The sequence below is a fragment of the Arcobacter caeni genome, assembly GCF_003063245.1.
GTDB classification, from domain to species: Bacteria; Campylobacterota; Campylobacteria; order Campylobacterales; family Arcobacteraceae; genus Aliarcobacter; species Aliarcobacter caeni.
Genome location: NZ_MUXE01000012.1, coordinates 1 through 86,393, shown reverse-complemented (window position 1 = coordinate 86,393; position 86,393 = coordinate 1). Strand labels below are relative to the sequence as shown.

Here is an 86,393-nt window from a genome sequence, read left to right as displayed (position 1 = left end):
GCTCCACCGATACTTTTACCAGCTTTTATATCACGAGCAAATTGCTCTACATCTATTTCTATCTTCATCTTTGTGTCCTTTGGTATTGTTTATTTTACCTGTTTGACACAAAATTTTGAACGATCCCACTAAATATCACTCAATCTAATCAAACTTCTCAAACTCATCATCTTCACTTCCATCTTTTTTTCTATTTTTAAATTTCCACATTGTTATAAAATATTTCACACTTGCAAAACTTAAAACAAATGCTATTACAAACATCACAAGATAAATCAAAAAAGTTAATATTTCCATGGAGAAATCCTTTTTGTTTAGTATAACTTAATTTGAAATTTATGTAAAAACCTATCAAAAATAATCTGCTATAATGAATCTATGAAAACATTTATTATAAAAAACTGGAACAAACTTTTATTAGTTATTTTTACCCTACTTGCCCTTTGTTTAGCTTTATCTTTTACTATTGATGATAATGCTAAAAAACTTGTTGATGAATCATTTAAACAATCTGTTATTGTTTTTGGAAGTGCAAAAGCTTTGAATGCTGTGATTTCACTGGCACAAGGAACGCAAATTAATTTGCCTTTTGTAACAGTTGCTGTTGGCGAAATACTTGACCCTATAAACGATTTGGTTGAGCAATTTTCTTTGGTGATGTTAGCTAGTATGGTTTCACTTGGAATTCAGAAGATTTTACTTAATTTTGTAACAACTGATATTTATAATTATTTATTATTTACTTCTATTATTATCTTTAATTTTTGGCTTTTTAAACGCTTTTCAAATGATGAAAAACTAAGAAATCTGTTTTTTAAAATCACTTTTATACTTTTATTTTTAAGATTTGCAATTCCAATGATGGCTTATGTAAACGAAGTTTCTTACAACTATTTTGTAAAACCACAATACAATATAGAGGAGTTAAATAAAGATATTTTAGAGGTGAAAGATAATGTTAGTAAAATAAATCAAGAGACAATAACTCAAAAACAAGATAGTTCATTTTTCAATAAAGTTTTAGAGAAATTTGATAGCAGTTATTATGAAAAAAAGGTTAATGAATACAAAGATGCTGTTGATAATTCGAGTCAATATATTATTGATTTGATTATTGTATTTATATTTCAAACTATATTTTTGCCTATTATCTTTTTATTTTTACTTTATTCTTTTGTGAAATCAATATTTAATATAAGAAGAAACTAATGCAAAAAAATATTTTAATCACTGGTTGCAGCTCAGGTTTGGGACTTGCTCTTACAAATTATTATTTGCAAAAAGGTTTTAAAGTTTATGGAATAAGTAGAAATAAACCTGAAATACAAAACCAAAACTTCATACATATTAGTTTTGATTTATCTAAAATATCAGATATAAAAACCTCTTTAACAACTATTCTAAAAGAGATAAAAAATCTGGATTTAGTATTTTTAAACGCTGGAATGTTAGGAAAAATCAAAATATTACAAGAGCTTAGTATAGAAGAAATGCAAGAAGTATATAATCTAAATGTCTACGCAAACAAAGAACTCCTTGATATTTTAATGCAAATTGATGTTAAAAATATATTTATTATCTCATCAGGTGCTTCAAAAACTGGCTACAAAGGTTGGGGTTCGTACTCTTTGTCAAAAGCTGGAGTTAATATGCTTGTAAATTTATACTCAAATGAGATGTTTAATACAAAAATAATAGCTCTAGCTCCTGGAGTTATAAAAACTCCAATGACTGATTATATAAGATTTGAATTGGATGAAAATATTTTTACCTCAGCAAAAAAATTAAATGAAGGTCTTGTTCAAACTGCTTTTGAAACTGCTATAAAAATTGATGCTTTTATAAATAGAATCCATGAGTTTGAAACAGGTTCTTATATGGATATAAGACAGATATAAACAAAAAAACTTGTTTATATCTGTGTAGTTTTGTTTTCTTAGATTCTTAAATTTCTCATAAAATTACTTGCTATTATAGAAGCTCTTTCTTTAAATTTTGCAGCTATATTTTCAGTATACAACTTATCTAATGTTTCAAAAAACAGTTTTATCCATGTTTCAAATGATTCTCTATCTAAACCTGATATTTGCATATGTGGCGCAAATGGAGAGCCATTATAATCTCCATGCCCAAAAGATATTGTGTACCAAAAATCTGTAAGTATTTTTATATGTTTTTGCCAAATTTCTGATTTCATATCACTTCCTAATTTTTCTATAAAAAAAGGAGATATTTTTTCATTTTTTAAAACTTTTGTATAAAAAGTTACTACTAATTGATTTATATTTTCTTTTGTAATTTCATTATTTTGCATTTTATTATTTCTTTCTATTAATTGGTATTTGAAAATTGATGCTACTATAAAAAAACCCGCAAATAGCTAAAATTAATTTATTAATGATAAGTAAGTTCATCTTTTCCTGCTTTTAAACCAAATATAGTTAATAATCCTATTGCTATTATTAATACTATTAATGCAGTTGTCCATGATTTTGATACATCATAAATAAAACCAAGCACCAAGGGTCCAAAAGCTGCAAGAAAATATCCAGCTGATTGTGACATTCCTGAAAGTTCTGCTGCTTTTTTTGCATGTGGTGTTCTTTGTGTTATAAATCCTATTGCTAAACTAATTGCTCCACCCATTCCAAGACCCAAAAATATCATCGAAACTATAATAACAAATGATGTTTGTGCATATAAGAATATTATCATTCCTATTAGATATATGAGTGAAATTAAAGTTGCGATTAATCTTTGATTTTTCATTTTTCCTGCAATTATTGGAATCATTAAAGTAGCAGGTAATCCAACTAACTGAAATACCAATAACATCATTCCAGCAAAGTGACTATCAAAACCTTTGAAAATCAAAATCGAAGGCATCCACGCAATCAAAGTATAAAAAATCAAAGATTGTGTTCCCATATACAAAGTTACCCACCAAGCAAGGGATGATTTCCATATTGATTTCCTAATCATTTGTTCTTGAGTTTTTATATCATCACTATTATTATAATTTTGCGATTTTTTAAGTTGTGGAAGCCATACCAATAAAGCAATAAAAGCTAAAACTACCCATATCGCTAAAGAGGTATTCCAATCATACATATTTGTAATAGGAATACTCACTCCTGAGCCAATAGCTGCAAAGATACACATACTTGTGATATAAATACTTATTACACTTCCAGCATTTTTTTTGAATTTGTGTTTGATTACACTTGGAATTAATACATTTCCTATTGCAATTCCTATTCCTGTAAAAATGGTTCCAGCAAATAAGCCAAAAACTTGCAGATAAGAACGAAGTATCAATCCTAAGATTATTAGTATGAGTCCTGCAAACATAGTTTTGCCATGTCCAAATTTGTGATTTATTTTTGCAACAATTGGTGAAAATATAGCAAATGCTAACAATGGCAAAGTTGTAATAAATCCAGCCATACTACTATTTAGTTTATATTGCTCTTGGATTAAATCAATAACTGGTCCCACAGATGTAATAGGCGCTCTTAGATTAAATGAGACAAAAATGATTCCTAAAAAAACTACCAATAATTGTGTGTTTATTTTTGTAGATTTAGTTTTCATTAGATTTCCAAGATTTTATTTATAATCTCTTGCGCTTTTTTTGTATCTTGAGAAAAAATTGCTTCGTATAAATCTGTATGCAAAGCAGAGATATTCTCTTCTTCCATAAAAGTTAATTCTAATCGTTCTTGAATTGAAGTACAAATATATTGTGAGATTGATTTATATAAATCGTAAAAAATAGAATTATGACAAGCTTTTGCGATACATAAGTGAAATTCAAAATCTGCTTTACTATTTTCTTGGATATTATCTTTTATAGAATTTTTTTTATCTAATGCTTTTTTGATATTTATCAAATCCTCTTGTGTTCTTCTCAAAGCTGCTAGTTTTACTATCTCTTTTTCTAAAGAAATCCTTACTTCATGTACTTCTGAAATTTTTGAAGAACTTAAACGAGTTAAAATATTTGCTTCAAATCTATCATTTGTAAGAACATAAGTTCCATTTCCTTGTCGTGATTCTAAAACTCCAGCTTGTATCAAAGATTGTATTGCTTCTCTTATAGTATTTCTGCTTACTTCAAAACTCTTTACTAATTCAGGTTCTGATGGGATTTTCTCCCCTACTTTAAAAATACCATCTTTGATTGCTTTTTCTATTTGTATTGATATTTGTTTTGGAAGAGATTGTTTTATTGGTTTTTTAATTTCCATTATAATTCCTAATATTTATTTATATTTCAAATTCATCCAATCATTGGACAAGTTAAAATCATAATAGAAATTTGATGAAAAGTCAAATAAAAAAGTAGTTTCCTACTCTTTTATTTAGTGATGATGTTTTAGTTTTTTCTTTTTGATAGATTTGATATTTACAATCATTAAAATTGAAACAATTAATGCGATTATAAAAAATCCTGCGAATACATAAAGTGTTTGTGAGTATGAACCAGTCGCATCTTTTACCATAGAAATAATAAGTGGTCCAACAAGTCCAGCAGCCGCCCATGCGGTTAGAATATAACCATGAATCGCACCAAGTTCTTTTGTTCCAAAAATATCTCCTATATATGCAGGAATTGAAGCAAATCCTCCTCCATAACAAGTCATAATAAAATATAGAACCACTTGAAATACAACTATTTCTTTAATTGACGGTAACATATAAAAAGCGATTATTTGAGTTGCAAAAAATATAACATAAACAATCGGTCTTGTTAAATAATCACTCAAAGATGCCCATAAAAGTCTTCCGGCTCCATTAAAAATCCCCATTAAACCAACAGCCGCAGCTGCTGCTATTGCTGAGATACCTAAAACTTCTTGAAGTAAAGGCGATGCAACTCCAATAATAGCAATTCCACAAGTTACATTTATAAATAGCATAATCCAAAGACCGTAAAATCTTGGAGTTTTTACAGCTTCGTTTAGACCTAATTGTGCTAAATCTTCTTTGATTTTCTTTTTACCCTCTTTGATTTTTTGCTCAAATTTCTTTGGTAAATATTCATCATGTGGTTTTTCAAGATAAAGAGCAGATGCAAACATTACTACAAAATAAACAGCACCTAAAATAAAAAATGTTCCAGAAATTCCAACACTTCCTATTAAAATTTTAATAGTTGGACCCCAAATAGCAGATGCAAATCCAAATCCCATGATAGCTAGTCCTGTTGCCATTCCTCTTTTATCAGGAAACCATTTTACTAGCGTTGAAACAGGTGAAATATACCCTATTCCTAAACCACAACCGCCCATTACTCCATAAAAGAAGTATAAAAGCATTTTTGATTCCATCATAATGGCAAGTCCTGAACCCATAGTTCCTAAACCAAATAAAAATGCTGCAATTATTGCTGAAACTCTTGGACCATTTTTTTCTACGAATTTTCCCATAAGTGCAGCACTTAATCCCAAAAAGAAAATCGCAATACTAAAAGCAATCGTAACATCTGTTAAATTCCACGACATTTGTTCTTGGATTGGTTTTACATACACACTCCATGCATACACAGAACCAATACAAATATGAACACCTACAGCACTTAATGCCATAAGCCATCTATTTTTTTTCACCATTAATAATTCCTATTTATGACAAGCAGCTGTAAAAATTACATCCGTTGAAGAGTTAAGTGCTGTTTCCATAGAATCTTGAACAACACTAATTACAAAACCAATAGCCACAACTTGAAGAGCAATATCATTTGAAATACCAAATAAAGAACAAGCAAGTGGAATCAAAAGTAAAGAACCACCAGCAACGCCAGAAACTCCACAAGCAGCAATAGATGCAATAACACTTAATAATAATGCCGTTCCAATATCAATAGGAATACCTAAAGTATGAACCGTTGCAAGTGTTAAAACAGTAATTGTAACAGCAGCTCCTGCCATATTAATAGTTGCACCCAATGGAATTGATATAGAATATGTATCTTCATTTAAATTAAGTTTTTTACATAAATTTAAATTTACAGGAATATTTGCAGCACTACTTCTTGTAAAAAATGCAGTTATTCCACTCTCTTTTATACATGTTAAAACCAAAGGAAATGGATTTGATTTGATTTTTATATAAACGATAATTGGATTTATAACAAAAGCCACAAATAACATCGTTCCAACTAACACAAGAAGAAGTTGTGAATATCCTAACAATGCTGTAAAACCAGTTTGTGCAAAAGTTTCAGCAACAAGTCCAAAAATACCAAAAGGAGCTAATTTTATTATAAATTTAACTATTTTTGTAACACCATGAGATACATCTTCAAATACTTTTTTTGTTTCATTTGAGCTGTAATGCATAGCAAAACCAAGAGCAATCGCCCATGCTAAAATACCTATAAAGTTCCCTGATTGAAGAGCATTTACTGGATTATCAACAATATTAAATAATACTGTTTTTAATACTTCAATAATACTTCCAGGATGTGATAATTGCTCCGTTGATACTTCTAATAAAACAAGAGTTGTTGGAAATATAAAACTAACAACCACAGCAACTAATGCTGATAAAAATGTACCAATAAAATACAAAGTCAAAATTGGTTTCATTCCTGTTTCAACTCCAACTTCTTTTTTCATAATTGCAGTTGCAACCAAAACTAAAACCAAAACAGGAGCGATTGCTTTTAATGCTTTAATAAAAAGAGTTCCTAATATAGAAAAAGACATTGCTAATTCTTTGGAAATCATAGCAACTATAACTCCTAATACTATTCCTACTAATATTTGAATTACCAAATTGCCATTTATATATCTTTGAACAACGCCGTTTTTATTTTCCATTAAAGAATCCTATTGATTGATTTTTTTGAGTTTGGGAGTATATCTAAGATATTTTTCAATCTCTTTTAAAGATAAGATTTTTTAGAGCTTTCTCATCATCAATTACCACAAAAGTTTCTGGATTTTCCAATCTTTTTTCAAATACAAAATCACTAGCGAACTCTTTGAAAATATCTTTTATAAACACACTTGGTATTTCTGGTGCATTTAAACAAGATAAAACTATACACTTTTCATTTGCTAGTTGTTCAAGTCTTTTTATAATTTTTTCATAATCCTTTGTAGCTTCAAAACTTCCTTTTTGCAAAGTTGGTGGATCAATAATGATAATATCATAAGGACCTTCTTTTTTGATTCTACTCCACGATTTTAAAATATCATAGGGCATAAACTTTACTTTTTTTGTATCAAGATTATTTAGGTGATGATTCTCACGACCTGTTGTTAAAGCACCTTTTGCCATATCTACATTTACTACTTTTGAAGCTTTTGCACTAATTGCTACCACAGAAAAAGCACATGTATATGAAAAAAGATTTAAGATATTTTTATCTTTACAAATAGACTGGATATATTCTCGTCCTGCTTTCATATCAGCAAATATTCCAATATTTTGATTTGAAAAGTTTATTTTATATTTTAATCCATTTTCAATTGCTATTGAATCTTTTGGAACAATTCCTTTTAAAACTTCATTTAAATTGTCTTTTTTATATCTTCTTTGTAAAATCAAAGTTTTAAATTGCTTTTTTTTATATACTTCTTCAAGTACATTTATTATTTGTTTTTCTATATCTTGTGGTATTTCTTGAAATAAAGTTGCTAATAAAATATCATTTAAACTATCTATTACTAAATAATTATAATCATCATAAAAGTTTCCTCGTCCGTGAAAAACTCTTTTCATTTCAGGGCTTTTATCTTTTAGATTTTCTAAAATTATCTCTTTTAATTTTTCTATATTTATTTTATTCAAAATCGTACTCTTTTATTGAAATTATTTGATACTCATAAAAATTGTCATTTATATTAAACTCAAACTCTTCATCTATATTTTTACCAATTAAAGCTTTTCCAAATGGTGATTTGTTTGATATTTTATTTTCATTTGGATTTGTTTCGTGAGTTCCTAAAATAATAAAAGTTTTGTTTTCATTTGTATTTAAATCTTTTATAGTAACTTGTGAGCCAAAATTCACTCTATTATGAGGAATCAGTGAAATATCTATTACTTCACTGTTATTTATAATTCTGTCTAAAAAACGAAGTCGTTTATCTGTGTTTCTTATTTGCTCTTTAGCAGCTATATATTCAGCATTTTCACTTCTATCGCCTAGTTGTGCTGCTATTTCTTTCTCTTTTACCCAGAAAGTTTTTTGTTTTAATAAAGTTTTGAACTCTTCAACTATTTTTTCGAAACCATTTTTTGTAATTAAATCTTTTTGCATGAGACGATTATATTAAGTTTTTTTATATTTCTTCGTTAAGAACACATATTGTATACTTCCAAAAAATAAGGAATCCCTTTGCCGTACATAAAAAAAGAGTTTAAAACTATAAAAGGAAAAAAAATCGAAGAGTTTTTAACTCAAGATATTTTAATAGATTCTAAACTACTTTTATCTCTTTTAGAAAAAGGCAAAATCACCGATGAAAATAACACTCGCCTACAAAAAAATCAACTTATAAAATCTGAATATATTTATATCACTATTTTTATTGCGATTACAAAAGGTTTAAAACCGATATTTGACTCTTTTCATTTTGCTATTTTTGATAAACCAAGTGGAATTATGGTTCATCCCTCTTCTCATCAACTAAATATTTACACACTTTTAGATGAAATCAAATACCAATTTGGAGAAAAAGGCTCTTTAGTTCACCGAATTGACGCTGAAACTTCTGGTTTAGTTTTGGTTTCTAAAAATGCCTTTAGTGATATGATTTTAAAAAACATGTTTGAAGAAAAACTCTATATAAAAAAATATCAAGCTTTAGTTGATGGAGAAATAAAAGAAGAGTTAATCATAAATTCACCAATCACAAATGATACAGGTTTAATAAAACTAAAAATGAAAACTGATTTAAAAGGGAAAGAATCAACTACTATTATTAAACCTATTTCTTACAATAAAGAAAAAAATCAAACTTTAGTAGAAGCTATTCCACAAACAGGAAGACAACATCAAATCAGAGTTCACTTAAACTCTATTGGACACAAAATTGTAGGTGATCCACTTTATGGAGTAAGTGAAAGTTTTGCAAATGATTTTTTGAACAACAAAATTTCTCAAGAAAAAAGAGAAGAAATAACAAAAGCAAAAAGGCTTGTGCTTCAAGCAAATTATTTAGAATTCGAGTTTTTAGATACTAAATATATGATTTGTTCGAAACAAAACTTGATGGATTAATCAATATATCTTGATTTATCGCATTTTTATTTTTTTTAAAAGATTGTAAGATTAATAAATTTTAATTTACGGTTTATCATGAAAACAACAAATAGAAGAGAATTTATACAATATTCAACCTTAGGAATTTTAGGATTACTAACAGCTGGTGGAGCGGTTTTAAGTCCTTATTTAAAAGCTGACAATTTATTACTTCGACCGCCTGGTGCTGTAAATGAAAATGATTTTTTAGCTTTGTGCATTAAATGTGGGCAATGTGAACAAGTTTGCCCATATCATAGTATAGAATTAGCTGATATTACACAAGGTTTAGGGGTTGGAACACCTTTTATAGAACCTTTAAAAAGAGCTTGTTATTTATGTACTGCACTTCCATGTGTTCTTGCTTGTCCTACAAGTGCTCTTAATCATCTTGCTGAAAAACCCGAAGATGTTAAAATGGGTGTTGCTGTATTTAAATATTCAAATAAATGTATTGGTATTAGTACAGAAAAAGTATCAAGAAAAAATATAAATAAAATTTATGAACATCCTCATAAAAATAATTTAGAAAATAAAGTATTAGAAAAACTTGAAAACTATGAAGATAAACAATGCACTATTTGTGCGGATATGTGTCCTTTTCCCAACTCAATTTTAGCAATAGAAATGATAGATGATAGTGCAAATAATGGAAAAAGACCTAAAATAAACTCTTCTTGTGTTGGTTGTGGAGTATGTGCAGAATTATGTCCTAGCAGTGCAATTGTTATTGAACCTAGATTATCTTATGAAGATTATTATGTAAATGGTAAAAGAAATAATAAATTATAATACAAACTTATAATTGATTCATATCATTTTATATACTTTATTTTTTAAATAAACTCCAAAAACAATTTTAAAAGGGGAATAAATGAAAATTATATTATCAATAATATTTATAATTTTAAATATTTATGCAAGTGAATTAATAGACAGTACTACTTGTAAAGGATGCCATCCAACAATTTATGGTGAATTTTATGATTCATCACATAGAAAAGCTTCTATTTTTGAAAATAAAGTTCATAAAGCAATGTGGGATTTACATCCTGATAAACAAAAAGAAAGTTACACTTGTGCAACATGTCACACACCAACGGATTTGGAACTTTTAAAAAATCTTGAAGAAAATAAAAAAGCTATGCCTGAAAACAACAATGTACAAACTCAAGAAGCGATTTCTTGTGTTTATTGTCATAGTATAAAAGATGTTGAAAATCACGCAAAAGCAAATAAAAATATAATTTCAGAAGAAAAAAAAGTTTTTTATTCTGCAAATGAAAATAATAGAGATCAAAAAAATAAAAGCTTCAAAGATGAAGTTTCATTCTTTGGAATGATGAAAGAAAAATCAGGTTCTCCATTTCATAAAATAGATTATTCAAATGATAACTTTTATACAGGAAAGATGTGTATGGGATGTCACTCACATATGCAAAATGACAATAATTTTGATTTATGTAGAATGGATGAAAAAGGAGCAAAAGATGAAGAAACAAACTGTATTTCTTGTCATATGCCAAAAATTTCAGGAAGTGCAACTTCAATAAAAATCACAAAAGAACATAGATTCCATGGATTTGCAAGTGGTTCTAAAAATCAAGATTTATTAGCAAAATATATAAAAATTGATTTAAAAGAAAATTCAAATAACTTTGAAGTATCTATAAAAAATGAAGCAGCTCATAATCTATTTTTACAATCTTTAAGACTGGCTCAATTAAAAGTAAGTATATTAAGAGATTCAAAAACAATAACTCTTGATACAAAATCTTTTGCAAGAATTATAGGAAAAGATGGAAAACCTACAATGCCGTGGATAGCTGATAGTGAAATAGAAAACAATATGTTAAAAGCAAATGAAAGAAGAGTTATTAACTATGATGTCAAATTACAAAAAGGTGATAAAGTAGAAGTAATTTTCGGATATTACACAGTTAATCCTAAAATGATAGAAAAATTAAATCTTCAAGATGATGAAGAAAGTAAAAAATTTAATATTATTTTTAGTAAATTCTTTTACGCAAAATAGATTTAAATATTATTATAATCATCTATTTTTATAAGTAATACTTATTAATTAATTATTAAGTTTAGTTATATAATAATCACATTTTAATTAAAGGATTTTGTTATGAATATATTTGATAAGATTAGAAGTTTTTGTAGACCATTTAGAATAGTTCTTGGATTAGTTTTGATTATTACAGGATTTCTTTTAAGTAATCCATGGTTTTATTTAGGAGTAATTCCACTTATTTTAGGAATCATTGGATTTTGTCCAGTATGTATTATTAGTAAGAAATGTACACCGAAGTTTGATGATAAAAAAGGGAAGTAAAATTCCTTTTTTATCTTTTTAATTATTTATTCTCTTTTAAAAAATTTAAAACTATCATTCCATAAAATTTACCATCTTTATAAAATTCAGCTCTATATTTTGTTTTATTATTATCAATTGAATAATTTTCTTGAATATCACTTTTTTTAATCAAAATATTATCTTCACTATCTAATCCATCTTTACTAAAGCCAATAATATTAACCCTAAAATCACTTTTTAGTATTTTAAAATCATTTTTAATATCTATTTGACTAGCAAAAGAAGTTTCTATTTCTTTATTATCAACAAGAATTTTTATTTTATTATTTGTACTAGATACATCAAAAATTTGAGGGTATAAATCTGATATTTTTATATTTCCAATGTAAATTTCATATTTATTATCGTTATATTTTACTCTTGCTAAAGTATGAGTAAAATCAAATTTATTATCTTCTTTTTTCAAAGGAACAAATCTTATATTATTTTTAATATCACTTAATTCTAAAGTAATGTTGTCATTTATCTTTACTTTTCCAAAATCAAAAATTCTACTTTCTATCTCTTTGTAGTTATTTATATCAAAATCTCTCTCAAATTTTATATCCATGATTTTCATAAATTCTTCAATAGATTTTAATTGATAAATTACTTTATATGTTAATTCAGTGATATTTTTACTTGTTTCTATGGCTAAAGCTGGTTTGTTATTCGTAACAGCAAAATAAGTAAGAGATAGTTGCATTTGCTCATCTTTAAATTTTGTTTGAGTATTTTTAACACCAAAAGAGTGGTATTTTTGAAATAAATTATCTTCATTCAAAGTATTTGTAACTTTAGTTGCAATTTCATCTAAATTCCCAAACTTCTCAAGTCCATTCATTTTTTCTTGGTCAATAATAGTAGCTTGTCCCCAAGCATTTGGATTAAAAATAGCATTTTCATATTTATTTCTATAAAAACCATGTCCATCATGTAAGTTTAATATCAAATCTACTTTTTTATCTAAAATAATATCTTTCACTTTATTTATAGTTATAAAATCACTATCATTTTCATTAATAATGCTAAATTTTCGATTCATATCTCCATAAATTCCCCTACTATTTGCCATAATACTATCAGCATTTATATTTGGGATAATCCATAAATTACCAGATTTAATTTTGTAATATTTTTCTAAAATCGCAGGAGCAAAATAACCTCCTGGTTCATCACCATGAATTCCGCCGATAATTAAAAGTGTATGTTGGTTTGGATTTGTCTCTTTTTTATATAAATCAAAAGGTGTGTTTGAAGCAAAAAGATAAATAAATGGGAAAAAAACAATAATAAAAAAACGCATAAATCTCCTAAATCTAAAATGGTGGCAATAATAACACATAGCTATTTACAATCGTGTTAAAATCACCAATACTTGTTATTTTATTTTATAAGAGAACGCCATGTTCCTGCATTGTGAACATCTATAAATCCATTTGCTATCAAAGTTCGCTTTGCCAAACCACTTCTACTTCCACTAGCACAACAAAGAATTATAGGCTTAGTATTATCTAATTCTTTCATTCTATTTTTGAGTAAATCTAAAGGAATGTTGATACTTCCATCTTTATGGGCATATGCAAATTCTGTTTTACTTCTAACATCAACGATTTGCCCACCTTGCTTCAACAAAGTTGGAACAAGTTTTAATACTTTGTATTGAGTATATTTTTTGTAAGCTATAAAAACTACTAATGCAATAAACGCATAAATTATATTTTCATTCAAAATTTTTCCTTATTCTAATTCATCTTTATAAACGATAGAGTTGTACTCTTTTGAGTAAACCAGCTCACCTGAATATAAGAGATTAACATATTCTTCAAACCATAAAGAAAAACTCTTAGCCACGATTTCTCGCTCACTTGACTCATACCATAAAGTAATAATTTGACCTTTTGTTCCTTTTCGAGTTGGGCTTAAATCAATACAATAATGATCTCCACAACCATCACTTGTAAATGGTATCCAGTTAATATTCCACCAATCACTTTTAACTCCATCATCAGGAGTTGAGACTTTGTTATGAAGTTCACTTTTTAACAGCTTTTTCCAAGTAGTAAACTCTTCAATGATACGGTGCGTTGATAAAAACTCTTGAGAATCAAAAAGCCAAGCAGCTTCACCTTTTTGACCATTATGTATTTTTAATACGCTAATAAAATCCTCTGGTAATTCAACACCAAGTGTAGTTTTAAGTTCTTCTATTTCTTCATTTGTAGCAGGTGGATTTAAATCTAATAAACCATCACTATAATTGAGTGTAAGCCATTGTTTAAACTTGTCAAATTCTTTTTTCATTTAAATCCTTTAAATATTTTTGTATTCTAATGAAATTTGACTTAACTGCGATTAAGTGCATCATCAAAATTAGCTAGAGTAACAACCTCACCTGCAATCATGTTATCAATATGAATATTACCAATCCTGATTCTTACCAGTCTTAAGGTGGCAAAACCAACAGCAGCCGTCATTTTTCTTATCTGACGGTTTTTCCCCTCACAAATCGTAATAGAAATCCAGCTAGTAGGTCCATGACTTGAACCACGAATATCACGACCACGAGCTGGAAGCTTAGGCTCATTTTCAAGCACAAATGCTTTACAAGGAAGAGTCAGATAGTTAGTCCCATTAACACTAATATTAACACCATTTTGAAGCTGTGATATTGCATCTTGTGTAATCTCTCCATCAACTTGTGCGTAATACTCTTTTTCTATACTTTTATCTCTTACTTGAAAGCTTTTCATGCCGTCAGTTGTGAGTAATAATAATCCCTCAGAGTCATGATCAAGTCTGCCAATAGCCATAATCTTATCAGGGAATGGAAATAACTCACTTAATAACTTTTTTTTCTTCCTTGTTTCTGGTACAAACTGACTTAAAAAACCATATGGCTTAAATATTTTGAAATGCTGGTGATTTTGCTTTGGGGTAGAGAGTTCTATTAGATTTTGAGTAGTATCTGGCATTAAATCTGTCCTTGAACCTATGAATATAGGCTTTTGTTGTGGAATTATAGTCCTTTTATTTTAAATTAGAATTAGTTTAGTATACTGCTAAGTAAATTTAATTTTAGAAAATCAACCTAAGGAATATAAATGAAGAGATCTATTGGAATGAAAAGTTCTTATGCCTTAACAGCTAAAAGTGTAGATGATGAAATCACAAAAATATCCGCTGGTAACTTTGCTTTAGGATTTGAAAGTAAAAGTGGACTTTTTGTAGTTCAAAATTATGGTCGTTCTGATACAGATTTAAATCACGAAATTAAAAATTGGATTGGTAAATATAAAAGATTTAAATTTTTCTATGCTTCAAGCCCAAAAAGTGCTTTTGAGAAAGAGTGCAAAAATTATCATACTTTTGATAAAGATAAAATAGATAATAAAACCCACCCAGAAAAACCTGAAAATACAGAGTATACTTGTCCTTATTGTCAGTGATTAAGTATAGTATTTCTAGAATTTTTTAGTTAAAAGCCTCCATTCATGACCTGACCCCTATTTTTTTATTTTACTATAACTTAATAAAAATCTTAATATAGTTAATTTTATTCCTTATCCTTTTATGGCTTTCCATATCACTCCATCTTTTTTAAGGAAGTCAGATATATAAGCTATAAATTTTTTAGCATCCAGAAAATAGTTTGGATAAGCTTTTTCTATTGCTTTCATATTTTCTCCTGAAACTAAAACAACTTCCTTTGATTCGTTTCTTAATCTTATATCTTGTTCTCGTCCAGCATAAATATATTTTGCATCTTCTTCACTATTTGGAATAGTAATATTTAATTTACTTGTGCTGTAGTCAAGTTCTAATATAAAAAAATCGTTTTTATTTTTTTTGTCAATATGATTAATTGAGACATTTAGTCCTCTTAATAAACCTAAAATGTTATATTTATTATTTAAAGTAACAAGTTTATCATACACTTCTTCTAGTACAAAATTTGTTTTTTCAATTTCTGTTGTTGTTTTATCTATAAAAGACAAAATAAGACTGCATAGCTTAAAAAATTCTCTATGCTCTTGATTCCCTTCACCAATTTTTAGTGAAGATTCATTTTTAATATCAAATATCTCAAGTGTTGTTGCCCAGATATGTTGTATTTGAGTTCTTATTTGTAGTTCAATAAACATGCCTTTCAAAAACTCTTTTTTCTTACTAGAACCTGAATATGAATATACATGATGAATTGATCGATAGCCATCTTCTTTTGGCTTTTGTATATAATCATTGATTGGTTTTTTTAGTACAAACATTGCTTTTTTATTTGAGCCACACAGGATATTTAATTCATCTGATAAGGTATAAACTTCTTTTTGGTTTTTTAAAATTATTCTAACTCCACCAATATCTTGCATTGTATTTAATTGCATATTTGGAAATCTTGTAAGTTTTGCAAATATTGAAGGTTGTCTTTTTAGTCTTCTTGAAATAATAAACTGTTTATCATTCTTTTTTTTTCTTTTAATCTTAAGTGTTTTTGCTAATTCTCTTGTTAGAATCGCATGACTAGATCTCCACTCAGAGAAAACGCTTAAATCATCTTGTGATAAAGAACTATTTTTTATATGACTACCAATAGTCTTAATTTTTGTTTTTGAAATATTATCACTCATTTTTCTCCCTTTAAATATGGATTTTGTATTTTATCAAGATGATAATAGATTTATAATAAAATTTGCATAATATCCATATTATTTTGATACATATAGCTAACTAGAATGAGAATGTTTAATTATTTAAAGATACTTAGAGATTTCTTCTATGCTTCAAGCCCAAAAAGCGCTTTTATAAAAGAGTGCAAAAATTATCATACTTTTGATAAAGATAAAATAGATAATAAAACCCACCCAATAAAACCTGAAAATATATAAAAGCCTTAATATAATTGATATTTCTTATTCATCATTTTTTTTAATACCTATTTTATAATTTACAGATTTTGTTCTTTAAAATTCAAACTATTTTAGGTTGATAATTAGCTATTTAAATTATAGTATATTTTTTATTCCAGAGAATACTGCACCTGAAAAAACATCGGCATCATTTTCATAACAAATGGATATTCCTCTAAAATTTTGTTCATTACATCATATACAACAGTTGCATCTTCGGAAGCGTATTTGAGTTGTCCAGATGTTAGCTCTTCATTTTCCCAATTTGATCTTGACATATTTTTTGATTTTTGTAATTTTTCATTTAAGATTATAGAAGCTGCTTTTTTTGCTCCTATTTGGTTTTTTGATGATAGTTTTTTGAATACATTTTCAAGGTCGATTGTTGATTTTAGTCTTAGATTAAATTGTTTAAAAAGTGCTATACTATCGCCTTTTAGTCCAGTACCAATTTTTATTATTTTTTCATCTTCCAAAAAGTTTATAAGTGGCTTTAGATTTTTGATTTGTTTAGTTTGAATAAGATAACACTTATCTTTTGTAGCTAATTGAATCAGGCAAACACCATTATCTGCTTCACCTTTTTTAAAGGTTGGCTTTTGTTCACTATCAAAACCTATAAAAGGAGATAAGTGGATTGAATTCATTGCCTTTTCTAATTGTTCACAAGTGTTAATAACTTCGATTGTTCTATTACCAATAGAATAAGAAGCCTGTAAATCACTATCAACACTACTTGAATTATCCATTAAATCAAAAAGTTTTATCATTAACTTTAATTCATAAGAGCCATTTTCTAAAATATTTTTCAAAACATTTTCAACTTCATTTTCTAAATCATCATCACAAAAAGTTCGAATTAGATTTATTCTATCTTGATTAGAAATCACATTTATTATTTTGATTTTAAGCTCCTATCGTATTACTCTACTTATTTTTAATTAACATTCTCTCTTCTTCCAATGAGAGATAACGCCATTTACCTATTTCTATATTGGGCTTAAAACTGCCAATACTAACTCTATTCAAATCCAAGACCTTTAAAGGTGTTCCAAATTTTGGGTCTTTTAATGCGCCAAAGAGTCTGCGAATATGACGATTTTTACCCTCTTCTAGTTCAACTTTTAGTTTTGTTTTTGCTCCGCCATTCCCTATTTTTTCCACTTTTGCTTTCAGTATTCCGTGAATACTTTCAACGCCTTTTTTTGCCTCAGCAATATGTTCATCTGTTACATAACCTCTAACCCAAACTTCATATATTTTAATACAATTTCCAGGTTTTGTTAAAGCATCGTTTATTTTGCCATCTCTTGTAAATAATAAAAGCCCTTTAGATTCTAAATCAAGTCGTCCAATAGGCATCCATCCATCAGTAAAAACCCAATCTGGTAAAAGATTATAAACAGTTTTTCGCCCAAGGTCATCAGATCTTGTGACTAAATAACCCTTAGGTTTATTCAGTACTAACAATTTTTCTGAATCGTTCATTGTTCTATTCATTAACTATTTTTCCGATGTAGCTATCTCTTCTACTATTTCAGTATCATTATTATTTAACGCTTCTTTTTTCTTACGCTTTTCTTCTTTCTTTTTTTCTTTTTCTAGCTCTCGAGCTCGTTTTTCATAATTGTAATTTATTTTAGCCATTTGTTATCCTATTAATTTGTATTTTATAAAGTCAAACAACGCAGTTTATCATAGATTTATTATTCTCCATTTAAAACGGACATAACTGTTACTCTACTTGTTTTTAAATCTTTTGTTATTTTTGATATGTTTAAATCGCCATTTTCATTATAATATTTCTCATCATCTAACATTTTTAATATACTATCTTTTTTATCAAGTATTTCTTGTGAAGTTTGCCTAGTCTCAAAAGTAAAATCCTCTTCACTCATGGTTTCAAGAGCTTCTAAATCTCTTTTTATTGTGGGTTCAGTAACTTTTAACTCTTTTGCTAAATCTTTTGGATTTTCAATACCTCGTAAAATCAAATCCCTTAATGCTATTCTTCTTATTTTTATTTTGCGTCTACGATGATAGGAGGTTTTCATTATTATTTTGTCTTTTGATTTTTATAAAATTTCTAATTCAAAAGGTTCAATATGAGCATTATATTGTTTGAAATTATTTAGAAAATGTACATAATGTTCACTTTCATAGTGTTTGTTTAACGCTTCTTCACTTTTCCATGAATCAATTGCAATAAATTCTACGGGATTATTTTTTGTTTGAAAAACTTCATACATCAAACAGCCCTCTTCTTCTTTAGATTCTTTAATAGTCGATTTAAGTAATGCTTTTAGTTCTTCAATACAATCTCTTTTTGCTAAAAATATTATTTGCCTAGTTATTGCCATAATTATCGCTTTTATTGGTTTTTTTGTATTTTAGTTAATAGTTGCTTTGTTTTGAATCAAAGGTAGTTATGTTAAAATTTTGATAAATAAAAACTATGGATAAATATAATAATGAAAAAAAATACTAACAAAAATATAGAAACATTTGAAGAACTTATGAAATTAGGTGATTACTCATTTACAAATACACTAAATAGTGATCCTGACGCAAAAGTTAATGGGGAAAATAAATTTTCAAGAGAGGTTTTTTCTGGACATTATGTGCCAGTAAGTCCAACTGCTATTAAAGAGCCAATATATATTTCACATAGCGAAACCTTTTTTGAAGAATTAGGTTTTAATGAAAATCTTATAAACTCAGATGATTTTATCAAAATGTTTTCAGCCAATATGTCTAATATTTCTAATCTTACACAAAATAAAGGTTGGGCAACAGGATATGCACTATCTATTTATGGTACAGAATATTACGCTCAATGTCCTTTTCAAACTGGAAATGCTTATGGAGATGGTAGAGCAATTTCTATTTTGGAAGCAGTAATAAATGGAAAAAGATGGGAATTTCAACTAAAAGGTGCAGGTAAAACACCATATTGTAGAGGTGCAGATGGAAGGGCAGTTTTAAGGTCAAGTGTAAGAGAGTTTTTAGCACAAGAGCATATGCATGCACTTGGCATTCCAACATCAAGGTCTTTGACCCTATTTACATCTAAAAAAGAGCAAGTACAAAGACCTTGGTTTAGAGATAATTCATATTCAAAAGACCCAGAAGTTATGCTTGAAGAAGATGTTGCGATTACTACAAGAGTTGCGCCTTCATTTATAAGAGTTGGACAAATTGAACTTTTTGGCAGACGGGCTAGAAAAAATGAACATGAAAATGCTTTAAAAGAGCTAGAAATGATTGTTTTACATTTGATAAATAGAGAATATAGTGAAGTAATCAACCAAGATTTAGACTTAGAAAAAAAGATAATATTATTAGTAAATGAGTTTCAAAATCGTCTTACATCATTGATAGCTAACTGGATAAGAGTTGGATTTTGTCAAGGTAACTTCAACAGTGATAACTGTGCAGCCGGTGGTTTTACACTTGATTATGGTCCATTTGGCTTTACCGAGATGTTTGATCCTAAATATCAATCTTGGACAAATGGAGGAATACACTTTTCATTTTTTAATCAGCCAGTTGCTGCGCAAAAAAATTTTAAATCTTTTTGTAGTGCTTTAAAACCATTACTTAGTTTGAAGCCTGAGGTTTTAGAAGAACTAGAAAAAATCGAAAATAACTTTAGCAAATTTATGCAAGAAAAAATGGAAAATATGTGGGCAAATAAACTTGGAATCGAAAAGTTTGATGTTGAGTTGTTTGAAGAACTTATAAATCTTATGATAGAAACAAAAGTTGACTATACTATATTTTTTAGAGAACTCTCATCTATTCCAAATGATATTAACAACATTGAAAAAAGTTTTTATGGAAATCTGCAAAATGAAAATATTAAATCAAGATGGAATAATTGGTTAGAAAAATGGAAATCACAAATAAATGTAAATGATGAAGAGTCTAAACAAAAACTTTCAAATCAAATGAAACTCACAAATCCAAAATACACTCTAAGAGAATGGCATCTAGTTAAAGCATACCAAGAAGCACAAAATGGAAACTATGAACCAACAAAAGAGTTACAAAAAATAATGACAAAACCATACGACGAACAAACAAAAGAAATAGAAGAGAAATATTATATTAAAAAACCTTCAGATTTTTTTGGAATAGCTGGAATTTCTCATGTTAGTTGCTCGTCGTAGGGAAGATTTAATTTATGCGTTCCCAAGTTAGAGCTTGGGAACGAAAAAAATTAATTTTCATTATAAATTTTTGATAAATTATAAAATAATGTTTCTCTCTTTTTTAGAATTTCTTCCCTAATATCTCTCATATTTTCTACCGTAATATCTTCATTACCTTTAAAAAATTTACCTCTAAGTTTAGATAAAGTCATTCCATACTCTCTTAATAAACTTGCTTCTTCTTTTAAACCTAGTAACATTAATTTAGATTCAGCAACAGTTAAATTTTTAAAGCTATGAAAAAGTTCAATTTCAACTTTTGATAATTCTTCTTCTCTATGAGGTTTAAAACTAGATTTTTTTGAAATTGATTCATTAACTAATGCCCAATATTTTAATGATATATGTGTACATTCTTCAATTAATTTACTTATTTCTTCAAGAGAATTAAAAAACCTATTGTTTTTATCTTTCTTATATTCATGATTATGATTAATTTTGGTAACAATATATGTACCTAATAAAGTGATAATACTACCAAATCCAATTTTTATAGCAGTATCTAAAACTTCTAGCGATGTTAATGCCATTTATATTCCTATAATTTTTGTCAGAAGTTTGGTGTAGATTTTTGTGAATATGAACAAAGGTGTACTACAAGTACATCGAAGTTCATATTCGCTGAAAGATGCGCCAAAATTATGGCAAAAAGATTATTCCCACTCTATAGTTGCTGGTGGTTTTGATGAAATATCATATACCACTCTGTTGATTCCATCAACTTCGTTGATGATTCTTCTTGAGATTGTTTCTAAAATTTCATGTGGAATATGTGCAAAAGTTGCTGTCATTCCATCTGTTGCTTCTACTATTCTTACACAAATAGTATTGTCATAAGTTCTATTATCCCCCATAACTCCAACTGATTTTACATTTAATAAAACTGTAAATGCTTGCCATGTTTTATCGTAATATCCAGTGGCATGTAATACATCAAGCATTATAACATCTGCTTTTCTTAAAATTTCTAAATCAGGTTTATTTACATCTCCCATGATTCTAATAGCAAGTCCTGGTCCTGGGAATGGATGTCTTCCTATCATAGATGCAGGTAATCCTAATTCTAATCCTAAAATTCTAACTTCATCTTTGAAGATTTCTCTTAAAGGTTCAACTAACTCAAATTTCATCCAATCAGGAAGTCCACCTACATTGTGATGAGATTTGATAGTTTTTGATGGACCTTTTACTGAAACAGATTCAATAACATCTGTATAAAGTGTTCCTTGTGCTAAGAACTCAATACCATCGTGTTTTTTTGCTTCTTTATCAAATACTTCGATAAATGTTTCACCGATGATTTTTCTTTTTGTTTCAGGGTCTGTTACACCTGCTAGTTTTGTCAAAAACTGCTCACTTGCATCAACAGTAATAAGTTTTACACCACGAGCCTTAAACATTGCTTCAACTTGTTCTCTTTCGTTTGCTCTTAATAATCCATTATCAACAAATACAGGAATAACTTTATCACCTATTGCTTCTGCTAAAAGTGTTGCTACAACTGAGCTATCAACTCCACCTGAAACTCCACATAATACTTTTTTATTTCCAACTCTATCTTGAATATTTTTTATTTGTTCTTTTGCAAAAGAACCCATATTCCAAGTCGATTCACAACCACAAATATGTTTTGCAAAGTTTTTAAGAAGTTTTGAACCCTCAGCTGAATGGTAAACTTCAGGATGAAATTGGAACGCATAAATATTTCTATGTGTATCTGCAATTGCTGCAAATGGTGAGTTTTCACTTGTTGCTATTCTTTCAAATCCAGCTGGAATATTTTCAACTCTATCTCCATGACTCATCCAAACGATTTGTCCATCTGTTGTGTCTTTAAAAATTGGATTTTCAGTTTCAAATTTTAATTTTGCTTTTCCATATTCATGGTGATGTGCAGGAACTACGCTTCCTCCAAAATGTTGAGAAATTAACTGCATACCATAACAAATACCTAAAATAGGAAGACCTAATTCAAATATTGTAGTATCAGGATGATAAGCATCATCTGCATAAACAGAAGCTGGTCCACCTGAAAGAATAATTCCTTTTGGAGTTCTAGCCATAATATCTTCAATACTCTCACTATAAGGTACTATTTCAGAATAAACACCTGCTTCTCTTAGTTTTCTAGCAATAATTTGAGTATATTGACTACCGAAGTCTAATACTACTATTGGGACATGTTTCATCTATTGTTTCCTTTATATTTCAAACCATAAGATTTAAATATTACAAATTTTAATCTTACATTCTATCTAAAAAGTAGTAAAAAAAAAGTTAAATAAAAAAAGGGCTATTGGGAAATCCCAACAGCCCTTTTGAATTTTTAGTACTACTAAAAATTAATGTCCAATTCCTAACATCTGATATTGAACATACCAAATAGCAATAGAAACAAAATATCCAATTAAAATAGTCCAAGCATATTTCATATGTGAACTAAATGTATAAATACCATGCATTTTCCCCATTACTCCAACACCAGCTGCTGAACCAAAAGAGATTAATGAACCACCAACTCCAGCTGTCATAGTAACCAACATCCATTGATCAACAGCCATTTCAGGATTTGCTTTTAAAATTGCACTCATAACTGGAACATTATCTACAATTGCAGATAAGAACCCAACTCCAATATTTGCCCAAGTTGGTCCTAAAACATCTGGTTGATAAACAATAGCTGCAAGTCCTAACCATCCAACAAAATATAATACACCAACCGCTGCTAAAATACCAAAGAAAAACATTAAAGTATTATTTTCAATTTTTGCCATTGATTCAAAAATATTAAAATGATCTTTTCCATATTTTTTACTCAAACTATATGAATAAACTTTTAGTAAAGCTAAACCAAACATCATTCCCCACATTGCTGGTAAATTTAAAATTTGATGTGATAATACAGCACAGGCAATAGTTAATATTCCAAGAAACATAACCACTTTTGCACCTTCATGCATTTTTGGTTTTTCTTCTTTTGTTGCATCAAAATCTGGCACAATATTAGGAACAAATCTTGATAATAAAAATGATGTTACAAGAAATCCTACAAAAGCTGAGGGGAATAAAAATAAAAAGTCTGTAAAATGACCTTTCCCTGCTGTCCAAGCCATTAATGTAGTAATATCACCAAATGGAGACCAAGCACCTCCTGCATTTGCCGCAACAACAATATTAATAGCACCTGGTACTAAGAAATCTTTTCTTGTTTTTTCAATAGTTATTAAAACTGTTGATAAAATAAGAGCTGTTGTTAAATTATCTGCAACAGGAGATATGAAGAATGCTAAAAATCCAGTTAACCAAAATAATTTTCTATATGTATAACCTTTTGAAATTAAATTATATTTTAATCTATCAAAAACTCCCATGTGAAGTAATGATTCTATATAAGTCATTGCAACGAATAAAAAGAAGAAAATTCCAGCTATTTCTAAGATCAAATGGTTTGCTTCTATATGAACCAATTCCATATTTAAACCATTTAATACATAATAAATAGCAACTAAAATAAACATAAATGTACCAATAAATAAGGCAGGTTTTGCCTTATCAATTGCATATTTTTCTTCTGCAGCAACAAAATAATAACCAATAACAAATATAATAATAGTTGCAAATCCAACCCATGTCATTGTTAAATTTGGAATCTCCACATTACTCGCTGAACTTGCAAATAATGATAAAGTACCCAATAATAAAGTAATTATAACTTTAAACATCAATTCTCCTTAATATAGTGAGCCCCAAGAGATTCTTTTCTCTTTAGGGCAGATTTTAAAATAGCTTTGGCTGTAAGTAATCTTAAAAAAAGTAATCTTCCAACATCTAATTTTAGATAATTTTCAATAGTTTCAAGAGTAGTTTTAAGTTTAGCAGGTTCTCGCACAATTGCTGCATTAGTCCACATCATTTCTCTTAAATTATCTTTTATATCTTTGTCAATTTCTTTATTTCTTACATAATTTATAACAGGTTTATCATAATTTTCTTTTGTTATTTTAAAATCATCTTTTGATGAATTTTCAACCGCAATTTGAGAAAAAACCAATCCCTCAAGTAAAGAATTTGATGCTAATCTATTTGCACCATGAACACCCGTACATGCAACTTCACCAATAGCATATAGATTTTTCATTCCTTTTACTTTTGCATCTAAAGATGTCTCAATTCCACCCATTGAATAGTGAAACGCTGGAGAAATAGGAACTCTTTCAAAAGGTAAGTCATAACCTAATTCTTTTAAATTTGAATAAATATTTGGGAATCTTTTTTTGAAAGCTACTTTTTCAAAAGTTTCAAAAGATAAATATATTCCTAAACCAGTTTTTTTATTGTAATCAAAAATAGAACGACTCACCACATCTCGTGGTGCTAATTCTCCATCTTTATGATAATCAAATAAAAATCTATATCCATTTTCATCAACAATATGAGCACCCTCACCTCTTAAAGCTTCAGATAATAAAGGTTTTCTAGCAAATGTAGTTCCTTTTACAACTGTTGGGTGAAATTGCATCATTTCCATATCTTTTAGTGGAAGATGTTTTTCAGCAATAATTCCTTGGATTTCTCCAGCATTTGCTGTTGAATTTGTATGGTATCTATAAATTGAACCAACTCCTCCACTTGCAATTATTGTATTATGTGCATAAACCACTTTTTGATTTGTTTCATTAGTAAAGTATTGAACTCCATAACAAATATCATCTTTTATGAGTAAATCACAAACTACTGCTTGAGTTACAATTTCATGAGGACAATTTTCTAATAAAAAAATATGAATCATTCTTCCAGTTGCATCACCATCTGCGTGTAAAATTCTATTTCTACTATGTGCTGCTTCTTTTGTATATGCTAATTCACCTTTATCATTTAGGTCAAATTTCATTCCATCATCAATTAAATTTTTTATTGTTGATATTGATTTTTTACTTAAAAGTTCAACGGCATTTTTGTCGTTGTAATTAACACCTGCTGTTAAAGTATCTTGAATATGAGCTGGAATATCATTTTCATCAACTGCACTTGCAATTCCTCCTTGAGCCCAAAAAGTATTACAATTCCAAGTTGACATCTTACATAAAATTAAAACTCTTTTATTTTTGGGAATCAATCTTGCAGCATTAAGTCCTGCAATTCCCGTACCTATTATTATGTAATCGTAAATCATTGTTTTGAAATGTTATTACTATTTTGTTCTGTTGAAGAATCTTGTTGAATATATTTTGGATCATCTTTGTAACCACAACCACTAAATGATAATATAAAACCTGCTATAATTAGCCCATGAAAAAAATTAATGAAATACTTAGTCATCTTAAAAATAATCCTGAATTCAGTAAGATTAATACATCTTTTTTAATAAAAAAGTTTATAGAAGTTCTTCCTTTAAAATTAAAAAAAGGTGTGAAATTCGCTTATGTAAAAAATCAAACTTTGTTTTTTGTATTAACCCATCCTGTTTATAAAATGGAATTTGAGTATAACAAAGCAGATATAAAATCATTATTAAAAAATTTCAAGATTGCAAATGTTGAAGATATTGGTTTTTTTATTACAAATGTAATAGAAAAAAAAGAGAAAGAAAATGCGCCTATTTCCCTTTATAAAGAGCGTTCATTTGGAATTTTTGATAATAAAGCAAAAGATGAATATTTATTCAGAAAATTTGAAAAAATAAGAGAGATTATAAAAAACTCTTAAATATTTTTTCTCTTTTTTTATAATCTGGACAATGAATTTCTACTAAATCCCAAAAATTTTTTGAATGATTTTTATGTTGTATATGAGCTAATTCATGAATAATCACATATTCCATAAGCTCAATTGGAAATTTCATAAGTAAAATATTAAAATTCAAACCATTTTTATAATTACAAGAACCCCAAGTTCTTTTATTTTTTCTATATCTAATTGAAGTAGGAAATAGATTCATTTTTTTTGAATATTCATCCACTAAATCTGGCAAATATTTTACAATCTCTTTTTTATAAAAATTATCAATATTTTTGATTTTAAATTCTTCAATTTTTTTTCTAACACCAAGATACAAAAATTCATCTTCATTTATACTTTTTTCTTCAAGCCTAATAATAGAATTTTCAATCCAATCTATCTTTTTTTCAATTAAATCTTTTGCTTCTAAAAGTGTGTAATAAATATTTGTTTTTATTTGAATTAGATTTGGATTTAAAACTCGAAGATAAACATGTTTTATATTTCTTCTTTTTTCTAAGTGAACGGTTACTAATCTTTGATTTATTTCAATTTGAAAGCTCAAACTATTCCTTAAGTAATTTTTTGTTAAAATCGCACAACTATTATATCAAAAATATAATGATAATTTTATTGAGGAAGATGTTAATGAAAATTGTAAACAGAATGGAAAATCTGTCTCCATCAGTTACTTTGGCAATCACTGCCTTAGCTAGAGAACTTAAAGCTCAAGGTAAAGATATACTAAGTTTTAGTGCAGGTGAGCCTGACTTTGATACACCACAAATTGTTAAAGATGCTGCTATAAAAGCAATTAATGATGGTCAAACTAAATATACAGCCGTAGAGGGAATTATCGCTACCAAACAAGCAATTATTAACAAATTAAAAAAAGACCACGGATTAGAATATAAATTAGATGGTATTGTAATAAGTAATGGGGCAAAACACTCGTTATTTAATCTTTTTCAAGTTCTAATTGAAAAAGGTGATGAAGTTATTATTCCAGCACCTTATTGGGTTACATATCCTGAACAAGTAAAATTTTCAGATGGAATTCCTGTATTCATTGACACTGATGATTCTACTGAATTTAAAATCACAGCTGAACAATTAAAAGCTGCAATTACACCAAAAACAAAAATTTTACTTTTAAATACTCCTTCAAATCCAACAGGTTCTATTTATTCAAAAGAAGAATTATTAGCACTTGGTGAAGTTTTAAAAGGTACAGATATTATCGTTTTATCAGATGAAATGTATGAAAAAATTATTTACAATGGTAAAAAGTTTGTAGCAGCAGCAGAAGTTTCTTCTGATATGTATAACAGAACTGTTACAATAAATGGTTTAAGTAAAGCAGTAGCAATGACAGGTTGGAGATTTGGATATATTGCAACTCCAAATGTAGCACTTGCAAAATCTTTAACAAAACTTCAAGGTCAAGTAACATCAAATGTTAACACAATGACTCAATATGCTGCAATTCCTGCACTTGAGGGAAAAGCTGATAAAGATATTGAAATGATGAGAGTTGAATTTGAGAAAAGAAAAAATATTGCAGTAAAATCTTTTAATGAAATAAAAGGTTTATCAACAATCGACCCAGATGGTGCATTTTATCTTTTTGTAAATATTAAAGAAGTATCAAATGATTCTATGAAATTTTGTGCTGAATTATTAGAACAAAAAGGTGTAGCTTTAGTTCCAGGTCTTGCATTTGGTTCAGAAGGTTATTTTAGATTCTCTTTTGCTACTGATTTAGCAAGTATTCAAGAAGGAATTAAAAGAATCAAAGAGTTTGTAGAAAACAAATAATGACACCTCAAAAAAAAGCTACCGTTGTTTCATCTAGTGTAGCTGGGCTACTTACTTTAATAAAACTAGCAATTGGAATCACAAGTGGTTCTGTTGCTGTTTTAGCTTCTGCTGTTGATTCTGTTTTAGATATGTTTGTATCTATTTTTAACTATTTTGCTATTTCAAATTCTGAAAAACCAGCTGATAAAATTTTTAATTATGGAAGAGGGAAAATTGAAGCCTTAGCTTCTGTAATCGAGGGAACTATTATTAGTATCTCTGGATTATTCTTGCTTTATCAAGCTGCTAAAAAAGCTATAAATAGTGAAACATCACAATATTTAGAAGTTTCTATTTATGTAATGATTATCTCTTTGATTATTACGATTTTATTAGTAATTTATTTAAATTATATTGCTAATAAAACAAATTCAATGGTTATTAAAGCTGATGCTTTACACTATAAAACGGATGTTTTTAGTAATGCAGCTGTTTTAATTTCTTTACTTCTTGTAACTTTTACTGGTTATGAAATAATTGATGTAATTGTAGGAGGAGGAATCGCTTTATATATTATTTATTCTGCATATTCTTTAATTCAAGATGGTATTTTAGTTTTATTAGACCGAGCCGTTGATGAAGAAGTAGTAGCAAATATAGAAGAAATAATAAAACAAAATGACAAAGTAAATGCTTATCATCTATTAAAAACAAGAGAAGCTGCAAATCAAACTTTTGTGGAAGTACATTTGGTTTTTAATTGTTTGATTACACTTATGGAAGCACATAAAGCTACTGATTCTATTGAGAATAAAATCAAAAAGCTAGATTCTTCGAGAGATTGGATTATAAATATTCATATGGATCCATATGATGATTTTAAGTTAAATGATATAAATCATTAATTAAGGAAAAGTCTTTATGACTTTCCTTTTAAACTATTCATTTTCTCATCAATCAAAGCCAATGTTCTTTCTTGAGTTTTATATGATATTTCAGGAAGTTCACCTCCAAACATCTTTTTAGCCTCTTCAAAACCTTGAACTACTCCATCTCTTCCTTTTTGAAGAACATCTAAGTTATCACCAGCAAAACTTAATACAAAACCAGCAACTCTATCTGAAGTATTTTTTACACCAAAAAACCCTTCTTCACTTACTAAATTCTTTGCTTCATCAGAAGATAATTCAAGAATTGGTTTTCCCTCATATCCAATATTTTTAAGGCTCATTCCACCTTCTGTTTCTTTTCCTCCAAGAAAATTTAAAACTTCAAGTTGATTATTCTTTAATCCAGATCCACTCTGCCCCAAAGTATTATTTTTTGTCATACTTGCTGTATTCATTTCAAAAAGAATAGACTGAGCATTCATAGAGATAGTAACTCTTGCAGCTGAATTGTTTATAATCTCTTCTAAAGAGTCATTTTTAGCTGGTTGTTCTTTTGTTTTAGCACTTGTATTTGTATTTTGTTTATACATATCTAAAGCTTGACTTGTATTATTTTGAATTTGCATGAGAAACTCCTTTTATTTATACTTAATTATACATTTCTTAATATTAAATTAATATTATTTTCAAAATATAATTAAGAAAATATACTAAAAGTAAATATTAACAGGTTTTTTGGTATATTAATAACTTACTTATTAAAAATAAATCATGATTTTACAAAAAAGAAGAATACATATATGGCGTTAATAGACCTTCAAAACATTTCAAAACAATACGACACAAAAGTTATTTTAAAAGATACAAATTTTACTTTAAACCATGGGCAAAGAGTTGCTGTTATTGGACAAAATGGTCAAGGTAAATCTACACTTTTTAAAATAATTATGAAACAAACAGAAGCTGATAGCGGTGAAATGGCTATTGATAAATCTCTTAAAATTGAAATGCTTGACCAACAACCAAAATTCAAAGACAATTTAAATGTAAGAGATGCAATTGAAAATCAATTAGCTGAATTAAAAAATGCTAGAACTGAATATGAAGAACTTACAAATCGTCTTACAACTGATTATGAAAATGAAGATTTAATAAGAAGACAAAGTGAATTAGCGACTTTTATTGACTTTCATGATGCTTGGGATTTGGACAATATGATTGAGCGAGTTTTAGTTGAGTTTCAACTAAAACAGTATGAATTTAAAGATGTAAATCTTTTAAGTGGAGGAGAACAACGGCGTGTTAGTTTAGCTGGTCTTTTACTTAAAAAACCTGATGTTTTACTCTTGGATGAACCTACAAATCACCTTGATGTTTATATGGTTGAGTTTTTAGAACAACTACTTTTGAAAAACAATTTCACCCTACTTTTTATCTCACATGATAGATATTTTATTGATAATATTGCAACTACTGTTATTGAAGTTGATGGTGGAGTTTTGCGAAAATTCAACGGTGGTTACTCTTCATATTTAGAGCAAAAAGAGCATCTTTTGGACAATATGCAAAAAGAGCATGATAATCTTATTCGTTTAGTAAAAAGAGAAGCTCATTGGATGCAACATGGTGTTACGGCCCGAAGAAAAAGAAATGAAAGAAGAAAATCAGAATATTTTGATTTAAAACAAAAAGCAAGGTCAAATCCAGCCGCTATTAGAAAAATGTCACTGGAACTTCAAAGGGAGCAAAAATCATTTAACACAGATGATAATCAAAAAAACAAAAAGAAAATGCTTTATGAACTTGATGATATTAATAAAGCACTAGGAGATAAAAAACTAATTACTGATTTTACTACTAGAATTTTACAAAAAGACACAATTGCTATAGTTGGTCCAAACGGAAGTGGAAAATCTACACTTCTAAAAATCTTTATGGAAAAAATGAAAATAGATAGTGGAGCTTTTAAAAAAGGTGATTTTGAAATTGGATATTTTGACCAACAAAGGGAATCTTTGGATGATGAAAGAAATCTATTAGAAACTTTTTGTCCAAATGGTGGAGATAGAGTTGTTCTTCATGATGGAAGAAATATGCATGTTTTTGGTTATTTGAAAAACTTCTTATTTCCAAGGGAATATCTTGATAAAAAAGTTGGTGCTTTAAGTGGTGGAGAAAAAAACAGGGTTGCTCTTGCGCTACTTTTCACAAAAAAAGTTGATTGTTTGATTTTGGATGAACCTACAAATGACTTAGATATTCCAACAATTAATATTTTAGAAGAGTATTTACAAAACTTTCAAGGTGCTTTGATTTTTGTATCACATGATAGATATTTTGTTGATAAAATTGCAAAAAAACTTTTTGTATTTCAAGGAAATGCAACTATTATGGAGAGTTTTCAACCATATAGTGAATATTTAGAAATTGAAAAAGAGTTAAAAGAATTAGACTCTCTTGAAATTGAAATGGCAAAAGAAGCAAGTAGTGAGAAAGTTGTTCAAGTTGCAAAAAAACAGACAAAACTTTCTTACAAAGACCAAAGAGAATATGATAATTTACCAAAAGAACTTGAAGATTTAGAGTTAAAACTTGAAGAGATAAATGCTTGTTTAATGAATCCAAAATGTTATGAACAAAAAGGAATTGTTGCCATGTCACAGGAGCTTGATGCTACAAAAGAAATTTATGAAACAAAAGTTGAAAGATTTTTAGAACTAGAAGAATTAATAGAAAGCTTTAATTCTTAAAAAGATATAATTTACTCAAATATTATTAAATATAAGGATTTTTATGAGTTTAAAAGAACAATTAAAAGAAGATTTAAAAACTGCAATGAGAGAAAAAGATGTAGTAAAAAGAGACTCGATTAGAGCCATTAATACTATGATTAAACAAATTGAAGTGGATGAAAGAAAAGATTTAAATGACGAAGATGTTATTAAATTAATTCAAAAAGGTATCAAACAAAGAGAAGAATCAATTTCTCAATATAAAGCTGCTTCAAGAGATGATTTAGTGGCTCAAGAGCAAGAACAAGTTGATGTTTTTATGTTATATCTTCCAACTCAAGTAAATGATGCTGAATTAGAAGCTGGAATGAAAGAGATTATTTCACAAGTAGCAGCTACATCTATGAAAGACATAGGAAAAGTTATGGGAATGGCAACTAAAAAATTCGCAGGTGTTGCAGATGGAAAAAGAATTAATGAAATGGTTAAAAAGCTTTTAGGATAATTTTAAAAAAAATCATATTTAGGAAACATTCATGAACAAAGAGTTTGAAAATATTTTAAGTCAATTAACAAAAGAAGAAAAAGATGAGGCGAATTCAAATAATCTTGATTTCCCTGAAAAAATAATTCCACTCTTATTAAAAAGAGTTCATCCACAAAATGTTCACGAATTAGCTTCTTTATTAAAACAATCTGTTTTACCTTCTATTTGTCCTAAAACTAATGAAGAGATTGATCAACTATTTTCACAAATTGAAAAAGAACCAAATCTTTTATTTGATAAAAAAGTACAAGATAAAATTGAAGATTTTATTAATAAAAGGTTTGAAAGAGATAAAAAGATTGTAATCGAGCAAACTTCTGATATTTCTAAACTTGTTTTATTAATGTCAGATTATTTAAATGAGGCTATTTCAAGTAATGGTTTTGGTTCTCAAAATGTTTTAAATATTAAAGAAAAAGTAGCTTCAATAAATATAAATGAAAATGGTTTAGAAGCTCTTACAGAACTTCAAAATGAACTTATAAATGCAGCAACATCAATTGAAAAAGAGATGAATACTGTAACTAATAAATTAGAAAACGGTAAAACAAAAGTTCACGAACTTGAAGAAAAAGTAAAAAAACTTGAAGAAGAACTCAATAGAACAAAAACAGAAAATATGAAAGATCATTTAACTGGACTTTTAACAAGAAAAGCATTTAGTGATGAAGTAAAAAGAATCGAAAGTGCTTATGAAAGAATTAAAACTCAATATGCTGTTATATTCTTTGATTTAGACCACTTCAAAAAACTAAATGATACTTATGGTCATGAATGTGGAGATGTTGTATTATCAACTTTTGGAAAAATCCTAAATAAAAGTGTAAGAGAACATGATGTTGCTGGAAGATATGGGGGAGAAGAGTTTGTTGCGATTATTCACTTTAATTTAAATCGAGAGTTATTACAGTTTTTAAAAAGAATAAAAACAATAGTTACAGAAAATAGCTTTTTATATAAAGATAAAAAAATTAAAGTTACTTTTTCAGCAGGAGTAGCGATTAGAAGTAGTTACACCTCTTATGAAAATACTCTACAAAAAGCTGATATGCTTTTATATCAAGCAAAAGAAAACGGAAGAAATAAAATTATTTTAGAAAATGGAATGGAGATTTAGTCTTAAAATGGAAATAAATAAATTTTTAAAAATAGGATTGTTTGTTATTTCAACATCAATCCTTTTTACTGCATGTGCAAATAAAGCAAATGTTAAAAATGTTAAGAAAGTTGATCAAGCAAAAGTTAAAACTATCAATGATATTTTAAATGAGTCAAATGGGTCATTTGACTATGATGCTAATCAAAAATTATATAAAAATAAATCTACAAAAGTAGAAGCTACAAATAATTTATCAACAGAACTTGGAAAACTTTGTTCAGATAATAAAGGTAAGTTTGTTAGTATGAATTATTATATTAATAAAAATTATGTTAATTCATATCCTAATAATAAAGCTAGTGTTTGTGAAGTAAACAATGAAGCTTATTTTATAACTCATCAAGCAAATACAAATGATAATATTTATTATTCTGTTAGTATTGATGAAAAAGCAAAAAAGATTTATCAAAATTTTAAAAATCATCAATTTGAAATAACACCAGCTGTTAAGGAAGATACTCAAACTGTCATTAAAGAAAGACAAGAAATTATAAGAAGAGAAGCTTCAAGAGAGCAAAAAACTAAACTTTTGTTTAATAAAAAAGATCAAAAATCAATGACTTTTTTTGATTCTTGGAGATATTCTGGAAAAGAAGCACTTTGTTCTAAAAAATGTACTGATTTAAATAAAAGAAGTACTGGTTATTCAACATTAAAAGAAGCTGTTAATAGTAACTGGCAATTTGTTTCTAAAACTGAAGAGATTGAAGAAGCAATAGATGATTCTTGCACTTGTTCTGGATATTCAGTTTTAGTGAAAAAACTATCTACTGAATCAAAATAAGTAAATAAAGGTTGTTCCTTTATTTACTTGTGATTCAACTTTAATTTCAATCTTATTTTTGGCACAAATATTTTTCACAATACTAAGCCCTATTCCAAAACCGCCTGTTATTTTATCACCTCTGTAATATCGCTCGAAGATTTTTGATTTATCTTTTATTCCAATTCCTTCATCTTTAAATGAAAGTCTTATTTTATTCTCTTCTTTTTCTAAAGATATTTGAATATTTGAGCCATCTTTTGAGTATTTTATTGCATTTGAAATATTATTATCTATAATTCTGTATAGTTCTAATTCATTAAAAGTTATAAAAATATCACTTTGAATATTTTTTGAGAATCTAATATTCTTTGAAATAACTAAGTCATTAAAAAATTCTATTCTTCTTTCTAAAAAAAGTGAAAAATTTATATTTGTTTTTTCATCTTTTACCATATTTTGTTGCATATAATATTCTAAATCTTCATAAATAACAGTCATATTTTTTAGAGCTGATTTTATTCGTAAAATATGTTTGTCATTTTTTAATCGCATTTGTAACATATCTACATTAATTCTCGCAACTCCAATTGGTGTTTTTAACTCATGCATCGCATCTTTTAAGAATTCATCTAAATATTGATTTAGTTTTTTATATGGTTCAATACTTTGTTTTATAATAAAAAATGACGATAAAAATATAAAAAAACTAATTGATAAAACTAAAATAATTGCATTATATATTACTAAAGAGTTATCAATTTTTTTGCAAACAATTAGAAATTTTGCTTCAAAAATATTTTCATTTAAATAGTTTTTATAACAAATCTCATCTTTATTTATTAAAAATTCGTCAAAAAAATCTAAATTATTTTTTTCTAATAAAGAAAAAATCATCTGATTATTTTTATCGAAAATTCCAGAAAAATATATATTAGATCTTGGAAAATAAAAAATAGAACTATTTTCTTTTTCAAAATTATCAATTTTAGAAATCACAGAATAAGCATGATTTTTTAAATCCATTTTGTCTTTTATATTTTGATTTTCAAAAGAAGAATCCAAATAAAAATATATTGGAATAAAAGCTATCAACAAAGTTAATAAACCTTGAATTAAAATATATTTAATCTCATATTTATTATTTATCAATTTTATATCCTACAAATCTTTTAGTTTTAATAAAATCTTTACAAGTTTTTTCTCTAATTCTTTTTATACACATTCTAATATCTGAATATGAAATATCTTTATTTTCCCAAATTTTTTCATGTAAAGTCTCGATAGAAACAAAAAAACCTCTATTTTGAACTAAAAAAGAGACTAATTCACTCTCTTTAAAACTTAAATCTATTTGTTCTTTTTCTTTATATAAAATATTTTTTTTCACATCAAACTCATAATCAGGAACAATTTGTATAAAATCATCCAAAGTCTTAAAACAACTATTTTTAATTAGCTGTTCTATTCTAAATTTTAGTTCAATCAAATCAAAAGGTTTTCTAATATAATCATTACAACCAAGGTCATAACCACGACTAAGATTGGCAATATCAGTCAAAGATGTAAGAATAATAATTGGAGTATTCAATTGCTCTTTTCGTATAGTTTCAAGCAAAGTAAAACCATCCATTCCAGGCACTCGTATATCTAAAAGAAGCAAATCATAACTATTGGTAAAAATAGCATCCAAAGCTTCGTCACCATTTTCAAAATCATCTACAATAAAATCTAGCTCTTGCAAAAATTCTTTTATAGATATTTTATATAAATAATCATCTTCAAGTAGTAAAATTTTCATATTTTCACTTTATAATAATCTCTTTTTTTTCTTTTGAAAAGTTGTTTTTGAAATTTGAATCTTTTGTATTTATTTCACCCAAATACTCATATCTTGGTAAATATTTGAAATTTTGTTCATTTTTATCAAAAAAAATCATTAAAATTCCAACACTTTTTAAATCAATATCACCCAAAGGAATTTGGGTAATTATCTTATTATTATACTCATAATAGAACTTTTCATTACTTAGATAATTTTTATGTTGCATAAGTAAATCATAGAATTTTTTATCATAATCATTTTGAATAATCACAAAATCATCTAATAAATTATCCTCATGATAAGATGTTGCAATTGGTAAATACTCTTTTTTTAAAAGTGGAATAATCTCTATTCCCATATATTTTAATCTATTTCTTAAATCACTATAATCTAAAATAATTTCAAGAGTTCCAATATATTCGTTGTTTTGATTAAAAATAGGCGAAATTGCTTTAATATTAAATCTTTTTCCTAGTTCATTTGATACAAAAGGTTCTTTAGTTTCTTTTACTTTTAACAAGCCTTTTCTAAAACTCTCTAAACTCAATCCCTCATCTTTATCTTCCCAACTTCGTACAAAAACTTTTAAATCTTTTGTGTGAACTTGGATTTGGATATTATTTATATTTGTATAATTTTTTATATTTTCAAGGGAATTTAAAAGCTCTTTTTTTAACTCTTTTGGTTTATTATTTTCTAAAAAACTAATAATATTTTGATTCTTAGAAAATAATATTGCCAAAGATAAAGCATTATTTTTTTGATTTGTTAGTTCATTTTGTACAAGTTCAACTCTATTTGAAACTAAAATGTCTATTTGATTTTGTTCTATTTTATTGTTGTACTTGTATAAAAAATATAGAAGTGTTATAAAAACAATAATAAAAGATAAAATGAAATTTTTGTATGTTTTGTTCATGAGTAATTTTAACTAATTAAAAAGAGAATACAATAAAGTATCCTCTTTTTTTTAATTTATTTTATGAATTTTCCAAAAGGACCTACTTGGTTCTCTTTTGTTTCAATTGTTGGTCTATAAACATCAGGAGCTTTAACTTCTTCTGATGGAAAATCTTTGATTCTATCAGCTTTATCAGGTCTAAAATGTGAATCCATATTGATAAATGCTGCCACATTATAAGCTTCTTCATCAGTTAAAATAGGATTTTCTTTTGTTGCACCTAAAGGCATATTACTTTTTATAAAATCAGCTGCTTTTAGAAGTCTATACATTCCAGCACCTTTATTATATGTATCTTCTCCCCATAATGGTGGATACATATAACCATTTGCTCGACCTTCATTTTTTATACCCTCACCGTTTGCACCATGACATGAAGCACATTGTTGTTCATAAACAACTCCACCTTTTACGGGATTGGCAGCTTGAGTTTTAATCATTTTTCTATCAATTGGATATAAACTTCTACCCTCTAATTTATCAACTCCAGCAACAGGATAACCTTGACTTAACCAATACATATAAGCTTGCATTGCTTTTATTTCTTTGCTATCAAGTGGTAATGATTTTCCATTCATACTTCTTTGCATACAGCCATTAATTCTATCTGCAAGTGTACCAATACTATCACCTCTTGCCCCATATTGTGGGAATGCAGCAAAAATCCCAATATATGATGAAGAATAAGATTTTGTTCCTGCATCTAAGTGACAGCTTTGACAATTTAAATTATTCCCAGCATATCTCATTTTTGAATCTTCAACTTCTGGACCTATGTATTTTGAAGTATGAACTATCAGTTCTTTTCCATATTTTACTAAATCTCCAAATTGATTATTTGGAATATTTTTATCATCTGGAATTTTATATTCCAACTTCGCATCAGATTTGTATCCATTGTCCGAACGCTCTTTTAAAACTTTTGCATCAAATGAAAACAAAGTTGTCACACATAACGCAGATAATGTTGCTACTACCATAACTTTTTTCATAAATAATTTCCCCCTACTATTTAATTAGGAAACTATAACACTTGTATATAACTTGAAAGTAACAAATAGTTATTTAAAGTATTTTTTCTTGCCCAATCCTATAAAGCGAAAAATCATACTTTATAGGATCAAACTCATCAAACTCTCTTAATTTTTCCGTTATTAAAAGTGCTGATTTTAAATCATAACTTTGTCTATCCAATAAACCCAATTTTTGTGATACTTTAAAAGTGTGAGTATCAAGAGGAAGTATTAAATCTTTTTTATTTATTCCACTCCAAAGTCCTAAGTCCAAATTATCATCACGAACCATCCAACGCAAAAACATATTCCATCTTTTGTATGGAGCATTTCCATTTTCTTTTATGAGTCCTTGTTTATCTCTTTTAAATGGGCTTGAAATTAAAAAAGTAAAACCTTGTGATTTATGATTTGCTGTGTTGTGAATTTTTTGAATTAGAGCGTCAATTCCCTCTAGGATATTGTTCTCTTTTTTGTAAGCATTTACAAATATGCTATTTAAACTATCTTCATTTTTTAGTCGTTTAAAGGTTTTAAATACTGTTTTTATATCTTGGGCATTTTGAAATCTATAATAGTGATTATTCAGCTCTTTATCTATTATTTCATCACTTTTTTCAAGCAAAGAAAAATCCAAACTATCTAAAAATTTCACTATTAATTTTGCATTTCCATAGGCAAATAAAGCACATAAAAGAATGACAAATTCATCTGTATATCTTCTTGCAACTAAAAGTGGGTCTGGTTTATCGTAACTTATTTCATGGTTTTTATTTCTATTTTCTACTTCAATATCAAGAAGTGTTTTTATTTGTTTATCTTTTTGTGTCATTTTTATCCAAAGTGCTTTTATATTTATAAAGTTATAATACCATTTCAAAAATTTAGATGGATTAAAAATATGCAAAATATACTAATAACTGGTTGTTCTTCTGGAATTGGACTTGAAACTGCACTAATATTAAGAAAAAATGGAATAAAAGTTTATGCAAGTGCCAGAAAAGAAAAAGATGTGGAAATGCTTCAAAACTTAGGTTTTGAAGCATTTAAAATTGATGTAAGAAATAAAGTTGAAATAACAAATGCTTTTAATAAAATATTAAAAAATGATTTAAAACTTGATGCTGTTTTTAATAATGCAGGATTTGGACAACCAGGAGCTGTGGAAGATTTAAGCGTGGAAGTTTTAAAAGAACAGTTTGATACAAACTTTTTTGGTTTGCATGAAGTAACTATTGCTGCTATGAAAATATTTAGAACTCAAGGCTTTGGAAAAATCATTCAACATAGCTCAGTTTTAGGAATAATTTCTTTAAAATATAGAGGCGCTTATAATGCAAGTAAGTATGCAATTGAGGGAATAAATGACACATTAAGACAAGAAGTAATGGGAAGTAATATTTTTATTAGTACAATAAATACAGGTCCAGTTACTTCGAAATTTAGAGAAAATGCTTTAAAAAAGTTCAATAAAAATATCAAAATTGAAGGAAGTTTTTTTGAAAAAACTTATAAAAAAGAGTTAAAAGCTAGACTTGAAACAAATGAAGATAAAGCGCCTTTTAATCTTCCAGCTTCAAGTGTTGCAAAAGTGGTTTTAAAAATCATAAAAACACAAAAACCAAAACCTAGATATTATGTAACATTTGCTACTTATATCTTAGGATTTTTAAAAAGAGTTTTAAGTACTTCTTCGCTTGATAAATTACTAAATAAAATCTAAATAATTAAGATTTTTTCAACTTTAAAATTAATCTAGCAATTGTTTGTTTTATTGCTAGATTAGTTGCTTTTTGCAAAGCTTCTTTTGAGTTTAAAATCTCATTTTTTGTATAAATGAAATCTTGTGAATAAAACTCATTTTCTTGAACATCTTCATAAACTATCTCATTAAATTTATTTAATATTCGAATTTCAATAAAAATTTTTATTTGAGCTTTTTGTGAAAAAACAACCGTTTCAACCAAATACTTTGGAACAAAAGCATGTATTACAAAATCACTTCCAAATGGTACAAATTTATCTTTATAAACTGAATCATTTTTAAGTTGTGATTTAAACTCATCTTTTATTAAAGTTGCCAAAGAGAGATTATTTATGGCAAAACTTCGCTCTAATAATAAAGCTTCATCATTTGAAAGTTCAGGGCGAAAAGAAGTTCCAACACCAACAGATACATTATTAGAAACAAATCCACCAAGACCTAAACCTACACTTACCGGACTTGGTACTGTTTTTGGAGTATTTCCAATTACCACTTCTTCATATAAAGAGATAGAATTGATTTTTTCATTTATATTTATTTCAGATTTAGAAGAACAAGATGTAAAAAGTAAAACTACAACTACTAAAAAATAAAATTTTTTCATAATACCATCTCCTTTGAGTTAGCAAGAGTTTGTAAATAATCACTAATTTGTATCAAACAAAATGTAATTAAAAATATCATAAGACCAGGGAAAAAGCTAACCCACCAAGCTATATCAATCACAGATTTTCCATCACTTAATAAACTTCCCCAAGACATTTGTGGGGGATTAACCCCAAGACCTAAAAATGAAAGTCCTGATTCTGCTAAAATCGAACCTCCAACTCCAAAAGTGAATGAAATAAGGAAAATAGGTGCCAAAAGTGGAGCAAAATATTTAAAAATTATTTTGAAATTTGAAACATTTGCAACTTTTAAAATCTTAATAAAAGGCTTATTTCCAATAGCAAAACTCTCACTTCTAATCATTCGAGCCATTCCCATCCAACCAGTAATTGAAATAACTATAATTAAAATTAAAGTCGAAGCTTGAATGTATGATACAAGGGCTAAAAGCAGAAAAAAAGTAGGAAAAGTTAAAAATAAATCAATCGTAATTGTAATAGTTTTATCTATATTACCTTTGAAATATCCAGCATTAATTCCAATAAAAAGACCAACAATTGAAGAAATAGATGCAGCTAAAAATCCAATAATTAAAGAAGTTTGACCACCGTTCAAAACCCTTGCAAACACATCTCTACCTAATCTATCAGTTCCAAATAAATGCTCAATTGATGGAGCTTGTAAAATTTTTGTAGGATTTAAGTCATAGGGAGAAATAGTATAAAAAAAAGGCAACAAAAAAATTGCTAAAATAACTGCTATTAATAAATATAAAGCTACTTTAAACATATTTTATACTTCTATTCTTGTGTATAAAAATAATATGAAAGTGCGCTTTTACCAAATTGTTTAGTTTTTTTAAGTGAAAATTTTCCTAAAATTTCCGGTATTTCTAAACTAGAAATATGCTCAACAATAATCATATAAATATTATCTGCTTCGATATTTTTAATCATATTAAAAGATTTTTCATAAATATCTTCCATTCCATCTCGATAATCAAAAGGAGGATCAACATATAAAACGATTTCATCTTGAGAGTTTCTTAGAAAATCAATAATCAAAGGAGTTTGTACAAAAGTATTTCCTTGAACTGTTTGACATTTTTCCATCTCAACAGCTTTGCAGTTTTTTAATAAAATTTGATAAGAATTTTTATCAAGCTCGATAAAATAGGCTCTTTTAGCCCCTCGGCTAATAGCTTCAAGTCCAATAGAACCACTTCCAGCAAATGATTCTATAAAAACTTTATTAATTATATCAAACTGCAAAACATTAAACAAAGACTCTTTTAATCTAGCTTTTGAACTTCTTGTTACATCTAAAGAGGGAAGTTCTAAAATCTTTCCTCTATATTTACCTGCAATTATCTTTGTTGTTGGCTTTTCAGTTTTCATAATTTGTACCTTGTTAAGATTTATTTATCTAGCATAACTTTCAGCTCTTATTTCTCTGATTACATTCACTTTAATTTCACCAGGATATTGAACTTTTTGCTCAATCTCTTTTGCAATTTCAGTAGCTAATAAAATAGCTTCATCATCATTTACAAGCTCAGCTTTTACAATAACTCTTACTTCTCTTCCTGCATTTATTGCATAAGCATTTAAAACACCCAATTTACTTGTAGAAATATTTTCAACTTCCTCTACTCTTTTTAGGAAACTCTCTAATACTTCTCTTCTAGCACCTGGTCTTGCAGCACTTAAAGCATCCGCAGCACATACAGAAGCTGATTCTACATTTATTGGTTCTTCATGTCCATGGTGAGCATAAATTGCATTTATAACTGTATCACATTCATCATATCTTTTACAAATTTCAGCACCTAATTGTACATGAGAACCTGGCATTTCATGAGTTAAAGCTTTTCCAATATCATGTAAAAGTCCAGCCCGTCTAGCTAATATTGCATCTCCACCCATTTGAGATGCTAATAATCCAGATAAATGAGCAACTTCAAGTGTATGAGCAAGTGCGTTTTGTCCATAAGAAGCTCTATATCTTAATCTTCCAACAAGTTTGATAAGCTCTGGATGCATTGTTTTAATTCCAAGTTCTAAAACAACATCTTCACCCTCTTTTTGGATGTTTTTGTCAAATTCTGATTTTACTTTTTTATAAATTTCTTCAATTCTTGCAGGTTGAATTCTTCCATCTTCAAGTAATTCTCTAATAGTTTTAGTAGCAACTGCTCGTCTGTAAAGATTAAAAGATGAAATTGTAATAGTATTTGGTGTATCATCAATAATAATATCAACACCTAATAACATTTCAAGAGCTTTGATATTTCGCCCCTCTTTTCCTATTATTTTACCTTTTGTTTCTTCATCATTTATAGGAACATTATTTATTAATCGCTCAGCTGCAAATTCACCTGCATATCTTGTAACTGCTAGTGAAAGCATATTATTAATTTCATTTTTTGAATTCTGCTCTGCAATTTTATATTTTTTTCTAAAAATTGAAGCAATTTCAGCTCTTGAATCTTCTTTAACTTTTTTAAGCATTAATTCTCTAGCCTCAATCAAAGTTAAACCAGAAGCATTTTCAAGTATTTTTATAGCTTCAAAAGTTTTATTTTCATAAGTCTTTTTTTGCTGTTCCATTCCTTCTTTTAAAGTTGTAATTTTTCTATTTTTTTCAACTATCTCATCTTTTTCTTGTTTGATAATTCTTAATTCAGATTCTAAATGTTCATTTAATTCACGCTCTTTTTTTTCTATTTTAGAAAGCATTACATCATACTCTCTTCTTGCGTGTTTAAATTCTCTATCACATTCGAATTTTGCCTTTAATTGAGCATCTTTTAAAGAAACTTCTGCTTCATGCTCGATTACTTTTGCCTTTGCTTTTGCTTGTTCAATAAAAACTTGAAATTTTGCTTTATCTAATTTTTTTACAATAATTATGCTTAATGCAGAACTCAGTACTCCTACAAATGCAATTACTAGTATATATTCCATATTCAAAACCTTAATTTGTTATTATGTAATTAGCTTGAATATCGTAATTATCAGATAGAATCTTTTCACTCTTGCAAAGTACTAACTGCGTAAAAATCGTTATTGGTTTGTAGTTTAACCTATCAAAAAATCTATCGTACATACCTTTTCCAAAACCTATTCTTTTTCCTAATTTATCAATTCCAACTATAGGAACTATTGCTAGGTCAATTTTTTTTGCTTTAAAAAAAGAGTTATTTGGTTCTTTTATTCCAAATCTCTTTTTGTGCAAGGGTAATCTATATTTAACAATTTTGAAACTATCCCCTTGCATAAATGGTACATAAACTTCTCTCTTTTTTGTTTTTCTTAAACTTTTTATCAACGGTTTTACATCAACTTCTATATCCATAGGGATATATAATAAAATATTTTTCGAATCACTTCGTTTTATAAAGTTTTCTAATTTTTTAACAATTATTTTATTTTTGTAATACTTTAAAAAAAGGCTTGTAAATTCTAATCTCTTTATACACGATTTTCTGAAATCACTTTTGTGATCATTTTTCATATTTAAGCCTCACTTGGGTAAAATCTCTACCCAACAAATAATTTTACCCAAAGGAATTAAAATGCAGTTTAAAACTTTAGCATTTTTGTCAATTTTATCCATTTTATTATTTACAGGGTGTGATTCAAAAGATAAAGACAACTCTTCAAAGGAAGAAACTTCTGTAAAAAGTAACAATAGAGTATCAGAATTTCAACTAAAGACTATAAATGACACAGTAGTAAATCTGAAATTAGAAAATGATAAAATAATCGCAAAAGATTATCCAAATAAGATAGTATTATTAAGCTTTTTTACAACTTGGTGTCCGCCTTGTAAAGCAGAAATACCAAATTTAATAAAAATACAAAATGATTATAGAAATGATCTTGTAATTATTTCAGTTTTACTTGAAGAAATGAAAACAAATGATGAAATCAAACAATTTGTAAAAGAGCATAATATAAATTATGAAGTAACAAATGCACCTGAAAATATGGATCTTGCAAAAGCAGTTGGAGGAATAAAATCAATTCCAACTATGTTTTTAATTGATAAGAGAAATACTGTATTTCAAAAATATGTAGGAATAGTTCCAAATGAAATGATGGAAATTGATATTAAAAAAGTATTAGAAAAATAAAGGTAAAAAATGTTTAGTTTTTTTAAAAAGAAAAAAGATATTGATATAGAAAAGGAAGAACTTCCTTTAGAAATAAAAGAAAATACTATTCAAGAAATCAAAGCTGAAAATGAGCAAAAAAAAGGATTTTTCTCAAAAGCATTAGAAAAAACTTTTGAAACTATCAAAACTGTTGTTCCTCAAAAAAAGGAAAAAATATCTTTTGATGATATTCAAGAACTTTTAATTGAAGCGGATATGGAATATGAAATTATAGAAAAAGCTATGGATGGACTTCCTGATGAGATTACTAGAAAACAGTTAAGACATAGACTTGTAATGCTTTTTGAACATGCTCCAAAAGTTGATTTATCAAATTTACCAAAACCATTTGTAAGACTTATTATTGGTGTTAATGGAGCTGGAAAAACTACAACTATTGCAAAATTAGCAAATATTTCTAAAAAAGATGGGAAATCTGTAATTCTTGGAGCTGGTGATACTTTTAGAGCAGCAGCAATTGAACAGCTCTCTACTTGGGCAGCAAAATTAGATGTTCCAATAATTAAAACAAAACAAGGGCATGATGCAAGTGCTGTAGCATTCGATACAATTAGTGCAGCAATAGCTAGAAATATTGATAATGTAATTATTGATACAGCAGGAAGATTACAAACTCAAACAAACCTAAACAATGAACTTAAAAAAATCGTAAAAGTATGTGAAAAAGCAATGACTGGCGCTCCACATCAAAAACTTATGATTTTAGATGGAACACAAGGAAATACAGCAATCGCTCAAGCAAAAGCTTTTAATGAAATGGTTGGAATTGATGGAATAATCGTTACAAAACTTGATGGAACAGCAAAAGGTGGTGCTTTATTTTCAATCTCAAATCAACTTGAACTTCCAATTTTTTATGTGGGAGTTGGTGAAAAACAAGATGATTTAATTGCATTTTCTCCAGATGACTTCGTTGATAGTTTACTTGATGAAATTTACACACCAGAAAAATAAAAAAAGGAATTAATTTTGAAAGCAAAAAACAAATCTTTTCTTGAAGATGTATTTATACTTTTTATTCTTGGAATCATAATATATTTTATTTATAGCTTCTTTTTTTCAACTGAAGAAAAAGTTGCAATAGTTGAAAATAAAACTACAATAGAAAAAAAAGTAGAAGTTCCTACTATAAAAGAAATTATACCAACACCAGCTGTTACAATTCCAGTTGAAACTCCAAAAACTGAGATTCCACAAGTAGAAACTCCAAAAACAGAAAATCCTGTTGAAACAAAAGTTAATACAGTGATTGAAGAAAAAATATCTACATCTGAAATAACTGATCCAAAAGAAAAAGTTGAGTTATTTTATAAAACTATAAAAGAAAAAATCTATAAAAATATAGATAAGAATGTAGATAAAAATAAAATAAAAATAGGTGAACATATTGAGTTTAGACTGACTATTTTAAAAGATGGTGGGTATGAGCAATTAAGTTCTATAAAAGGTGATAAAGATTATTTTGAACTATTTAGATCTTCAATAAAAGAAGCTTTTCCTGTTAAAATTGATAATTCTTTAAAAGAGAGTTTTCCTAGATATTTTAGAATGGAAATAGTATTTTAAGAGGTTTTTAAACCTCTTATTATTTTATATTTAACTCTTCCAAAAACTTTTTATATGGTTCTTTCCAACAACAATTATGCGTTGCATCATAATATTTATAAGTGATATTATTTTTATTTTCAAACTTTGATAAATAAGATAAAAATACCTCTTTAGGAATAACCTCATCTTCTTTTCCAATTAAATGATATTGTTTAATATTTTCAAGCTCTTTTGTATAATCTGCTGGATTTAGTGATTCATCTAATCTTGATATATTATGTATTGTTGTCCATTTTAGCGTATCAAGATTCCCAGCTACGGTAATTAGCATATTTACATCTTTTCTTTTAGAAGCTGCTAATGCTACAATGGCAGCACCACCTGAATATCCAATTAATGTAAAGTTTTTATTTTGATAACTATTTTTTAAATTATTCAAAGCATCATCAAAACTTTTTATAACTTTTTCATCAAATCGATTGCTTGTCCAATATTTCTTGCTACATTCATTTGAGTTTATATATTGACAAGGTCTTGCTAGATAAACTTTACATTCACTTGTATCTTGATTCATAAGTTCTAACGCAGTGGGAGTTATTGGTGTGGGATTAGCAGAGATTGTAGTTCTTGTAATCCAAGATAATCCATCACCTTCTATATAAACTTTTAAGTCTTTATTTTTGCAATTAGTAGAAGTTTTTTGTAAAGAAAATAAAGTAAAAGAAGAGGTTTGTATATTTACTTGTCTAAAGTCTTTATTTGAAAGGGCAAATAAAGACTCTTTTCTTTCTTGTAAAGTTGGGATTGTGCTTAAACATCCCGTGAAAATAAAGATTGGTAAAAAATAAAAAAGATAATTTTTCATTGTTATTTTAATAAAATATCCATCTCTTTTGCTAATGCTTTTCTTTTTGCAAGATTGATTAATGCGTCTTCAGATTCTTCATAACTTGCATCTTTTTCAGGAATAAATTTTTCAATGAAAATAATTTGAGTACCAACATCTTTTAAATTTACTTTAACAATATCACCTTCATTCTTATCTTTTAAAGCTGTTTTAATTTCAATATTTAGTTTATTTACATCAACTAAATCTGTTAAACCATCTTTTTGTTTTGAAGCTAAATCATTTGAAACTGATTTTACATATTTTATAAAAGATTCTTGTTTGTCTTTTTTAGTTTTTGATTTATTTAAAGCCGCAATAATTTTATCTGCATTTTCTTCATAAGTTACTAGAATATTTCGTAATTCATATTTAGCTACAACTCTTGGTTTTTCTGCTTTAAATAACTCTTTTAACTCCATATCAGTTGGAACATAACTTCTTAAAAACTTTTCACTCCAAATATCAACTGTAAGAATATTTTTTGCAGTTCTTAAATTAATATCATTTTTCATTATATCTTTTTCTAAATTCTGAGATAATTTAACAACTGTATCATACTCTTTTACTAAAGCTTCTTTTACTTTTGCTTCTTGTTTATAAAAATCAACTTTATGCTTTTGGGCTGTATAAGAAGCTACTTCTTTCTCATCTGAGAATAAATTAATATTAAATAAAATACTACATAAAAGTAATGCTGTAAATTTTTTCATCTTTTTCCTTTAAATATAAAAATTAGAAATTAAGTCTAAATGAAACATTTCCTGAATATCCTTGGAAATTTCCATCTTTACTTCTATCATAATCAACACCTATCATTAAACTTGTAGATTCACTAAGTGTTGTTTTAACTCCAAGTCCTGCATTAAACATTGTTTTATTCAAGTCTTGTGTAGGTGTTACAAATTGATTTCCACCACCTACATATTGAGCTTTTATGTCAGCTTTTGTATCACCAAAAGCATTATAAGCTGCTAATTTAAATTCTGGAACAATTACAGTATCTCCAATATTTAAATTTGTAGAAAGTTTAGCTCCAGCTCCTAGCGTACCTTTATTTACTTTTACAGAATCCACTTTTAATGCATCATTTTGATAAGCAGTTCCTTTTTCAGTATAGCCTTTTTGGTTTAAATTTCCATATTCAACTGATACAAAAGGAGTTAATGTCGCAACATCTTCAAAGTATACTCTATGCCCTACTTCAACTTTTGCTGAAATTTGATCAGCCGTTGATGAAGATGATAATTTACCAGAATTTGCTGTTCTTGTTGAATCAGTATCATGTCTTGCGTAAGATAATATTCCATCTACATAAGTATCATCGAAATCCATTGATCCATAAGTAGAAAATTGAATACTTTGAGTATCTGCACTATCTCCACTTCTAAAATCTGTTTGATTTATTTTTGTATTTGCGTGTGCTAATGCTAATCCGATTGTTGAACCACTTCTTAGAGTTCTGTCCATTCCAGCCACAAAACCTAAAGTAGTTGAGTTATATCCATCATAATCTTGAACTTTACTTTGAGTTGCTTTTGAACCCATTGCTTTAATCCATAATGAATTATTTAAAGTATAAGTACCTGATGAATATCCAGAATATGGAATAAAATCAGTACTTGAAGAAAATCTCATATCAGACATTCTATCTTTGATTGTTGATGATACTAAAGTTGATGCTGTAAGTGAAGATTGAATACTTGAATTATTTGCAACAGGTGCTAATAATTTTTGTATTTCTACCATTTGTGCTTTTTTCTCAGATGATAAATATAATCCACCATCTAACTCTTCAATTCTAGTTACAATATTACCTAATGCGCCTTCTCTTACTAAAGTATCATAAGCATAACCAGCTAGTGCTTGTGAAGCTCCATTTGAATAGTGTTCTCCAATACCTGATTTTTCAATATATAAATCTTCAACACCATACTTTCCACCACCTGTTCTATCTGCAAATAAAATTAGATTATTTCCATCAACTTTTATTATTGAATCAATAATACTATTATCACTAACTTTTCCATTTGCTTCTGTTCCATAATAAGTTCCTATAATACCATTTGCAAAAATTAAATTATAAGAACCCGCACCATATAAGGTACCTATATAATTAACTTTAATTATTGCATTATCATCGATTGTTAAAGTATCAGTTGTAATACTTCCAGAGGGAGCGCCTACAGATGAACCACTAGCTGTTATATCATCAGTGTATATTTTAAATCTAGTTAATGAATTAGCTGCTAATGTTAAATTATTTGTAACGGTTATATCATGAGTACTTACATCTAAAGCAGAATTTGCTCTTACAGTTAAACTTCCACCAAAAGTAATATCATCATTCATTTCAAGTATTGTTTGGTTTGTTCCATTTCCTATATAAGTATTTTGAGCATATATGTTTTTATCTAAATTTTGAGTATAAGAATTTGAAGCAGAACCAGCTGATCCAAAAGTCACATTTTTAAGTCTTTTTGTACTTGTACCAATATCTGTATAAAGTGTTGTTGTACCTAAGAAATTTAAAGAACCGGTATCAGTAGTTGCAGTGGTAACGGCAACAAGAACGCTACTTGAAACAACTATATTTTTACCATCAGATACATTCGCAACACCATCATCATCATATATTAAACTACCTATTAGGTTTCCTTGAAAATTAACAGTACCTTTCCCACTTACATGTAATGTACTTTCTTTCACATAAACATTATTTTTAAAAGTAACTGTTTTTCCATCTGCTCCTGCATGAATTTCTTTAAAAGTAGAATTTCCAGCTGTATTTCCACCTAGAATCCCAGTAATTATCGAGCTTCCTGCAAATTCTAAAATTGCATCATTTCCATTAATAAATTGAGTTCCAGCAGCTCCAACTGTTAAGTTTACATCATCACCAATTGCTAAAGTACCAGCTTTATTATCAAAATCAACAGTTCCTATCATTCCCTCAGAAGAAGCATTTGAACTATTATCACCATTTAATACAACTTTTCCATCATCAGAATATTTTAAAGTTGTTGCATATACCATATCATTAAAGGTAACTGTTTCCCCTGTTACTCCTGCATTTATGGTATATAAAACTTTATCACTTTGCCCAACTTCACCAGTAATATTTGAAGTTCCTTTGAAATTTAATGTTCCGGTATTTGTTACATTAGTAGTGATAAAAATTTTATCTGAACCTAAACCTGAATTTAGCATATTTGTATTATCTAAAAGTGTTAAAGTAGCATTATTTTTAAGATTTACAACATCGGTATAAAGCTCTCTTGCTAGTCCAACAACACCAGCTACAACACCATCAGGAGTATTTTGTTCATTATTAGTATTAATGTTAAGTTCTTTAATTCCAGAAGTAATGCTACTTCCAATATTACCAGTAATAGTTCCATCACCTTGGAAATTTAAAATACCTGTATTATTTAAAGCCAATGTTTGAACCGAACCTAAAATACCTTTTCCATTTGACACATTAATCGTTGCATCTTTTCCTGAAAAATCAATATTTCCAGTTAGTCCATTATTTAAATTTGCTATTCCTTTATCTGTAAATATAATATTTGTATTTGTTGTTCCTGATGCTGTATTAAAATCTACTGTTCCTGCTCCAATATTTGTATTTATAGCATAAACATCATTTTTAAATATTACAGTTTTATCACTTGCTCCATTTGCATTTATACTCCCTAAACTAGTTGTTGAATTCCCAACTGTTCCGGTTACTGTTGAATTCCCATCTAGTGTTAAATTCCCTGTTCCTGTAATAGTTGAAGTTACATTTGAACCATCTGTCATTATTAGAGTTGAATCTATTTTTGTATTAGCTGCGTTTACATTTCCAGCTACTGTTGTAGTAAATCCTGTATTTGATACATTTAAATTACCTATATTCCCAACCGCTCCTGTGATTGTTTGATTAGTAGCTCCGGTTGTTGTTAATGTTCCTGCTCCTGATATAGATCCCGTTAAATTACCTTTTATATCTACTGTTCCTGCTCCAATATTTGTATTTATAGCATAAACATCATTTTTAAATATTACAGTTTTATCACTTGCTCCATTTGCATTTATACTCCCTAAACTAGTTGTTGAATTCCCAACTGTTCCGGTTACTGTTGAATTCCCAGCTAGTGTTAAAGTCCCTGTTCCTGTAATAGTTGAAGTTACATTTGAACCATCTGTCATTATTAGAGTTGAATCTATTTTTGTATTAGCTGCATTTACATTTCCAGCTACTGTTGTAGTAAATCCTATATTTGATACATTTAAATTACCTATATTCCCAACCGCTCCTGTGATTGTTTGATTAGTAGCTCCGGTTGTTGTTAATGTTCCTGCTCCTGATATAGATCCCGTTAAATTACCATATAAATTTGCTGTTCCTGCTCCACTAAAAACTATATTTGAATTCGTGGTTCCTCTAAGTGTATTAAAATTAGCAATTCCTGTTGTTATTGTAGTTGTTGTTGCTGTTAAATTATCTTCAAAGTTAGTTATTCCTGCATTTACATCTAGAGAACCAGCTTTTACTGTTCCTTTAAAAATTATATTACCATTTAATTGGATATTTCCATTTTCAATATCTGTATTTCCCCAAATAGTATTTGAACCACTAAATATCAAGTTAGCTGTATAAGAATCATTATTTGTTATATATCCATTCGTACTATCCACCGAGTAATAAACTGAGTTATTTTTAGAAATATTTTTAGCTTCAGCTCCTGAATCTAATGTAATTGTAAAAATTTTACTAGGAGTAAATACATCATAATAAGCTCTATCGTAATTTGTGGCTGTTATTGGCACAAGATGACCATAACCATCATCACCTGTATAAGTATAATTTCCATTAGCTATAGAATTAAAACTCCCATTATTTGTTCCATTACTACCTGCTAAATTAATTGATTGATTAGGTGAAGTTCCTGTAACTTCATAATCCATAACACCTTTATAAGAGGATACTACTCTTTCTGGTTGAAAAATTATGTCTGTTGATGGCTGAATACTAGAATAATTTACAGATGAGATACCTGTATCAGATTTCGCTGTGACAGAAATATCACCTGAGCTATAAATGGTATCAGTTACTCCATCAAAATAAGTTTGAGAGTAAGCTTTTGTACTAGAAAGCATCATCAGTCCACCTATTAAGGCAATACTAAATGATAACCCTATTTTTCCACCTTTTAAAATACGAAATCTCGTATTCATAACTCTGAATGAATTCATTCCTAGAGTTCTCCTTAGTTTTTTATACATCTTAATTGTATTTATTATACCCAAGAAACCCAAAAAATAGCTGATTTAATTATAAAAAAAGCTATTTATCTTCCTAAAATATCGCTCAATTCCATCAAAAGAGTGAGTTCCACCCTCTTCTATTATAAGTTCAGTATCTTCTAGTTTTAAAGCAGCTTCACTAAAATCTAAAACTTCGTCCTCTTCTTGTAAAAGTGTTATGAAATTTTGTGGATTTTTTAAAAAATCAACTTCATAATTTTTTAGTGATTTTATATGTCCTTTTGTAAACTCAAATCTTGAATTATCATAAAAATTTGTCACAAAATCAACACCATCATATCTATCCAAACTTCCCCAAGGATTTATGGCTGGATTTATTAAAACTGCTTTTAAATCATATTTATTTGCTAAAAACAAAGCATAAAAACCACCAAGAGATGAACCTACTAAAAAAACATCTTCTTCTTTACTTAAAAAAGCTTCTATTATTTGCTCCAATGTATCAATAGCTAGATTTGGAATTGTTGGAAGTGAAAGTGTCATTATCTCATCTTCAAAATACTCTTTAAATTTTTGTGGTTTAGAACCAAAACCACTACTTGCAAATCCGTGAATATATATTATCATTTTATTTTTTTCCCATTTTTTGTTGTTATTTGATTGTTTAATAGTACAATTATTTATTTTAAATAAGCATATTTTCTCTCAATGCACTTCTTGAGGCTTTATCTACAAGATTAAAAATATCATCAATATGATTTTTTAAACTGTTTTTTTTATGCCCTTTTACTTTTATAAAAGTTAGATTTAATTCATCTAATTTTTTAAAAAATAGCCTATATAACTCATGATTATTCATTAATTTTGCTTTTGATGATTTATAATCATTTGTTTCTAGTTTTTTTCTTCTAGCTTCTAAACCTATGATATTTTGGCAATCCGTATAAACTTCTATGATTATATTTTTGTCATTTATTTCATTCAGCGCCCAAAGTAAAGTTTGAAGCTCCAATTTCGTAGAACTTGTATCTTCAAATCTTTTGGTTTTTATGTTTTTTTTCATATCTTCAAAAGAGATATTTTCATCAATAATTTTTAGATAAGCTCCAAAACCCACCTTTTCTTGGGGATTTACACTTGAGTCTGTGAATAGTTTTATTTTTTTCATAAAGGATTGTATTGTATTTTATATTACAAATTGTCATATTTTAGAAAGGCTATAAAAAAAACTATTATAATTCCATCATAAAATAGCTAGGAAATAAAATGGCAAAAAAGAAAATATCACTTTTTGAGTGTCAACATTGTGGAGAACAAGCCACAAAATGGCTTGGAAAATGCCCAAGTTGTGGATCATGGGATTCATTTATTGAACTAAACCAAGAACAACAAGAAGTTTTAAAACATAGCTCAAAAATTATAAATACTACTTCAAAAGCAGTTCCAATCACTCAAATATTACAAGACAATGTAACTAGATTTTCATCTTTTAATGATGAGTTTGATTTAGTTTTAGGTGGTGGAATTGTTCCTGGAAGTTTAACTTTAATTGGTGGAAGTCCAGGAGTCGGAAAATCTACTTTACTTTTAAAAGTTGCAGGAAGTATCGCAAAATCAGGGAAAAATGTACTTTATGTATCAGGTGAAGAGAGTGCTGGACAAATAAAACTGCGAGCAAATAGACTTGATGCAAATCACGATAGTTTATATTTATTAAGTGAAATAAAACTGGAAGAAATTCAAGATGAACTTTTAAGAAAAGATTATGAAGTTGTAATCATAGATTCGATTCAAACTATTTATTCATCAAATTTAAGTTCAGCACCAGGAAGCGTTTCACAAGTGCGTGAAATTACTTTTGAACTAATGAGAAAAGCAAAAGAATCAGATATTGCTATGTTTATTATTGGACATATTACAAAAGATGGAAGTATCGCAGGTCCTAGAGTTCTTGAACATATGGTTGATACGGTTTTATATTTTGAGGGAGAAGCAAGTCGTGAACTTCGAATGCTTCGAGGTTTTAAAAACAGATTTGGAAGTACAAGTGAAATAGGTATTTTTGAAATGACGGCTGAGGGATTAATAAGTGCCAAAGATATTGCTTCAAAGTTTTTTGATAAAAGTAAAGCACAAGCTGGATCTGCACTTACAGTTGTTATGGAAGGAAGCCGTGCTATAATCTTAGAAGTTCAAGCACTTGTAACTGAAAGCACTTATCCAAATCCAAAAAGAAGTGCCACTGGTTTTGATGCAAATAGACTTACAATGCTTTTGGCACTTTTAGAGAAAAAAATAGATTTACCATTAAATAATTATGATGTTTTTATAAATATAAGTGGTGGAATAAAAATCAAAGAGAGTTCAGCGGATTTAGCTGTAATTGCTGCGATTATTTCATCTTATAGAGATAGACCTATTTCAAAAGAGTCTGCTTTTATTGGAGAAGTTTCATTAACTGGCGAAATAAAAGATGTTTATTCTATTGATTTAAGACTAAAAGAAGCACAAGCACAAGGTATGAAAAAAGCTGTAATTGCTCAAAAAACAAATTTAAAACTTGATATTAAGACTTATGCTGTTGATGAAGTCTCTAAAATGATAGAACTATTTTAAGGAAAAAAATGATTGATTTAGAAAATAATACACAATTTGAAATTGATATTTCAAGTTTAGAAAAAATTGCCCAAACTCTAACGAAAAAAGATATAGAACTTCTTGTTGTTAAAAATGATGAAATTCAAGTACTAAATAAAGAACATAGAAAAATAGACAAAGCAACTGATGTTTTGAGTTTTCCCCTTGATTACGATTTTGTAAATATGCCTTTGGGTTCGATTGTAATTTCAACAGATTTTGTAGAAGAAAAATCAAAAGAATATGGTCACAGTTTTAATGAAGAATTTTCACTTTTATTTATTCATGGAATATTACATCTTTTAGGATATGACCATGAAGTTGATGATGGAGAACATAGAGCTAAAGAAGAAGAGTTGATAAAAAAATTTAATTTACCTGATAGTTTAATAGTTAGAAATTCGTAAAAAATAGCCTAGTTTACAACTAGACTATTTCATAGATTATTTTGAACATTTAGGGCAAAGTCCACCCAAAATTATATTTGTTGAATCAATTTTAAATGAACTTAAAGTTGAAGTTTGAGTTAAGATACTTGATGCATCCAACATTATATCTTCAATATGTCCACAACAAGAACAAACTAAATGAGCATGTTCTGTTTTAACCAATTCATAAACAGATTTTGAGTTTGGTATTTTTACCTCTGAAAGAAAAACTTTTTCAATCATTGCATTTATATTTTTATAAATAGTTGCTAATGATACAGATGGGAACTTAGATAATAGTTTTTTGTATAAATCATCAATGTTCATGTGACCGTTTTTATAAAGTTCTTCAACAATTGCTACTCTTTGTGGAGTAACTTTTAAATCATATTCTTTTAATAAATTTGTATAATTTGTCATTAAAACTTCCTTGCGCGGAATAATACTATTTTAATATTTATTTCCACATAAATTATATTTAGTTACAAATTTATATTTTATAACTAGATAAGAGAATTATAACATAAAAATTTTCAAAGGATAATAATTTTCTTTTAAGTTTAAATATTTTATAATTCTCAAATAATAATTATTATCCTTAAATAAAATATATTTTAATCTAGGTAAATAAAATTATAAAATGTTATAATAAAACAATTTAATGTAGGAGTTAAAATGAGACAATATGAAACTTATAAATGTAACAAATGTGGAAATGAAGTAGAAGTACAAAAGGTTGGTGGTGGAAAATTACACTGCTGTGGTCAAGAAATGCAGTGTATAACAACAGATTTAACTTCTGTGGTATTAATGAAAGCTTTTGCTGGGGAATCAATGGCAAGAAATAAATATGAATATTTTGCAAATGTAGCACAAAAAGAGGGTTACAGAGATATTGCTGAACATTTCCAAAGAGCTGCAAACAACGAAAAAACTCATGCTAAACTTGAATTAAAAGCATACAATGTTTTAAATTACGACAAAGAGTTTGGTAATACAAGTGAAAATCTTCAATATGCAATTGACGGTGAATCTTATGAAAATATAACTATGTATCCAGATTTTGCAAAAGTTGCAAAAGACGAAGGTCATACAGAAATTGCAAAATTATTAACTATGATTGGTAAAATCGAAATCGAACATGAAAATATGTATAGAATGTTAAAAAACAGACTAGATTCAGAAAAAGAGTTTGTTAGTGATGAAGAAGAAGAGTGGATTTGTGAAGAGTGTGGACATATTCATAGAGGTAAAAAAGCTCTAAAAGTTTGTCCTGTATGTAAACATCCGCAAGAGTATCAATCAAGATTAAATTCTAAAAAATAGTTTAACCTCTAAAAAATAATATCTTCGATAATATTACAAAAAATTTATCGGAGATATATTTGCTCAAAATTTTATTCTTATTTTTACTTACACTGACACTTAATGCTAATACCTTTTCAATAGCTTCATATAATGTAGAAAATTTCTTTGATTTAAATAATGACAATGATGAATACAGCGAATTTATACCCAATACAAAATCAAATTGGAATCAAAATACTTTTAATATAAAAGTTAATAATCTAGTAAAAGTTTTAACAGATGTTAATGCTGATATTATAGCTTTACAAGAAGTTGAAAATAGAGAATTAATGCAACTTTTATTAAAAAAACTTCCAAATTATCACTATTATTCTTTTATAAAATATCCAAATTCTGCTATTGGTGTAGGTTTTTTATCAAAAATAGAAATAAAAGAAAATAGACATTTAGATGTAAAATTTACTACAAAAGTTTATAGACCTATACTTGAAACAACTTTTATTTATGAAAATATTGAATTTAAAGTTTTTAATAATCATTGGCCATCAAAAGCTGTGGGTGAGAGTTATAGAGTGAAATATGCAAAAGATTTACAAGAAAGAATTACATCACTTCCAAAAGATTATGATTATATTTTATTGGGTGATTTTAACTCTGATTATAATGAAATGCAAACTTTCAAAACAAATCAAAAACTAAATAATACTTTAGGAATTACAGGAATAAATCATATATTAAACACAGTTATAAATGATAATTTTATTACCTATGATGATATATTAAAAAATGAGAAAAGAGTTCATTACAATTTATGGTTAGACTTACCACCAAATGAGAGATTCTCAAGTAAATTTAGAAATCAGAACAATACTCCTGATAATATTTTGATTCCAGCAGCTTTATTTGATACTAAAAAAATATCTTATGTTCCAAATTCTTTTATGGTTTTTAAACCTGAATATTTATATGAAAATAACATTGTTAAAAGATGGCAAATGAGTGAAGGAAGATTTAATAAAACTCATATTGGAGGTGGTTATTCAGACCATCTTCCAATTTATGCAAAATTTTCTGTGGATGAAAAAGATACTACTATTTTAAAAAATCAAGAACTAAAGAGTGAAAAAAAAGAAGAAAAAGCGACTATTTCTGATTTATATAAAAAAGAGAAATTAAGCCAAGATATTATTTTAGAAAAAGCTGTTGTTATTTATAAAGATGAAGAAAAAGCAATAATTAAAAGACCAAATGATAGAGCAATTTTTATTTACAATAATGCAAAAGAGTTAAAATTAGGTTACTCATATAATCTTCAAATTAAACAAATCTTTAATTATTATGGACTAAAAGAAATAAAAGAGTTTGCTATTTTAGATGAAGTTGAAAAAGTTGAAAATTATAAATCTTTATTTTTAAATGCTGAAAATATAGATATTTTTGATTTTAAATATGAAAATGAAATTATTACAAACATAAAAGGGGTTGTCAAAAATTCAAAATTATATTTAGATGAAAACAAATACATAAAAATATATTCAAATAAAAGAAATTTACTACCAAAAAACGGTGAGACAATTACAATATCAACTGGTCATTTAGGTTCATATAGAGGAAATATGCAAATAATTATTTACTCTGCTTCAGATTTTAAAATAGGATTTTAATGTTACTTAAATCAATTTTCACAAATAGTTCTGGAATTTTAGTTTCAAGGGTTTTAGGTTTTGTACGAGACCTTTTAACAGCATCAATTTTAGGAGCAAATATCTATTCTGATATATTTTTTGTAGCATTTAAACTACCAAATTTATTTAGAAGTATTTTTGCAGATGGTGCTTTTACACAAGCTTTTATTCCATCTTATGCAAAATCAAAACATAAAATTAGATTTTCATCAGTAATATTTTTACAATTATTTGGCTTTTTAATCATCTTATCTCTTTTGGTTATGGCTTTTTCTCATTTTGTAGCAAAAGCAATAGCTATTGGTTTTGATGAAAAAACAGTTGATTTAGCAGCTCCATTATTTGCAATAAACTTCTATTATTTACCTATAATTTTTGCAGTAACATTTATGGCAGCACTTTTACAGTATAAACGCCATTTTGCGACAAGTGCATATTCAACTGCTCTTTTAAATATTGCCATGATAATTGCTCTTTTAATTTCTCAAAATATGGAAAAATATACTATTACTTTTTATTTATCTTATGGTGTAATTTGTGGAGGAATTTTACAAATTTCAGTACATTTATATGCTCTTAGAAAAAATAATTTATGTAAAATATTTCATTTTAAAAAACATGAGAAAAAAGAAGAAAGTAAGTTTTATAAAAATTTCTTTTCGGCAACTTTTGGTTCCTCAACACTTCATATTTCAGCATTTATAGATACTTGGTTGGCATCATTTTTAATGAGTGGTTCTATTTCATATCTTTATTATGCAAATAGAATTTTTCAACTTCCACTTGCAATTTTTGCAATTGCAACTTCAATCGCCCTATTTCCAATGGTTGCAAAGGCTATAAAAAATAAAGATGAAGATAGTGCCTTAAAATTGATGAAAAAATCAGCTTTAATTTTATTTGTATTATTATCTATATCTGCATTTATTGGTATAGTTTTTAACGAATTTATAATAAAACTTCTTTTTGAAAGAGGACAATTTACAAGTGCTGATACACAAAATACTGCATTGATTTTAACTATGTATTTAATAGGATTATTACCATTTGGTCTTGCAAAGATTTTTTCTCTTTGGCTTTATGCAAAAGAACAACAATTTTTAACAGCAAAAATATCAATGTATAGTTTGAGTTGTAATATTGTATTTTCTTTAATCTTGATCAAACCATTTGGTGCAGCAGGTCTTGCCTTTTCTGGAACTATTGGTGGATTTGTACTATTTTTTTTAACAATAAAAGCTTTTGGATTTAAAAAGTTTATAGTTATGTTTTCAAAGTCTTAATTATAATTAATATTTATATATTTTCTCTATGACTTTATTTAATAAGATTTGGCTATAATCCACCTTTTATTTAAATAATCAGGATTATTAATGAGAGACTTTTTTAAACAATATTCACCCTATTATAAAAATTATAAATTATTCTTTTTTTACTCTTTTGTAGGAATTATTTTAGTTTCAGCAGCAACATCTGGAACTGCTTATGCAATTCAGCCTTTACTTGATGATATTTTTATCAATAAAAATAAAGAAATGCTTTTTATGATGCCATTTATTGTAATTGCACTTTATACAGCAAAAGGTTTTGGAAGATATATGCAAGTTTATTATATTTCATTTATTGGACAAGATATTACAAGAATTGTAAGAGATAAACTTTTTTCTCATGTTTTAACACTAGATATGGATTTCTTTCAAAAAAAACATGGAGGAGAACTTGTAAGTAGAATTACAAATGATATTAATAGAATTCAACAAGCAATATCAAACTATGTTGCAGAATTTTTAAGTGAAATTTTAACAATAGTAGGACTTATTGGTTTAGTAATTTATCATTCGCCTGAACTTGCATTTTATGGATTAATTGTTTTACCGTTAGCTGTTTATCCTCTTTCTTTATTAGCAAAAAGAATGAAAAAATTATCTTTTAAATCACAAGAAAGTAACTCAGATATTACATCTAGTTTAAGTGAATCATTTAATAATATAGAAATTATAAAAGCAAATTCAAGTGAGAAAATTGAAGCAACAAAGTTTTCTGTTCACAACATGATTTTTTTCAAATACAATATGAAAGCATTAAAAACAAATGAATTAACTTCACCACTAATGGAAATTATTGGTTCATTTGCTTTTGCAGCTGTTATTATTGTGGGTGGCTCAAAAGTAATTTCTGGTGAAATCTCAACTGGAACTTTTACATCTTTTATTGCTGCTTTATTTATGCTTTATACACCAATTAGAAGACTATCTTCTTTGTACAATAAAATGCAAGATGCCCTTGCTGCAAATGAAAGAATAAATGATATTTTTGCAAAAGAAGCAACTATTATTTCAGGTGAAAAAGAGTGTCCTTCTAATATTCAAACTATAAGTTTCAAAGATATTGCATTAAAATATGATGATTTTGAAGCTTTAAAAAATATTAATTTAGAAGCAAAAAAAGGTGAAATAATAGCCTTAGTAGGAGATAGTGGTGGTGGAAAATCATCTTTAATAAATCTAATAATTAGATTTTATGATACAACGCAAGGAAATCTTTTATTAAATAATACTTCAATAAAAGATTTTAATATTAAATCACTTAGAGAAAATATTTCAATAGTAACTCAAAGAGTTTATATTTTTAATGACACAATAGCTGCAAATGTGGCTTATGGTTATGAAGTAGATGAAATAAGAGTTATTGAAGTTTTAAAACAAGCCCACGCCTATGATTTTGTTTTAAAAATGAAAAAAGGTGTACACACTCTTTTAGATGAATTTGGAACAAATTTAAGTGGAGGACAAAGACAAAGAATTGCCATTGCTAGAGCTTTATACAAAAATCCACAAATACTAATTTTAGATGAAGCAACATCTGCTTTAGATAATGAAAGTGAATCAATTATAAGTGAAGTTATTCAAGAAGTTAGTAAAAATAAAATCACTTTTATTATAGCTCATAGATTAAGTACAATCAAAAATGCAAATAAAATTGCTGTTTTTAAAGGTGGAGAAATTGTTTGTATGGGAAGTGAAATTGAGCTTTTAAACTCTTGTAAAGAGTATCAAAGATTGCATAATCTTGCAAATATTTAATGATTTAAAGAGTTAAAAAACATTAAAACCAATATTTAATGATTTTTAGATAAAATGTATTAATTAAAAAAAAGGGATAAACTTTGATTAGCTACCAAACACTAAAAAAAATCTTATTTAAGTTTGAACCAGAAACTGCACACAATCTCGCAGAATATGGTTTAAGAATTTTAGGAAAATGTAAAATTGCAAAAGCATATATGGAAAAGAAAAACTATATATCAAATCCTAAATTAACACAAGAAATTTTTGGTGTAAAATTTGAAAACCCAGTTGGACTTGCAGCTGGTTTTGATAAAAATGCAACAATGATTAAGGCTATGAAATCTTTAGGATTTGGATTTACAGAAATAGGAACAATGACACCAAAACCTCAAGATGGAAATCCAAAACCTAGAATGTTTAGATATCCTGAACAAAAATCAGTTCAAAATGCAATGGGATTTAACAACAAAGGTGCCCACGAAGTTTTAAAAAACTTAAAAAAAGTTTATCCTTTTTCAATTCCAATTGGCACAAATATAGGAAAAAATAAAACAACTCCTGAAGAGTTTGCATTAAGTGATTACAAAAGTTTGATAAAAAAATTTGAAGCAAGTAGTGATTATTTAGTAATAAATATTTCAAGTCCAAATACTCCAAATTTAAGAGATTTACAAAATGAAAAGTTTATAACAGAACTTTTCACAATGGCAAAAGAATTAACAGCAAAACCAATTTTGTTAAAAATTGCACCTGATATGGAAATTTCTATGGCTATTGATTTATGTAATAGTGCAATTAACGCAGGAGCTGCTGGAATCATTGCAACTAATACAACTATTGATTATAGTTTAGTTCCAAATTGTCAAAATTTTGGTGGGCTTTCAGGAGCTTGTTTAACACAAAAATCTGCTAGTTTATTTAAAGAACTAGGACGAGAATTATTTGGTAAAACAGTTTTAATTTCTGTTGGTGGAATTTCTTCTGGAGCGCAAGCTTATGAAAGAATCAAAGATGGTGCAAATCTTGTACAATCATATTCAGGAATGATTTTTGAGGGACCATCAATGGTTCGAAAAATAAATGAAGAACTATTAGCGTTAATGGCAAAAGATGGGTATGAAAATATTTCTCAAGCCATTGGAGCTAATTTAAAATAAAAGGAACAAATTGATTAAAATATTTATTATTCAATTTTTATTATTAATTACAATTTCGGGAGAATTAATGAGTAGTAGCTTACCAAAATATTATACAAAAACTTTAGAAAATGGTTTAGAAATAGTTGCAATTCCCATGAAAAATGGTTCAGGAGTCATTTCAACTGATGTTTTTTATAAAGTTGGAAGTAGAGATGAAAAAATGGGAAAAAGTGGAATTGCCCACATGTTAGAACATTTAAATTTCAAATCTACAAAAAACTTAAAAGCTGGTGAATTTGATGAAATAGTAAAAGGATTTGGTGGCATGAATAATGCTTCTACTTCATTTGACTATACTCACTATTATATAAAATCAGCTTCAAAAAATATGGATAAATCATTAGAATTATTTGCAGATTTAATGGAAAACTTAACTCTTAAAGATGAAGAGTTTCAACCAGAACGAGATGTTGTAGCAGAAGAGCGAAGATGGAGAACTGATAATAACCCAATGGGATATTTACAATTTAGATTATTTAATAATGCTTTTATTTATCATCCATATCATTGGACTCCAATTGGATTTATGAGTGATATTCAAAATTGGTCAATTACTGATATTAGAGATTTTCACAGCACTTATTATCAACCAAAAAATGCAATAGTTGTAATTGCTGGAGATATTGATGAAAAAAATGTATTCGCATCTGTTGAGAAACATTTCAAAAAAATAAAAAATAAAAAAGAGATTCCTTCAAAACTTCATACAATTGAACCTGTTCAAGATGGAGAAAAAACAGTTGTAATAAATAAAGAATCAGCAGTACAAATGATTGCAATAACTTATCATATTCCAAACTTTGAGCATGAAGATCAAGTTGCATTATCAGCCTTAAGTGAATTTCTAAGTTCTGGAAAAAGTTCAATTTTACAAAAAAAACTTGTAGATGAAAAAAGATTAGTAAATACAATTTATGCTTATAATATGGAATTAAAAGATCCTGGAATCTTCATGTTTATGGCAGTTGCAAATGAAGGTGTTGATGCTAAAGAAATTGAAAAAGAAATTTTAGATACAATTGCGCAAATCCAAAAAGGTGATATTTCTCAAAAAGATATTGACAAGATAAAAATAAACACAAAAGCTGATTTTATTTTTTCACTTGAAAGTTCAACAGAAGTTGCATCTCTATATGGTTCATATTTTGTAAGAGATAATATAAAACCTCTTTTAAACTATGAAAAGAATGTTGATAAATTAACTAAAGAAGATTTAATTAATGTTGCAAAAAAATATTTGATAAAAAGTAACTCTACAACAGTTATTTTAAAGCAAGAAGAAAAATAAATGAATTACTCTATTAGTAAAACAAAATTTGGTGAAAAACCTGATTTTGAATATCCTATTTCTCTTTTTTTAAAAGAGATGGGAGAAGATAGATTAAAAAAATTATTCAGCGATTTTTATGATTTAGTTGTTGATAGTGATATTGGAAATTTTTTTCCACAAGATGAAGAAAAGTTAGAAAAAATAAAAGCTCATAATGTAAAGTTTTTTATAGAAGCTTGTGGTGGAGAAAAACATTACACAAAAGCTGTTGGTCATTTTGATATGTTAAAAACCCATAAGCAGTTTTCAATTACTGAAAAAGCAAGAAGAGAATGGTTGGGTTGTATGGAAGAAGTTTTAAAAAAAGTAGATATTTCAAATGAAGCAAAACAGAGTTTTTGGGACTTTTTAGAAACTTTTTCAAAACATACAGTAAATGTAAATGAGAGATTAGAATTAGAAGATTTAGTAGTAAGTAAAGGATAAAAAAAATATGGAAATTATTACCGGTTCAATGACCGCACTTATAACACCATTTAAAAATGGAAAAGTTGATTTAGTAAAATATGAGTCTTTAATTAAAAGACAAATTGCACAAGGTATAAATGCAGTTGTTCCTGTTGGAACTACAGGAGAAAGTGCAACACTTTCTTTTAATGAGCATAAAGAGTGTATTGAAGTGGCGGTTGCTGCTTGTAAAGGTTCAAATACTAAAGTAATTGCAGGTGCTGGTTCAAATGCAACACATGAAGCTTGTGAGTTAGCAAAACATGCTCAAGATGTTGGTGCAGATGGGATTTTATCTATAACTCCATATTATAATAAACCAACTCAAGAGGGTTTATATCAACATTTCAAAGCAATCGCAAATTCTGTAGAAATTCCTTTTGTACTTTATAATGTTCCAGGAAGAACTTCTGTCGATTTAGAAGCTAAAACTGCTATTAGACTTTTTGATGATGTTAAAAATATATATTCTATAAAAGAAGCAACAGGTTCACTTGAAAGAGCTATTTGTCTAATCTCACAAAGAAAAGATTTTTTTGTATTTTCAGGTGATGATGCAATTGATTTTCCTATGCTTGTAAATGGAGCAAAAGGAATTATTTCTGTAACTGCGAATATTCTTCCAAATCTAAAATCACAATTAGTAAATAGTGTTTTTGAAGGTGATTATGAAAAAGCTAAACAGATAAATGAAGATTTATATGCTTTAAATTCTGTATTATTCTGTGAAAGTAATCCAATTCCTATAAAAGCTGCTATGTATTTGGCCGGTTTACTTGACACTTTAGAATATAGACTTCCACTACTTTCACCAAGTAGTGAAACAATGAAAAAATTAGAAAAAACTTTAGAAAAATATGAGGTAATAAAATAATGAGTAATGAAATGAAGGGTAAAACTTTAGTAATTTCTGGTGGTACAAAAGGTATTGGGAAAGAATGTGTTTACAAATTTGCAAGTAATGGTATAAATGTAGCTTTTACTTATAACTCAAATCAGCAGTTTGCAGAAGATATTTGTAAAGATATTGAAGAAAAATATAAAGTTAAATGCAAAGCTTATCCTTTTAATATTTTAGAACCTGAAAAATATAAAGAGTTATTTGAAGAAATTGACAAAGATTTTGATAGAGTTGATTTCTTTATTTCTAATGCTATGATTTATGGTCGTGCTGTTGTTGGTGGGTATGGTAAATTTATGAAATTAAAACCAAGAGGCTTAAACAATATTTATACAGCAACTGTTAATGCCTTTGTTTGTGGAGCTCAACAAGCCGCAAAAAGAATGCAAAAAATTGGTGGTGGTGCAATTGTTTCTTTATCATCAACTGGAAATTTAGTATATATCGAAAACTATGCAGGTCATGGAACAAATAAAGCAGCAGTTGAAACTATGGTTAAATATGCAGCAAATGAACTTGGTGAATTTGGAATTAGAGTAAATGCAGTTTCTGGTGGTCCAATTGATACAGATGCACTAAAAGCATTCACAAACTATGAAGAAGTAAAAGCAAAAACTGCTGAATACTCTCCATTAAACAGAATTGGTGAACCTCAAGATTTAGCTCAATCATGTTATTTCTTATGTACAAGCGATGCATCATGGATTACAGGTCATACTTTAATTGTTGATGGTGGGACGACTTTTAGATAATGTCATCAAAAGTACTAAATTTACCAAATATTTTGGCACTTTTTAGAATAGCATTAGCTCCGCTGATGCTATGGTTTTTTATAGATAGAAACAATCCTATCTTTTCTTCATGGCATCCTTCTTGGTTTGATTATTTTGCTGGTCTTATTTTTGTTGTAGCTTCTGTTACAGATTTTTTTGATGGTTTCATTGCTAGAAACTGGAATCAAATGACAAAATTAGGTGGAATATTAGATCCACTTGCTGACAAAATGCTTGTACTTGCGGGATTTATTGGGCTTATTGTAATAAATAGAGCTTCTGCTTTTGCTGTATTTTTAATACTTTCAAGAGAATTTTTTATCACGGGCTTACGAGTTGTAGCTGTTAGTGAGGGAAAAGATGTAGCTTCTACAATGGCTGGGAAAATAAAAACTGTCATCCAAATGATTGCTATTGGATTTTTAATAATGAACTGGCCACTTGCAACAGAGATTTTATGGTTGGCTGTTATTTTAACAATATATTCAGGGTATGAATATACAAGAGATTATTTCAAAAATTAAGGGCTTTTTTTGGGTACTATTACTTTTTTACTTGTTTTATCATTTTTAGTTTTTTTCCATGAGTTGGGACATTTTTTAGCAGCTCGTTATTTTGGTGTAAAGATTCATGTGTTTTCAATTGGTTTTGGAAAACAGATTTTTGCAAAAGAGTGGAAAGGAACAACATGGCAATTGGCATTAATTCCTTTAGGTGGATATGTTCAAATGAAAGGTCAAGATGATAAGAATCCTAATTTAAAAGAGGATGGAGACGATTCATATAATACAAAAAAACCATGGCAAAGAATAATAATATTATTTGCAGGTCCTTTTGCAAACTTCATTTTAGCAGCTATTTTATACTTTTCTATTGCAATGATGGGGGCAAGCACTTGGGCTGCTCAAGTGGGTCAAGTGCAAGAAAATTCACCCGCATTTCATGCAGGAATTTTATCAAATGATGAAATTATAAAAATAAATGATACTGAAATAAAATCTTGGGATGAGATTGGAAAAACTATCATAAGTACAAATGGAACTTTAAAATTCTTTATTAAAAGAGACGGAGTAATTATTGCAAAAACAATAAATCCACAAATCTCAGATAGTGAAAATATGTTTAAAGAAAAAATCAAAAAAAGAATGATAGGAATCTCACCATCAGGAAAAATTATTAATCTTGATTTATCTTTTGGTGAATCTTTGATTTATGCTTATGACAAAACTATTTTTGCTTCTACTATGATTTTTCAAGGTATTCAAAAACTCGTTCAAGGGGCAATTCCAAGTAGTGAAGTGGGTGGTGTTATCTCGATTGGAAAAGTAATTTCAGATGCAAGTGAATCTTCGATTATTGCATTATTTGCTATAACTGCTCTTATTTCTGTAAATCTTGGAGTTTTAAATTTACTTCCAATTCCAGCACTTGATGGTGGACATATCATGTTTAATTTATATGAAATGATTACAAGACGAAAACCAAGTGATCAAGTATTTATGTTTTTAACTATTCTTGGATGGGTGATTTTAGGAAGTTTAATGCTTCTTGGAATTTATAACGATATAAATAGAATATTTCTAAATAACTAAAAAGAGAAACTATGAATAAACAAACAGCAACAAAAAATTTAGATGAAATAATAACAAAAGTTGAAGGTGCAAGATTAAAAATATCTGAACATCATATTGTAAAAATTATAGGAATCTCAAAATACTCAACAGCTGAAGATATAAATACTTTATATGAAGCAGGTCAAAGAGCTTTTGGAGAAAATAAAGTACAAGATTTAAAAGAAAAAATGCAAGAACTAGAAGAGTTACCAATTGAATGGCATTTTGTTGGAACTTTACAGAAAAATAAAATAAATAATTTAATAGATTTAAACCCAACTTTAATTCAATCATTAGATTCACTACCTTTAGCAATAGAATTAAATCAAAAATTAGAATCAAAAAATAAAAAACTATCTGCCCTACTTCAAATAAATTCAGCTTATGAAGATACAAAATCAGGCGTTATGCCAGAAGTTGCAGTGGAAATTTATAAACAAATCATTGAACTTTGCCCAAATATTATTTTAAAAGGTGTTATGAGTATTGGTGCTCATGTTTCAGATGAAAAAGTTATAAAAGAGTCATTTAAAACTACAAAAAAAATCTATGATGAAGTAGTTCCTTTAGGAGCAAAATATTGTTCTATGGGAATGAGTGGTGATTTTGAACTTGCAATTGCAAGTGGTTCTAATATGATTAGAGTGGGTTCTACTTTGTTTAAAGACTAATATTTAAAGACTTTTTTGTCTTTAAATACTTGTTTGTTTTTTCTCTTCATTTCTTATTTGAGTAATGCTTTTTCCACCAACCGAATAATTATCAGTACTTACTTCTTCAATAATCACAACAGCACTAGAAGCGCCTCTATTAAAGATTTGTGCAAAAAGTTCTGTGATACCTTTTGATAACTTTTCTTTTTGCTCTTTTGTAGCACCACCATCTTCGTGTGTCATTTTTACATTTATAACTGGCATTTTATTCTCCCTTTAAATTAAATATTTTAGTCAATATTAGCAACACTATTCCACCTGAAACAATAAATGCTGTAACATACAAAGTATAATCATAAGTTTTAAAATGTTCTATTAAAGCGACACTATAAAGTGGCGCTGCTACTTGCCCTATTCCATAAGCTGTAGTTAATGCACCCATTAACATTACAGGATTATTACCTGCTAATTTCCCACCTAAATTCATAAACAATGCAACTAATCCTATAAAAGTTCCACCATATAAAATTCCTGAAAGTAAATTTAAATATACATTATTTGTTAATGCTGAAATCAAAATACCAATAACTTGTAAAAACATTGCCAAAATAATTATATTTACACTTCCATATTTATGAGCTAACATCATCCAAGTAATACAAGATGGAATTCCAGCAACCCCAACTAAAGTCCATGTAAAACTTCCAAATCCTTCTAATCCTTTTAAAGAATTTATAATATCAGGTAAAAAAGTTCCTTGAACAACCATTCCCACACCCTCACAAAAATATGCCATAATTAGAATTATCACAAAAGGCGAAAATAGAGATTTATCAATATGATGTTTTACACTATTTTGTTTAACTTCTTTATCATAAGATAAAATATACATAGAATAAAACGACATAACAAAAGCAAAAAATGCCAAAACTATCCAAGCAAATTGCCATGTTCCATTAAAATGAAATACAATTCTAACTATAAAATCACTCACTAAAATAGAAAATCCTATTCCAGAAAAATGTATTCCCATTGCTTTAGTTTTATTTTGAATATTTAATTTATTCATAACAATAGCAGAACCAACAACCAAAGCCATAGCAGCCCCAAATCCAGCAAGAACTCTTGATATTATCCAGACTGTCTCAGAAGTTGTGATTCCAAGCATAAGAGTTGTACTTACAGCTAAAAACATACCTAATCTAAAAAATTTTACTTTCGTATTTATATCTTTTATAAAAACTGAAAATATAGAACCTGCTAAATATCCAACATAATTAATAGAAGCTAATACACCTGCAAAACTAATAGTTAAATAATTCTCTAACATTGATGGTAATAATGATGTAAAAACAAATCTTGCAACTCCAACACCAATAATTAGTGCAATAATTCCTGCAAGTAAAATAGCAATATTTGAGTTTTTATCTAATAAACTTATACTTTTCATACTCTCTCTCCTTAGTATTTCTGTATAATATCACTAAAAATGATATTAAGTCAAATATCTAATCATGATTTATGATATAAGGAAAAGAGATATGGATTCAAGTTTATTAAAAGTATTTGTCGAAGTTGCCCGTGAAAACAGTATTACAAAGGCTGCTAGTAAATTAAATTTTGCCCAATCAAATGTAACTTCAAGAATAAAACAACTTGAAAAATCTTTAGGATTTTCACTTTTTCATAGAGTTCCAAAAGGTGTGATTTTAAGTAAAGAAGGAGAAAAACTCTATCCTTATGCTCTTGAAATTGTAAAAAAAGTTGAACTTGCAACTTTTAGTATGAAAAATATCACAAATCAAGAACATTTAATAATTGGTTCAACAGAATCGAATGCAACTACAAGAATAATTCCTTTTTTAGTTCAACTTCATAATGATTTTCCAAATATGAGTTTAGAACTAATAACAAATACCACAAGAGAAATTACTAAAGAACTACTTGATTATAAAGTCGATATTGCATTTATTAGTGGTGTTCCAAAAAATAATGAGTTAATAGTTCTAAATAAAGTTGAAGAAAATATAGTAATTGTTGAGCCAAAAATGGAAAATGCTCCAAATGTTTTTTTGTCTTTTAAAAATGGTTGTGCGTATAATGAATTTGGACAAAACTATCTAAAAAATAGTTCAGATGAAGATTTTAAAACCTTAGAGTTTGGAAACTATGAAATAATTTTAGGTTGTGTGAAAGCTGGAATGGGAAAAAGTTTGTTGCCTTTAAGTATTGTAAAAAAACACCAATATGAAAATGATTTAAAAATTACAAGTTTACCAAAAGAGTTAGCAAATATGCCAACTTGTTTGGTTTGTAGAAAAGATAATATTCCTAAAATTGAAAATTATTTAAAAGAATATCTCTTTTAAATAGTTTTCTAGTTACAAGCATTTTTGAATTTTTTTAACTCATCTTCAATACTTGGAACTCTCATAAAATGTTCACCAATTAAAAAAGCATCAGCTCCAATAGAACTTAATCTTTTAATTGTCTCAACATTTGAAACACCAGATTCTGCAACAATTATTTTTCCATTTGGAATTAAAGGAATTAATTTATCACATAAAGTCATATCCATCTCAAAAGTATCAAGATTTCTATGATTTATTCCAATAATTGTAGCTCCACTTTTAATAGCTTTTGTTAAATCTTCAAGGTCATGAATTTCAACTAAAACTTCAAGACCTAAATGAATAGCATATTCATAAAGTTCTTTTAACTCTTTTGTTCCCAAAGCTTTTGCAATAAGTAAAATAAAATCTGCTCCATAAACTAAAGCTTCAACGATTTGATATTTATCAACAATAAAATCTTTTCTTAAAAGTGGCGTTGGAACATATCTTCTAATTGCAGTTAAATACTCTAAATTTCCTTGAAAATAGTGAGGTTCCGTTAAAACAGAAATTGCATTTGCACCACTATTACTATAAGCTTGTGCTATTAAAATAGGATCAAAATCTTCTTTTATAATTCCTTTGCTAGGACTTGCCTTTTTAACCTCAGCAATAATCCTAATCGGTTCTTCTTTTGTAGATCTTAAATATGGTTTTACATCTCTTGGAGCATAAGGATTTGAAGATAAAGTTCTTCCTAATAAATCTAAACTTATCTCTTTTTTTCTCTTTTCTAAATCTTCTTTTGTTTTTTCGATTATTTCATCTAAAATCATTTTTTACACTCCTTTATTTTTTCCCAATGTAGTTTTATTTCATCATCATCTAATCCAATTTCATCAACAACTTTTTTCATTTGTTTGAAAGCTTCTTTGCAATTTTTAAGTTTATATTCTCCCCAAGCTAAAGTATCAATATAAGCTACATTATTTGGTTCTTCTTGTAATGCTTTTTTTACTAAAATTACACCTTTTTGTACATTTACATTAAAATCAATCAATATATATGCTAAATAATTTTCATAAATATGATTATCAATATTTTGCGTTACTTTTTCAAATTTAGCAATAACAGCATTTAATACTTTTCTTTTATCTTCAGCCATTTCAAACTCTATAATTGCTTGTTGTCCTAAATAATCAAAATTATAACTACTTGCATATAATTTACCTAATAAATCATAAGCTTTTTGTGGTTGGTTTGTAATTTTATATAGATTCAATAAAATTTCATCTTCATCTTGGTTTTGTTCTAAAAACTCTATTGCTTGTCCAACATTATCTTTTGCTATATATTTTATTAACAAAAGTTTAGTTTTTCCAAACATTTCAACTTCTTCATTTTCTTTATATTCAAAATACATCTCTTTTAAAAAAGGAACCATTTTTTGAGTTTGCTGTTCTTTTTCATAAAAAGTTAAAAGTTGTATTGATAAATTAAAATCATGACCATTTTCTTTTATAAATTGTTCTATTTTATTTATAGCTTCAGTTTTTTGTGACAAATTAAAATATTGAATATTTGTCAGATTAAAAAATGTATTTGCAGATTTATTTAAAGCAAATGATTTCTCAAATAATTCATAAGCTTTTAAATAATCTTTTTGTTGTAAATAAATTGTTCCCAAAAGTTCATAATTTACATCATTTTTAAATAAATTAACTAACTTTTGACCACTTAATAAAGCTTCTTTCTGATTTCCTAATTTAAATAATGCAAATGTATACAATCTTAAGATAATTTCTTCTTCTTTGATATTATCAATATAATATTTTAAAGCCTGTTCTTTAACAATCTTATAATCTTGTATATGTGTAGATATAGCTATATATTTTACAAAATATTCATAATTATCTGTTTTTTCAAATAATTTAAAATATAAATTCATTGCATCATAATATAACTTTTGATTTTCTGATTCTAATGCTAAAATTATATATTGATTTTCTGATTCAAAACTTTTAGTTTTTAACTCAACAAATTTTGTTTTTATTGGTTCTTGATTTTCTACTTCCAAAGTTTTATTATTACATCCATTAAAAAAGAATAATAATAAACAAAGTACTAAAGACTTCGTATAGCTGGGCACTCTTTATAAACCTCTTCTTCATTTTCTTTAAAATAATCCCAAAAGGGAAAAGTTCTGCATTGACTTGGTCTTACATTATAAATAGAACATTGTTTTTTATCCAAATCAAAGAAACAACACGCATAATTCTGGGAAGCTAATTGTATCTCTTTTATGCTATATTTATAGGCGATTTTATTTAAATATCTTTTTTTTAAATCTTCAGCAGTAATTTTTAAATGTAAAGCTAAAGCTTGAATCTCAACTGCATTAACCCAAATATATCCACTTTCACCAATACAACAATTTCCTTTGCAACTATCACAACCACTTGGCTCAAAGGCAAAATTAAATCCCTCTTTTTTAATTAAATTACTCAATATCAACCTTTATACTATGTGTAGAAGATTTTATATATATATCTTGGATTTCAGAAGTAAACTCATTATTTTCATCAAAAACTATTAATGGTTTTAATATTTTTGTTAAAGATTTTGAATTTCGTTTTGCATAAACTAAAATCAATGTTGCATCTTTTGAAACTTTTGGATGAACAAACTGCAAAGCTTCCAAATTAAATTTATATTTACTCAATAATAATAATATATTATTTATTTGTTTTACATCATAACAAAAAAATAACTTTCCTTCACTATTTAAAATAGTTGCATTTTTTTTAATAAATACTTCAAGTGGTAAAGAATCATTATATCTAGCTATTTTCAAACATTCATTATCACTTTTTATTACATCATTATGATAAAAAGGTGGATTCGAAACACAAATATCAAATCTTTTCTCAAAATTAATTTCTTCAAAAGAACCTTTATATAATATTGAATTTATTTTATTTATTTCTGAGTTTTTAGATGAGAAGAATTGAAACATTTTTTGTATTTCACACTGATTTAGTTTCAGTTTTTCAAAATTTTTTGCAACTAATAAACCTAAGATTCCACTTCCACTTCCAATGTCTAATAATTCACCTTTGATACTCTTATATTTTTTTAAATTTTCAATTATAAAGCCATATAAAAAATGTGTATCACTGTTGTAACAATAGCCATTTATTGGCTGATATAAAACCAAAAATCTTCCTTATTTTATTTAATGAGATTATATCTAAGTTAAATAAATCTGAGTTTTAATTTCATTATTAACTCATACTTTTATATGTAAATTAGATTGATATTTTAAGCTTAAACATAGGTTATAAAAGCATTTTTAATTTCATAATTATCTTGTAGCAAAATGTAACAAGAGATAAATTCAACTTATAAATTCCAAAGATAAAACATTCTTTGAGTTTATTATAGGCTATTATTTGACGATAATATATTGAGTTAAGTCAAGTATTGATATTAAAATAATTTAAGGAGAAATTATGTCTAATATGGAAGCTCCTGCAAATACACCCGTTTGGGTTAATGAAGCTAGATGCAAAGCATGTGACAAATGTGTTTCAGTATGTCCAGCTGGTGTACTTGCTATGAGACAAGAAGTTCATTCTACTTTAGGTTCAATGATTAAGGTTGTTCATCCTGAATCATGTATTGGTTGTATGGATTGCGAATTAGCATGTCCTGATTTTGCGATTTATGTTGCTGATAAAAAAGAGTTCAAATTTGCAAAACTTACAGAGGATGCAAAAGAGAGAAAAGAAGCGGTTATAAAAAATAATTATAGAGAACTAGAGGCGTAAGGAGAATTAATGGCAAGAGAACTAATTTCAACAGGAAATGAATTAGCAGCAAAAGCTGCACTTGACGCAGATGTTGAGTTTTTTGGTGGATACCCTATTACTCCTTCAAGTGAAATAATGCATGTTCTTTCTTCAGCATTACCAGCTAGAGGACAAGCATGTATCCAAATGGAAGATGAAATCGCAGGTATTTGTACAGCAATTGGTGCTGCAATGTCTGGAAAAAGATCAATGACTGCAACTTCTGGACCTGGTATTTCTTTAAAAGCAGAAAATTTAGGAGTTGGGTATATTTCAGAAGTTCCTTTAGTTGTTGTAAATGTAATGAGAGGTGGTCCATCAACTGGTCTTCCAACAAGAGTTGCACAAGGTGATATTTTACAAGCAAAAAATCCAACTCATGGAGATGTTAAATCTATTACTTTAGTTCCTGGTAATTTAAAAGAGTGTTATACAGAAACAGTAAGAGCATTCAATTTAGCTGATAGATTTATGCAACCAGTATTTGTTTTATTAGATGAAACAATTGGTCACATGAGTGGAAAAGCTATTATTCCTGATTTAGAAGAAGTAAAAGCTGGTAAAATTTCAAGAAGAAAATTTACAGGTGATAAAAAAGATTATAAACCTTATGGTGTAGGAGCTGATGAACCAGCTATCTTAAATCCAATGTTTGAAGGTTATAGATACCACTTTACAGGACTTCACCATGGACCAACAGGTCACCCAACTGAAGATGCTGATATGTGTGATGCTTTAATGAAAAGATTATTCAATAAAGTTGATGCTCATTTAGATGAAGTAGAATTAAATGAAGAATATATGTTAGAAGATGCTGACATTATGATTATTGCGTACGGTTCTGTTTCATTAGGTGTTACAGAAGCTATCAATAGAATGAGAAAAGAAGGTATCAAAGTTGGTATGTTCAGACCATTAACAATTTGGCCAAGTCCAGCAAAAAGAATTAAAGAATTAATGACAAGATTTAACAAAGTATTAGTTACAGAGTTAAATATGGGACAATTTGCTGATGAAGTACAAAGAGTAAGTGGAAGATCAGATTTTGATACATTATTCAAAGTAAATGGTAGACCTTTATCTCCACTAGAAATTATTGAAAAAGTGAAAGGAATGTAATCATGGCATTTAATTATGATGAATATTTAAGAACAGACAAAATGCCAACACTATGGTGTTGGGGATGTGGTGATGGAGTTATTTTAAAATCTGTAATTAGAGCCATTGAAAAAATTGGTTGGAATATGGATGATGTTTGTGTTGTTTCAGGAATCGGATGTTCGGGAAGATTCTCTTCATACATCAACTGTAATACAGTTCATACAACTCATGGAAGAACATTACCTTATGCAACAGGAATTAAATTAGCGAATCCTGATAAAAAAGTTATCGTTGTTGGTGGAGATGGTGATGGACTTGCAATTGGTGGAAATCATACAATTCATGCTTCAAGAAGAAACATTGACTTAAATTATATTATTATCAACAACTTTATTTATGGATTAACAAACTCTCAAACATCACCTACAACTCCACAAGGTATGTGGACTGTAACTATGAGTAGAGGAAATATTGATCCAACATTTGATGCTTGTAAATTAGTTGAAGCAGCAGGAGCTTCTTTTGTAGCAAGAGAAACTATGCTTGATCCTAAAAAACTTGAAAGAACTTTAGTAAAAGCTTTTGAACATAAAGGTTTCTCATTTGTTGAAGTATTCTCTAACTGTCATGTTAACTTAGGAAGAAAAAATAAAATGGCAACAGCTATGGCTAACTTAGAGTGGATTGATTCTATTTCTATGGGTAAAGCTAAATTTGAAAAATTAGAACCAGCTGAGCAAAAAGGTATTTTCCCTACTGGTATTTTAAAACAAGATACTGAAGCAATGGAATATTGTGAAGCTTATGAAAAAGTAAAAGAAGCTCATAAAAATAAAACTATGGTTCAATTATAAGGAGTTACACATGGCAATAAATAAAACATTAATGAGATTTACAGGTGTTGGTGGACAAGGTGTACTTCTTGCAGGATCAATTTTTGCAGCTGCAAAAATCAATGATGGTGGATATGGTTTAAAAACAGCTACTTATACATCTCAAGTAAGAGGTGGACCAACTGTTGTTGATATTACTCTTCAAGATGATGAAATTTTATATCCTTATGCAAATGATGGTGAAATCGATTTCATGTTATCAGTTGCACAAATCTCTTATGATCAATTCAAAAATGGTGTAAAAGAAGGTGGAGTTATTGTTGTTGAACCAAATCTTGTTACTCCAACACAAGAAGATAGAAAAAAATGGAAAATCTATGAGATTCCAATTATTACTATTGCAAAAGAAGAAGTAGGAAATGTTATTACGCAATCAGTTTTAGCATTAGCAATGGCTAATTATTTTACAGGTGAAACTGTTTCAAATGATGTTCTAAGAAATACAATGCTTTCAAAAGTACCTGAAAAAGTACATGCAATAAATAACAAAGCATTCGATTTAGGTCTTAAATACGCTAAAGAAGCGCAAGAAACTAACTAAAAAACAGAGGTTATTTAACCTCTGTTTTACTCTTTTATATACTTACTATAATTTTCAATTTTCTCTTTTAATCTTTTTGCTAAATAAATATTTGAATTTCCTAAACAAGATAAAATAAAACTAGCTTCTTTTTTATAAGCTATTATTTTTTCATTATCCCAATTTTCGGGAGGAGTTCCTAAATTTGTAACTCTATTGGCCAATTTAACCATTTGAACTTCATAAGGTTGTGCAAGTAATTTTTCAATATTATCTTTTAGTTGTTCTTGTTTTGAATTTAAAGTTTTATCTTTTGTTAAAGCTTCAACGCCATTAGCAATATCCTCTCCAAATTTTACATATAATTCATCATAAGTAATATTTGTATCTTCAATAATATTATGTAATAAGGCACATGAAATAGCAAAATCTGTTTTTTTTTCATCAAGCTGAGATTTCTCACATGCATTTATAACTTCCATTGTTACACAAGTTATATGAGCAAGAGAAGGCAATCCATTTGGAGTCTTTTGATTCCCGTGAGATGCTGCTACAAAATTTAGAACTTCAATATAATTTTCTTGGTTAAACATTTTTTTTAATCTCTTTTTTTTGATTATTTATAATACTATCACTTTTTGAAAAAGCAATTAAATCCTCAACCGTTTTAATCTTAGAACTATCAATATTTAACAAACTTTTTTCAAAAACTATGGCTGTTGTTAAAGCATCATAATAAGCTCTGTGGTGATTATCAACTTGAATATTTAAAACTTCTTTTAAAAAACTCAAACCATATTTTTCAGATTCAATAGTTCTTTTTGCCAAATCAATAGAACAAATTTTTCTATTTAAAAGTTTACCCAAATGAAATTTCTCAAAAGAATCAGAAATAAAAGTATAATCAAATTTTATATCATGGGCTATAAAAACATCATCTTCTAAAAATATTTTAAATTCTTTTAATACTTTTTCTAATCGAGGAGCATCTTCAAGCATTTTTAGATTAATTTTTGTAACTTCTTGAACATAAGGTGGAATCTCTCTTGCGTGAACTAAAGATTCAAATTTACCAATAATCTCACCATTTTTATATTTAACAGCACCTAATTCGATTATTTGATAGCCATTTCTTGCACTTCCACCATTTGTTTCAATATCAACTATACAAAAAATTTGTTCTTCTATTGGTGTTTTTGTCGTTTTTAAATAAACAAAATCTCCATCAAATTCCAAAGGTAAACCATTTGATAAAAGTAATTCAAATTCAAGTTCAGGAGTTTCATAAAGAGAATCCGTTGCTTCTTTTAATAAATCAAGAAATTCAGTATATAAAATCGGTTCTTTTAGTAATCTTTGTAGAATATTTTGTAACTTAAATTGAGGTTTGGGAATAATCCTTCTATTTGATTTCATTAGCCTCTTTTACAAAATCTATCATTTTTTGTTTAGATTTTTTCCCCTTTGATTCTTCAACACCTGAACTTACATCAACTCCATAAAAACCATAATTATTTAACTCTTTTAAATTTGATGAAGTTAAACCACCTGCAAGAATAAATCTTGAACAATCAATATCTTCAAACCACTCTAAAGCAATTCTTTTACCAACTCCACCAAAACCATCAACAAAAGCATCTAATAAATAATAATCATTATTTAGATTCTTTAAATCTTTTTGTGATTTCACTCTTATTACTTTTACAGATTTCACTTCTAATAACTCATAATCTAATATATCATTATCATCAATTATTTGAGCTAATTGCATTTTTGCTTCAGAACAAACTTCATTTATAAAATTTTCATTTTCATTTACAAAAAGTCCAACTGTTTGCACAAAAGGAGGAAGTTTATCAACTATTTCTTTAGCTTTTAAAGGTGTTATATATCTTGGAGAATCTGCATAAAAAACAAAACCTAAAGCATCAACACCCGTATTTATAGCATCAAGAGCATCTTGTAAATTTGTAATTCCACAAATTTTTACTCTCATTTTTTATACCTGCAGACTTTTTATGGCTTTTGAATAATCATCATTTCCAAATACATAAGATCCTGCAACAACAACATCAACTCCAGCTTCTTTTAAGTCATGGATATTTTTGTCATTTACTCCACCATCAACTTGGATTAAACAATTTGGATTTTTTTTATTTATTAATTCTTTTAATTTTTTTGCTTTTTCAATAACAGATGGAATAAATTTTTGTCCACCAAATCCTGGATTTACAGACATTAATAAAACCATATCTAAGTCTTCAAGTAAATATTCTATAGCTTCAGGAGGAGTATGAGGATTTAAAACAATTGCTGGTTTTATTCCATAATCTCTAATTTTTTGAATAAGTCTATGAGGATGATTTTCGCTTTCAATATGAAAAGAAATATATAAAGGTTTGCAAGGAGCAAATAATTCCACAAAAAATGTATTATCTTCCACCATTAAATGAATATCAAGAGGTTTAGTAGCAACTTTGGCAACAGGATTTACAACAACAGGTCCAATAGTCATATTTGGAACAAAATGTCCATCCATTACATCAACATGAATTAAATCACATCCACCATCACAAATTGCTTTTATTTCATTTGCCAGATTTCCAAAATCAGCTGATAATATAGAAGGCGCTACAAGCATCTTTTCTTAACCTTTTTCTCTAAATTTTGGTCGATTATATCATTTAAACTCTTTTAGATTGTATAAAATAGGTTTATAATTTTTTTTAATGTAGAATGTAATAAAAAATAAGATTGGCAAATCATGAAAAAATTTTTACCCTTATTTATATGTACTTTATGTTTGAGTAATGATATAAATAAGATTTATCAGGAAGCTCAAGATTTAGAAAATCAAGGAAACTATAAAGAAGCTATGCTTTTATACAAAAAAGCTGCTGATTTAAATCTTCCAAAAAATAATCAAGAAGATAGATATTTAGTTGATTTATCAAAAAATAATGAACATAAAGTTGAATCATTTACTAATATGAAAAAAGCTTTTTATCAAAATCAAATAGATAAGGTTAATGATAAAGAAACAGATGAAAATCTAAAGCAAATAATTACAAGTGATTTTGGTCTTTATCCTTATAAAAAAAATTATATTCTTCCTGCAACCTACCAATTAAATACACCAAAAGATCAAAATGCATTTGAAACAAATTTCCAAATAAGTTTAGAAAAACCTATCTCATATAATTTCTTTGGACTTAATGAATCAATTTCAGCTGCATATACTCAAAAATCATTTTGGCAAACAGGAGAACACTCTTCTCCTTTTAGAGAAACAAATTATGAACCTGAAGTATTCATACAATTTCCATACAAAAGTACCAGCACTTTAAAAGGTTATAAAGTTGCATTAAACCATGTTTCAAATGGAAAGAATGATGAATTATCAAGATCATGGAATAGAGTCTATTTAGAAGGTTATTTTCAACTCTCAAATTTATTTATAATTCCAAAAGTTTGGTATAGACTCCCTGAAGATAGTGCAGATGATGATAATCCAAATATTGAAGATTATTATGGAAATGGTGATTTAACTTTTTTATATGCTTATAAAAAACATACTTTTGAATTAACTTTACGAAATAATCTTGATTTCAATGATTCAAATAAAGGTTCAGCAGAATTAAATTGGACTTTTCCATTACCAGACTTTTTATATGCAACGGATACCTATGGAATATTTCAAGTTTTCTCAGGTTATGGAAATAATTTAATTGACTATGATCGAGAAGTTCATAAAGTAGGATTAGGAATAGCTTTTTCCAGATAATCCTATTTTTTCATATTTTGTATATAATAAAAGATAGCTTCTATCTCTTCTTCAACCAAGAAATATGTTGGCATAACATTAGCATTATGAATTAATTTTTCACAAACCTGTTCTTTTTCAAATTTTAAATTTATATTCTTTTTAGTATTTACTTTCTGTGAAAAAGTTTCATAATCTATACTTTTTATATCAGGAATAATTAAAGTACAATTGTAAACTTTTTTATCAAATAGTTGATGTTTAAAATCAACCATTTTTCTTCCTCTCGCATCATTTCCATGACAGCTATTACACCCTATTCCTCTTGGATTATTATAAAGCATTTTTCCATATTCATATTTTGTAATAAAAGAATTATTAATATCCATTAAATCTTCTTGCTGTTTTTGTTCTGGTTGATTTACTTCTGGTTGTTTGTTTTCTAATTGATTTTGTTCAACTTCATTAGCAAAAAGAAGTGAACTAAGAAGTAAGAAAATTACATATATATATTTCATTTAACTCCTAATTTTTCTATATTTTTAAAAAACCAATAAAAACTAAACATTAAACCAGGTGTTTTAGCTTTTGATTCATCAAAAATAAATTCTTCACCTTGTTCAATTGGCAAAAACATAACTTCTATTTGTTCATCATTTATTCCACCACCATCATGAATTTTCATTGATTCATCAATTTTAGCAAAAAATAAATATTGACAAGCTCCACTTATTCCAACATTTGTATAAAATGAAGTTATTTTTAAAATATCATCTATTTTTACATGATACCCACACTCTTCATCAATTTCTTCTTGAGCTATTTCTTCTAAAGATTTATCTTTATCAACTAATCCAGCACATAATTCATAAGTAAATGTTTTAGAATTATCATTTAAAAAAATGGGAACACGAAACTGTTTTACAAGTAAAAAAGCTTTTTTTTCAATATGATATAAAAGAATTGCCACACTATTATGGCTTCTTACAGCTTCCCAAGTTTTATCTTTTCCATTTTGATTAAAAGTCACTTTTATTGGATGAATAAATTTTGTATCTTTTAATTCACTTATTTCTAAATTTTCAATTACATTTATCATTTTTAATCTTTTAAATTTTTTGTATTCTAACAAAAAAATAATTCAATTTACTTTTTATTTACAATTGAAGAAAAATCAACACTAAACACCGTCTCTTTTTTTAATTGTGATTTTAAATCTAGAAGTAAATTATATTCATTGCAAATTCTTTTTACAATATCTAAACCTATTCCAAAACCACCTTCGTTATTATTTCCTCTTTTATATCTTTTAAAAATCTCTTTTTCTTCCTCTTTACTTATTCCTCTTCCAAAATCTTTTACGATCAAAATATTATTTTTTAAAGTAACTTCAATGATAGAGTCTTTATAACTATATTTAATTGCATTTGAAATTAAATTATTTACTAATTTTTGAGTTTTTGTTTTATCCATTTTTATAAAACAACTAAAAAGATTCGAATTAATCTGAATATTTTTTGTAATAGAAATATCATTAAAATAATCCGTACTCTCAGCAACCAAATCTTTTAAATCAAACTCTTCAAAAACATCTTCATTTATCTCATTAAAAGCAGAAAAATGAATATCATTATATATTTGAGAAATCTGCTTAGAACTACTTAAAATATATTTCATCATTTTTTCAGGATTTTTTCCACTTTTCAACATTGAAACAGAAGTCATTAAAACTGTAATAGGTGTATTTAATTCATGGGCTGAATCTTTTATAAATTTATCCATTGATTCAACTCTTTTTCTTGCAGGATTTAATAAAATTTTTGACAATAAATAACCAACACAAGCTATAAATATTGAACTAATAATCAGTTTTATAAGTATTAATATTTTAATATTATTTTTATCACTAACTACTTGACAACTTTCCATAATTATATATTTAATAGGAATATTTTCTTCATCAAGAGTAGTTATGAAATAGTTATAAAAACTATTTTCATAAATATTTTTAGAATAATCAACTTGAAATCTTTCATCTAAATATGAAAAAATAATATTTTTATCTTTATCTAAAAGTGCATATTTAATATTTTCTTTTGCTAACTTTTGAGGAATAAAATCTTTTTTCTTCATATACTTATCTAAAATTTCTGCTTTAATCTGCATAGAAGCATTTTTAAGTTCCATAGTACAAGAATCATGCGCCATTTTTAATTCATTTTGATAATAAACATATAAAATTACACTAACAAGAAAAATTGTTGAACTAACATAAATAAATAAAAAATTTCTTAAAGCTTTTTTTTCATCATTATTCAAATCTATACCCTACTGAACGAATTGTTGTTATTTTTTCTTTACCAATAATTTCTCTAAGATTTTTAATATAAACTCGAATAGTAGCATCTGTAGGCATTTCATCATAAACCCAAATATTTTGTAATAATTCATCACTTGAAATTACTCTATTTTTATGAGTACAAAAATATCTCAAAATATCTCTTTCTTTTAAAGCTAGATTTATTATTTTATCATCTTTAAAAATTTGACATGATTCTGGTTCAAAAAATAGATTTTTATCGATTTCTATTTTATTATCTTGATTAATAAAAAATTGTCTACAAAGTTTTAAAATCCTCTGATCTAATTCTTCTAAATCAAAAGGCTTTTTAATATAATCATCAACGCCATTTTCAAATGATTCTTTTAAATGTTTTGTATCTTGATAAGCTGTTAGAATAATAACAGGAGTATTATTTTTATACTCTTTTCTAATAGTTTTTAAAACATCTATTCCACTAATTTGTGGAGTATTAATATCAAGCAAAGCAATATCAAACTTTTGCTCAATTAAAGCTTCTAAAGCAACTTGTCCATTAGTACACAAAGTTACTTCAAAACCTTTATCTTCAAGATGTTCATTTAATAAATCACTTAATGCAACATCATCTTCTAGTAACAAAACTTTCATAATAAATCCTAATAAATTGTTTTTTATTATAAGCTAATTTTGTTTATTAAGTGTGTATATTTATTTAAAGTTATCAAAAACTAAAGGAGCTTTAAAATCAAGTGACTTTAAGTGTTTCATAATATTTTGTAAATCATCAATATTTTTTCCAGTAACTCTTATTTCATCACCTTGATTTACAGCTGATACTTTTAATTTCAAACCTTTTATTTCTGTTTGAATTCTTTTTGCTTCATCTTTTTCTATGCTATCTATTATTTTATAAGAATATTTTCTATTTCCACCACTTGAATCTTCTTTTTTTAACTCTTCAAGAGAATTAATAGAAATACCTCTTTTATTCATTTTTGAAATTAATATATCTCTCATTGCATCTATTTTACTATCACTTGTACTAATTAATGTTAAAGTTTTAGCTCCAACATTTAAATCTAATTCTTTTGAAATACCTTTAAAATCATATCTAGTATCAATTTCTTTTTGAGCTTGAATTACTGCATTCTTAACCTCTTGCATATCAAGTTTTGCTGAAATATCAAATTGATGTTCTTTAACTGCCATAGTTATTCCTTTTTTAGTTTATTATTTATTGATTTTAGATTTTAACATTTATATGTAAAGCTTCTGGTAAAACAAGATTTAAAAAATTAAAATATAAATACATTATTATATTTATATTTAAAGCCTAACTTTTCTATTTTTGAACCATCAATTTTCCTATCTAAAAAGAAATTATTATCCAAAAATATTGGAATATCAAAATTATATTTTTTTGAATTAAAACTATAAATTTCTTTTTTTGTAGGATGTTCTTTAGAACAAAGGTTAAAAGTTCCAGTTAAATTATTTTCAATTACAAATTTAGTTGCACTAATCACATCATTTCTATGAACAAAATTTATTAAACTATCTGGAAATTCAACTATTTTATTTGCACTTCTTTTTCCAAAATATCTATTATCTCCAACAAGTGCAGAAACTCTAAAAATTATATTACTTTTATTTTTTATAAGTTCCTCAGCATCAAATACTATTTTAGAACTTGAATCAGTTATTTTATATTTTTCATCAAAATTACCTAAAATATTTGGATAAATTGAAGTAGAACTTATAAATATAATTTTCTCAATATCTTTTATTTTTACATGATTAAAAATTTTTTCTAAAAAACCTAAATAATTCTCAAATTTAGAAGGTGGATAATTAATAAATAAATAATTAGTATCTAATAATTCATCTAAAAAATTCAAATTATTCTCATTTAAAATATATGAAGTAAATCCTTCTTCTTCATATATTTTTTGTTTTTCAATATTTCTTGAAGAAACTTTTATTTTATACTTACTCTTTAATACTTTAGCAAGTTCAAAACCTAACCAACCAGCACCTAAAATAGTAAAAGTTTTCATTTAAGGTCTTAAAATTTCGTAAGTTATCATGATCCATGCAATAATCAATAAAGAGCCACCAATTGGCGTAATCGCTCCTAAAATTGGCATTGATAAAACAGCTAAAAGATATAAAGAAAATGAAAATATACACATTCCAATAATTATAAGCCAAATAGCTATATATATTTTTTTTGAATTAGATTTTAAAGCATAAAGAAAAGTAGCTATAAAAAGTCCAAAAGTATTATAAAAGTGATATTCAACACCTGTATGATATATCTTTAACATATACTCATCAAGTATAGATTTTAAGCCATGCGCACCAAAAGCACCCAAGCTAATAGCTAATGCCATCATAAAAGATGCAACAGCTAAAAATATTTTAATTTTATTATTTAATATCATTATTATCTATATCCTAAAGTAATTTATTTAACATCAACTTCCCAAAAAAAGTCAATCCAAGTATTAGCTTCTCTAACGCTAAAATCTGGTTTTATAACAGCTGTAGTTTTATAAAATAAAGTTGCTAATTTAAATTCAATATTCGGGAATTTTTCTTTTAAAATCTTTAAAATTTCCCTCATTGTTTCACCTGAATCAACAATATCATCAATAATCAAAACTTTTTTTGAATGTGAAATATCTGGAATATTAAAAATATTAAATGTATCCAATCTTACTTCACCATCATAATGAATAGAATTTAAAGAATATAATTTTTTTATATTCATTGCTTGTGCCATTAAATGAGAAAGCGTTAATCCACCTCGCGCAACTGCTAATAAAACATCAGGTTCAAAATCTCTACATTTATTTACTAAAATCTGTGTATCATCTTTAAATAAATCATAACTATAATAAAACTTTTCCAAAAAAAATCCTGTAATGTAATATATACCAGATGAGATTGTATCGAAAGAAGAGTAATAAAAGAATAAAAAGCAAAGTAAAGAATAAAAAGCAAAGTAAAGAAGTAAAAGATGAAGCGGGTAAAAGAGTAGACTAAAAAAAAGCTTCTTCCTAAAAGAACTAATAATAAGTTCAAATAAGAAAAAGCTTTGTAAAAAAACTCAAGAGCTGGCAGCGGCCTACGTTTCCACCAGGGGACCCGGCAGTATTATCGGCGATGAA

At 27.4% G+C, this 86,393-nt stretch carries 98 protein-coding genes; 40 read left to right on the top strand and 58 right to left on the bottom strand.

Features of this window, described 5'->3' with window-relative positions; all coding sequences use genetic code 11:
* Positions 1-144 precede the first annotated feature (144 nt).
* A complete protein-coding gene (locus B0174_RS12200) occupies positions 145-297 on the bottom strand; it encodes a hypothetical protein (protein ID WP_165790409.1) in 153 nt (50 codons plus the stop codon).
* A gap of 81 nt (positions 298-378) precedes the next feature.
* Between B0174_RS12200 and B0174_RS08950 the strand changes: the two genes are divergently transcribed.
* The gene (locus B0174_RS08950; protein WP_108559845.1) at positions 379-1,209 is read left to right on the top strand and encodes a hypothetical protein; all 831 of its coding nucleotides are present in this window, start codon (positions 379-381) and stop codon (positions 1,207-1,209) included.
* Complete coding sequence (locus B0174_RS08945) at positions 1,209-1,898, top strand: SDR family NAD(P)-dependent oxidoreductase (RefSeq protein WP_108559843.1); 690 nt, start codon at positions 1,209-1,211, stop codon at positions 1,896-1,898. The genes B0174_RS08950 and B0174_RS08945 overlap by 1 nt, the downstream gene beginning before the upstream one ends.
* A gap of 38 nt (positions 1,899-1,936) precedes the next feature.
* On the opposite strand, the gene B0174_RS08940 is transcribed toward B0174_RS08945, so the two are convergent.
* The 7 genes from B0174_RS08940 to B0174_RS08910 form a co-directional block, all read right to left on the bottom strand.
* Positions 1,937-2,314, bottom strand: a complete 378-nt coding sequence (locus B0174_RS08940) for a group III truncated hemoglobin (protein ID WP_108559841.1) — start codon at positions 2,312-2,314, stop codon at positions 1,937-1,939.
* A gap of 80 nt (positions 2,315-2,394) precedes the next feature.
* Positions 2,395-3,594, bottom strand: coding sequence for a CynX/NimT family MFS transporter (locus B0174_RS08935; protein ID WP_108559839.1), 1,200 nt, complete (start codon positions 3,592-3,594; stop codon positions 2,395-2,397).
* Complete coding sequence (locus B0174_RS08930; RefSeq protein ID WP_108559837.1) at positions 3,594-4,250, bottom strand: FadR/GntR family transcriptional regulator; 657 nt, start codon at positions 4,248-4,250, stop codon at positions 3,594-3,596. The genes B0174_RS08935 and B0174_RS08930 overlap by 1 nt, the downstream gene beginning before the upstream one ends.
* A gap of 114 nt (positions 4,251-4,364) precedes the next feature.
* On the bottom strand, positions 4,365-5,615 hold the full coding sequence (locus B0174_RS08925; RefSeq protein WP_108559835.1) for an L-lactate MFS transporter: 1,251 nt from the start codon (positions 5,613-5,615) through the stop codon (positions 4,365-4,367).
* Between the two features lie 9 nt (positions 5,616-5,624).
* On the bottom strand, positions 5,625-6,827 hold the full coding sequence (gene sstT, locus B0174_RS08920; protein ID WP_108559833.1) for a serine/threonine transporter SstT: 1,203 nt from the start codon (positions 6,825-6,827) through the stop codon (positions 5,625-5,627).
* A gap of 55 nt (positions 6,828-6,882) precedes the next feature.
* A complete protein-coding gene (locus B0174_RS08915) occupies positions 6,883-7,794 on the bottom strand; it encodes a class I SAM-dependent methyltransferase (RefSeq protein ID WP_108559856.1) in 912 nt (303 codons plus the stop codon).
* A gap of 1 nt (position 7,795) precedes the next feature.
* A complete protein-coding gene (locus B0174_RS08910; RefSeq protein ID WP_108559831.1) occupies positions 7,796-8,275 on the bottom strand; it encodes a GreA/GreB family elongation factor in 480 nt (159 codons plus the stop codon).
* 78 nt (positions 8,276-8,353) lie between these two features.
* On the opposite strand from B0174_RS08910, the gene B0174_RS08905 reads away from it, so the two are divergent.
* The 4 genes from B0174_RS08905 to B0174_RS08890 all read left to right on the top strand — a co-directional run bounded on the left by B0174_RS08905 (position 8,354) and on the right by B0174_RS08890 (position 11,603).
* Positions 8,354-9,238: an RluA family pseudouridine synthase gene (locus B0174_RS08905; RefSeq protein WP_108559829.1), complete on the top strand. Its 885-nt coding sequence runs from the start codon at positions 8,354-8,356 to the stop codon at positions 9,236-9,238.
* A gap of 78 nt (positions 9,239-9,316) precedes the next feature.
* Positions 9,317-10,051 (top strand): 4Fe-4S dicluster domain-containing protein, encoded by a 735-nt coding sequence (locus B0174_RS08900; protein ID WP_108559827.1) that lies wholly within the window; start codon positions 9,317-9,319, stop codon positions 10,049-10,051.
* Between the two features lie 82 nt (positions 10,052-10,133).
* Positions 10,134-11,294: a multiheme c-type cytochrome gene (locus B0174_RS08895; protein WP_108559825.1), complete on the top strand. Its 1,161-nt coding sequence runs from the start codon at positions 10,134-10,136 to the stop codon at positions 11,292-11,294.
* A 102-nt stretch (positions 11,295-11,396) separates the two neighbouring features.
* Positions 11,397-11,603 (top strand): YgaP family membrane protein, encoded by a 207-nt coding sequence (locus tag B0174_RS08890; RefSeq protein ID WP_108559823.1) that lies wholly within the window; start codon positions 11,397-11,399, stop codon positions 11,601-11,603.
* A gap of 22 nt (positions 11,604-11,625) precedes the next feature.
* Here B0174_RS08890 and B0174_RS08885 read toward each other — a convergent pair whose 3' ends face one another.
* From B0174_RS08885 to B0174_RS08870, 4 genes are all read right to left on the bottom strand, one after another.
* The gene (locus B0174_RS08885; protein WP_108559820.1) at positions 11,626-12,930 is read right to left on the bottom strand and encodes a M99 family carboxypeptidase catalytic domain-containing protein; all 1,305 of its coding nucleotides are present in this window, start codon (positions 12,928-12,930) and stop codon (positions 11,626-11,628) included.
* An 80-nt stretch (positions 12,931-13,010) separates the two neighbouring features.
* Entirely contained in the window at positions 13,011-13,355 is a 345-nt protein-coding gene (locus B0174_RS08880) for a rhodanese-like domain-containing protein (RefSeq protein ID WP_205663516.1), read from the bottom strand.
* A 9-nt stretch (positions 13,356-13,364) separates the two neighbouring features.
* A complete protein-coding gene (locus B0174_RS08875; RefSeq protein WP_108559818.1) occupies positions 13,365-13,928 on the bottom strand; it encodes an SMI1/KNR4 family protein in 564 nt (187 codons plus the stop codon).
* 41 nt (positions 13,929-13,969) lie between these two features.
* Entirely contained in the window at positions 13,970-14,599 is a 630-nt protein-coding gene (locus B0174_RS08870) for a pseudouridine synthase (protein ID WP_108559816.1), read from the bottom strand.
* Positions 14,600-14,728: 129 nt separating this feature from the next.
* Here B0174_RS08870 and B0174_RS08865 point away from each other — a divergent pair, with 129 nt between their 5' ends.
* Complete coding sequence (locus tag B0174_RS08865) at positions 14,729-15,073, top strand: hypothetical protein (protein WP_108559813.1); 345 nt, start codon at positions 14,729-14,731, stop codon at positions 15,071-15,073.
* 114 nt (positions 15,074-15,187) lie between these two features.
* On the opposite strand, the gene B0174_RS08860 is transcribed toward B0174_RS08865, so the two are convergent.
* The gene (locus B0174_RS08860) at positions 15,188-16,252 is read right to left on the bottom strand and encodes a RelA/SpoT domain-containing protein (protein ID WP_108559811.1); all 1,065 of its coding nucleotides are present in this window, start codon (positions 16,250-16,252) and stop codon (positions 15,188-15,190) included.
* A 111-nt stretch (positions 16,253-16,363) separates the two neighbouring features.
* On the opposite strand from B0174_RS08860, the gene B0174_RS12195 reads away from it, so the two are divergent.
* Entirely contained in the window at positions 16,364-16,510 is a 147-nt protein-coding gene (locus tag B0174_RS12195) for a hypothetical protein (protein WP_165790408.1), read from the top strand.
* Positions 16,511-16,641: 131 nt separating this feature from the next.
* Here B0174_RS12195 and B0174_RS08855 read toward each other — a convergent pair whose 3' ends face one another.
* From B0174_RS08855 to B0174_RS08840, 5 genes are all read right to left on the bottom strand, one after another.
* Entirely contained in the window at positions 16,642-17,421 is a 780-nt protein-coding gene (locus B0174_RS08855; RefSeq protein ID WP_108559809.1) for a 3'-5' exonuclease, read from the bottom strand.
* Positions 17,422-17,458: 37 nt separating this feature from the next.
* Positions 17,459-18,001 (bottom strand): pseudouridine synthase, encoded by a 543-nt coding sequence (locus tag B0174_RS08850; protein WP_228156441.1) that lies wholly within the window; start codon positions 17,999-18,001, stop codon positions 17,459-17,461.
* Between the two features lie 33 nt (positions 18,002-18,034).
* Positions 18,035-18,178 (bottom strand): hypothetical protein, encoded by a 144-nt coding sequence (locus B0174_RS12190; protein ID WP_165790407.1) that lies wholly within the window; start codon positions 18,176-18,178, stop codon positions 18,035-18,037.
* A gap of 59 nt (positions 18,179-18,237) precedes the next feature.
* Positions 18,238-18,525: a hypothetical protein gene (locus B0174_RS08845; RefSeq protein WP_228156440.1), complete on the bottom strand. Its 288-nt coding sequence runs from the start codon at positions 18,523-18,525 to the stop codon at positions 18,238-18,240.
* An 81-nt stretch (positions 18,526-18,606) separates the two neighbouring features.
* Entirely contained in the window at positions 18,607-18,891 is a 285-nt protein-coding gene (locus B0174_RS08840) for a putative quinol monooxygenase (RefSeq protein ID WP_108559803.1), read from the bottom strand.
* 111 nt (positions 18,892-19,002) lie between these two features.
* On the opposite strand from B0174_RS08840, the gene B0174_RS08835 reads away from it, so the two are divergent.
* Complete coding sequence (locus B0174_RS08835) at positions 19,003-20,703, top strand: protein adenylyltransferase SelO family protein (RefSeq protein ID WP_228156439.1); 1,701 nt, start codon at positions 19,003-19,005, stop codon at positions 20,701-20,703.
* Positions 20,704-20,753: 50 nt separating this feature from the next.
* Here B0174_RS08835 and B0174_RS08830 read toward each other — a convergent pair whose 3' ends face one another.
* From B0174_RS08830 to nadB, 4 genes are all read right to left on the bottom strand, one after another.
* The gene (locus tag B0174_RS08830) at positions 20,754-21,275 is read right to left on the bottom strand and encodes a hypothetical protein (protein WP_108559799.1); all 522 of its coding nucleotides are present in this window, start codon (positions 21,273-21,275) and stop codon (positions 20,754-20,756) included.
* A gap of 123 nt (positions 21,276-21,398) precedes the next feature.
* Positions 21,399-22,934, bottom strand: coding sequence for a glutamine-hydrolyzing GMP synthase (gene guaA / locus B0174_RS08825; protein WP_108559797.1), 1,536 nt, complete (start codon positions 22,932-22,934; stop codon positions 21,399-21,401).
* 153 nt (positions 22,935-23,087) lie between these two features.
* On the bottom strand, positions 23,088-24,467 hold the full coding sequence (gene nhaD / locus B0174_RS08820; protein ID WP_108559795.1) for a sodium:proton antiporter NhaD: 1,380 nt from the start codon (positions 24,465-24,467) through the stop codon (positions 23,088-23,090).
* Complete coding sequence (gene nadB, locus B0174_RS08815) at positions 24,467-25,918, bottom strand: L-aspartate oxidase (RefSeq protein WP_108559793.1); 1,452 nt, start codon at positions 25,916-25,918, stop codon at positions 24,467-24,469. The genes nhaD and nadB overlap by 1 nt, the downstream gene beginning before the upstream one ends.
* Before the next feature lie 116 nt (positions 25,919-26,034).
* On the opposite strand from nadB, the gene B0174_RS08810 reads away from it, so the two are divergent.
* Positions 26,035-26,451: a DUF721 domain-containing protein gene (locus B0174_RS08810; protein ID WP_108559791.1), complete on the top strand. Its 417-nt coding sequence runs from the start codon at positions 26,035-26,037 to the stop codon at positions 26,449-26,451.
* Here the strand turns inward: B0174_RS08810 and B0174_RS08805 are convergent.
* Positions 26,435-27,028, bottom strand: coding sequence for a M48 family metallopeptidase (locus B0174_RS08805; RefSeq protein WP_108559789.1), 594 nt, complete (start codon positions 27,026-27,028; stop codon positions 26,435-26,437). The genes B0174_RS08810 and B0174_RS08805 overlap by 17 nt on opposite strands.
* Positions 27,029-27,111: 83 nt before the next feature.
* Here B0174_RS08805 and B0174_RS08800 point away from each other — a divergent pair, with 83 nt between their 5' ends.
* Positions 27,112-28,281, top strand: coding sequence for a pyridoxal phosphate-dependent aminotransferase (locus tag B0174_RS08800; protein ID WP_108559787.1), 1,170 nt, complete (start codon positions 27,112-27,114; stop codon positions 28,279-28,281).
* Complete coding sequence (locus B0174_RS08795) at positions 28,281-29,168, top strand: cation diffusion facilitator family transporter (protein WP_165790405.1); 888 nt, start codon at positions 28,281-28,283, stop codon at positions 29,166-29,168. The genes B0174_RS08800 and B0174_RS08795 overlap by 1 nt, the downstream gene beginning before the upstream one ends.
* Positions 29,169-29,182: 14 nt before the next feature.
* Here the strand turns inward: B0174_RS08795 and B0174_RS08790 are convergent, their stop codons facing one another.
* Positions 29,183-29,779: a hypothetical protein gene (locus B0174_RS08790; RefSeq protein WP_108559783.1), complete on the bottom strand. Its 597-nt coding sequence runs from the start codon at positions 29,777-29,779 to the stop codon at positions 29,183-29,185.
* Between the two features lie 174 nt (positions 29,780-29,953).
* Between B0174_RS08790 and abc-f the strand changes: the two genes are divergently transcribed.
* Genes abc-f through B0174_RS08770 form a run of 4 tightly spaced genes read left to right on the top strand, consistent with a single transcriptional unit; the run spans position 29,954 to position 34,375 of the window.
* Positions 29,954-31,903: a ribosomal protection-like ABC-F family protein gene (abc-f, locus tag B0174_RS08785; protein ID WP_108559781.1), complete on the top strand. Its 1,950-nt coding sequence runs from the start codon at positions 29,954-29,956 to the stop codon at positions 31,901-31,903.
* Positions 31,904-31,946: 43 nt separating this feature from the next.
* On the top strand, positions 31,947-32,390 hold the full coding sequence (locus tag B0174_RS08780) for a GatB/YqeY domain-containing protein (RefSeq protein ID WP_108559779.1): 444 nt from the start codon (positions 31,947-31,949) through the stop codon (positions 32,388-32,390).
* Between the two features lie 31 nt (positions 32,391-32,421).
* The gene (locus B0174_RS08775; RefSeq protein WP_108559777.1) at positions 32,422-33,549 is read left to right on the top strand and encodes a GGDEF domain-containing protein; all 1,128 of its coding nucleotides are present in this window, start codon (positions 32,422-32,424) and stop codon (positions 33,547-33,549) included.
* Between the two features lie 7 nt (positions 33,550-33,556).
* Positions 33,557-34,375 (top strand): hypothetical protein, encoded by an 819-nt coding sequence (locus tag B0174_RS08770; RefSeq protein WP_133174794.1) that lies wholly within the window; start codon positions 33,557-33,559, stop codon positions 34,373-34,375.
* Here B0174_RS08770 and B0174_RS08765 read toward each other — a convergent pair.
* The 5 genes from B0174_RS08765 to B0174_RS08745 form a co-directional block, all read right to left on the bottom strand.
* Positions 34,367-35,506, bottom strand: a complete 1,140-nt coding sequence (locus B0174_RS08765; protein WP_108559773.1) for a sensor histidine kinase — start codon at positions 35,504-35,506, stop codon at positions 34,367-34,369. The two genes, B0174_RS08770 and B0174_RS08765, sit on opposite strands and share 9 nt — an antisense overlap.
* Positions 35,496-36,155, bottom strand: a complete 660-nt coding sequence (locus tag B0174_RS08760; RefSeq protein WP_108559771.1) for a response regulator transcription factor — start codon at positions 36,153-36,155, stop codon at positions 35,496-35,498. The genes B0174_RS08765 and B0174_RS08760 overlap by 11 nt, the downstream gene beginning before the upstream one ends.
* 4 nt (positions 36,156-36,159) lie before the next feature.
* The gene (locus tag B0174_RS08755) at positions 36,160-37,098 is read right to left on the bottom strand and encodes a cache domain-containing protein (protein WP_108559768.1); all 939 of its coding nucleotides are present in this window, start codon (positions 37,096-37,098) and stop codon (positions 36,160-36,162) included.
* Positions 37,099-37,154: 56 nt separating this feature from the next.
* On the bottom strand, positions 37,155-38,132 hold the full coding sequence (locus B0174_RS08750; RefSeq protein ID WP_108559766.1) for a c-type cytochrome: 978 nt from the start codon (positions 38,130-38,132) through the stop codon (positions 37,155-37,157).
* A 73-nt stretch (positions 38,133-38,205) separates the two neighbouring features.
* Complete coding sequence (locus B0174_RS08745) at positions 38,206-38,985, bottom strand: TIGR02757 family protein (protein ID WP_108559764.1); 780 nt, start codon at positions 38,983-38,985, stop codon at positions 38,206-38,208.
* 69 nt (positions 38,986-39,054) lie between these two features.
* Between B0174_RS08745 and B0174_RS08740 the strand changes: the two genes are divergently transcribed.
* Positions 39,055-39,876, top strand: coding sequence for an SDR family NAD(P)-dependent oxidoreductase (locus B0174_RS08740; protein ID WP_108559762.1), 822 nt, complete (start codon positions 39,055-39,057; stop codon positions 39,874-39,876).
* 4 nt (positions 39,877-39,880) lie between these two features.
* Here the strand turns inward: B0174_RS08740 and B0174_RS08735 are convergent, their stop codons facing one another.
* The 5 genes from B0174_RS08735 to B0174_RS08715 are packed head-to-tail and all read right to left on the bottom strand — an operon-like array spanning position 39,881 to position 44,043.
* Complete coding sequence (locus B0174_RS08735; RefSeq protein WP_108559760.1) at positions 39,881-40,522, bottom strand: hypothetical protein; 642 nt, start codon at positions 40,520-40,522, stop codon at positions 39,881-39,883.
* Entirely contained in the window at positions 40,519-41,316 is a 798-nt protein-coding gene (locus B0174_RS08730; RefSeq protein ID WP_108559758.1) for an ABC transporter permease, read from the bottom strand. Before B0174_RS08730 ends, B0174_RS08735 begins: the two co-directional genes overlap by 4 nt.
* Before the next feature lie 11 nt (positions 41,317-41,327).
* On the bottom strand, positions 41,328-41,924 hold the full coding sequence (gene rsmD, locus B0174_RS08725) for a 16S rRNA (guanine(966)-N(2))-methyltransferase RsmD (protein WP_108559756.1): 597 nt from the start codon (positions 41,922-41,924) through the stop codon (positions 41,328-41,330).
* 24 nt (positions 41,925-41,948) lie between these two features.
* The gene (rny, locus tag B0174_RS08720) at positions 41,949-43,493 is read right to left on the bottom strand and encodes a ribonuclease Y (protein ID WP_108559754.1); all 1,545 of its coding nucleotides are present in this window, start codon (positions 43,491-43,493) and stop codon (positions 41,949-41,951) included.
* A 10-nt stretch (positions 43,494-43,503) separates the two neighbouring features.
* On the bottom strand, positions 43,504-44,043 hold the full coding sequence (locus tag B0174_RS08715; RefSeq protein ID WP_108559752.1) for a 5-formyltetrahydrofolate cyclo-ligase: 540 nt from the start codon (positions 44,041-44,043) through the stop codon (positions 43,504-43,506).
* 61 nt (positions 44,044-44,104) lie between these two features.
* Here B0174_RS08715 and B0174_RS08710 point away from each other — a divergent pair, with 61 nt between their 5' ends.
* The 3 genes from B0174_RS08710 to B0174_RS08700 are packed head-to-tail and all read left to right on the top strand — an operon-like array spanning position 44,105 to position 46,273.
* Positions 44,105-44,665 (top strand): TlpA family protein disulfide reductase, encoded by a 561-nt coding sequence (locus B0174_RS08710; RefSeq protein ID WP_108559750.1) that lies wholly within the window; start codon positions 44,105-44,107, stop codon positions 44,663-44,665.
* Between the two features lie 9 nt (positions 44,666-44,674).
* Positions 44,675-45,661 carry a signal recognition particle-docking protein FtsY gene (gene ftsY, locus B0174_RS08705; RefSeq protein ID WP_108559748.1) on the top strand — a complete coding sequence of 329 codons (987 nt, stop codon included), beginning with the start codon at positions 44,675-44,677 and terminating at the stop codon, positions 45,659-45,661.
* A 15-nt stretch (positions 45,662-45,676) separates the two neighbouring features.
* Entirely contained in the window at positions 45,677-46,273 is a 597-nt protein-coding gene (locus tag B0174_RS08700; protein WP_108559746.1) for a hypothetical protein, read from the top strand.
* 19 nt (positions 46,274-46,292) lie between these two features.
* Here the strand turns inward: B0174_RS08700 and B0174_RS08695 are convergent, their stop codons facing one another.
* The 5 genes from B0174_RS08695 to B0174_RS08675 all read right to left on the bottom strand — a co-directional run bounded on the left by B0174_RS08695 (position 46,293) and on the right by B0174_RS08675 (position 53,562).
* Entirely contained in the window at positions 46,293-47,120 is an 828-nt protein-coding gene (locus B0174_RS08695) for an alpha/beta hydrolase family protein (protein ID WP_108559744.1), read from the bottom strand.
* A 2-nt stretch (positions 47,121-47,122) separates the two neighbouring features.
* Positions 47,123-47,854, bottom strand: coding sequence for a peptidylprolyl isomerase (locus B0174_RS08690; RefSeq protein ID WP_108559742.1), 732 nt, complete (start codon positions 47,852-47,854; stop codon positions 47,123-47,125).
* A gap of 22 nt (positions 47,855-47,876) precedes the next feature.
* Complete coding sequence (locus B0174_RS08685) at positions 47,877-52,382, bottom strand: autotransporter outer membrane beta-barrel domain-containing protein (RefSeq protein WP_165790404.1); 4,506 nt, start codon at positions 52,380-52,382, stop codon at positions 47,877-47,879.
* 75 nt (positions 52,383-52,457) lie between these two features.
* A complete protein-coding gene (locus B0174_RS08680; protein WP_108559738.1) occupies positions 52,458-53,021 on the bottom strand; it encodes a YqiA/YcfP family alpha/beta fold hydrolase in 564 nt (187 codons plus the stop codon).
* Positions 53,022-53,079: 58 nt separating this feature from the next.
* The gene (locus B0174_RS08675) at positions 53,080-53,562 is read right to left on the bottom strand and encodes a ribonuclease HI (protein WP_108559736.1); all 483 of its coding nucleotides are present in this window, start codon (positions 53,560-53,562) and stop codon (positions 53,080-53,082) included.
* 98 nt (positions 53,563-53,660) lie between these two features.
* Here B0174_RS08675 and radA point away from each other — a divergent pair, with 98 nt between their 5' ends.
* A complete protein-coding gene (gene radA / locus B0174_RS08670; protein ID WP_108559734.1) occupies positions 53,661-55,010 on the top strand; it encodes a DNA repair protein RadA in 1,350 nt (449 codons plus the stop codon).
* A gap of 8 nt (positions 55,011-55,018) precedes the next feature.
* A complete protein-coding gene (gene ybeY / locus B0174_RS08665; RefSeq protein WP_108559732.1) occupies positions 55,019-55,438 on the top strand; it encodes an rRNA maturation RNase YbeY in 420 nt (139 codons plus the stop codon).
* A 36-nt stretch (positions 55,439-55,474) separates the two neighbouring features.
* On the opposite strand, the gene B0174_RS08660 is transcribed toward ybeY, so the two are convergent.
* A complete protein-coding gene (locus B0174_RS08660) occupies positions 55,475-55,879 on the bottom strand; it encodes a Fur family transcriptional regulator (RefSeq protein WP_108559730.1) in 405 nt (134 codons plus the stop codon).
* A gap of 255 nt (positions 55,880-56,134) precedes the next feature.
* On the opposite strand from B0174_RS08660, the gene B0174_RS08655 reads away from it, so the two are divergent.
* From B0174_RS08655 to B0174_RS08600, 12 genes are all read left to right on the top strand, one after another.
* The gene (locus B0174_RS08655) at positions 56,135-56,785 is read left to right on the top strand and encodes a ferritin family protein (RefSeq protein WP_108559728.1); all 651 of its coding nucleotides are present in this window, start codon (positions 56,135-56,137) and stop codon (positions 56,783-56,785) included.
* 59 nt (positions 56,786-56,844) lie between these two features.
* Positions 56,845-58,431 (top strand): endonuclease/exonuclease/phosphatase family protein, encoded by a 1,587-nt coding sequence (locus B0174_RS08650; protein WP_108559726.1) that lies wholly within the window; start codon positions 56,845-56,847, stop codon positions 58,429-58,431.
* Complete coding sequence (gene murJ, locus B0174_RS08645; RefSeq protein ID WP_108559724.1) at positions 58,431-59,735, top strand: murein biosynthesis integral membrane protein MurJ; 1,305 nt, start codon at positions 58,431-58,433, stop codon at positions 59,733-59,735. Before B0174_RS08650 ends, murJ begins: the two co-directional genes overlap by 1 nt.
* 90 nt (positions 59,736-59,825) lie before the next feature.
* The gene (locus B0174_RS08640; RefSeq protein WP_108559722.1) at positions 59,826-61,535 is read left to right on the top strand and encodes an ABC transporter ATP-binding protein; all 1,710 of its coding nucleotides are present in this window, start codon (positions 59,826-59,828) and stop codon (positions 61,533-61,535) included.
* Between the two features lie 83 nt (positions 61,536-61,618).
* Complete coding sequence (locus B0174_RS08635) at positions 61,619-62,677, top strand: quinone-dependent dihydroorotate dehydrogenase (protein WP_108559721.1); 1,059 nt, start codon at positions 61,619-61,621, stop codon at positions 62,675-62,677.
* Positions 62,678-62,744: 67 nt separating this feature from the next.
* Complete coding sequence (locus B0174_RS08630) at positions 62,745-64,007, top strand: M16 family metallopeptidase (RefSeq protein WP_108559852.1); 1,263 nt, start codon at positions 62,745-62,747, stop codon at positions 64,005-64,007.
* Complete coding sequence (locus B0174_RS08625) at positions 64,008-64,475, top strand: globin domain-containing protein (protein WP_108559718.1); 468 nt, start codon at positions 64,008-64,010, stop codon at positions 64,473-64,475.
* A gap of 7 nt (positions 64,476-64,482) precedes the next feature.
* On the top strand, positions 64,483-65,370 hold the full coding sequence (gene dapA, locus B0174_RS08620; protein ID WP_108559716.1) for a 4-hydroxy-tetrahydrodipicolinate synthase: 888 nt from the start codon (positions 64,483-64,485) through the stop codon (positions 65,368-65,370).
* The gene (locus B0174_RS08615; protein ID WP_108559714.1) at positions 65,370-66,149 is read left to right on the top strand and encodes an enoyl-ACP reductase; all 780 of its coding nucleotides are present in this window, start codon (positions 65,370-65,372) and stop codon (positions 66,147-66,149) included. The genes dapA and B0174_RS08615 overlap by 1 nt, the downstream gene beginning before the upstream one ends.
* The gene (pgsA, locus tag B0174_RS08610) at positions 66,149-66,694 is read left to right on the top strand and encodes a CDP-diacylglycerol--glycerol-3-phosphate 3-phosphatidyltransferase (RefSeq protein WP_108559712.1); all 546 of its coding nucleotides are present in this window, start codon (positions 66,149-66,151) and stop codon (positions 66,692-66,694) included. The genes B0174_RS08615 and pgsA overlap by 1 nt, the downstream gene beginning before the upstream one ends.
* A 9-nt stretch (positions 66,695-66,703) precedes the next feature.
* On the top strand, positions 66,704-67,762 hold the full coding sequence (gene rseP / locus B0174_RS08605) for an RIP metalloprotease RseP (RefSeq protein ID WP_108559710.1): 1,059 nt from the start codon (positions 66,704-66,706) through the stop codon (positions 67,760-67,762).
* A gap of 11 nt (positions 67,763-67,773) precedes the next feature.
* A complete protein-coding gene (locus tag B0174_RS08600) occupies positions 67,774-68,454 on the top strand; it encodes a YggS family pyridoxal phosphate-dependent enzyme (RefSeq protein ID WP_108559708.1) in 681 nt (226 codons plus the stop codon).
* A gap of 21 nt (positions 68,455-68,475) precedes the next feature.
* Here the strand turns inward: B0174_RS08600 and B0174_RS08595 are convergent, their stop codons facing one another.
* Both B0174_RS08595 and B0174_RS08590 read right to left on the bottom strand, forming a co-directional pair.
* On the bottom strand, positions 68,476-68,700 hold the full coding sequence (locus B0174_RS08595; protein WP_108559706.1) for a tautomerase family protein: 225 nt from the start codon (positions 68,698-68,700) through the stop codon (positions 68,476-68,478).
* Between the two features lies 1 nt (position 68,701).
* Complete coding sequence (locus tag B0174_RS08590) at positions 68,702-69,886, bottom strand: YbfB/YjiJ family MFS transporter (protein WP_108559704.1); 1,185 nt, start codon at positions 69,884-69,886, stop codon at positions 68,702-68,704.
* A gap of 91 nt (positions 69,887-69,977) precedes the next feature.
* Between B0174_RS08590 and B0174_RS08585 the strand changes: the two genes are divergently transcribed.
* On the top strand, positions 69,978-70,805 hold the full coding sequence (locus B0174_RS08585; RefSeq protein ID WP_108559702.1) for a LysR family transcriptional regulator: 828 nt from the start codon (positions 69,978-69,980) through the stop codon (positions 70,803-70,805).
* Positions 70,806-70,813: 8 nt separating this feature from the next.
* On the opposite strand, the gene trpC is transcribed toward B0174_RS08585, so the two are convergent.
* Genes trpC through B0174_RS08565 form a run of 4 tightly spaced genes read right to left on the bottom strand, consistent with a single transcriptional unit; the run spans position 70,814 to position 73,986 of the window.
* The gene (gene trpC, locus B0174_RS08580) at positions 70,814-71,605 is read right to left on the bottom strand and encodes an indole-3-glycerol phosphate synthase TrpC (protein ID WP_108559700.1); all 792 of its coding nucleotides are present in this window, start codon (positions 71,603-71,605) and stop codon (positions 70,814-70,816) included.
* Positions 71,602-72,846, bottom strand: coding sequence for a tetratricopeptide repeat protein (locus tag B0174_RS08575; protein WP_205663515.1), 1,245 nt, complete (start codon positions 72,844-72,846; stop codon positions 71,602-71,604). Before B0174_RS08575 ends, trpC begins: the two co-directional genes overlap by 4 nt.
* Positions 72,847-72,893: 47 nt before the next feature.
* Positions 72,894-73,277, bottom strand: a complete 384-nt coding sequence (locus tag B0174_RS08570; RefSeq protein ID WP_108559697.1) for a YkgJ family cysteine cluster protein — start codon at positions 73,275-73,277, stop codon at positions 72,894-72,896.
* Entirely contained in the window at positions 73,270-73,986 is a 717-nt protein-coding gene (locus tag B0174_RS08565; RefSeq protein ID WP_108559695.1) for a tRNA1(Val) (adenine(37)-N6)-methyltransferase, read from the bottom strand. Before B0174_RS08565 ends, B0174_RS08570 begins: the two co-directional genes overlap by 8 nt.
* A 295-nt stretch (positions 73,987-74,281) precedes the next feature.
* Here B0174_RS08565 and B0174_RS08560 point away from each other — a divergent pair, with 295 nt between their 5' ends.
* Genes B0174_RS08560 through B0174_RS08545 form a run of 4 tightly spaced genes read left to right on the top strand, consistent with a single transcriptional unit; the run spans position 74,282 to position 77,155 of the window.
* Complete coding sequence (locus B0174_RS08560; RefSeq protein ID WP_108559693.1) at positions 74,282-74,599, top strand: 4Fe-4S dicluster domain-containing protein; 318 nt, start codon at positions 74,282-74,284, stop codon at positions 74,597-74,599.
* Between the two features lie 9 nt (positions 74,600-74,608).
* Positions 74,609-75,739, top strand: a complete 1,131-nt coding sequence (locus B0174_RS08555; RefSeq protein WP_108559691.1) for a 2-oxoglutarate synthase subunit alpha — start codon at positions 74,609-74,611, stop codon at positions 75,737-75,739.
* Between the two features lie 2 nt (positions 75,740-75,741).
* Positions 75,742-76,575, top strand: coding sequence for a 2-oxoglutarate ferredoxin oxidoreductase subunit beta (locus B0174_RS08550; protein WP_108559689.1), 834 nt, complete (start codon positions 75,742-75,744; stop codon positions 76,573-76,575).
* 10 nt (positions 76,576-76,585) lie between these two features.
* Positions 76,586-77,155: a 2-oxoacid:acceptor oxidoreductase family protein gene (locus B0174_RS08545; protein WP_205663514.1), complete on the top strand. Its 570-nt coding sequence runs from the start codon at positions 76,586-76,588 to the stop codon at positions 77,153-77,155.
* Between the two features lie 26 nt (positions 77,156-77,181).
* Here B0174_RS08545 and B0174_RS08540 read toward each other — a convergent pair whose 3' ends face one another.
* The 4 genes from B0174_RS08540 to rpe are packed head-to-tail and all read right to left on the bottom strand — an operon-like array spanning position 77,182 to position 79,775.
* Positions 77,182-77,727, bottom strand: coding sequence for an HD domain-containing protein (locus tag B0174_RS08540; RefSeq protein WP_108559687.1), 546 nt, complete (start codon positions 77,725-77,727; stop codon positions 77,182-77,184).
* Positions 77,720-78,550, bottom strand: a complete 831-nt coding sequence (locus tag B0174_RS08535) for a 3'-5' exonuclease (protein WP_108559685.1) — start codon at positions 78,548-78,550, stop codon at positions 77,720-77,722. Before B0174_RS08535 ends, B0174_RS08540 begins: the two co-directional genes overlap by 8 nt.
* On the bottom strand, positions 78,537-79,130 hold the full coding sequence (locus B0174_RS08530) for a phosphoribosylanthranilate isomerase (protein ID WP_108559683.1): 594 nt from the start codon (positions 79,128-79,130) through the stop codon (positions 78,537-78,539). Before B0174_RS08530 ends, B0174_RS08535 begins: the two co-directional genes overlap by 14 nt.
* Before the next feature lie 3 nt (positions 79,131-79,133).
* Positions 79,134-79,775, bottom strand: coding sequence for a ribulose-phosphate 3-epimerase (gene rpe / locus B0174_RS08525; RefSeq protein ID WP_108559681.1), 642 nt, complete (start codon positions 79,773-79,775; stop codon positions 79,134-79,136).
* Positions 79,776-79,898: 123 nt separating this feature from the next.
* Between rpe and B0174_RS08520 the strand changes: the two genes are divergently transcribed.
* Positions 79,899-80,918: a phospholipase A gene (locus B0174_RS08520; RefSeq protein ID WP_108559679.1), complete on the top strand. Its 1,020-nt coding sequence runs from the start codon at positions 79,899-79,901 to the stop codon at positions 80,916-80,918.
* Positions 80,919-80,920: 2 nt separating this feature from the next.
* Here B0174_RS08520 and B0174_RS08515 read toward each other — a convergent pair whose 3' ends face one another.
* The 8 genes from B0174_RS08515 to B0174_RS08480 all read right to left on the bottom strand — a co-directional run bounded on the left by B0174_RS08515 (position 80,921) and on the right by B0174_RS08480 (position 86,134).
* A complete protein-coding gene (locus tag B0174_RS08515) occupies positions 80,921-81,415 on the bottom strand; it encodes a hypothetical protein (protein ID WP_228156438.1) in 495 nt (164 codons plus the stop codon).
* On the bottom strand, positions 81,412-81,996 hold the full coding sequence (locus B0174_RS08510) for an NUDIX domain-containing protein (protein ID WP_108559676.1): 585 nt from the start codon (positions 81,994-81,996) through the stop codon (positions 81,412-81,414). Before B0174_RS08510 ends, B0174_RS08515 begins: the two co-directional genes overlap by 4 nt.
* Positions 81,997-82,043: 47 nt before the next feature.
* Positions 82,044-83,216 (bottom strand): sensor histidine kinase, encoded by a 1,173-nt coding sequence (locus tag B0174_RS08505; protein ID WP_108559673.1) that lies wholly within the window; start codon positions 83,214-83,216, stop codon positions 82,044-82,046.
* The gene (locus B0174_RS08500; RefSeq protein ID WP_108559671.1) at positions 83,209-83,868 is read right to left on the bottom strand and encodes a response regulator transcription factor; all 660 of its coding nucleotides are present in this window, start codon (positions 83,866-83,868) and stop codon (positions 83,209-83,211) included. Before B0174_RS08500 ends, B0174_RS08505 begins: the two co-directional genes overlap by 8 nt.
* Before the next feature lie 60 nt (positions 83,869-83,928).
* On the bottom strand, positions 83,929-84,429 hold the full coding sequence (locus B0174_RS08495; protein WP_108559669.1) for a YajQ family cyclic di-GMP-binding protein: 501 nt from the start codon (positions 84,427-84,429) through the stop codon (positions 83,929-83,931).
* An 86-nt stretch (positions 84,430-84,515) separates the two neighbouring features.
* Entirely contained in the window at positions 84,516-85,277 is a 762-nt protein-coding gene (locus tag B0174_RS08490) for a Rossmann-fold NAD(P)-binding domain-containing protein (protein ID WP_108559667.1), read from the bottom strand.
* A complete protein-coding gene (locus B0174_RS08485) occupies positions 85,278-85,664 on the bottom strand; it encodes a DUF423 domain-containing protein (RefSeq protein ID WP_108559665.1) in 387 nt (128 codons plus the stop codon).
* 23 nt (positions 85,665-85,687) lie between these two features.
* Positions 85,688-86,134, bottom strand: coding sequence for a phosphoribosyltransferase (locus B0174_RS08480; protein ID WP_108559663.1), 447 nt, complete (start codon positions 86,132-86,134; stop codon positions 85,688-85,690).
* Positions 86,135-86,393: the final 259 nt, after the last annotated feature.

What these genes read in the sequence shown, in the direction of transcription:
- B0174_RS08545 (WP_205663514.1), top strand. Translation starts at nt 76,586, where the DNA reads ATGGCAATAAATAAAACATTAATGAGATTTACAGGTGTTGGTGGACAA.
- murJ (WP_108559724.1), top strand. Translation starts at nt 58,431, where the DNA reads ATGTTACTTAAATCAATTTTCACAAATAGTTCTGGAATTTTAGTTTCA.
- B0174_RS08945 (WP_108559843.1), top strand. Translation starts at nt 1,209, where the DNA reads ATGCAAAAAAATATTTTAATCACTGGTTGCAGCTCAGGTTTGGGACTT.
- B0174_RS08540 (WP_108559687.1), bottom strand. Translation starts at nt 77,727, where the DNA reads ATGTTTAACCAAGAAAATTATATTGAAGTTCTAAATTTTGTAGCAGCA.
- B0174_RS08900 (WP_108559827.1), top strand. Translation starts at nt 9,317, where the DNA reads ATGAAAACAACAAATAGAAGAGAATTTATACAATATTCAACCTTAGGA.
- B0174_RS08585 (WP_108559702.1), top strand. Translation starts at nt 69,978, where the DNA reads ATGGATTCAAGTTTATTAAAAGTATTTGTCGAAGTTGCCCGTGAAAAC.
- pgsA (WP_108559712.1), top strand. Translation starts at nt 66,149, where the DNA reads ATGTCATCAAAAGTACTAAATTTACCAAATATTTTGGCACTTTTTAGA.
- trpC (WP_108559700.1), bottom strand. Translation starts at nt 71,605, where the DNA reads ATGATTTTAGATGAAATAATCGAAAAAACAAAAGAAGATTTAGAAAAG.
- B0174_RS08840 (WP_108559803.1), bottom strand. Translation starts at nt 18,891, where the DNA reads ATGGCAATAACTAGGCAAATAATATTTTTAGCAAAAAGAGATTGTATT.
- B0174_RS08810 (WP_108559791.1), top strand. Translation starts at nt 26,035, where the DNA reads ATGAAAAAAATTAATGAAATACTTAGTCATCTTAAAAATAATCCTGAA.
- B0174_RS08515 (WP_228156438.1), bottom strand. Translation starts at nt 81,415, where the DNA reads ATGAAATATATATATGTAATTTTCTTACTTCTTAGTTCACTTCTTTTT.
- radA (WP_108559734.1), top strand. Translation starts at nt 53,661, where the DNA reads ATGGCAAAAAAGAAAATATCACTTTTTGAGTGTCAACATTGTGGAGAA.
- B0174_RS08740 (WP_108559762.1), top strand. Translation starts at nt 39,055, where the DNA reads ATGCAAAATATACTAATAACTGGTTGTTCTTCTGGAATTGGACTTGAA.
- B0174_RS08690 (WP_108559742.1), bottom strand. Translation starts at nt 47,854, where the DNA reads ATGAAAAAATTTACAGCATTACTTTTATGTAGTATTTTATTTAATATT.
- B0174_RS08730 (WP_108559758.1), bottom strand. Translation starts at nt 41,316, where the DNA reads ATGTTTAAAGTAGCTTTATATTTATTAATAGCAGTTATTTTAGCAATT.
- B0174_RS08775 (WP_108559777.1), top strand. Translation starts at nt 32,422, where the DNA reads ATGAACAAAGAGTTTGAAAATATTTTAAGTCAATTAACAAAAGAAGAA.
- guaA (WP_108559797.1), bottom strand. Translation starts at nt 22,934, where the DNA reads ATGAAACATGTCCCAATAGTAGTATTAGACTTCGGTAGTCAATATACT.
- B0174_RS08910 (WP_108559831.1), bottom strand. Translation starts at nt 8,275, where the DNA reads ATGCAAAAAGATTTAATTACAAAAAATGGTTTCGAAAAAATAGTTGAA.
- B0174_RS08685 (WP_165790404.1), bottom strand. Translation starts at nt 52,382, where the DNA reads ATGAATTCATTCAGAGTTATGAATACGAGATTTCGTATTTTAAAAGGT.
- abc-f (WP_108559781.1), top strand. Translation starts at nt 29,954, where the DNA reads ATGGCGTTAATAGACCTTCAAAACATTTCAAAACAATACGACACAAAA.
- rny (WP_108559754.1), bottom strand. Translation starts at nt 43,493, where the DNA reads ATGGAATATATACTAGTAATTGCATTTGTAGGAGTACTGAGTTCTGCA.
- B0174_RS12200 (WP_165790409.1), bottom strand. Translation starts at nt 297, where the DNA reads ATGGAAATATTAACTTTTTTGATTTATCTTGTGATGTTTGTAATAGCA.
- B0174_RS08755 (WP_108559768.1), bottom strand. Translation starts at nt 37,098, where the DNA reads ATGAACAAAACATACAAAAATTTCATTTTATCTTTTATTATTGTTTTT.
- B0174_RS08735 (WP_108559760.1), bottom strand. Translation starts at nt 40,522, where the DNA reads ATGAAAAAATTTTATTTTTTAGTAGTTGTAGTTTTACTTTTTACATCT.
- B0174_RS08895 (WP_108559825.1), top strand. Translation starts at nt 10,134, where the DNA reads ATGAAAATTATATTATCAATAATATTTATAATTTTAAATATTTATGCA.
- B0174_RS08790 (WP_108559783.1), bottom strand. Translation starts at nt 29,779, where the DNA reads ATGCAAATTCAAAATAATACAAGTCAAGCTTTAGATATGTATAAACAA.
- B0174_RS08835 (WP_228156439.1), top strand. Translation starts at nt 19,003, where the DNA reads ATGAAAAAAAATACTAACAAAAATATAGAAACATTTGAAGAACTTATG.
- B0174_RS08680 (WP_108559738.1), bottom strand. Translation starts at nt 53,021, where the DNA reads ATGATAATATATATTCACGGATTTGCAAGTAGTGGTTTTGGTTCTAAA.
- B0174_RS08875 (WP_108559818.1), bottom strand. Translation starts at nt 13,928, where the DNA reads ATGAAAAAAGAATTTGACAAGTTTAAACAATGGCTTACACTCAATTAT.
- B0174_RS08800 (WP_108559787.1), top strand. Translation starts at nt 27,112, where the DNA reads ATGAAAATTGTAAACAGAATGGAAAATCTGTCTCCATCAGTTACTTTG.
- dapA (WP_108559716.1), top strand. Translation starts at nt 64,483, where the DNA reads ATGGAAATTATTACCGGTTCAATGACCGCACTTATAACACCATTTAAA.
- B0174_RS08535 (WP_108559685.1), bottom strand. Translation starts at nt 78,550, where the DNA reads ATGAAATCAAATAGAAGGATTATTCCCAAACCTCAATTTAAGTTACAA.
- nadB (WP_108559793.1), bottom strand. Translation starts at nt 25,918, where the DNA reads ATGATTTACGATTACATAATAATAGGTACGGGAATTGCAGGACTTAAT.
- B0174_RS08560 (WP_108559693.1), top strand. Translation starts at nt 74,282, where the DNA reads ATGTCTAATATGGAAGCTCCTGCAAATACACCCGTTTGGGTTAATGAA.
- B0174_RS12195 (WP_165790408.1), top strand. Translation starts at nt 16,364, where the DNA reads ATGTTTAATTATTTAAAGATACTTAGAGATTTCTTCTATGCTTCAAGC.
- B0174_RS08940 (WP_108559841.1), bottom strand. Translation starts at nt 2,314, where the DNA reads ATGCAAAATAATGAAATTACAAAAGAAAATATAAATCAATTAGTAGTA.
- B0174_RS12190 (WP_165790407.1), bottom strand. Translation starts at nt 18,178, where the DNA reads ATGGCTAAAATAAATTACAATTATGAAAAACGAGCTCGAGAGCTAGAA.
- B0174_RS08750 (WP_108559766.1), bottom strand. Translation starts at nt 38,132, where the DNA reads ATGAAAAAAGTTATGGTAGTAGCAACATTATCTGCGTTATGTGTGACA.
- B0174_RS08630 (WP_108559852.1), top strand. Translation starts at nt 62,745, where the DNA reads ATGAGTAGTAGCTTACCAAAATATTATACAAAAACTTTAGAAAATGGT.
- rsmD (WP_108559756.1), bottom strand. Translation starts at nt 41,924, where the DNA reads ATGAAAACTGAAAAGCCAACAACAAAGATAATTGCAGGTAAATATAGA.
- B0174_RS08640 (WP_108559722.1), top strand. Translation starts at nt 59,826, where the DNA reads ATGAGAGACTTTTTTAAACAATATTCACCCTATTATAAAAATTATAAA.
- B0174_RS08930 (WP_108559837.1), bottom strand. Translation starts at nt 4,250, where the DNA reads ATGGAAATTAAAAAACCAATAAAACAATCTCTTCCAAAACAAATATCA.
- B0174_RS08595 (WP_108559706.1), bottom strand. Translation starts at nt 68,700, where the DNA reads ATGCCAGTTATAAATGTAAAAATGACACACGAAGATGGTGGTGCTACA.
- B0174_RS08870 (WP_108559816.1), bottom strand. Translation starts at nt 14,599, where the DNA reads ATGCCAGATACTACTCAAAATCTAATAGAACTCTCTACCCCAAAGCAA.
- B0174_RS08615 (WP_108559714.1), top strand. Translation starts at nt 65,370, where the DNA reads ATGAGTAATGAAATGAAGGGTAAAACTTTAGTAATTTCTGGTGGTACA.
- B0174_RS08780 (WP_108559779.1), top strand. Translation starts at nt 31,947, where the DNA reads ATGAGTTTAAAAGAACAATTAAAAGAAGATTTAAAAACTGCAATGAGA.
- B0174_RS08950 (WP_108559845.1), top strand. Translation starts at nt 379, where the DNA reads ATGAAAACATTTATTATAAAAAACTGGAACAAACTTTTATTAGTTATT.
- B0174_RS08715 (WP_108559752.1), bottom strand. Translation starts at nt 44,043, where the DNA reads ATGAAAAATGATCACAAAAGTGATTTCAGAAAATCGTGTATAAAGAGA.
- B0174_RS08520 (WP_108559679.1), top strand. Translation starts at nt 79,899, where the DNA reads ATGAAAAAATTTTTACCCTTATTTATATGTACTTTATGTTTGAGTAAT.
- B0174_RS08555 (WP_108559691.1), top strand. Translation starts at nt 74,609, where the DNA reads ATGGCAAGAGAACTAATTTCAACAGGAAATGAATTAGCAGCAAAAGCT.
- B0174_RS08885 (WP_108559820.1), bottom strand. Translation starts at nt 12,930, where the DNA reads ATGCGTTTTTTTATTATTGTTTTTTTCCCATTTATTTATCTTTTTGCT.
- B0174_RS08760 (WP_108559771.1), bottom strand. Translation starts at nt 36,155, where the DNA reads ATGAAAATTTTACTACTTGAAGATGATTATTTATATAAAATATCTATA.
- B0174_RS08600 (WP_108559708.1), top strand. Translation starts at nt 67,774, where the DNA reads ATGAATAAACAAACAGCAACAAAAAATTTAGATGAAATAATAACAAAA.
- B0174_RS08890 (WP_108559823.1), top strand. Translation starts at nt 11,397, where the DNA reads ATGAATATATTTGATAAGATTAGAAGTTTTTGTAGACCATTTAGAATA.
- B0174_RS08530 (WP_108559683.1), bottom strand. Translation starts at nt 79,130, where the DNA reads ATGAGAGTAAAAATTTGTGGAATTACAAATTTACAAGATGCTCTTGAT.
- nhaD (WP_108559795.1), bottom strand. Translation starts at nt 24,467, where the DNA reads ATGTTTAAAGTTATAATTACTTTATTATTGGGTACTTTATCATTATTT.
- sstT (WP_108559833.1), bottom strand. Translation starts at nt 6,827, where the DNA reads ATGGAAAATAAAAACGGCGTTGTTCAAAGATATATAAATGGCAATTTG.
- B0174_RS08660 (WP_108559730.1), bottom strand. Translation starts at nt 55,879, where the DNA reads ATGACAAATTATACAAATTTATTAAAAGAATATGATTTAAAAGTTACT.
- B0174_RS08865 (WP_108559813.1), top strand. Translation starts at nt 14,729, where the DNA reads ATGAAGAGATCTATTGGAATGAAAAGTTCTTATGCCTTAACAGCTAAA.
- B0174_RS08485 (WP_108559665.1), bottom strand. Translation starts at nt 85,664, where the DNA reads ATGATATTAAATAATAAAATTAAAATATTTTTAGCTGTTGCATCTTTT.
- B0174_RS08490 (WP_108559667.1), bottom strand. Translation starts at nt 85,277, where the DNA reads ATGAAAACTTTTACTATTTTAGGTGCTGGTTGGTTAGGTTTTGAACTT.
- B0174_RS08925 (WP_108559835.1), bottom strand. Translation starts at nt 5,615, where the DNA reads ATGGTGAAAAAAAATAGATGGCTTATGGCATTAAGTGCTGTAGGTGTT.
- ybeY (WP_108559732.1), top strand. Translation starts at nt 55,019, where the DNA reads ATGATTGATTTAGAAAATAATACACAATTTGAAATTGATATTTCAAGT.
- B0174_RS08795 (WP_165790405.1), top strand. Translation starts at nt 28,281, where the DNA reads ATGACACCTCAAAAAAAAGCTACCGTTGTTTCATCTAGTGTAGCTGGG.
- B0174_RS08675 (WP_108559736.1), bottom strand. Translation starts at nt 53,562, where the DNA reads ATGAAAAAAATAAAACTATTCACAGACTCAAGTGTAAATCCCCAAGAA.
- B0174_RS08770 (WP_133174794.1), top strand. Translation starts at nt 33,557, where the DNA reads ATGGAAATAAATAAATTTTTAAAAATAGGATTGTTTGTTATTTCAACA.
- B0174_RS08860 (WP_108559811.1), bottom strand. Translation starts at nt 16,252, where the DNA reads ATGAGTGATAATATTTCAAAAACAAAAATTAAGACTATTGGTAGTCAT.
- B0174_RS08510 (WP_108559676.1), bottom strand. Translation starts at nt 81,996, where the DNA reads ATGATAAATGTAATTGAAAATTTAGAAATAAGTGAATTAAAAGATACA.
- B0174_RS08495 (WP_108559669.1), bottom strand. Translation starts at nt 84,429, where the DNA reads ATGGCAGTTAAAGAACATCAATTTGATATTTCAGCAAAACTTGATATG.
- B0174_RS08550 (WP_108559689.1), top strand. Translation starts at nt 75,742, where the DNA reads ATGGCATTTAATTATGATGAATATTTAAGAACAGACAAAATGCCAACA.
- B0174_RS08745 (WP_108559764.1), bottom strand. Translation starts at nt 38,985, where the DNA reads ATGACACAAAAAGATAAACAAATAAAAACACTTCTTGATATTGAAGTA.
- B0174_RS08655 (WP_108559728.1), top strand. Translation starts at nt 56,135, where the DNA reads ATGAGACAATATGAAACTTATAAATGTAACAAATGTGGAAATGAAGTA.
- ftsY (WP_108559748.1), top strand. Translation starts at nt 44,675, where the DNA reads ATGTTTAGTTTTTTTAAAAAGAAAAAAGATATTGATATAGAAAAGGAA.
- B0174_RS08935 (WP_108559839.1), bottom strand. Translation starts at nt 3,594, where the DNA reads ATGAAAACTAAATCTACAAAAATAAACACACAATTATTGGTAGTTTTT.
- B0174_RS08695 (WP_108559744.1), bottom strand. Translation starts at nt 47,120, where the DNA reads ATGAAAAATTATCTTTTTTATTTTTTACCAATCTTTATTTTCACGGGA.
- B0174_RS08500 (WP_108559671.1), bottom strand. Translation starts at nt 83,868, where the DNA reads ATGAAAGTTTTGTTACTAGAAGATGATGTTGCATTAAGTGATTTATTA.
- B0174_RS08710 (WP_108559750.1), top strand. Translation starts at nt 44,105, where the DNA reads ATGCAGTTTAAAACTTTAGCATTTTTGTCAATTTTATCCATTTTATTA.
- B0174_RS08830 (WP_108559799.1), bottom strand. Translation starts at nt 21,275, where the DNA reads ATGGCATTAACATCGCTAGAAGTTTTAGATACTGCTATAAAAATTGGA.
- B0174_RS08590 (WP_108559704.1), bottom strand. Translation starts at nt 69,886, where the DNA reads ATGAAAAGTATAAGTTTATTAGATAAAAACTCAAATATTGCTATTTTA.
- B0174_RS08625 (WP_108559718.1), top strand. Translation starts at nt 64,008, where the DNA reads ATGAATTACTCTATTAGTAAAACAAAATTTGGTGAAAAACCTGATTTT.
- rpe (WP_108559681.1), bottom strand. Translation starts at nt 79,775, where the DNA reads ATGCTTGTAGCGCCTTCTATATTATCAGCTGATTTTGGAAATCTGGCA.